Source organism: Celeribacter litoreus, from assembly GCF_020165855.1.
Lineage (GTDB): Bacteria > Pseudomonadota > Alphaproteobacteria > Rhodobacterales > Rhodobacteraceae > Celeribacter > Celeribacter litoreus.
In genome coordinates this window covers 786,703-898,539 of sequence record NZ_JAIUFY010000005.1, presented here as the reverse complement: position 1 = coordinate 898,539, position 111,837 = coordinate 786,703, and the positions used below count along the sequence as shown (strand labels likewise).

At 59.3% G+C, this 111,837-nt stretch carries 109 protein-coding genes and 4 tRNA genes (1 of these 113 only partly in view); 44 read left to right on the top strand and 69 right to left on the bottom strand.

Annotation, left to right across the window (positions count from 1 at the left end):
* Window positions 1-321, top strand: the 3' portion of a protein-coding gene (locus tag LA304_RS06455) for a DUF2244 domain-containing protein (RefSeq protein ID WP_224502288.1). The gene continues 234 nt to the left of window position 1, outside the view; the window shows 321 of its 555 coding nt (coding positions 235-555); its start codon lies off the left edge, out of view; its stop codon occupies window positions 319-321.
* Between the two features lie 46 nt (window positions 322-367).
* On the opposite strand, the gene LA304_RS06450 is transcribed toward LA304_RS06455, so the two are convergent.
* The gene (locus LA304_RS06450) at window positions 368-820 is read right to left on the bottom strand and encodes a GatB/YqeY domain-containing protein (RefSeq protein ID WP_224502287.1); all 453 of its coding nucleotides are present in this window, start codon (window positions 818-820) and stop codon (window positions 368-370) included.
* 216 nt (window positions 821-1,036) lie between these two features.
* On the opposite strand from LA304_RS06450, the gene carA reads away from it, so the two are divergent.
* Window positions 1,037-2,206 (top strand): glutamine-hydrolyzing carbamoyl-phosphate synthase small subunit, encoded by a 1,170-nt coding sequence (carA, locus tag LA304_RS06445; protein ID WP_224502286.1) that lies wholly within the window; start codon window positions 1,037-1,039, stop codon window positions 2,204-2,206.
* A 189-nt stretch (window positions 2,207-2,395) separates the two neighbouring features.
* Window positions 2,396-4,444 carry a glycosyltransferase family 2 protein gene (locus LA304_RS06440; protein WP_224502285.1) on the top strand — a complete coding sequence of 683 codons (2,049 nt, stop codon included), beginning with the start codon at window positions 2,396-2,398 and terminating at the stop codon, window positions 4,442-4,444.
* A gap of 4 nt (window positions 4,445-4,448) precedes the next feature.
* Here LA304_RS06440 and LA304_RS06435 read toward each other — a convergent pair whose 3' ends face one another.
* Window positions 4,449-5,093, bottom strand: coding sequence for a GntR family transcriptional regulator (locus LA304_RS06435; protein WP_224502284.1), 645 nt, complete (start codon window positions 5,091-5,093; stop codon window positions 4,449-4,451).
* Window positions 5,094-5,221: 128 nt separating this feature from the next.
* Here LA304_RS06435 and LA304_RS06430 point away from each other — a divergent pair, with 128 nt between their 5' ends.
* From LA304_RS06430 to LA304_RS06420, 3 genes are all read left to right on the top strand, one after another.
* Window positions 5,222-5,881, top strand: a complete 660-nt coding sequence (locus LA304_RS06430) for a pyrimidine 5'-nucleotidase (RefSeq protein ID WP_224502283.1) — start codon at window positions 5,222-5,224, stop codon at window positions 5,879-5,881.
* 88 nt (window positions 5,882-5,969) lie between these two features.
* Window positions 5,970-6,206, top strand: a complete 237-nt coding sequence (locus tag LA304_RS06425) for a hypothetical protein (protein WP_224502282.1) — start codon at window positions 5,970-5,972, stop codon at window positions 6,204-6,206.
* 95 nt (window positions 6,207-6,301) lie between these two features.
* Window positions 6,302-7,516 (top strand): FAD-dependent monooxygenase, encoded by a 1,215-nt coding sequence (locus tag LA304_RS06420; RefSeq protein ID WP_224502281.1) that lies wholly within the window; start codon window positions 6,302-6,304, stop codon window positions 7,514-7,516.
* Window positions 7,517-7,546: 30 nt separating this feature from the next.
* Here LA304_RS06420 and LA304_RS06415 read toward each other — a convergent pair whose 3' ends face one another.
* Entirely contained in the window at window positions 7,547-8,680 is a 1,134-nt protein-coding gene (locus tag LA304_RS06415; RefSeq protein ID WP_224502280.1) for an aminotransferase class V-fold PLP-dependent enzyme, read from the bottom strand.
* Window positions 8,681-8,942: 262 nt separating this feature from the next.
* Here LA304_RS06415 and LA304_RS06410 point away from each other — a divergent pair, with 262 nt between their 5' ends.
* Entirely contained in the window at window positions 8,943-10,106 is a 1,164-nt protein-coding gene (locus tag LA304_RS06410; protein ID WP_224502279.1) for a Hint domain-containing protein, read from the top strand.
* Here the strand turns inward: LA304_RS06410 and LA304_RS06405 are convergent.
* Window positions 10,090-10,839: a transglycosylase SLT domain-containing protein gene (locus LA304_RS06405; RefSeq protein ID WP_224502278.1), complete on the bottom strand. Its 750-nt coding sequence runs from the start codon at window positions 10,837-10,839 to the stop codon at window positions 10,090-10,092. The genes LA304_RS06410 and LA304_RS06405 overlap by 17 nt on opposite strands.
* 286 nt (window positions 10,840-11,125) lie before the next feature.
* Between LA304_RS06405 and gatB the strand changes: the two genes are divergently transcribed.
* The 3 genes from gatB (at window position 11,126) to LA304_RS06390 (ending at window position 13,648) form a co-directional block, all read left to right on the top strand.
* On the top strand, window positions 11,126-12,643 hold the full coding sequence (gene gatB, locus LA304_RS06400) for an Asp-tRNA(Asn)/Glu-tRNA(Gln) amidotransferase subunit GatB (RefSeq protein ID WP_224502277.1): 1,518 nt from the start codon (window positions 11,126-11,128) through the stop codon (window positions 12,641-12,643).
* A gap of 39 nt (window positions 12,644-12,682) precedes the next feature.
* Window positions 12,683-13,168 (top strand): thioesterase family protein, encoded by a 486-nt coding sequence (locus LA304_RS06395; RefSeq protein ID WP_224502276.1) that lies wholly within the window; start codon window positions 12,683-12,685, stop codon window positions 13,166-13,168.
* 63 nt (window positions 13,169-13,231) lie between these two features.
* Window positions 13,232-13,648 (top strand): DUF4177 domain-containing protein, encoded by a 417-nt coding sequence (locus LA304_RS06390; protein WP_224502275.1) that lies wholly within the window; start codon window positions 13,232-13,234, stop codon window positions 13,646-13,648.
* Here the strand turns inward: LA304_RS06390 and LA304_RS06385 are convergent.
* A complete protein-coding gene (locus LA304_RS06385; RefSeq protein ID WP_224502274.1) occupies window positions 13,645-13,902 on the bottom strand; it encodes a BolA family protein in 258 nt (85 codons plus the stop codon). The genes LA304_RS06390 and LA304_RS06385 overlap by 4 nt on opposite strands.
* A 70-nt stretch (window positions 13,903-13,972) precedes the next feature.
* On the opposite strand from LA304_RS06385, the gene LA304_RS06380 reads away from it, so the two are divergent.
* A complete protein-coding gene (locus tag LA304_RS06380; RefSeq protein ID WP_224502273.1) occupies window positions 13,973-14,608 on the top strand; it encodes a DnaJ domain-containing protein in 636 nt (211 codons plus the stop codon).
* A gap of 73 nt (window positions 14,609-14,681) precedes the next feature.
* Here the strand turns inward: LA304_RS06380 and LA304_RS06375 are convergent, their stop codons facing one another.
* The 3 genes from LA304_RS06375 to LA304_RS06365 all read right to left on the bottom strand — a co-directional run bounded on the left by LA304_RS06375 (window position 14,682) and on the right by LA304_RS06365 (window position 17,508).
* The gene (locus tag LA304_RS06375) at window positions 14,682-15,692 is read right to left on the bottom strand and encodes a hypothetical protein (RefSeq protein WP_224502272.1); all 1,011 of its coding nucleotides are present in this window, start codon (window positions 15,690-15,692) and stop codon (window positions 14,682-14,684) included.
* A gap of 152 nt (window positions 15,693-15,844) precedes the next feature.
* Window positions 15,845-16,813: a DUF808 domain-containing protein gene (locus LA304_RS06370; protein WP_224502271.1), complete on the bottom strand. Its 969-nt coding sequence runs from the start codon at window positions 16,811-16,813 to the stop codon at window positions 15,845-15,847.
* A 137-nt stretch (window positions 16,814-16,950) separates the two neighbouring features.
* Window positions 16,951-17,508 (bottom strand): fasciclin domain-containing protein, encoded by a 558-nt coding sequence (locus LA304_RS06365; protein WP_224502270.1) that lies wholly within the window; start codon window positions 17,506-17,508, stop codon window positions 16,951-16,953.
* Window positions 17,509-17,736: 228 nt separating this feature from the next.
* Between LA304_RS06365 and cobS (LA304_RS06360) the strand changes: the two genes are divergently transcribed.
* Together cobS (LA304_RS06360) and LA304_RS06355 are read left to right on the top strand one after the other, a co-directional pair.
* The gene (gene cobS / locus LA304_RS06360; protein ID WP_224502269.1) at window positions 17,737-18,705 is read left to right on the top strand and encodes a cobaltochelatase subunit CobS; all 969 of its coding nucleotides are present in this window, start codon (window positions 17,737-17,739) and stop codon (window positions 18,703-18,705) included.
* Window positions 18,706-18,891: 186 nt separating this feature from the next.
* Window positions 18,892-19,290, top strand: coding sequence for a hypothetical protein (locus LA304_RS06355; protein WP_224502268.1), 399 nt, complete (start codon window positions 18,892-18,894; stop codon window positions 19,288-19,290).
* A 67-nt stretch (window positions 19,291-19,357) separates the two neighbouring features.
* On the opposite strand, the gene LA304_RS06350 is transcribed toward LA304_RS06355, so the two are convergent.
* Window positions 19,358-19,966, bottom strand: coding sequence for an NADPH-dependent FMN reductase (locus LA304_RS06350; protein WP_224502267.1), 609 nt, complete (start codon window positions 19,964-19,966; stop codon window positions 19,358-19,360).
* Between the two features lie 224 nt (window positions 19,967-20,190).
* On the opposite strand from LA304_RS06350, the gene cobT (LA304_RS06345) reads away from it, so the two are divergent.
* From cobT (LA304_RS06345) to LA304_RS06335, 3 genes are all read left to right on the top strand, one after another.
* On the top strand, window positions 20,191-22,065 hold the full coding sequence (cobT, locus tag LA304_RS06345; protein WP_224502266.1) for a cobaltochelatase subunit CobT: 1,875 nt from the start codon (window positions 20,191-20,193) through the stop codon (window positions 22,063-22,065).
* A gap of 48 nt (window positions 22,066-22,113) precedes the next feature.
* Entirely contained in the window at window positions 22,114-23,895 is a 1,782-nt protein-coding gene (locus LA304_RS06340; RefSeq protein ID WP_224502265.1) for an aminopeptidase P family protein, read from the top strand.
* A gap of 62 nt (window positions 23,896-23,957) precedes the next feature.
* Entirely contained in the window at window positions 23,958-24,299 is a 342-nt protein-coding gene (locus tag LA304_RS06335) for a DUF427 domain-containing protein (RefSeq protein WP_224502264.1), read from the top strand.
* A 75-nt stretch (window positions 24,300-24,374) separates the two neighbouring features.
* On the opposite strand, the gene LA304_RS06330 is transcribed toward LA304_RS06335, so the two are convergent.
* On the bottom strand, window positions 24,375-26,057 hold the full coding sequence (locus tag LA304_RS06330; RefSeq protein ID WP_224502263.1) for a chloride channel protein: 1,683 nt from the start codon (window positions 26,055-26,057) through the stop codon (window positions 24,375-24,377).
* Between the two features lie 99 nt (window positions 26,058-26,156).
* Here LA304_RS06330 and LA304_RS06325 point away from each other — a divergent pair, with 99 nt between their 5' ends.
* Window positions 26,157-27,524, top strand: coding sequence for an FAD-binding oxidoreductase (locus tag LA304_RS06325; RefSeq protein WP_224502262.1), 1,368 nt, complete (start codon window positions 26,157-26,159; stop codon window positions 27,522-27,524).
* Between the two features lie 38 nt (window positions 27,525-27,562).
* Here the strand turns inward: LA304_RS06325 and recN are convergent, their stop codons facing one another.
* The 14 genes from recN to ftsW all read right to left on the bottom strand — a co-directional run bounded on the left by recN (window position 27,563) and on the right by ftsW (window position 43,307).
* Window positions 27,563-29,215, bottom strand: a complete 1,653-nt coding sequence (gene recN / locus LA304_RS06320) for a DNA repair protein RecN (protein ID WP_224502261.1) — start codon at window positions 29,213-29,215, stop codon at window positions 27,563-27,565.
* A 19-nt stretch (window positions 29,216-29,234) separates the two neighbouring features.
* Entirely contained in the window at window positions 29,235-30,071 is an 837-nt protein-coding gene (locus tag LA304_RS06315) for an outer membrane protein assembly factor BamD (RefSeq protein ID WP_224502260.1), read from the bottom strand.
* A 174-nt stretch (window positions 30,072-30,245) separates the two neighbouring features.
* The gene (gene lpxC / locus LA304_RS06310) at window positions 30,246-31,181 is read right to left on the bottom strand and encodes a UDP-3-O-acyl-N-acetylglucosamine deacetylase (protein WP_224502259.1); all 936 of its coding nucleotides are present in this window, start codon (window positions 31,179-31,181) and stop codon (window positions 30,246-30,248) included.
* A gap of 285 nt (window positions 31,182-31,466) precedes the next feature.
* The gene (gene ftsZ / locus LA304_RS06305) at window positions 31,467-33,134 is read right to left on the bottom strand and encodes a cell division protein FtsZ (protein WP_224502258.1); all 1,668 of its coding nucleotides are present in this window, start codon (window positions 33,132-33,134) and stop codon (window positions 31,467-31,469) included.
* Between the two features lie 432 nt (window positions 33,135-33,566).
* Window positions 33,567-34,898 (bottom strand): cell division protein FtsA, encoded by a 1,332-nt coding sequence (gene ftsA, locus LA304_RS06300; RefSeq protein WP_224502257.1) that lies wholly within the window; start codon window positions 34,896-34,898, stop codon window positions 33,567-33,569.
* A complete protein-coding gene (locus LA304_RS06295) occupies window positions 34,895-35,872 on the bottom strand; it encodes a cell division protein FtsQ/DivIB (RefSeq protein WP_224502256.1) in 978 nt (325 codons plus the stop codon). Before LA304_RS06295 ends, ftsA begins: the two co-directional genes overlap by 4 nt.
* Window positions 35,860-36,771, bottom strand: coding sequence for a D-alanine--D-alanine ligase (locus tag LA304_RS06290; RefSeq protein ID WP_224502255.1), 912 nt, complete (start codon window positions 36,769-36,771; stop codon window positions 35,860-35,862). The genes LA304_RS06295 and LA304_RS06290 overlap by 13 nt, the downstream gene beginning before the upstream one ends.
* Window positions 36,772-36,892: 121 nt before the next feature.
* Window positions 36,893-37,858: a UDP-N-acetylmuramate dehydrogenase gene (murB, locus tag LA304_RS06285; protein ID WP_224502254.1), complete on the bottom strand. Its 966-nt coding sequence runs from the start codon at window positions 37,856-37,858 to the stop codon at window positions 36,893-36,895.
* Window positions 37,855-38,115: a DUF2484 family protein gene (locus LA304_RS06280; protein WP_224502253.1), complete on the bottom strand. Its 261-nt coding sequence runs from the start codon at window positions 38,113-38,115 to the stop codon at window positions 37,855-37,857. Before LA304_RS06280 ends, murB begins: the two co-directional genes overlap by 4 nt.
* Entirely contained in the window at window positions 38,112-38,384 is a 273-nt protein-coding gene (locus tag LA304_RS06275; protein ID WP_224502252.1) for a DUF2484 family protein, read from the bottom strand. Before LA304_RS06275 ends, LA304_RS06280 begins: the two co-directional genes overlap by 4 nt.
* Window positions 38,381-39,568, bottom strand: a complete 1,188-nt coding sequence (locus LA304_RS06270) for an APC family permease (protein ID WP_224502251.1) — start codon at window positions 39,566-39,568, stop codon at window positions 38,381-38,383. The genes LA304_RS06275 and LA304_RS06270 overlap by 4 nt, the downstream gene beginning before the upstream one ends.
* A 17-nt stretch (window positions 39,569-39,585) precedes the next feature.
* Window positions 39,586-40,983, bottom strand: coding sequence for a UDP-N-acetylmuramate--L-alanine ligase (gene murC, locus LA304_RS06265; protein ID WP_224502250.1), 1,398 nt, complete (start codon window positions 40,981-40,983; stop codon window positions 39,586-39,588).
* 21 nt (window positions 40,984-41,004) lie between these two features.
* Window positions 41,005-42,117 carry an undecaprenyldiphospho-muramoylpentapeptide beta-N-acetylglucosaminyltransferase gene (gene murG / locus LA304_RS06260; RefSeq protein ID WP_224502249.1) on the bottom strand — a complete coding sequence of 371 codons (1,113 nt, stop codon included), beginning with the start codon at window positions 42,115-42,117 and terminating at the stop codon, window positions 41,005-41,007.
* A gap of 20 nt (window positions 42,118-42,137) precedes the next feature.
* Window positions 42,138-43,307, bottom strand: a complete 1,170-nt coding sequence (gene ftsW / locus LA304_RS06255; RefSeq protein ID WP_224502248.1) for a putative lipid II flippase FtsW — start codon at window positions 43,305-43,307, stop codon at window positions 42,138-42,140.
* Between the two features lie 216 nt (window positions 43,308-43,523).
* Here ftsW and LA304_RS06250 point away from each other — a divergent pair, with 216 nt between their 5' ends.
* Window positions 43,524-44,456, top strand: coding sequence for an L-lactate dehydrogenase (locus LA304_RS06250; RefSeq protein WP_224502247.1), 933 nt, complete (start codon window positions 43,524-43,526; stop codon window positions 44,454-44,456).
* A gap of 6 nt (window positions 44,457-44,462) precedes the next feature.
* Here LA304_RS06250 and LA304_RS06245 read toward each other — a convergent pair whose 3' ends face one another.
* The 10 genes from LA304_RS06245 to LA304_RS06200 form a co-directional block, all read right to left on the bottom strand.
* Window positions 44,463-45,260: a bestrophin-like domain gene (locus LA304_RS06245; RefSeq protein ID WP_224502246.1), complete on the bottom strand. Its 798-nt coding sequence runs from the start codon at window positions 45,258-45,260 to the stop codon at window positions 44,463-44,465.
* 128 nt (window positions 45,261-45,388) lie between these two features.
* Window positions 45,389-46,786 (bottom strand): UDP-N-acetylmuramoyl-L-alanine--D-glutamate ligase, encoded by a 1,398-nt coding sequence (gene murD / locus LA304_RS06240; RefSeq protein WP_224502245.1) that lies wholly within the window; start codon window positions 46,784-46,786, stop codon window positions 45,389-45,391.
* Between the two features lie 61 nt (window positions 46,787-46,847).
* On the bottom strand, window positions 46,848-47,930 hold the full coding sequence (gene mraY, locus LA304_RS06235) for a phospho-N-acetylmuramoyl-pentapeptide-transferase (protein ID WP_224502244.1): 1,083 nt from the start codon (window positions 47,928-47,930) through the stop codon (window positions 46,848-46,850).
* 21 nt (window positions 47,931-47,951) lie between these two features.
* Window positions 47,952-49,346 carry a UDP-N-acetylmuramoyl-tripeptide--D-alanyl-D-alanine ligase gene (locus LA304_RS06230; RefSeq protein ID WP_224502243.1) on the bottom strand — a complete coding sequence of 465 codons (1,395 nt, stop codon included), beginning with the start codon at window positions 49,344-49,346 and terminating at the stop codon, window positions 47,952-47,954.
* Entirely contained in the window at window positions 49,343-50,812 is a 1,470-nt protein-coding gene (locus LA304_RS06225; protein WP_224502242.1) for a UDP-N-acetylmuramoyl-L-alanyl-D-glutamate--2,6-diaminopimelate ligase, read from the bottom strand. The genes LA304_RS06230 and LA304_RS06225 overlap by 4 nt, the downstream gene beginning before the upstream one ends.
* A gap of 21 nt (window positions 50,813-50,833) precedes the next feature.
* Window positions 50,834-52,633 (bottom strand): peptidoglycan D,D-transpeptidase FtsI family protein, encoded by a 1,800-nt coding sequence (locus LA304_RS06220; RefSeq protein WP_224502241.1) that lies wholly within the window; start codon window positions 52,631-52,633, stop codon window positions 50,834-50,836.
* The gene (gene ftsL / locus LA304_RS06215; protein WP_224502240.1) at window positions 52,630-53,001 is read right to left on the bottom strand and encodes a cell division protein FtsL; all 372 of its coding nucleotides are present in this window, start codon (window positions 52,999-53,001) and stop codon (window positions 52,630-52,632) included. The genes LA304_RS06220 and ftsL overlap by 4 nt, the downstream gene beginning before the upstream one ends.
* Before the next feature lie 13 nt (window positions 53,002-53,014).
* Window positions 53,015-54,004, bottom strand: coding sequence for a 16S rRNA (cytosine(1402)-N(4))-methyltransferase RsmH (gene rsmH / locus LA304_RS06210; protein WP_224502239.1), 990 nt, complete (start codon window positions 54,002-54,004; stop codon window positions 53,015-53,017).
* 1 nt (window position 54,005) lies between these two features.
* The gene (gene mraZ, locus LA304_RS06205) at window positions 54,006-54,497 is read right to left on the bottom strand and encodes a division/cell wall cluster transcriptional repressor MraZ (RefSeq protein ID WP_318010679.1); all 492 of its coding nucleotides are present in this window, start codon (window positions 54,495-54,497) and stop codon (window positions 54,006-54,008) included.
* Between the two features lie 694 nt (window positions 54,498-55,191).
* Window positions 55,192-56,280: an Mrp/NBP35 family ATP-binding protein gene (locus LA304_RS06200; RefSeq protein WP_224502237.1), complete on the bottom strand. Its 1,089-nt coding sequence runs from the start codon at window positions 56,278-56,280 to the stop codon at window positions 55,192-55,194.
* Between the two features lie 327 nt (window positions 56,281-56,607).
* On the opposite strand from LA304_RS06200, the gene LA304_RS06195 reads away from it, so the two are divergent.
* Window positions 56,608-56,823: a DUF1127 domain-containing protein gene (locus LA304_RS06195; protein WP_224502236.1), complete on the top strand. Its 216-nt coding sequence runs from the start codon at window positions 56,608-56,610 to the stop codon at window positions 56,821-56,823.
* A gap of 427 nt (window positions 56,824-57,250) precedes the next feature.
* Here LA304_RS06195 and LA304_RS06190 read toward each other — a convergent pair whose 3' ends face one another.
* Together LA304_RS06190 and LA304_RS06185 are read right to left on the bottom strand one after the other, a co-directional pair.
* Window positions 57,251-59,719: an ATP-dependent helicase gene (locus tag LA304_RS06190; protein ID WP_224502235.1), complete on the bottom strand. Its 2,469-nt coding sequence runs from the start codon at window positions 59,717-59,719 to the stop codon at window positions 57,251-57,253.
* A gap of 84 nt (window positions 59,720-59,803) precedes the next feature.
* Entirely contained in the window at window positions 59,804-60,400 is a 597-nt protein-coding gene (locus LA304_RS06185; RefSeq protein ID WP_224502234.1) for a MarR family winged helix-turn-helix transcriptional regulator, read from the bottom strand.
* Between the two features lie 167 nt (window positions 60,401-60,567).
* Here LA304_RS06185 and LA304_RS06180 point away from each other — a divergent pair, with 167 nt between their 5' ends.
* Together LA304_RS06180 and LA304_RS06175 are read left to right on the top strand one after the other, a co-directional pair.
* The gene (locus LA304_RS06180) at window positions 60,568-62,088 is read left to right on the top strand and encodes an MDR family MFS transporter (RefSeq protein ID WP_224502233.1); all 1,521 of its coding nucleotides are present in this window, start codon (window positions 60,568-60,570) and stop codon (window positions 62,086-62,088) included.
* A gap of 257 nt (window positions 62,089-62,345) precedes the next feature.
* Window positions 62,346-65,789: a pyruvate carboxylase gene (locus LA304_RS06175; RefSeq protein ID WP_224502232.1), complete on the top strand. Its 3,444-nt coding sequence runs from the start codon at window positions 62,346-62,348 to the stop codon at window positions 65,787-65,789.
* A 94-nt stretch (window positions 65,790-65,883) separates the two neighbouring features.
* Here the strand turns inward: LA304_RS06175 and LA304_RS06170 are convergent, their stop codons facing one another.
* Complete coding sequence (locus LA304_RS06170; RefSeq protein WP_224502231.1) at window positions 65,884-66,639, bottom strand: SDR family NAD(P)-dependent oxidoreductase; 756 nt, start codon at window positions 66,637-66,639, stop codon at window positions 65,884-65,886.
* A 321-nt stretch (window positions 66,640-66,960) separates the two neighbouring features.
* Here LA304_RS06170 and LA304_RS06165 point away from each other — a divergent pair.
* Both LA304_RS06165 and LA304_RS06160 read left to right on the top strand, forming a co-directional pair.
* Window positions 66,961-67,035: transfer RNA gene (locus tag LA304_RS06165), tRNA-Gly, on the top strand.
* A 48-nt stretch (window positions 67,036-67,083) separates the two neighbouring features.
* Window positions 67,084-67,158: transfer RNA gene (locus tag LA304_RS06160), tRNA-Gly, on the top strand.
* 59 nt (window positions 67,159-67,217) lie between these two features.
* Here LA304_RS06160 and LA304_RS06155 read toward each other — a convergent pair.
* Window positions 67,218-67,721 carry a response regulator gene (locus LA304_RS06155; RefSeq protein WP_224502230.1) on the bottom strand — a complete coding sequence of 168 codons (504 nt, stop codon included), beginning with the start codon at window positions 67,719-67,721 and terminating at the stop codon, window positions 67,218-67,220.
* Between the two features lie 205 nt (window positions 67,722-67,926).
* On the opposite strand from LA304_RS06155, the gene hisB reads away from it, so the two are divergent.
* Complete coding sequence (hisB, locus tag LA304_RS06150) at window positions 67,927-68,514, top strand: imidazoleglycerol-phosphate dehydratase HisB (RefSeq protein ID WP_224502229.1); 588 nt, start codon at window positions 67,927-67,929, stop codon at window positions 68,512-68,514.
* A 32-nt stretch (window positions 68,515-68,546) separates the two neighbouring features.
* Complete coding sequence (gene hisH / locus LA304_RS06145) at window positions 68,547-69,185, top strand: imidazole glycerol phosphate synthase subunit HisH (RefSeq protein ID WP_224502228.1); 639 nt, start codon at window positions 68,547-68,549, stop codon at window positions 69,183-69,185.
* Between the two features lie 64 nt (window positions 69,186-69,249).
* On the opposite strand, the gene LA304_RS06140 is transcribed toward hisH, so the two are convergent.
* Window positions 69,250-69,636, bottom strand: a complete 387-nt coding sequence (locus LA304_RS06140) for a DUF2147 domain-containing protein (protein WP_224502227.1) — start codon at window positions 69,634-69,636, stop codon at window positions 69,250-69,252.
* A 151-nt stretch (window positions 69,637-69,787) separates the two neighbouring features.
* Here LA304_RS06140 and hisA point away from each other — a divergent pair, with 151 nt between their 5' ends.
* Window positions 69,788-70,510, top strand: a complete 723-nt coding sequence (gene hisA / locus LA304_RS06135) for a 1-(5-phosphoribosyl)-5-[(5-phosphoribosylamino)methylideneamino]imidazole-4-carboxamide isomerase (RefSeq protein WP_224502226.1) — start codon at window positions 69,788-69,790, stop codon at window positions 70,508-70,510.
* A gap of 13 nt (window positions 70,511-70,523) precedes the next feature.
* On the opposite strand, the gene LA304_RS06130 is transcribed toward hisA, so the two are convergent.
* Window positions 70,524-70,706, bottom strand: coding sequence for a hypothetical protein (locus LA304_RS06130; RefSeq protein WP_224502225.1), 183 nt, complete (start codon window positions 70,704-70,706; stop codon window positions 70,524-70,526).
* A gap of 232 nt (window positions 70,707-70,938) precedes the next feature.
* Here LA304_RS06130 and hisF point away from each other — a divergent pair, with 232 nt between their 5' ends.
* Window positions 70,939-71,736 (top strand): imidazole glycerol phosphate synthase subunit HisF, encoded by a 798-nt coding sequence (gene hisF / locus LA304_RS06125; protein ID WP_224502224.1) that lies wholly within the window; start codon window positions 70,939-70,941, stop codon window positions 71,734-71,736.
* Between the two features lie 10 nt (window positions 71,737-71,746).
* Window positions 71,747-72,058: a phosphoribosyl-ATP diphosphatase gene (locus LA304_RS06120; RefSeq protein WP_224502223.1), complete on the top strand. Its 312-nt coding sequence runs from the start codon at window positions 71,747-71,749 to the stop codon at window positions 72,056-72,058.
* Between the two features lie 47 nt (window positions 72,059-72,105).
* Here LA304_RS06120 and LA304_RS06115 read toward each other — a convergent pair whose 3' ends face one another.
* Complete coding sequence (locus LA304_RS06115; RefSeq protein ID WP_224502222.1) at window positions 72,106-72,537, bottom strand: CoA-binding protein; 432 nt, start codon at window positions 72,535-72,537, stop codon at window positions 72,106-72,108.
* A 198-nt stretch (window positions 72,538-72,735) separates the two neighbouring features.
* Complete coding sequence (rlmB, locus tag LA304_RS06110) at window positions 72,736-73,533, bottom strand: 23S rRNA (guanosine(2251)-2'-O)-methyltransferase RlmB (protein ID WP_224502221.1); 798 nt, start codon at window positions 73,531-73,533, stop codon at window positions 72,736-72,738.
* Window positions 73,534-73,669: 136 nt separating this feature from the next.
* On the opposite strand from rlmB, the gene LA304_RS06105 reads away from it, so the two are divergent.
* Window positions 73,670-73,753: transfer RNA gene (locus LA304_RS06105), tRNA-Tyr, on the top strand.
* A 130-nt stretch (window positions 73,754-73,883) separates the two neighbouring features.
* Window positions 73,884-74,618 (top strand): dienelactone hydrolase family protein, encoded by a 735-nt coding sequence (locus LA304_RS06100; protein WP_224502220.1) that lies wholly within the window; start codon window positions 73,884-73,886, stop codon window positions 74,616-74,618.
* Window position 74,619: 1 nt separating this feature from the next.
* On the opposite strand, the gene LA304_RS06095 is transcribed toward LA304_RS06100, so the two are convergent.
* Window positions 74,620-75,045, bottom strand: a complete 426-nt coding sequence (locus LA304_RS06095) for a hypothetical protein (RefSeq protein ID WP_224502219.1) — start codon at window positions 75,043-75,045, stop codon at window positions 74,620-74,622.
* Between the two features lie 98 nt (window positions 75,046-75,143).
* Between LA304_RS06095 and LA304_RS06090 the strand changes: the two genes are divergently transcribed.
* From LA304_RS06090 to LA304_RS06080, 3 genes are all read left to right on the top strand, one after another.
* Window positions 75,144-76,148 (top strand): hypothetical protein, encoded by a 1,005-nt coding sequence (locus LA304_RS06090; protein ID WP_224502218.1) that lies wholly within the window; start codon window positions 75,144-75,146, stop codon window positions 76,146-76,148.
* 183 nt (window positions 76,149-76,331) lie between these two features.
* Window positions 76,332-79,097, top strand: a complete 2,766-nt coding sequence (locus LA304_RS06085; RefSeq protein ID WP_224502217.1) for a hypothetical protein — start codon at window positions 76,332-76,334, stop codon at window positions 79,095-79,097.
* 145 nt (window positions 79,098-79,242) lie between these two features.
* A complete protein-coding gene (locus tag LA304_RS06080) occupies window positions 79,243-81,132 on the top strand; it encodes a monovalent cation:proton antiporter-2 (CPA2) family protein (RefSeq protein WP_224502216.1) in 1,890 nt (629 codons plus the stop codon).
* 3 nt (window positions 81,133-81,135) lie between these two features.
* Here the strand turns inward: LA304_RS06080 and cobT (LA304_RS06075) are convergent, their stop codons facing one another.
* Window positions 81,136-82,140 (bottom strand): nicotinate-nucleotide--dimethylbenzimidazole phosphoribosyltransferase, encoded by a 1,005-nt coding sequence (gene cobT / locus LA304_RS06075; RefSeq protein ID WP_224502215.1) that lies wholly within the window; start codon window positions 82,138-82,140, stop codon window positions 81,136-81,138.
* Window positions 82,141-82,233: 93 nt separating this feature from the next.
* On the opposite strand from cobT (LA304_RS06075), the gene cobS (LA304_RS06070) reads away from it, so the two are divergent.
* Window positions 82,234-82,986, top strand: a complete 753-nt coding sequence (gene cobS, locus LA304_RS06070) for an adenosylcobinamide-GDP ribazoletransferase (RefSeq protein WP_224502214.1) — start codon at window positions 82,234-82,236, stop codon at window positions 82,984-82,986.
* Between the two features lie 56 nt (window positions 82,987-83,042).
* On the opposite strand, the gene LA304_RS06065 is transcribed toward cobS (LA304_RS06070), so the two are convergent.
* From LA304_RS06065 to LA304_RS06045, 5 genes are all read right to left on the bottom strand, one after another.
* Window positions 83,043-83,552 (bottom strand): CarD family transcriptional regulator, encoded by a 510-nt coding sequence (locus LA304_RS06065; RefSeq protein WP_224502213.1) that lies wholly within the window; start codon window positions 83,550-83,552, stop codon window positions 83,043-83,045.
* A gap of 462 nt (window positions 83,553-84,014) precedes the next feature.
* A complete protein-coding gene (gene fdxA, locus LA304_RS06060) occupies window positions 84,015-84,353 on the bottom strand; it encodes a ferredoxin FdxA (RefSeq protein WP_224502212.1) in 339 nt (112 codons plus the stop codon).
* Window positions 84,354-84,407: 54 nt separating this feature from the next.
* Window positions 84,408-84,788 (bottom strand): RNA-binding S4 domain-containing protein, encoded by a 381-nt coding sequence (locus LA304_RS06055; protein WP_224502211.1) that lies wholly within the window; start codon window positions 84,786-84,788, stop codon window positions 84,408-84,410.
* 6 nt (window positions 84,789-84,794) lie between these two features.
* Entirely contained in the window at window positions 84,795-87,650 is a 2,856-nt protein-coding gene (locus LA304_RS06050; RefSeq protein ID WP_224502210.1) for a helicase-related protein, read from the bottom strand.
* Between the two features lie 94 nt (window positions 87,651-87,744).
* A complete protein-coding gene (locus tag LA304_RS06045; protein WP_224502209.1) occupies window positions 87,745-88,293 on the bottom strand; it encodes a tetratricopeptide repeat protein in 549 nt (182 codons plus the stop codon).
* A gap of 106 nt (window positions 88,294-88,399) precedes the next feature.
* Between LA304_RS06045 and LA304_RS06040 the strand changes: the two genes are divergently transcribed.
* The 4 genes from LA304_RS06040 to LA304_RS06025 all read left to right on the top strand — a co-directional run bounded on the left by LA304_RS06040 (window position 88,400) and on the right by LA304_RS06025 (window position 91,998).
* The gene (locus LA304_RS06040) at window positions 88,400-88,693 is read left to right on the top strand and encodes an SCP2 sterol-binding domain-containing protein (RefSeq protein WP_224502208.1); all 294 of its coding nucleotides are present in this window, start codon (window positions 88,400-88,402) and stop codon (window positions 88,691-88,693) included.
* A gap of 9 nt (window positions 88,694-88,702) precedes the next feature.
* Complete coding sequence (locus tag LA304_RS06035; protein WP_224502207.1) at window positions 88,703-89,644, top strand: alpha/beta fold hydrolase; 942 nt, start codon at window positions 88,703-88,705, stop codon at window positions 89,642-89,644.
* Window positions 89,645-89,707: 63 nt separating this feature from the next.
* Complete coding sequence (locus LA304_RS06030) at window positions 89,708-91,528, top strand: M3 family oligoendopeptidase (protein WP_224502206.1); 1,821 nt, start codon at window positions 89,708-89,710, stop codon at window positions 91,526-91,528.
* Window positions 91,525-91,998 (top strand): GNAT family N-acetyltransferase, encoded by a 474-nt coding sequence (locus tag LA304_RS06025; RefSeq protein ID WP_224502205.1) that lies wholly within the window; start codon window positions 91,525-91,527, stop codon window positions 91,996-91,998. The genes LA304_RS06030 and LA304_RS06025 overlap by 4 nt, the downstream gene beginning before the upstream one ends.
* Here the strand turns inward: LA304_RS06025 and LA304_RS06020 are convergent.
* The 6 genes from LA304_RS06020 to LA304_RS05995 form a co-directional block, all read right to left on the bottom strand.
* Window positions 91,991-92,260 carry a DksA/TraR family C4-type zinc finger protein gene (locus LA304_RS06020; protein WP_224502204.1) on the bottom strand — a complete coding sequence of 90 codons (270 nt, stop codon included), beginning with the start codon at window positions 92,258-92,260 and terminating at the stop codon, window positions 91,991-91,993. The genes LA304_RS06025 and LA304_RS06020 overlap by 8 nt on opposite strands.
* A 3-nt stretch (window positions 92,261-92,263) precedes the next feature.
* The gene (locus LA304_RS06015; RefSeq protein WP_224502203.1) at window positions 92,264-92,581 is read right to left on the bottom strand and encodes a DUF4389 domain-containing protein; all 318 of its coding nucleotides are present in this window, start codon (window positions 92,579-92,581) and stop codon (window positions 92,264-92,266) included.
* Window positions 92,582-92,683: 102 nt separating this feature from the next.
* On the bottom strand, window positions 92,684-93,019 hold the full coding sequence (locus LA304_RS06010) for a hypothetical protein (protein ID WP_224502202.1): 336 nt from the start codon (window positions 93,017-93,019) through the stop codon (window positions 92,684-92,686).
* A gap of 824 nt (window positions 93,020-93,843) precedes the next feature.
* Complete coding sequence (locus LA304_RS06005; RefSeq protein WP_224502201.1) at window positions 93,844-94,824, bottom strand: Gfo/Idh/MocA family protein; 981 nt, start codon at window positions 94,822-94,824, stop codon at window positions 93,844-93,846.
* Between the two features lie 116 nt (window positions 94,825-94,940).
* Window positions 94,941-95,837, bottom strand: a complete 897-nt coding sequence (rpoH, locus tag LA304_RS06000) for an RNA polymerase sigma factor RpoH (protein WP_224502200.1) — start codon at window positions 95,835-95,837, stop codon at window positions 94,941-94,943.
* A 197-nt stretch (window positions 95,838-96,034) separates the two neighbouring features.
* The gene (locus LA304_RS05995; protein ID WP_224502199.1) at window positions 96,035-96,916 is read right to left on the bottom strand and encodes a LysR family transcriptional regulator; all 882 of its coding nucleotides are present in this window, start codon (window positions 96,914-96,916) and stop codon (window positions 96,035-96,037) included.
* Window positions 96,917-97,010: 94 nt separating this feature from the next.
* On the opposite strand from LA304_RS05995, the gene LA304_RS05990 reads away from it, so the two are divergent.
* Complete coding sequence (locus tag LA304_RS05990) at window positions 97,011-97,652, top strand: DUF4386 domain-containing protein (RefSeq protein ID WP_224502198.1); 642 nt, start codon at window positions 97,011-97,013, stop codon at window positions 97,650-97,652.
* Window positions 97,653-97,656: 4 nt separating this feature from the next.
* On the opposite strand, the gene LA304_RS05985 is transcribed toward LA304_RS05990, so the two are convergent.
* Complete coding sequence (locus LA304_RS05985) at window positions 97,657-98,688, bottom strand: RluA family pseudouridine synthase (RefSeq protein ID WP_224502197.1); 1,032 nt, start codon at window positions 98,686-98,688, stop codon at window positions 97,657-97,659.
* Between LA304_RS05985 and LA304_RS05980 the strand changes: the two genes are divergently transcribed.
* Window positions 98,687-99,007, top strand: coding sequence for a DUF6476 family protein (locus tag LA304_RS05980; protein WP_224502196.1), 321 nt, complete (start codon window positions 98,687-98,689; stop codon window positions 99,005-99,007). The genes LA304_RS05985 and LA304_RS05980 overlap by 2 nt on opposite strands.
* 50 nt (window positions 99,008-99,057) lie before the next feature.
* On the opposite strand, the gene LA304_RS05975 is transcribed toward LA304_RS05980, so the two are convergent.
* Window positions 99,058-99,134: transfer RNA gene (locus tag LA304_RS05975), tRNA-His, on the bottom strand.
* Window positions 99,135-99,285: 151 nt separating this feature from the next.
* Between LA304_RS05975 and LA304_RS05970 the strand changes: the two genes are divergently transcribed.
* Window positions 99,286-99,474: a DUF6324 family protein gene (locus LA304_RS05970; protein WP_224502195.1), complete on the top strand. Its 189-nt coding sequence runs from the start codon at window positions 99,286-99,288 to the stop codon at window positions 99,472-99,474.
* On the opposite strand, the gene LA304_RS05965 is transcribed toward LA304_RS05970, so the two are convergent.
* The 6 genes from LA304_RS05965 to LA304_RS05940 form a co-directional block, all read right to left on the bottom strand.
* Window positions 99,475-99,951 (bottom strand): MmcB family DNA repair protein, encoded by a 477-nt coding sequence (locus tag LA304_RS05965; protein WP_224502194.1) that lies wholly within the window; start codon window positions 99,949-99,951, stop codon window positions 99,475-99,477. It lies immediately after the preceding gene.
* A 353-nt stretch (window positions 99,952-100,304) separates the two neighbouring features.
* Window positions 100,305-100,616: a hypothetical protein gene (locus tag LA304_RS05960; RefSeq protein ID WP_224502193.1), complete on the bottom strand. Its 312-nt coding sequence runs from the start codon at window positions 100,614-100,616 to the stop codon at window positions 100,305-100,307.
* 151 nt (window positions 100,617-100,767) lie between these two features.
* Window positions 100,768-101,253 carry a transcription antitermination factor NusB gene (gene nusB / locus LA304_RS05955; protein WP_224502192.1) on the bottom strand — a complete coding sequence of 162 codons (486 nt, stop codon included), beginning with the start codon at window positions 101,251-101,253 and terminating at the stop codon, window positions 100,768-100,770.
* Window positions 101,250-101,795 carry a 6,7-dimethyl-8-ribityllumazine synthase gene (locus LA304_RS05950; protein WP_224502191.1) on the bottom strand — a complete coding sequence of 182 codons (546 nt, stop codon included), beginning with the start codon at window positions 101,793-101,795 and terminating at the stop codon, window positions 101,250-101,252. The genes nusB and LA304_RS05950 overlap by 4 nt, the downstream gene beginning before the upstream one ends.
* 3 nt (window positions 101,796-101,798) lie before the next feature.
* Window positions 101,799-102,899, bottom strand: coding sequence for a 3,4-dihydroxy-2-butanone-4-phosphate synthase (ribB, locus tag LA304_RS05945; RefSeq protein WP_224502190.1), 1,101 nt, complete (start codon window positions 102,897-102,899; stop codon window positions 101,799-101,801).
* Window positions 102,900-103,163: 264 nt separating this feature from the next.
* Window positions 103,164-103,763, bottom strand: coding sequence for a riboflavin synthase (locus tag LA304_RS05940; RefSeq protein ID WP_224502189.1), 600 nt, complete (start codon window positions 103,761-103,763; stop codon window positions 103,164-103,166).
* Window positions 103,764-103,953: 190 nt separating this feature from the next.
* Here LA304_RS05940 and LA304_RS05935 point away from each other — a divergent pair, with 190 nt between their 5' ends.
* The 3 genes from LA304_RS05935 to LA304_RS05925 all read left to right on the top strand — a co-directional run bounded on the left by LA304_RS05935 (window position 103,954) and on the right by LA304_RS05925 (window position 108,340).
* Complete coding sequence (locus tag LA304_RS05935) at window positions 103,954-105,276, top strand: capsule biosynthesis protein (protein ID WP_396022175.1); 1,323 nt, start codon at window positions 103,954-103,956, stop codon at window positions 105,274-105,276.
* 182 nt (window positions 105,277-105,458) lie between these two features.
* Window positions 105,459-106,577 carry a polysaccharide biosynthesis/export family protein gene (locus LA304_RS05930; RefSeq protein WP_396022174.1) on the top strand — a complete coding sequence of 373 codons (1,119 nt, stop codon included), beginning with the start codon at window positions 105,459-105,461 and terminating at the stop codon, window positions 106,575-106,577.
* Between the two features lie 5 nt (window positions 106,578-106,582).
* Window positions 106,583-108,340 carry a capsular polysaccharide biosynthesis protein gene (locus LA304_RS05925; protein WP_224502187.1) on the top strand — a complete coding sequence of 586 codons (1,758 nt, stop codon included), beginning with the start codon at window positions 106,583-106,585 and terminating at the stop codon, window positions 108,338-108,340.
* Here the strand turns inward: LA304_RS05925 and ribD are convergent.
* The 6 genes from ribD to LA304_RS05895 form a co-directional block, all read right to left on the bottom strand.
* Window positions 108,333-109,415, bottom strand: a complete 1,083-nt coding sequence (ribD, locus tag LA304_RS05920) for a bifunctional diaminohydroxyphosphoribosylaminopyrimidine deaminase/5-amino-6-(5-phosphoribosylamino)uracil reductase RibD (RefSeq protein WP_224502488.1) — start codon at window positions 109,413-109,415, stop codon at window positions 108,333-108,335. The two genes, LA304_RS05925 and ribD, sit on opposite strands and share 8 nt — an antisense overlap.
* A gap of 21 nt (window positions 109,416-109,436) precedes the next feature.
* Entirely contained in the window at window positions 109,437-109,904 is a 468-nt protein-coding gene (gene nrdR, locus LA304_RS05915; RefSeq protein WP_224502186.1) for a transcriptional regulator NrdR, read from the bottom strand.
* A 132-nt stretch (window positions 109,905-110,036) separates the two neighbouring features.
* Complete coding sequence (locus LA304_RS05910; protein WP_224502185.1) at window positions 110,037-110,456, bottom strand: secondary thiamine-phosphate synthase enzyme YjbQ; 420 nt, start codon at window positions 110,454-110,456, stop codon at window positions 110,037-110,039.
* Entirely contained in the window at window positions 110,453-110,941 is a 489-nt protein-coding gene (locus LA304_RS05905; RefSeq protein WP_224502184.1) for a hypothetical protein, read from the bottom strand. The genes LA304_RS05910 and LA304_RS05905 overlap by 4 nt, the downstream gene beginning before the upstream one ends.
* 103 nt (window positions 110,942-111,044) lie before the next feature.
* Window positions 111,045-111,314, bottom strand: a complete 270-nt coding sequence (locus LA304_RS05900; protein WP_224502183.1) for a hypothetical protein — start codon at window positions 111,312-111,314, stop codon at window positions 111,045-111,047.
* An 89-nt stretch (window positions 111,315-111,403) separates the two neighbouring features.
* A complete protein-coding gene (locus LA304_RS05895) occupies window positions 111,404-111,793 on the bottom strand; it encodes a winged helix-turn-helix transcriptional regulator (protein ID WP_224502182.1) in 390 nt (129 codons plus the stop codon).
* Between the last annotated feature and the right edge of the window lie 44 nt (window positions 111,794-111,837).

Here is a 111,837-nt window from a genome sequence, read left to right as displayed (position 1 = left end):
TGGACGGCGCTGCGGAAGTCGGATCGGGACCAGCTACGGGAGGAAATGCTGATCTGGCCGGATCGTGTCGAGTTGTGTCACTGGACCGCCAAAGGCCAGCGCCTGACATGGGACGCCAACCCCTACTGGGTCCGCCTGACGCTTCACCCGAAGAACGGACAGATCGAGAACTACCTCACACTTTCAGGTGCCGGTGCGGAGCAAAACCGCAATGTCGAACTCGGCGCTTTTCTCAGCCCCGATGAGCGCCAACAGCTGCGCGATGATCTCGCATTTGTTCTGGGCGAGATCAAACGCCCTCGCGCGGAAACCTCGACATAAAAAAACAGCCGCCCTTCCGGACGGCTGTTTCTCATCTTAAAAAGAGTCAGGCGAGCTTTTCTTTCACCATCAAACCAACCGATCCGAAGTCGAGTTGGCCGGTGTATTTAGCCTTCAAAGCCCCCATCACCTTGCCCATGTCCCGAATGCTCTCTGCACCGGTGGCATCGATTGCAGAGGCAATCGCGGCTTTGGTTTCCTCTTCCGACAATTGGCGCGGCAGGAACTCTTCGATGACGGAAATCTCGCCACGCTCCTTTTCCGCAAGTTCCAAACGCCCGCCTTCTTCAAAGGCTTTGGCGCTTTCTTGCCTTTGTTTCACCATCTTACCAAGGATCGCGAGAACCTCCGCATCTGTGAGACTGACCTCTTCACCATCAACACGGGAGGCGATTTCCCGATCCTTGATAGCGGCGTTAATCAAACGCAACGTGGCCAGTTTCTCGGTGTCCTTCTCCTTCATCGCCGTTTTCAAAGCGGCGTTGAGTCGGTTTCGCATATCTGTACGGGCCTCATCCCTCATGATGTCGCAAGAGGGAAACATAGCGAAAGAGTGCTCCTTTCTCAACCGCCTATGAGAGCGATAACGGAGGGTTTTCGCTGCGTTGCGGAAAACATGGGCAAACGTAGGGAAATTAGCTATTCTGCTGCCTTGACGCCACGGGAGCCTTTCCTTAGGTTCCGGCCAATTTTGCCCATATAGGAGAGTCGCGCCATGGCATCTGGTCACACGTCCGGAAAACCAACCGCTTGTCTGGCTTTGGCAGACGGGACCATCTTCTACGGGATGGGTTTCGGAGCCACCGGCACCACCACCGCAGAGCTGTGCTTTAACACAGCCATGACCGGTTATCAGGAAATCATGACAGATCCGTCCTACGCAGGTCAGATCGTCACGTTCACCTTCCCGCACATCGGCAACACCGGCGTTAACGCCGAGGATGACGAAACCGCGGATCCGGTTGCAGCGGGTATGGTTGTCAAATGGGATCCGACCCATTCCTCCAACTGGCGCGCTCAGGAAGAGCTCGGCCCGTGGCTTGAAAAGCGCGGTCGCATCGGCATGGGCGGTGTCGACACGCGTCGCCTCACTCGAGCCATTCGTCAGCAAGGCGCACCGCACGTCGCGATTGCACACGATCCGGAAGGTAACTTCGACATCGAAGCACTCGTGAAACAAGCGCGCGGCTTCTCTGGTCTCGTTGGCCTCGATCTCGCCAAAGACGTCACCTGCTCCCAGTCCTACAAATGGGACGAGATGCGTTGGGCATGGCCGGACGGTTTCCCGAAACGTGAGGGCGAAGGCTTCAAAGTCGTCGCTGTCGACTTCGGCGCGAAACGCAACATCCTGCGCTGCCTCGCGTCTGCGGGTTGCGACGTCACGGTTCTCCCTGCGTCTGCCACCGCCGAGGAAGTGCTCGCCCACAATCCGGATGGAGTTTTCCTCTCCAATGGCCCTGGCGATCCGGCTGCGACCGGCGAATATGCCGTTCCGATGATCAAAGGCGTGCTTGAGAAAGACCTGCCGGTCTTCGGTATCTGCCTCGGTCACCAGATGCTCGCCCTCGCCCTCGGTGCGAAGACGATCAAGATGAACCACGGCCACCACGGGGCGAACCACCCAGTGAAAGATCACGACACGGGCAAGGTGGAAATCACCTCCATGAACCACGGCTTCACCGTGGACGCCCAGTCGCTGCCGGAAGGTGTTGTCGAAACCCACGTGTCCCTGTTCGACGGCTCCAACTGTGGCATCAAGGTCGAAGGCAAACCGATTTTCTCCGTCCAGTATCACCCGGAAGCTTCCCCGGGCCCGATGGACAGCTACTACCTCTTTGAACGCTTCGCAGCCGCTATGGCCGAACGCGCCACAGCATCGGCCTGATCCAAGAGATAATCGAATGACGAAAGGCGGGGACTTCCCCGCCTTTTTTCGTTTTTGCATGCAGGCAAGCCCGCTTTTTGGCTTTGGTTAACGAGCCATTCACCAATTTCAGTGCACCCTCCCCCAAACGTTCAACGCGTGTTCTCCACTTGGACGAGCATGTGCGGTTCAGAACAAGAGGGAAATCCGGTGTCCCATCGTGGGGATCAATCTGTAAAAGCGCGTGCGCCTGCCCGACGTCCAATCGGTCAGCTCCTCGTCGATGCCGGCGCTCTCAGTCAAAGCGATCTCTTGCGCGCCGCTGCTATCCGCCAGCGGGAAGATGCCCGGTTCGGCGATATTCTACTGGCGCATGGAATGGTCGATGAAGAGACGCTCTACAAAGCCATCGCCGCACAATTCGATGCAATGGTCGCCGATTTTGTCGCGGAGCCACCTGACGTGCGCCTGATCGACAGGCTCGGGAGCGACCGATGCCTTCGGGATGGACTGCTGCCATGGCGTCAGATCGGGGGCACGGTCGTGATAGCCTCCTGCCGACCGGAAGAATTCCACGCCCAGCGCGAAGCACTCACCACCCTCTTCGGTTCGGTACGTCTTGCTGTTGCGCCAGAAACGGCCATGCACGCGGCCTTACTTCGCACCCGCAGCCGCACCCTCGCCGCGAACGCCGAAACGCGGGTCGCAGAGCCGGAGAGCTGTCGCGAAATGGATTTACGTCTCGCGACGCGCCGCATAACTGGTCTCGCCTTTGTCTGTCTCGCCTTCGCCCTCGCCGCGCCACGGAGTGCTGCGGCTCTGTTCACGGGCTGGGCAATCTTGACATTGGTGCTCGCGTCCGGCCTTCGTTTGGCTGCGGCTGTCGCGCAATTTCGCGGAGCGACGCGACGGCATCAGACCTTTGAGACCGGCCGCAAACAGCGGCGCCTGCCCACCGTCTCGATCATGCTACCGCTGTTCAAAGAGCGCGAGATTGCGAACCGGCTGATCCAGCGCGTCTCCCGCCTCATCTATCCCCGAGAATTGCTCGACATCCTTTTGGTCGTCGAGGAGGACGATCAGGTCACGCGTGACGCCATCGCCGAGACCGAACTACCACGCTGGATACGCGAGATCACGGTGCCAAAGGGCGGCGTCAAAACCAAACCCCGCGCCATGAACTTCGCGCTCGATTTCTGTCGCGGTTCTATCATCGGCATTTACGACGCAGAGGACGCGCCGGATCCCGGCCAAATTCATAAAGTCGCCGCCCATTTCGCGAAAGTCGGGCCTGAAGTCGCTTGCGTCCAAGGCATCCTAGACTTTTACAACGCACGGACAAACTGGCTCTCTCGGTGCTTTACGATTGAGTATGCGAGCTGGTTTCGCGTGATCCTGCCTGGCTACGACCGCCTTGGCCTCACCGTTCCACTGGGAGGCACGACGCTCTTCTTCCGACGTGAGGCGTTGGAGGAACTCGGCGGCTGGGACGCGCATAACGTGACAGAGGACGCGGACCTTGGCATCCGCCTTGCCCGCCATGGCTACCGCACTGACCTGATCCCGACTGTGACCGAAGAGGAGGCCAACTGCCGGTTCTGGCCATGGGTCAAACAGCGGTCCCGCTGGCTCAAGGGCTATGCAATGACCTACGCCGTCCACATGCGAAACCCGCGCGCGCTCTGGCGCGATCTCGGCGCATGGCGGTTTTTCGGCGTTCAGGTGCTCTTTCTCGGCACTCTGTCCCAATTCCTGCTCGCACCACTGCTGTGGTCGTTCTGGAGCTTCCCCCTCGGGTTGCCGCATCCGCTCCGGGGCGTTCTCACAAACGAGGCCCTCACCGCGATTGGTGCCGTCTTTCTCCTGTCAGAGGCGATCACAGTTACAACCGGATTGGTCGCGACCGCGTCGGACAAACACAAATGGCTTTGGCCGTGGGTGCCCACGCTGCATTTCTACTACCCGCTCGCGACACTGGCTGCGATGAAAGGGATGTGGGAGCTCATCTCGAAACCGTTCTATTGGGACAAGACTGCGCACGGGATTCATGATCAAGGTGTCCACTTGCCAAAGACCCTCGAAGAAACGAAGCCCACGACGCTCAAAGGGGCCTACGCGTTCGGGGCCTCAGCGACGCCAAGCGGCCTAGCCGAAGCAGCATCCCCATTCGCGCATGACGTTGTGCAGGCCGCTCTTAATCAGCCACTAAAGCCGCTCAAACGCGGGCTCACATTCGGGCTGAACCTGACGGAGAACTGACCGCTCAGCGTACTTTCTCGGCGTCGATTTTGAGGCGGGTCACAAAGGCAATCGAAATATGTTCGGAGAGCGCCTTGTGCGCCGCATCTCCGTCGCCCGCTTCAATCGCGGACACGATCTGATCGTGCTCACGGATTGCTTCCTCACCGCGTCCTTCTGCGGCGAGCGACGTGGTCGCGAGGAGCGCCATTGATCTGTGAACAAGGTCAAGCTGTTGCACGAGATACTTATTGTGTGACGCGAGGTGGATTTGCTTGTGGAACCGGCGGTTTGCACGGGACATTTCCTCGGGCTTACCAATCAACTCACGGTCCGCCTCGACCATATCCCGCAGCACACGCACCTCTTCGGGGGTGGCATGACGGGCGGCGAGACGAGCGGCCAAACCTTCAAGCTCCGTCCGGACAACATAGAGATCGGCCATCTGGTTATGGTCCAGCGATGCGACAATGAGAGAGCGGCCGTCGCGCGTGAGCATCGACTGTGTTTCCAGACGCTGCAACGCCTCACGGATTGGCGTGCGGGACACCCCGAAGCGGTCCGCCAATTCGCTCTCCACCAGACGATCGCCCGGACGATATACACCCGTGTCGATGGCCTCTAGGATCATCGCATAGGCGTCTTTCTGGCTGGCGCGCGGATCTTTCATATCGCTCTCTTTTCCGTCACTTATCGTTCGAGACTGAACCATAGCCACCCACGCCCCTGAGTATCAAGCGCTAACATGGTCGCAGCGCGCCCTTGCAGTTCAACTATGCGCACCTTAACACGTGAGGCATGACAGCAGACAGTTTCTCTCACGTAAAAACCTGGGTCTTCGACCTCGATAATACTCTCTACCCACCAGAGGCGGCTCTTTTCTCGCAGATCGAAGTCAAAATGACCGACTGGGTATCACGCGAATTGAACGTCACAACGGACGAAGCCAACAAGCTGCGCCGCGACTATTGGGCGGAATACGGCACCACCCTCTCGGGAATGATGGCGCGCCACGGCACCGATCCGTTGCCCTATCTGACATATGTGCACGATATCGATTTCTCGGGCCTTGCCGCAGATGCCGCGCTCAAAGCCGCCATCACGGCCCTGCCGGGGCGGAAGATCGTCTACACGAACGGCTCCAAACCTTATGCGGAGCGGGTGCTTGAGGCGCGTGGCCTCACGGGAATCTTTAACGCGATCTACGGCATCGAGCACGCGGAGTTTCACCCGAAACCCCAGCCGCAGGCCTTCGCGACCGTGTTTGCAGCCGATGGCGTCGCCCCGGAAGAAGCTGCCATGTTCGAAGATGATCCCCGCAATCTCGTGGTCCCCCACGCCCTCGGGATGAAGACGGTCTACGTGGCGCCGAGCCCGCTCGACCCGCCTGCCCCGCACATCCATCATCACACCAATGATCTCGCGCATTTTCTCCGGTCTCTGATCGTCGAGACGTAAGTCGTGCGTCATTCTGCCACCGTGACGGAAAACGCTTCGGTTCTTATCTGTGCCGCAGATAAAAACCATCCGATACCGGAGCACGCACATGACTGACGCGACTTTCGCCGCCAACCTGGCGACCGATTCCCATGACCATTCCCACTCTGAAGAGGGCGTTGCCTCCACCGGCGCCGTCGTCCTGTTTCTGTTGTTCGTAGTCGCCGTCCTCGGCGGCCTCGGCTACGCGGCGTTTGCAATCGGCCCTTGGGTAATCGGTGTCACCGCTGTGGCATTGGTGCCGTTCATCTTCGTCGCCCTCATTCTTCTGACGGTTGGGCGCTAAGCCATTTTCGTCGCCTGTGACGGCCTGTCCCCTTGGACAAGCCGTCCACTTGCGCCTATGTCTTAGCCAAAGACTGTTTCAGGAGTGAGTGAGCCATGACCGCCGCAAAAACCCCCATCCATTCCGTTGATGTCCTCATTTCCGGAGGCGGTATCGCAGGGTTGATCGCAGCAGCGGCCTTTGGCGCGTCGGGGTTCTCGACTTTGATGGTCGACCCGTCGCAGCCCATCATCACAGGCGATGAGGCCGGCTCCGATCTGCGCTCCACCGCGTTCCTCCGCCCCGCGCGGGACCTGTTTGAGAAAATCGGCATTTGGGGCGAACTTGCACCCCATGCGACCCCGCTCGAAGCCTTGCGCATCGTGGACACGGTCGGTCGTCCTTCTGAGATCCGCGCAGAACGTCAGTTCGAAGGCCGCGAGACCGGCGATGAGCCGTTCGGCTGGAACTTCCTGAACTGGGTGATCCGACGCGAACTCGCCCGCGCCGTGCCTAACATCCCGAATGTCGAACTGCGCTACGGTGTCGGGTTCAAAAGTCTCTTCACCCGCATGACCGAGGCCCGCGTTACTCTCACCGATGGAAGTTTGGTGCGCGCGAAACTCGTCGTGGCCGCGGACGGTCGCAACAGCCCGGTGCGTGAGGCCGCAGGGATTGGCGTCAAAACAACGCATTACGGCCAGAAATCTCTGGCCTTCACCGCGACCCACACCCTACCCCATCACAACGTCTCGACTGAGATTTACCGCGAAGGTGGCCCCTTCACCATGGTGCCGCTCCACGACATCGACGGCAAACACGCCTCTGCAATCGTGTGGATGAACAAAGGCCCCTACGCCAAAAAACTCCTGACGATGGAACCGGAGCAGTTCAATGCGGTGATGACGGAACGGTCTGCTGGTCTCTTCGGCGATCTCGAACTCGCCTCCGGCCGCGCGATCTTTCCGATCATCACGCAGGTTGCTGACAGCCTCTCGTCCGAACGCGTCGCGATCATTGCAGAAGCCGCCCACGCGCTCCCCCCGATTGGCGCGCAGGGTCTGAACACGTCGCTCAACGATCTCGCTGAACTCTTGAAGCTATCAGAGGATTTCCGTGGTGACCTTGGCGGGCAGCAGATGCTCGACCTTTACGCAAAAACACGCCATCGCGACATCTCCACGCGCTCAAAGGTCGTGGACCTGTTCAATCGCGTCACCCGGTCCGAGGATGACATCTTGCAACTCGTCCGGCTCTGGGGCCTCAAAGCGGTGCACGATGTCAAACCGGTGCGTATGAAAGTCATGCAGGCGGGCCTCGGTCCGCTTTGAGACGCGCCTGCACGGGGTTCTTAAACGACCTTAAGAAGCCGCCACCGCATCCAGAGCGGCCTCAAGGCGCGCCACAGCCGCATCGACATCATAGAGTTTGTCGAGACCAAAGAGGCCGAGGCGGAAGGTCGAGAACTCTGCGCCCTCATCACACTGGAGCGGCACACCCGCCGCGATCTGCACGCCTTGGGCAGCGAACGCAGAGCCATTTTTGAAGTTCGGGTTGTCCGTGTAGCACACGACCACGCCCGGCGCCTCGACACCTTCAGCTGCAACGGACTTGAAGCCGCGTTCGGCCAGAAGGTGACGCACGCGACGGCCAAGCTCCCACTGCGCCTCGGAGAGTTTGTGGAAGCCGTATTCCTTGGTCTCCATCATGGCATCGCGGAAGGCGCGAAGGGCGTCTGTTGGCATGGTGGCGTGATAAGCATGACCGCCGCCAGTGTAGGCCTCCATGATCGTGAGCCACTTGCCGAGATCAATCGCGAAGGAGCTGGACTGGCGCGACTTCACCACCTCAAGCGCGGCTTTGTTGAGCATCACGAGTCCCGCCGACGGTTGTGCGGACCAACCCTTTTGAGGCGCGGAAATCAGAATATCGACGCCTGTCGCCGCCATATCGACCCACGCACAACCTGACGCGATACAGTCGAGCACCATCAAGCCCCCGACCTCATGCACAGCTTCCGAAATCGCGCGGATATAGGCGTCCGGCAGGATCATGCCGGAGGCGGTTTCGACGTGTGGTGCGAAAACGGCTTTGGGACGCAGTTCGTGGATCTTGCGCACGACCTCTTCGAGCGGCGCCGGAGAGAAGGGCGACTGCGCATCGTTCCCGAGGCGGCGGGCCTTCATGACGGTCTGCGTGGCCGGAATATCCCCCGCCTCGAAAATCTGCGACCAGCGGAACGAGAAAAAGCCGTTCCGGATCACAAGCACATCCTCATCATCCGCAATCTGGCGTGCGACCGCCTCCATCGCGTAGGTCCCACCGCCGGGAACGACGACGGCCGAATCAGCGTTGTAGACCTCGCAAAGCGTGGTGTGGATGTCGTTCATAACGCTTTGAAATGCCTTCGACATGTGGTTGAGAGAGCGGTCCGTAAAGACGACGGAGAACTCCAGAAAGCCATCAGGGTCGATATCGTGGCGCAAAGCAGGCATGATTTTTTCCTTTTCATGGCAGCGCGATGCATTTCAGCCACAGCACTGCAAAAGCGATTTCCAGACCGTCAGAGGGCATGGACAGTGCCATCCGATTTTCGAAAGAACGTCCACGCTTCTTAAACGATTATGCCGTTAAAAAACATCGCGGCCTGAAAAAGACAAGCGGTGCCAAGCCGCACCAGCACTTCAAAACGCACAAGGGGCATGTGCCCTAAAAAGTATAGATAAAATGGTTTACGCGTCACGAGGTTGAGCAGTCATGGCGACTGAAGAGCTGATTTTAATGGGGTCCTCCGTCATCAATGATCCGGAGGGCTATGCAACAGATGCCCAAGGCACAGAGAACGACGGTGCGTATCTCACCGGCGGAGATATGGTGTTCGACAATGACGATATCGTCGTCTTTGTCGCAGAGAATGTGACACCTGCAGGCGCGCTGAGTGATCAGTCGATCATCACAGATATCATCGTATACGACAGCGCCGCGGATTACGTGAACGGCAACGCGCTTTATACCTATTCGCTTTCGACCGGATCGAGTTCCGGCAACGGGCAAGGCGCAGGTCGGAACTGGACAGGCGGACAAACGGGTGACGTCTCGACCACCGTCTACAACATGGGCGACAACTACCTCCACTTCCGCGCCACCCATTTCGAATGTGAAGACCCCAACGCGCCGGCGCTAAATTACATGTTGCTCGCGCCGGGCGTAGACCTGACCTCGGATTTACCCCTGTTCATCCCACACATCGACGACACCGACTACAATGGCAACGGAACGATCGATAACGGAAATGAGAACGGGAACGGGGTTTTCGAAACGAATATCAATATCTTCGCCGAAGAGACGATCGCGAACACGGTGTGTCTCGTGCGGGGGACCCTCATCGATACGCCGAACGGGCCGCGCTATATTGAAACGCTTTCCGAGGGCGATCTCGTTCATACGCTCGACTATGGCCCACAGCCGATCCGCTGGATCGGGTCTCGCCGCGTGCAAGCCGAGGGCCATCTGGCGCCGATCCTGATCAAGCGCGGGGCGCTCGGCAATCTGCGTGATCTAAAGGTCTCTCCCAACCACCGCATGATGATCCGTGGCGCGGAGGCCGAACTCCTCTTTGGGGAACGTGATGTGCTCGTTGCGGCAAAGCATCTGGTGAATGACGACACGATCCGGCGCGCTCCGGGCGGTTTCGTGGATTACTTCCACATGCTCTTTGACGCGCATCAGATCATTTTCGCAGAGGCCTGCCCGACCGAGAGCCTCTTCCCGGGGCAGGAAACGCTCTCTTCTGTGGATGAGGAAGCGAAATCGGAAATCCTCACACTCTTCCCCGAGTTAGAGACCAAAGATAACGTCGTGAGCCTTGCGCGTTATGAACTCCGGTCATGGGAGGCCAAGGCGCTCAAAATGGCGTGTTAGAGGACCGCGCGTCATCAAACGCGATCGCATAGCCGGAACCGGGGCGCAGGAGCGGAACGGGCGAGGATTTGAGAACAGGGCGGCAGAAAGGCTGCGCAGAGAGCCATCTGCGCATGTCCTCGCGCTTCTTCGAGGAATGAAACGGCCCCCAATCGGCGGCGACCCCCTTCATTCCGCGCGAGACAACCTGATCACGCGGCACGGTGACGTTCATGATCCGCACAGCACAGCTCAAGTTCGCCACACCATTCTTTAGCTCCGCCCCCGTCTGCGCACGACATTGACGCCACCGCGCGGTCGAGGGCGCGATCTGGGTCAGTCCGAACCAAGCGCCGCCACCGCCGACCGCGGTCTCGCGCCATGTGCTTTCGTGATAGGACAGCGTGGACAAAAGCCCCGCCCAGAAAGACGCGCGCCCGTGCGCATCCTGAGATTTATACCCCGGACACCAGTTCGAGATATCCTGAGGGACAGTTTTGATCAGTTTCTGACCATGGCTCGAGATGGCATTCATCGAGGCGCGCGTCCAAAGATCGCCTTTCGCGGTGTCCTCCCAGCGCAAATCAGGCATCTGTACCAAGTAAGGGCGAAAGAGAGGCATGGGGCTCTCTGCCAGAGGCGCTTTCTCCGTCGAGATTGGGGGCGTCATAGGTTCTGAAAGCGCAGGCAGCAGCGTCAGCACAGACAGAGCTGCGCCCATCGAGACACGGCGAAGTGCGTGAGTAAAGGCCATTGCGAACGATCCGTCAGAGGCGTAATCGCTCCCGTTCGGGCGCGACCAAGAGAATATGGGGCAAACTATGGTCCTCCCCGCCTGCACGCGCAAGTCACGCGGCGCTGGCAGGGGGCTTCCGGCAAAGTCCCGCCAGAGTGAGCGCAAACACGCGCGCTTCTCCGAAGACACTACACGAAAACCCTCATTTTCCCTCGTTGCCTCACTTGCAAGCCCCTGCCCTCTTGCTCCCCACGCGCCCCTGTCCTAGAAGGCGAAGAAACGCCATCTTGAGGACCGATCTCCGATGCTCGACCATCTCGAATACGCCACCCCGAAGCCCAAAGTCATTCAGGGCGCCAAAGAAGACTGGGAACTCGTGATCGGTATGGAAATCCACGCGCAGGTTTCCTCCGAGGCGAAGCTGTTCTCCGGCGCCTCTACCAAATTCGGCAACGAGCCGAACTCCAACGTGTCCTTCGTGGATGCGGCCATGCCCGGTATGCTGCCCGTCATCAACGAATACTGCGTCGAACAAGCTGTGCGCACGGGCCTTGGCCTCAAAGCAGACATCAACCTGTTCTCCGCGTTCGACCGTAAGAACTATTTCTACCCCGACCTTCCGCAGGGCTACCAGATTTCGCAGCTTTACCACCCGATCGTGGGCGAAGGCGAAGTCATCGTGGACATGGAGCCGGGTGTCGCCCGCAAGGTGCGCATTGAACGCATCCACCTCGAACAGGACGCTGGCAAGTCGATCCACGACATGGACCCGACAATGTCTTTCGTCGACCTGAACCGCACCGGTGTGGCGCTCATGGAAATCGTGTCGCGCCCCGACATCCGCGGACCGGAAGAGGCCGCCGCCTATGTGCTCAAGCTGCGTCAGATCCTGCGCTACCTCGGCACCTGTGATGGCAACATGCAGAACGGCAACCTGCGGGCAGACGTGAACGTTTCGGTCTGCCGTCCAGGTCAGTACGAGAAATATCAGGAAACGCAGGACTTCTCGCATCTCGGCACCCGTTGTGAGATCAAAAACATGAACTCCACGCGCTTCATTCAGGCCGCCATCGACTACGAGGCACGCCGTCAAATCGCGATCCTCGAAGACGGCGGCACCGTCGATCAGGAAACCCGCCTCTATGACGCAGCGAAGAACGAAACCCGTTCCATGCGCTCCAAAGAGGAAGCCCACGATTATCGCTACTTCCCCTGCCCTGACCTTCTCCCGCTGGAGATCGAGCAGGAGTGGGTGGACGATATCGCGAAAACGCTGCCGGAACTGCCGGACGAGAAGAAAGCGCGTTTTGTGAAGAACTTCGGCCTCTCCGAGTATGACGCAGGCGTTCTGACCGCCGAAACTGAAAACGCCGACTTCTTTGAGAAAGTTGTCGCGGTTGGCGAGGATGGAAAGCTGTCCGCAAACTGGGTCATCAACGAACTCTTTGGTCGCCTGAAAAAAGAAGGCCACGAGATCACCGATAGCCCCGTGTCGCCCGAGCAACTCGGCGAGATCGTCAAGCTGATCAAAGCGGACACCATTTCCGGTAAGATCGCGAAAGACCTCTTCGAGATCGTCTACACAGAAGGCGGTGATCCGGCGAAAATCGTCGAAGAACGCGGCATGAAGCAGGTGACCGACACCGGTGCCATCGAGGCCGCCGTGGACGAGATCATCGCAGCCAACCCTGCGCAGGTCGAAAAGGCAAAAGCCAACCCGAAACTCGCCGGTTGGTTCGTCGGTCAGGTCATGAAAGCGACGGGGGGCAAGGCCAACCCGAAAGCGGTTGACGAACTGGTCAAACAGAAGCTCGGCCTCTAAGGATCACAAAGCCGCCTCTCGGGGCGGCTTTTTCATGCCATGACCTTGCCCGTTCCCCATATATCCACGCCCATCGCCGTTCGCCCCGAGTGGGTCGATTACAATGGCCATATCAACATGGCCTATTATGCGGCGATCACAGATGAGGGCGGCGATCAGATGTATGCGCTCATCGGGCTCGGTGAGGCCTATGCGAAGTCCGCGCGCCACACGACCTACACCGCCGAATTCCACATCTGCTACAAGCGTGAACTGAAGCTCGGCGACATCACACGGGTCCGCACGCAGCTCCTCGATTTTGACGCCAAACGCATGATCCTGTTTCACGAAATCTGGCATGAGGACGGCTGGCTGTCCGCGACGGCCGAGGAGCTTTTGCTCCACGTCGATATGTCCGGCCCGCGCGTTGTTCCCTTCCCGCCCGAGGTCGTAGAAAAGCTGACCGCGATGAAAGACGCGCACGCCGCGCTCCCAACACCACCGCAGGCGGGCCGCTCCATATCCCTGTCAAATGGCCCCGCGTGATCGCTGCTATTGACCCTCAGCCTTCCAACGCTAAACCTTGGCTTCGTCATCCAGGAGAGTTCCATGCCCCTCTACGAGTATCTGACCATCCCCGCGCCCCGCAAAGGCGAGAAAGCCAAAGGCGTCAAAAGCGCGGAGGGACGGATTGCACAGGCGATGACGACGCTCCTGAATGAGAAGGCCGCGGACGGCTGGGAATACCTGCGTGCGGACCTCGTCCCGATGGAAGAACGCTCCGGCATTACGTCCAAGACCGTGAACTACCACACGATTCTGGTGTTCCGCCGTGAGGCAGGAATCGCCCCCGCCGTGCCAGAGACGACAGAGGTGGAGGCAGCGCCTAAACCCCTCTCTGCAAGCCGCTCTGTGCCAGAGGCATCAGCCCCCTTCCCGTCCGTCGTCGAAGACGGCGCAGGCGCGAAGGCACGCGCCGTTGCCCCGGACGTCGCGGACGAAATCGCCGAAGACCGCGAGTCCTAAACGTCGAGATCAAGCGCGAGCGCATGGATGCGCGGCACGAGATCGCCCAAGGCTTTGTGCACCATGCGGTGACGCATCACGCGGGATTGCCCCTCAAACGCCGCAGAGCGGATCATGACGTTGAAATGCGTCTCACCCGACAGGCCCTCGACACCTGCGTGGCCCGCGTGGCTTGCGCTGTCGTCCACGATCTCCATCGCAGTGGGCGCAAACGCCTCTGTCAGGCGCTTTTCCATTTCGTCGGCAATTCTCATCTCACCACCCTTTTCCATTTTGTCATTCTCATCTAAAGTCTTGCGTCCGAGTCGAAAAGGTTTGAGGCAGATGGATAAAAAAGACCCCTTCGGTTTTGATATGTCGGTTTCTTCCGCGAAAAAGAACAGACGCGGCGGACGGCGCGGTATGTCTGGCGCGTTCGAGACCTCGAAACGGAAATGCGAGTGGGACGGCTGTGATGAACCCGGCCAATATCGTGCACCCCGCTCCCCTGATCATCTCGATCAGTACAAATGGTTCTGCAAAGAACACGTGCGCGAATATAACCTGCAATGGAACTTCTTCACCAACGCGACAGAAGCAGAGATGGAGCGGGCCTATAAGGATTCCCAAGTCGGCGACCGTCCGACAAAGCCGTTCGGCCGCAAGTCTGTAGAACAGCGCGCGTGGGAACGTTTGGGCATCGACGATGCGCATGAGGTTCTCGGTGAAAACGCGACGCGCAATCCGGGCAAGTCCGATCCCGGTGCCCCGACACGCAAGCTGCCGCCGGTGGAACGTCAGGCCATCGACATTCTTGAGGCCAAAGACCACTGGACCAAGGCCGAGATCAAGAAACAGTACAAGTCCCTGATCAAAATCCTTCACCCCGACGTCAACGGCGGCGACCGCTCTCAGGAAGAGCAGTTGCAACAGGTTGTCTGGGCATGGGACCAACTCAAGGACAGCCGCTGGTTCAAGTGACGAACGGCAGTTGAGAAAAGAAAAAGGGACGGTTCAGGCCGTCCCTTTTTTATTGGAAATGCTGCGTGCGAACCTATCGGTCAGTGACCGTGCTTGGCCCTGTTTGCTCGGATGAGAGGCTTTCCGCACATTTAAATGGTACTCTGGGTATGGGAGTACACATCATTTCGACCCGACGCTTTTCCCAAGCCGCTTCCATTTGCTTATTGTGACTGTCGAGGTCCTTACAATAGACCGTCTGATTGCCATTCCCTAAGCACAGCTTTTCGGCGTTTTGATTGGCCACAGCTATGTGATCGCCGCCGCTCTCACTCATAGTCAGGTGGAATCCGCTCGACGATCCGGAGCCACCGCCCGTCCCATAGACATTCTTGATCGTCTCATAGGTGCCGAGGTTGTAAGAGTAGACTTGGATGGCGTCACGGCCCGCAGCGGTGCTTAGTGAATTGGCAAAGGAGTTCAGGCTGTTCACGTTCCCGGCGCTATACCCCGGCGTGCCGTAGTTGGCGGAAAAGTTTGTGACCGCCGCATTGAATGCATTTGCCCAACTCGCCGCCTCTGCGCGGCGATAGGCCTCAGACCTTTTGATGTTATTTTCTTCCAACGCCAAACCGCTTATGACCTTGGCCTGTGTTTCCTCGAAAGCCTGAATCTCGTCGCCGAGCGTATTGGGCGCACGGAGTTCGAGAGAGTTTTCTACCGCTGCCGTTTCCAAACTGTCGTAAACATTTTGGGCATAACCAAGCTCGTATCCCCGCTCAACCGCCGCCTTATTAACGAGTTTCTGACGACAATCTATGGCCTCCACAAACCAATCGCGTGCGAGCTTGTGAGATTCACGATACTCCCGCGTGGAGTTATACGACGACCGGCCTTTTCTCTCGGTGAGCCAGTCCGTCTTTTCTTGCCGAACACTCTCTTTGTCACCACACTTCTCCGTCGCCTGCGCATCCAAGGTGTTCGCAACGAGCGCATTATTTTGTGCGACCATTTCCGGCAACGTAAGTGTCGGACCTTTCGCGCGGGACGTCTGTGTGTCGGTCGTTCCCGGCTCGACGCAAGCGGTCAGAGTGGTCAGAGCCACGAGGGATGGGAGAAGTATGAAAGAAATTTTCGAAGAGCGCATGACAACCTCGGCACGTAGAATGGAAAACCTTTGGTTCACCGTCCCAATGCGCCGAAGGGCGTCAAGTTTTAAGTAATTAAAATCATAAACTTACGAGACGTAAGGTGCGATCAATGCTGCTTTTTGGGCAGAACACTTTGGATTACGGGATTGATCACTTTGGCCACGATGGGAATGAGGATCAACCCGTAGATCAGGCCGAAAATACCGTCGAAAAAGGCCGTCACGAACCAGTTCACGAAGCCGGCCGCGCTCTCAAAAGCATGTGCAGTCAATTCAGCGATGTGGTGGATGTCTTCATAGGGGTGATGCATCCCGAGTTCATGAAGCCCATGGATCACAATCGACCCGCCGACCCAAATCATGGCTGCCGTGCCGACGATCATGAGCACTTTCATAAGGTAGGGCATGAATTTCACGATCCCGCGCCCGATGGTGCGCGTGACGGACAACCGCCCGACGCGGGCGAGCCAAAGTCCAAAGTCATCCGCTTTCACGATCAGTGCGACACTGCCGTAGACAACGACCGTGATGATAATTCCCGCGAGCGCGAGCGCACCTGCCTGAAACCAGATGGATTGATCTGTGTCGAGCGCCGCGAGGATGATCGTCATAATCTCTGCCGACAGGATAAAGTCGGTCTTCACCGCGCCTGCGACTTTCTGCTCTTCGAGATGGCTTGGGTCTCCCTCTTCTTCCTTGTGCCCGTCCGCATGCGGGGCGTGGGGTTTGAAGAGGTGATAGACCTTTTCCGCGCCTTCAAAACACAGGTAGGACCCGCCGAGCATCAGGAGCGGCGTGATCAGCCACGGTGCGAAACTCGCGAGCAAGAGCGCAGCGGGCAGCAGGATCAGGAGTTTGTTGCGGATGGACCCCAACGCGATCTTGCCCACGATCGGCAATTCGCGGGCGGGGGCGAATCCGGTCAGGTATTTCGGCGTAACTGCCGCATCGTCAATGACCGCGCCAGCCGCCTTGGCAGAGGCTTTTGCTGCCTGAGAGGCGATGTCATCAACATTCGCCGCCGCCACTTTCGCGATCCCCGCGACGTCATCCAATAGTGCCAGCAGGCCGCTCATGTCATTGTCTCCACACGGACTTTCATTTGTCCTTATCTAGGCACACCGTTACGCCGAGGCAAACCCGATCCAAAATAAAAAAGGGCGCCCCGACCGGAGCGCCCTTCCCCACATGGGCCCTGACAAGGCCTCGGAGATTACATAGCGGGAAGCAATACGGTGTCGATCACGTGGATCACGCCATTCGACTGATCGACATCGGCGATCGTCACGGTCGCGGTGTTGCCCTGTTCGTCTTCGATCATCACCATGCCGTCTTTGACCATGGCGTTGAGGGTGCAGCCGCCGACGGTCGGGATTGCGTGAACACCGCCATCATCCTGGATCATGCCGACGAGCGCTTCGGACATCACATCCGCTGCGACCACGTGACAGGTGAGAATTTTGGTGAGCTGGTCTTTGTTCTCTTCCATCAGAAGCGATTCAACAGTGCCTTCAGGCAGAGCGGAGAATGCCGCGTTGACGGGCGCGAAGACGGTGAACGGTCCTTCGCTTGCAAGCGTGTCCACGAGACCGGCGGCCTGAACGGCGGCAACGAGGGTCGTGTGATCGGCCGAGTTCACAGCGTTTTCGACGATGTTTTTGTCAGCGTACATGGCGGCACCGCCGACCATCGGGTTCTTGCCCATCTGCCCATCGGCAAAAGCGGCAGTGGCGACGAGGGCGGCGGCGGCGGTCGTAAGAATGCGTTTCATTTGTGTATCTCCCTTTATGGACCCCAACTTTGCGTCAGAGTTACCGGGACTACGGGGCGAGCTGTGAACTTGGATGAATGTGGTTCATTCACAAACACACACGTATTCGTGAGGCCCGTTCCGAGTTGCAGAGGTCGCCTTGCAGAAATGCCCCCGCTCTCCCCTTGCACCCATGGATCAGACAGGGCAAACAGGTGCGGACGAAATTTAGCCAACACGAGGCCACATATGGACGCCAATCTCAAACCGACCGAAGTCATCTCCGTGCGCGACGTTTTTGGCATCGACACGGACATGACCGTCAAAGGCTTTGCCGAGGCGACCGACCGTGTGCCGGATCTGGACCCGACCTACAAATTCGATCCGGAAACCACCCTCGCAATTCTTGCAGGGTTCTCACACAATCGCCGCGTGATGATTCAGGGCTATCACGGCACGGGTAAATCCACGCACATCGAACAGGTGGCCGCGCGTCTCAACTGGCCGTCGGTGCGTGTGAACCTCGACAGCCACATCTCCCGTATCGACCTCATCGGTAAAGACGCGATCAAACTCGTGGACGGCAAACAGGTCACTGTCTTCCAAGAAGGCATCCTGCCGTGGGCGCTGCGCAACCCCTGCGCCATTGTGTTCGACGAGTACGATGCAGGCCGCGCCGACGTGATGTTCGTGATCCAGCGCGTTCTGGAACATGACGGCAAACTCACGTTGCTCGACCAGAACGAAGTGATCACGCCGAACCCGTATTTCCGCCTCTTCGCGACGGCGAACACCGTCGGCCTCGGCGACACCACCGGCCTCTACCACGGCACTCAGCAGATCAACCAAGCGCAGATGGACCGTTGGTCCCTCGTTGCGACGCTCAACTATCTGAGCCACGATGCAGAGAGCGCCATCGTTCTGTCCAAAGCGCCGCATTACAACAACGAGAAAGGTCGTCAGACGATCTCTCAAATGGTTTCTGTGGCCGACCTGACCCGGACCGCCTTCATGAACGGCGATCTTTCGACCGTGATGAGCCCGCGGACCGTGATCACCTGGGCGCAAAACGCTGAAATCTTCCGAGACGTCGGCTATGCGTTCCGCCTGACCTTCCTCAACAAATGTGATGAGCTGGAGCGCCAGACCGTCGCCGAGTTCTACCAGCGCTGCTTTGACGAGGAACTGCCGGAATCTGCGGCCTCCGTCGCCGGCTAAACTGCGCCACAATCAGATGTTTTAGACGGGCTCTCCTCGGGGGCCCGTTTTCTTTGCGCGCCAGTCGCATCGAGGCGCCGTCCAAAGTGTATATTTCGAGTATATCAGAAGTATATACAAAATTCTTGCCAGACTCCCCCTCACGCCCTAGCGTGAATGTAACGGTTCCATGACAAGGGGGCGCGCATGGGAATAACTCTGGGGAAGATCAAAACACATTCGTGGGGAACGGCGATCGTCGCAAGCCTCTGCTGCATCACTCCGGCCGTCGCGGCCACGAGCACGTCATCCTCCTCTCTCGCACGGCACTTTGCATATTGCGCAGGTCGCCTGTCCGCCGATGCGGCACATTTCGAGGATCACGATTTATATCTGCTCAAAGAGCAAATGCTCGATTTACTTGCTGCAACTATCGATCCGGCGGACGCCGAAACATTTGAGGAACTGCGCATTGCGGGCCATGTCGCACAGTCCGAATTACGTGCGACAACGCGGTTTTCCTTTGATCAGGCAAAGGCAGAGCGGGCCGAAACGATCGCATCCGAGCAACTCACACAGTGTCGAAGCATGCTTCTCGGCGGCTGATCCACAAAAGAGAAGACCCGCTTGGGGGGAAGCGGGCCTTCTACGAGGGACGTCGTTGCGCGTGATCTTAGGCGGCTTCTGCCACTGCCTCGGTTTCACGTGCGGATTTGGTTGCGAACGTCCACCAGGCGAGATCGCCCAGCATCGCTTCAACAGAGGGGAGGATGTTGGCTTCGATGGTGGAGAAGTCTTCGCCTGCACCAAGCGGGGAAACTTTGAAGAAGTCGGAACCGGAGATGTGCACGGAGGCGCGAACCGGAACCATCTGGAGGTTGATGACAGAGCCACGCAGGTGCTCGATTGCGCGGGCTGCACCCACAACACCGTATCCGAGGAATGCGGCCGGCTTGCGGACCCATTCTTTACCGGCTTGGTCGAGTGCGTTCTTCAGGGACGCCGGGATAGAGGAGTTGTATTCTGCGGTCACAAAGATGTAGCCGTCGAATTCAGCCATTTTTTCCTGCCATTTGATGGCGTTCAGGTCTGCAGACGGCATCCAGAGGTTGGACGCCATTTCATTGAACAGCGGCAGATCGAAGTCACGCAGGTCAACGAGTTCGAAATCGAGATCGGTGTTCAGTTCTTTGGCTTTTTCGAGGAGCCAGTTGGCAGGCGTGTCAGCAAAGCGGGCGTCACGGGTGGTGCCGATGACGATAGCGATTTTAGGTGCGCTCATAGTGTAGTCCTTTCATTCTGTGCGCAGCAGTTGGGAGGAGGAGGAGAGGTCTGCGCACCGTCTGCACTCAAATAATGCCGCACACGGAATCGTTTCAATCTTATGTTTTGCGCGAAAATGCGCAGAACCTGTGCGATGTGCAGGCGACTTCCTGTGCAATGACGAATAGGCCGCGCAATGCGCTTTCCCTTGCTCAGCCCCTTTCCGCGTGGTTTAACAATCGCATGAGTAAGCCCATCGAAAACCCAGCCGATCCGTTCAAAAAAGCCCTCGCAGAGGCCACCAAAGTGATGGCCGATGACAGCGAATTGACGGTGACCTATTCGATGGACCCAGCAGGTCTGAGCAACGACACCATGCGTCTTCCGCAGGTGTCGCGGCGGATGAGCAAGGAAGAGGTTCTGATCGCGCGCGGCACCGCCGATGCGTTGGCGCTTCGCCACAGGTTTCACGACAAGGGCCTGTTCAACCGCTATGCCCCGCAGGGCCAGATGGCGTTCGACATTTACGACGCGCTCGAAAGCGCCCGCTGCGAAGCCGCAGGTGCCCGCCACATGCCCGGCACCGCGAGCAATATCGACGCGAAAATCGACAACGATGCCCTGCGCCGCGGGTACGACGGGATCAAGAATCGCGAAGATGCGCCGCTCGCGCAGGCGATGGGATATTACCTCCGCGAAAAGGCAACGGGCCGAACCCTGCCGAAATCAGCAGAGAACGTCCTTGATCTGTGGCGCGACTTCATCGACGGCCAGACCGTCGAAACCTTCGACAATATCGACGACCTGCTCGAAGATCAGAAGGGTTTTGCCCGCCTCGCCCGCCGCATCATCGAAGAGCTCGGCTACGGCGATCAGCTCGGCGAGGACCCCGATCAGCCCGATCCCGAAGAAGACCAGTCCGCCGAAACCGACGAGCAGGAAGAAGAGCCTCAGGATCAAGGCGAAGAGCAGGAGCAGGAAGACGAGAGCGACGCTCAATCCGAGAGCACGCAAGAAGAACAGCAGGACATGCAGGAAGCGACGCTTTCTGACACCGACCTGTCAGATGAGGACATGACCGAAGAGGTCGAGCTTCCGCAGGAAGAGGCAGAGGTCGAACCGCCGCAGCCCGCCCCTGTGTCCGATGCGGACCCGAATTATCTGGTCTTCTCCTCGGAGCATGACGAAGAAATCATGGCCGAAGAGCTCGCGGAACCTGCAGAGCTTGAGCGTCTGCGCGCGTATCTCGACCAACAGCTAGAGCCGCTGAAGGGCGCTGTGTCGCGCCTCGCCAACAAATTGCAGCGTCGCCTTCAGGCGCAACAGAACCGTTCTTGGGAATTCGACCGCGAAGAGGGTATTCTCGACGCTGGCCGCCTCGCCCGTGTGGTCGCCAACCCGACGACGCCGCTGAGTTTCAAAGTCGAGAAAGACACAGAGTTCCGCGACACCGTCGTGACCCTGTTGCTCGATAACTCCGGCTCTATGCGCGGTCGTCCGATTTCGATCGCTGCCATCTGTGCCGACGTGCTCGCCCGCACGCTGGAGCGGTGCAACGTGAAGGTCGAAGTCCTCGGCTTTACCACACGCGCGTGGAAAGGTGGCTTGAGCCGCGAAGAATGGCTGAATTCCGGCCGTCCGCAGCATCCGGGCCGCCTCAATGACCTGCGCCACATCATCTACAAATCCGCCGACGCCCCGATGCGCCGCACCCGCGCGAACCTCGGCCTGATGATGAAAGAAGGCCTTCTGAAGGAAAACATCGACGGTGAGGCGCTCGAATGGGCGCACAAGCGGATGATGAGCCGTCCGGAAGCGCGTAAGATTCTCATGGTGATCTCGGACGGCGCGCCTGTTGACGACAGCACGCTGTCTGTGAACCCCGCGAACTACCTCGAAAAGCACCTGCGCGACGTGATCGGCATGATTGAGAAACGGCGTCAGGTCGAATTGCTCGCAATCGGGATCGGCCACGACGTGACCCGCTATTACGACCGCGCCGTCACGATCACCGACGCCGAGCAACTCGCCGGTGCGATGACAGAACAACTTGCCTCGCTGTTCGATTCCGACCCGCGGGCCCGTGCGCGCGTCATGGGCATGCGCCGCGCCTCCTGAGAGGCATACAATTAGTTCATTGAGAGATGCAGAAAGGACCATTGCAAAATGTTCCAGACCTTTGACGTGACTGCGCGACCGGAACAGGCCGCGCCGCGTGTGACCGCCCTTCGTTCCGCGATGCGGGATGTCGGAGTGGATGCCTTCCTCGTGCCCCGCGCGGACGCCCATCAGGGCGAATACACCGCGCCCTGTGATGAGCGACTGGCGTGGCTCACGGGCTTTACTGGCTCTGCGGGCTTTGCCGTGATCCTCGCGGGTGAAGCCGCGCTTTTCACCGATGGTCGCTATACGGTTCAGGTGCGCGAGCAGTGCGACGGCGAGATCTTTGACTTCATCGATTGGCCCGCGACCGGCCTCGGAGACTATCTCCTGAAAACGGATGCAAAAAAGATCGGGTTCGATCCGTGGCTCCATACAATTGATGAAATTTCGCGCCTGAAATCTTTGCTCAAAGGCACGGACAAGGAATTGATTCCGACCCCCAATCTCGTGAACCGGATTTGGCAGGACCGCCCCGCGCGCCCAGCTAATCCCGTGATCAAGCAGCCCTTTGAGCTTTCAGGAAAGACCTCAGAAGAGAAGTTTGTCGAGATCGGCGACGCCATACGCAAGAGTGGTGCCGAAGCAGTTGTTCTCACCCTGCCCGATAGCATCTGCTGGCTCTTGAACATCCGGGGAACCGATGTCGCGCACAATCCGGTCGTTCAAGCCTTCGCAATCCTGACCACGGACGGCAAGCTGTCGCTATTTGACGCCAGAGAGAAATATGACGCACTCGGCCCCGATCCGCGCATCTCGGTCCACTCCAGAGACGCGTTTTCTGCGGCCCTCTCTGAGCTCACCGGCCCCGTCCTCGTCGACATCAAAACCGCGCCCGAGGCTGTCAAAGCCCTGCTGTCTGAGGCGGAGCTGGTCGCAGGAGATGATCCCTGCATTCTGCCCAAGGCGTGCAAAAACAACGCTGAGCTTGAAGGCGCGCGTGTTGCGCATTTGCGCGACGGGGCGGCGATGGTGGAGTTTCTTTACTGGCTCTCCGAGCAACCGATCGAGGACCTCACGGAAATCGAGGTCGTCAAAAAGCTGGAGGCCTTTCGCGGTGCTACGGGCGCTCTCAAAGAGATTTCATTTGATACGATCTGCGGGACCGGCGCGCACGGCGCCATCGTGCATTACCGCGTCACTGAGGACACCAACAGCGCGCTCCATGAGGGCGAATTGCTTCTGATCGACAGTGGCGGCCAGTATCAGGACGGCACCACAGACATCACGCGGACCGTCGCTCTCGGCGACCCGGGATTTGAGGAACGTGCCGCTTTCACTGCGGTGCTTCAGGGGATGATCGGGATCTCGACCACCCGCTTCCCCAAAGGAGTCGCAGGTGCACACCTCGATGCCCTCGCCCGCGCGCCGCTCTGGCGGCAGGGACGTGACTATGATCACGGAACCGGCCATGGCGTCGGCTCCTACCTGTCCGTCCATGAAGGCCCGCAACGCATCTCGCGCCTCTCCACGCTCCCGCTCCGGCCGGGCATGATTCTGTCCAACGAACCCGGTTACTACCGCGAAGGAAAGTTCGGCATTCGGATTGAAAACCTGATCGTCGTCCAAGAGGCCCCCGCCCTTGATGGCGCAGACGATCGCACCATGTTCGCTTTCGAAACCCTGACCTTTGTCCCCATTGACCGCAACCTCATCCTCGCGGATGAATTGGCGCCATGGGAACGGGACTGGCTCAACAGCTATCATGCGGAAGTTTGGGAAAAAATCGGCCCGCGCGTTTCCGAGGAAGCCCGTGCATGGTTGCGACAAGCGGTTGCACCAGTCTGACATATACCTGACGCACAAACCCTGATAGGGTGCGCGCGACTTAAGAATAGAGGGATGAAAAGATGGGTGATGATATTAAGATCCGTCCGGCTGGCGGAAAGTGGGTTGTGCGAGCAGGTGGTGCGGTATTGGGTGAAACCGACCGTGCATTGGAACTGAGCGAGGGGGAATTTCCTCCTGTCATTTACTTCCCGCGCGAAGATCTCGCGATGGCCTTCCTCGAGGAGACCGACACCGTCTCCAGCAACCCTTTTAAAGGCGAAGCCAAGCACTTTGACATCCACACCAAATCTGTCGTGATCGAAAATGCAGCCTGGTCCTACGAGACGCCGAAAGACGCGACACTCGGCGTCAAAGGTTACGTCGCCTTCTATCCGCAGAAGGCCGCTGTCGAGCAGCTGTAAGCCAGCTTAAATTTATGTGATTGACCAACGCGGCGCTCTAACGAGTGCCGCGTTTCTGGTTCGCAGGAGGCATGATCACGAATGCTCTTCCGCTGCCGTCTCTGCGAGTTTTCGCGAAAACACCCGTAGTGCGTCGACCTGAAACAACGCCCCGTAAAGCTCCGGCCCCGTGTCTTCACGCAAGGTCACGACGGGAATAAAGATCAGGTTGTGCTTCTCGAACATCGGCATCGCCTTTTCGAGCGTCGCGTTGGGCGAGATATAAACACCCTTCGAGATCAGGTCGCGACAGTCCTTCTCGGAGGCCGCCCGTGGCGCGTCGGGCGCGCGGTAGCATTGATGGACGCGCACCGTCGCAAGCAGATAGGCCTGTGGCCCAGCGGCCAGATGCACATCGCGGCGTTCCAGAAGGGTGAGGAAGAACGAGCGATCCACGAGACGTGACGCCAGCGCGGTGGAGAGCGACACAGCCACCATCACGGCCAGACCCGTCTGCCAGTCGCCCGTGAGTTCAAACACAATCAACGTCGTCGAAATCGGCGCGCCTAGGACCGCCGCGGCGACCGCCCCCATACCGGCGAGCGCATAAAGCGTCACCGTGCCTGACACGTTCGGAAAGATGCTGGTGGCGATGAGGCCAAATGCTAATCCGGTCAACGCTCCGACCATGAGCGCAGGAGAGAACACCCCGCCCCCCATGCGGCCCGCCATGGTGATCGACACGGCCACGACTTTGACCACCGCATACATAATGGCCGTCCAGAGCAACAATTCTCCGGTCAGCGCAGAGGAGGTCGTCTCATAGCCGACCCCGATGATATGCGGGAATTTGATCGCGATGAGGCCGAGCAAGAAGCCCGCCACCGCAGGGCGCAGTACAGGGGGCAACTTGGTCTTCTGCTGCACCCATGTCCCGAAATCATCAGCCATAAAGATCGTGCGCATGAGCAGCACTGCCACGACGCCGCAAATCAGACCGAGGATGACAAAGGCGGGAAGCTCGACATAAAAACTCAACGCCCCCTCTTCGGCGAGCACAAACTCCGTCACCCCGCCGAATTCGATCCGGTTGATGACGGTCCCCGCGACCGAGGCAATCGCAATCGGCGCGAACGCATGCACGGCAAAATGGCGAAGCACGACTTCGAGGGCGAAGAGCGCCCCCGCAATCGGCGCATTAAAGGACGCGGACACAGCGGCGGCGACCGCACAGCCGAGCAAATCGCGCCCCGTAATGCCGTTGGCATGGAGGCGGTTTGATACCCAAGTGGAGATGACAGCTGCAAGGTGGACGACAGGCCCCTCACGACCGGATGACCCACCGGTCGACAGAGTGATCAACGACGCGGCAGCGGATGCAAGCCCCGCGCGCTTTTCGACGCGCCCCGCATTGAGTGCCGCGCCTTCAATCACATCTGCGACGGAGCGCACCCGCCCGTCCGGCGTGAACCAGTTCAAGATGATGCCAACGGCCAATCCACCCAAAACAGGAAGGGTCAAAACCCAGAACCAAGGCAGCTCACGCGCGACCGTGTGCAGGTGCCGTAGGTCGGACGTTCCGTAAAGAAAGCTCTGCAAGCGGTCGATGCCGAGACGAAACCCCAGAGCAGCGAACCCGGACGCGATCCCGATCAAGAGCGCAATGAACCAGAACTGGATCTGGCTCGGCCCCTTCGCACGCACGAGATCAAGCGTCTCACGCAGACCTTCGCAGATCTCTTTCCACGCCTTTCGCGGGTATCCCGGTGTTTCGGACATGTTCGTCCAGTATCCCCTCTTGTGCGCCGCTGCCTGCTTTCCCTGACGGGCGCCTTCCCCTATGGTCGCGCAGCCGAAGAAACAGACAATGAGTCCGCAATGATCTCCGATACCGCCTTCGCCGAGCTTTCCTCTGTTCTAGAGACTCGGCTCACCCGTTCCAAGTCTGAACTCGATCAGCATGGTCTCTCCGAAACATGGTTTCCCCTGACACCACCAGAGGCCGTCGCCTATCCGGAAAGCACTGAGGAAGTGTCTCAGATCATGAAGATTTGCCACGCGCACGGCATTCCCGTAACGGCCTTCGGCGCAGGCACATCTCTTGAGGGGCAGACGCTTGCGATTTCCGGCGGGATTGTCGTGGACTTTACCCGCATGAACCGTGTGCTGCGCGTCAATGACGCCGACATGGACGCCATCGTCCAGCCCGGCATCACCCGCGAAGAATTGAACGTCGAGCTGCGCACCACGGGTCTCATGTTCCCCGTTGACCCCGGTGCGAATGCCTCGCTCGGCGGCATGGCCATGACCCGCGCTTCCGGCACCACGGCTGTGAAATACGGAACGATGAAAGAGAACGTCATCGGGCTTGAGGTCGTGCTCGCGGACGGCTCTATCATCCACACCGGCTCCCGCGCCCGCAAATCGGCGGCAGGATATGACCTGACCTCTCTGATGGTCGGCTCCGAGGGCACGCTTGGCCTGATCACAGAGATGACCGTGCGGCTGCATGGTCAGCCGGAGGCCATTTCTGCCGCAGTCTGCTCCTTTGAAGAAATGGGCCCCGCCGTTGAGGCCGTAATCGCCACAATTCAAGTCGGTCTTCCCATGGCACGGATCGAATTTCTCGACGCCGAATCCGTGCGGGCCGTAAACGCGTATTCTGGCGCGGACTTCCCGCTCAAACCGCATCTCTTCGTCGAATTCCACGGCTCCGAGGGCGCGGTCGCCGAGCAGGTCGAGCTTTTCGGTGAGATCATCCACGACTTCGGCGGCTCCGACTTCGAGTGGGCGTCCAAAGCAGAGGATCGCAACGCACTCTGGACCATGCGCCACCACGCCTATTGGGCCTGTCTCGCGCTCCGCAAAGGGGCGAAAGCCGTTGTGACCGACATCTGCGTGCCGATCTCGAAACTCGCCGAAGCGGTCGAGGAAACAGCGCAAGACATCGAAGCCTCCCCGATCCAGGGCCCGATCCTCGGGCACGTCGGAGACGGAAACTTCCACGCCATCCTTCTGGTGGACCCGAACGACACCGAGGAAATCAAACTCGCCAAAGACCTCGCCCACCGCATGGCGGAACGTGCGCTGAAGTTCGGCGGCACGATCACGGGCGAACACGGCATCGGCTTTGGTAAAAAGAGCCTGATGGATGCGGAGCACGGCGCAGCTTGGGCCGTTATGGGTCAGCTCAAAAAGGCGCTCGATCCGACGAACATCCTCAATCCGGGTAAGCTTATCCCCTAAGAAAAAAGGCGCGGGGCCAATCGCCTCGCGCCGTTAATTTAGCCTGCGAGCAATGCGCGGGCCGCCTCTCGGGCCGCGTCGGAAATCGTATCCCCCGACAACATCCGCGCGATCTCATCGACCCGCGCGCCGTCTTCCAGAGGCGTGACCTCCGAGAGGGTCATGCCATCCTCGATGCGTTTCGCCACACGCCAGTGATGCCCACCCAGCGCCGCGACCTGCGGGCTGTGCGTCACGACAAGCACCTGCCCCTCGTCCGACAAAGATTTGAGCCTGCGCCCCACGGCATCCGCCGTGGCACCGCCCACACCGCGGTCGATTTCGTCAAAAATCATCGTCACACCGTTCTGGTCACGGGTCAGGCAAACTTTGAGCGCAAGCAGGAAGCGGGACAATTCACCGCCGGAGGCAATCTTGTTCAGCGGACCCGCCGGTGCGCCAGGGTTGGTCGCAACGGTAAACGACACCGCATCGCGCCCTTCCGGCCCTGCGTCCGTCTCTGCAATCTCCGTGGAGAACACCGCACGCTCCATTTTGAGCGGGGCGAGTTCCTCCGCCATCAGCGCATCAAGCTCCATCGCCGCCGCAATGCGGGCGCCCGTCAGCGCAGTCGCCGCCGCATCGTACAGGGTCTGTGCCGTCGCCAGACGTTTCTCAAGCTTCGCAAGGTCCGCTGCCCCACCATCGAGCGCAGCGAGTTTTTCTCGCAAATCCTCCGCAAACGTCCCGAGATCATCCGCCAGAACGCCATGTTTGCGAGCCAAGCCACGGATCGCGAACAAGCGTTCCTCAACCATCTCCAAATCATGCGGATTGAACTGGAGCGCCTCGATACAGCTTTCCACACCCGCCTGCGCCTCAGCCAATTCATTTAGAGCCCGCCCGAGGGCATCAATCGCCTCGTCGAGTTTGCCCTCGGCCTTGTCAGACGCCCCTTCGAGCCACTTGAGCGCGTCAGAGAGCATTCCCTCCCCACCGTCGTATCCTATGGCCTGATAAGCCTTGGATACGTCCGCTGCGATCTTTTCTGCCGATTGCATCAGACGGCGTTCCGCGTCGAGCTTCGCCTCTTCTCCTTCCTCTGGCCCCAATGCGTCCAGTTCGGACACAGCGTGACGCAGAAACTCTTCTTCGGATTTCAACGCGTCCTGCGTCGCTTCCGCCGCGCGGAGGTCCTTGCGGGCTTGGGAAAGTTCTGACCACGCCGCGCGCGTCTCCTTGAGCGCCGCGTCCAACCCGCCGAATGCATCGAGCAACACACGGTGCCCGCGTGGGTTCAAAAGGCCGCGATCGTCGTGCTGCCCGTGCAACTCGACCAACAGGTCCGAGAGCCGTCGCAGCACATCACCCGACACCCGCCGGTCATTGACCCAGGCCGTCTTACGCCCATCCGCGCTATTTACGCGCCGCAGGATCAGTTCGCCGTCCTCGGTGTCGATCCCCATCTCTTCGAGGAGCGCTTCAGCGTCGTGCCCCTTTGGCAGATCAAAGACAGCGCTCACTTCGCCCTGCTTCGCCCCCGCCCGCACGAGATCGGCGCGCCCTCGCCAGCCAAGCACAAAGCCAAGACTGTCGAGCAGAATGGACTTCCCCGCGCCGGTCTCCCCCGTGAGCACATTGAGACCCGGCTGAAACTCAAGCTCCAGCCGATCAATGATCAACATGTCCCGGATATCGAGACTTCTCAGCATGTAAGTGCGTCCTGCAGACTCAGAGCCATTCGCCGCGGATCATCTGGCGATAGACCGCGCCGAGCCAGTTGTTATCAAACACTTTGACCTCAAGTCCCTGCTGCGTCAGCAGTGCATAACTCGCCTCATACCACTCCGAAGACTGGTAGTTATAGCCGAGGATCGCGCCAGCGGTCTGGGCCTCTTCGATCAAGCCGAGCGACAGATAGCTCTCGACGAGACGGTGAAGCGCCTCTGGCGTGTGCTGAGTGGACTGGAAGCTCTCGACCACAACACGGAACCGGTTCGAGGCGGCGGCGTAATGCTTGCGCTTGAGGTAATACCGCCCGATCTCCATCTCTTTAGCGGCGAGGTGGTCAAAAGCGAGGTCGAATTTCAGAATCGCAGAGCGCGCATATTCGCTGTCGGGATAGCGCTCGATCACCGTGCGCAATTCTTGCAGCGCGAGGAAAGTCAGCCCTTGGTCGCGACCCACATCATCGATCTGGTCGTAATAAGAAAGCGCGAGCAGGTATTGCGCGTAGGCGGCATCTTCGTCTGCGGGATAAAAATCGAGGAAGCGCTGCGCGGAGACACGCGCGTTCTCGTAATCACGATCACGGTGGTAGGAGAACGCCTGCATGATCAAGGCGCGTTTTGCCCAGTCGGAATAGGGATAGAGACGTTCAACTTCACCAAAGAATTCAGCCGCATCCCCGAAATCTTTTTGTGTGATCTCGTATTCGGCACGGGCGTAAATCTCTTCCGCCGGATAGCCCTCTAGGTTCGCTGTGGGCGCGTAATCCCCGCAAGCTGTCAGAAAAACCATGGAGAGGCCAAGAGCCACACCCAATCCGCCTGTTTTACTTGCCGTCATAAAAGGCCCTATCTTCAACGTCTCCCCCCGTCTCTCGCGGGTCGTGGACACACTCCTAGCACAGAAAAATCCGGTGCAAAACGTCTTTGCACAGGATTTTATGTCACGGCTGAGAGAGTGTCTGCCCCAAAACACGCACAGGTCTCTGAGGCAGTCTATTTGGCATGGTGCGCCTTAGGCACAGGCCGCGAGATCAGCGTGGCTCACACCGGCTCCAGGCAGACGCGCTGCAGTCGCCCCGTCCACCGTCACATAGGCCCAGGCACCCGGCGTCGCAAAGAGCGCGCGCAGCAACTGGTTGGTCACGGCGTGGCCGGATTTATCGCCGACATAGCGCCCGAGGATCGGAGCGCCTGCGAGGAACAGATCGCCAAGAGCATCGAGCATTTTGTGGCGCACAGGCTCATCCGCACGGCGCAGACCGCCCGGAGACAGAACCTCCGCGTCATCAACGACAACAGCGTTCTCGAAAGTGCCGCCGAGGGCGAGACCGTTCTCACGCATGTAATCCACGTCGGCCTTGCGGCAGAAGGTGCGGCAGTCGGACAGCTCGCGCACAAACGCGCCATTCGACATCTTCAGGTGCTTATCCTGCACCCCAATGGCTTTGTCGGAAAAGTCGATGTGGAAATCGATCTCCATCGTATCCGCCGGCTCAAGGCGTGCGGTGGCCGTGTCGGTTTTGACTTCCACAGGCTTGAGGATCTTGAGCGCGCGCAGGGCACCGCCCTGTGTTTCGAGGCCAGCGGCCAGAATACCGTCAACAAACGGAGCTGCTGAGCCATCAAGGATCGGAACTTCCGGCCCGCTCACGGACACGATCGCATTAACGACGCCACAGCCAGCAAGGGCCGCCATGATGTGCTCGATAGTCGAAAGCTCGACACCGTCTTCGTTGCGGATCAGCGTGCAGAGCTGCGACGGGACCACAACATCCCAACGGGCCGGGATGACCGCATCGCGTGTATCGGACGCGTCGGCCTCAACGTCGGAACGGATAAAGGTGATGCCGCTATTCACAGGGGCTGGAGAGACGACCATGCGCACAGGCGCGCCGGAGTGGAGACCCACACCGTCGAAGCGGATGTTCTTTGCGACTGTCTTTTGCACGGCTCTGGCCTCACGTTTCTTCTATGTCGGGCGGTCGAATGCCACCCGCGCTTATGATGTAGTCGAAGTATCGCGAGCTTTAACCTTCTCTCAACTCAAAGATTGTAACGAAATGAAACATCCCGCCCCGTGAGAAGGCAGATTCCCGCGCACATCCTCGCGGCAGCGCAGCAAGTAATTGTAAAAAAACGAAAAAGACCGCCCGAAGGCGGCCTTTCCATGCTGTAACACGTCGTGAACGTGAATGTTGTGTGTCACAAAATTAACGGTTTGTGACGGCTATTTTCAGTTCGCCTGACGACGCAGGAACGCAGGAATCTCGATCTTTTCTGCCTCGGGATTCGGGTCCTGATCTTCGTCGTAGGACTGGTGAACCTGCGGACGCGCCTGCGGCTGAGCGCCGAAACGGGCCTGCGGTTGCGGGGCCGGAGCCTGACGCGGTTCTTCGGCGTGGCCGGTCATACGACCGATCAGAGAGTTGATCCCAAAACGACCTGCTTTCGCTGGTTCCGCTTGCGGCTCGGGGCGTGCTTCTGCACGCGGTTCCGGACGGGCCTCTGCACGCGGCTGCTTGGACACAGCGGCCTGAAGACGGGCAAGCGCCTCGGGCGTCGGTGTGCCAGGTGCAGGTGCACGCGGTGCGACAAAGGCTTCGGCTTCCGGTTCCTGCATAGCCTGCGGTTGCGGAGCGGGCTGCGGGCGCGGCTGGTAGGCCGGCGGCGGCAGATCATCTTCGAGCGCGCGGAAAGTCTCGGTCGGCTCATCCTCGACGCGGCGGGTGTTCACCTGCGGGTCAAAAACATCGAGGGACGGCTGCACGGGCTCACGCGGCTGTGCCGGCTCAGGAACTGCTGCTGCCTTCGGCTCGAAAGAGCGAGCCTCGGCTTTCGGTTCCGGTGCGGGGGCCGGAGCAGGCTCTGCAGCTTGCTCGGGGGCCGAAAGCGGCTCGGACAGACGACGGCGCGGCATCGGCACGTCGGCGACAGCAGTGGCGTCGATGCCAGTAGCCACCACGGACACACGCATGGCGCCTTCCATGTTGGTGTCGAGCGTGGAGCCCACGATGATGTTCGCTTCCGGATCGACCTCTTCACGAATGCGGTTTGCCGCTTCGTCGAGTTCGAACAGGGTCAGGTCATGCGAACCGGTGATGTTGATGAGAACACCTTTCGCACCTTTGAGCGAAATCTCGTCGAGCAGCGGGTTTGCGATCGCCTTCTCAGCGGCTTGGATCGCACGATCCTCACCGGTGGCTTCACCGGTGCCCATCATTGCCTTACCCATTTCGTCCATCACGGAACGCACGTCTGCAAAGTCGAGGTTGATCAGACCCGGACGGACCATGAGGTCGGAAATGCCCTTCACGCCCTGATAGAGAACATCGTCGGCCATGGAGAACGCTTCGGTGAAGGTCGTCTTCTCGTTGGCGAGACGGAACAGGTTCTGGTTCGGGATCACGATGAGCGTATCGACCATGCGCTGAAGCGCGTCGACGCCCTCGTCCGCCTGACGCATACGCTTTGCGCCTTCGAACTGGAACGGTTTGGTCACGACGCCAACGGTCAGAACACCAAGCTCACGCGCGGCCTGCGCGATGATCGGGGCTGCGCCGGTGCCGGTGCCGCCGCCCATACCGGCGGTGATAAAGCACATGTGCGCACCCGCGAGCTGGTCGACGATGGCTTCGATGCTCTCTTCCGCAGCGGCTGCGCCAACAGAGGGGCGTGCGCCTGCGCCGAGACCTTCGGTCACTTTCACACCCATCTGGATGCGCGATTGAGCCTTGGCGTGCTGAAGGGCTTGCGCGTCGGTGTTCGCGACAACGAAGTCGACACCCTCCAGCTCCTTCTCGATCATGTTGTTGACAGCGTTTCCGCCTGCGCCGCCCACACCAAACACTGTGATTTTCGGTTTCAACTCGTCCCGCTCGGGCATCGTCAGATTGAGAGCCATGATCGTCCGCCTGTTTTGTTAACACGGGTCCGTCCGGCCTATTCTTCCGGAGACCCGACGTGTCCCTGCCCGCCTGAATCGCGGGCAAATTTTACCTATCCTGGGAGAATCCTACGTGTTTTCGGCCTGTTCGTCACCCCGAAAACACATTCACGCCACAAAATCTGGGGCCAATTCTTCAATTTTCGGCGGGATTATGCGCACTCACCTAGATTTAGCTGATTGAGGCAGTCGCACATCTAGAGAACGGTAAAAACCGCTACAACGACGATAAATCCCGAATGGGATTTCTATGGCATGTCGGAACTCTGCTCGGTGCCTGACATATGGGACGCACGAATGAAATCGCGCCTATTTTGGTCGAGATCCTCATTTCGCGGGATCACTGCCTCTTCACGTATCCTACAGGCAGCCGCGCCGAAGCGCAATTGCTTACCAGTTGTCCTTGAACCACCGCACCGCGCGCTTGAGAGAGCGCGATGGATAGCGTTCTGCCGGAATCTCGAAATCCCACCATTCGTCTTGCGGATGGGCCGCAAACAAGCACAGACCGACAGAGGCGGCAAACGCCGCGCCAGTCGCTGCCTGCGGTAGACCCTGCACACGCAGCGGACGTCCGATGCGGACATTCTGCCCGAGGATCTTCGGCGCAAGCGTCACGAGACCCGGAATTTGCGACGCGCCACCTGTGAGCACGATCTGCTGCGACGGCAAATGCTCAAAGCCCGCTGCATCAAGGCTATCACGGACGCCTTCGAGAATTTCCTCGACCCGCGGACGGATGATGCCAATGAGTTCGGCACGGCTCACAGTACGACGATCTTTGTCCCAATCGCCGCTATCGCCACCGATCTCAATCATCTCGCGGTCATCCATTCCCGTCGCCACAACGCCGCCGTAGAAGGTCTTGATCCGCTCCGCTGTCGCGAGCGGGATCTGGAGCCCCATGGCAATATCAGACGTGACGTGATCACCGCCCATCCGCACGGAATCCGCAAAGATCATGTGCTTCTTCATGAAGATCGACACATCCGTCGCGCCGCCGCCCATATCGACACAGGCCGCACCCAACTCTTGTTCATCTTCCACAAGAGCGGAAATGCCGGACACATAGGCGCCTGAGGCGAGGCCCGCGACTTCGAGATCGCAACGCTTGATCGCGTAGAGAAGGTTCTGGATCGTCGCAGAGTCGACCGTGAGCATGTGCATATCGACCGCAAGGTCCTGCCCGATCTGGCCACGCGGATCTTTGAGGCCGGAGCGGTGATCAAGTGCAAAGTTCACTGGCTGCGCGTGGAGCACATCACGATGCGTGCCGTAATCAGGCACATCCGATGCGGCGAGTACGCGGGCGACGTCCTGTTCGGAGACAACATCCGTTTCGACCTCGACCTGACCGGCCAGACCATAGGACCGTGGCTGACCGCCGGAGAAACACGCGATGACGTGGTCGACGCGCGTCTGCGCCATCTTTTGTGCGGCCTGCACAGCCGTACGGATGGCACGTTCGGTTTCGGCCATGGCTTCAATCTCGCCAAAGCGCACACCGCGCGAGCGCGTCGTCGCGGCACCGATCACGCGGAAAGAGGATTGCCCCGCGAGCGGCCCGACACCGTCCCCACCGGTAAAGCTGTCCCCGTCGAACCGGAGCACAAGGCAGGCGATCTTGGAGGTGCCAACATCGAGAATGGCGATCACACCGCGCTGGAGTGCCGCTTTGCGCATGTTCCGCATGGCCCGCTGGGCGTCATAGAGATCGGTCATCTGAAAGAAACTCCCATTTCTATCGCGCGCAAACGCTCCATCTCGGAGACGGCGGCTTCAGTCAGTCTAAGGGTCGGTCGATCTGGCCGACGCAAATCCACATGAGTTGCATCGCGTTCGAGAAGGTCTTTGGCTTGATCCATCGCGATCACCTGCGCCAAGGCCCCGAGCGGGTTCTTTTCTGGCAGCATGATCACTTGATCACGATCGAGAACGAGATCCCAACGGCGCTCGCCGACGCGCACGAGGCCGCGCAAGCGGTTCTCCAGAGGACGCGCCGCTTTTAGAAGTCTGATCGCCTGCGCCACTTCACGTTCCGCACCCTCCCCTGCGATCAGGGGGAGATCTGGGCGATCAAGGCGGCTCTCAAGCGCAGCAACGCGGTGCCCTTCTGCATCGAGTAGCGTGAGGCCATTGCTCCCGCGCCAGACAACCGCGGGCACGCGTTCTTTGACATCCACCTGCAAAATCCCGCCCGCACGAACGCGCAGCCCCGCGCTCTCGACGGCATCGAGTTCTTCAACGCGGCTGAGTTGTTCCTGTAGATCGAGAGAGAAGGACGAGATCGGAAAATCGATCGAGGTCACTTCGCGAATTTCTTCCGCAAGCCCCTCGGATGCGCCATCGATGGCCATGAGCTTGACCATGAATTCCGGACGGTTCTGAATTTCGAACTTCGCGGCCGCATAGGTATCGGTGAAGGCGCGGCGGTTCTCTTCGGATGCGAACCAAATAGCAGCACAACCCGCGACGGCCAACACGGGCGCAACGCGGCGCAGGAAAAAGCGGACCGACGGCGTGAGCCAGAGACGGTTCATCCGGTAGGCCGTGCGGGACGGTGCCGGATCGCGGGGGCGATGCGCACCGGCATCGCCGCGACGCGCACGCAGCGCCCGCGCGACAGCTTCAGACACCCGCGCAGAGCCGCCCTCGGTCGGGCCTTTCGCAAACTCGGACGGGTCTACCGGTCGCATGACGCGTCCTCCACCATCCATTTACAGAAGGCACCAAAGGTAATGCCGCTTTTCTGCGCCTGCTCCGGCGAGAGCGACGTAGGTGTCATGCCGGGCTGGGTATTGGTCTCCAAGAGGATCAACCCTTCAAGACCCTTCGCTTCATCCCAACGGAAATCTGTCCGCGAAACACCACGGCACCCGAGCGCCTTATGTGCCCGCAGAGCGTAGTCCTGACAGGCCGCCGTGATCTCTTCCGGCAATTCGGCGGGGCACACATGGCGCGACCCACCGGCGGAATACTTCGCCTCATAATCATACCAGCCGTCCGTGAGGATGTCGGTCACACAGAGCGCCTTATCCCCCATGACGGAACAGGTCAGTTCGCGTCCAGGAACGAATTGCTCAACCATCAGAACGGGCGGAAGATCTTTGGAGAGCGCCGGTGTCTCATCACCTTCACGGATGAGATAGACGCCCACAGACGACCCCTCATCATAGGGCTTCACCACGTAGGGCGGCGCCATCACATGGCTGGCTTCGATCTCGCCATGGGTCGCCAGAACAGACTGCGCAATCGGCAGACCTTCGCGGCGGTAAATCTCTTTGGTCTTTTCCTTGTCCATTGCCAGAGCAGAGGCAAGAACACCGGAATGGGTGTAGGGAATGCGCAGCCATTCGAGGAGGCCCTGTACACAGCCATCTTCGCCGTAGCGACCATGAAGGGCGTTAAACACGACATCGGGCGCGACCTCTTGAAGGCGCGCGCAGAGGTCATCCCCTGCATCGATCTCGACCACTTCAAATCCTTCACCCCGAAGAGCTTCGGCGCATTCACGCCCGGAGACCAAGGACACCTCGCGCTCAGCCGAGGGGCCACCCTTGAGAACCGCTACTTTCGGGGACTGCCTGCTCGACATGTCCACTCGCCTCAAATTGTTCGGACCATCTTTTGCGGCCCTTTTTTGGAATTGCCCCGTTTCGGGGTCTTTACCGTCACAGCCTGCTCTGACTGCGCAAACGCCGAAGCGTCTGTTATTTTTATGTATCTTCCGCCTCGGTCAGCCCGTCAAGAACCTCTGGCCCCGCGAACACGCCGACACGTTTGATTTCCCATTGTAACGCGATACCGCTGTTTTGGAATACCTTTTTTCGCACCGTCTCTCCGAGTTCTTCGAGATCGTGTGCGGTCGCTTCACCGGTGTTGATCATAAAGTTCGAGTGCTTCTCGCTCATCTGCGCCCCACCGATGGAAAAGCCGCGCAGACCGGCGTCATCAATGACTTTCCATGCCTTGAGATCATGCACGTCGTCGGCCTTCCCCGTCGACGAAAATCCGGCAGGATTGCGGAAGGTCGAACCCGCCGTGCGGTCTTTCACCGGCTGTGTCGCGTCGCGCTTGGCGAGTTGGTCCGCCATGCGGGTTTCGAGCATCTCGGGATCGCCGTGCTCGGCAGAAAAGGTCGCCTCGACGATGACCCAACCCTCCGGTAGGTCGGTTTGACGATATTGAAAATTCAGGTCGTCCGCTGTCAGCGTGACAATCTCTCCGGCGCGTGTCACAGCGGTCGCGGACACGAAATGATCCGCGACATAGGTACCATAGCAGCCTGCATTCATCCGCACCGCGCCGCCGATGGCCCCCGGAATGGTCCGCAGGAACGTGAGGTCAAGCCCCGCTGCTGCCGCTTTGCGCGCGACATGGGCATCAAGCGCCGCCACGCCCGCTGTCACACGTCCCGCCTCTGCGTCGATCTCGATCCCGTTGAACCCGCGCCCCATGCGGATCACCACGGCTCTGAGCCCGCCGTCCCGCACGATCAGGTTGGAGCCAACGCCCATCGGAAACACCTCGACCGAGGGATCAAGCGCGGAGAGAAAGCTCTGCAAATCCTCAAGATCCGCAGGCTGGAACAGCGCATCTGCAGGCCCGCCCACACGCAACCATGTGAGGTCGGAGAGCACGCGGTTCTCCGTCAATTTTCCACGGACGTCAGGATATGTCATTGTGCGGGACCTTTTGCGAATAGCTTGCGGATCCACCGGCCGAGATAAATCACCGGCCAGCGCAGGATCGACACACCCGCAGCAAAGCAGATGAGCGCGATCCATGGGCCGTTCTCATATGTGACGTAGCCCAGAAGGGGAACCCCCAGCGCGATCAGCACATAGGCCGCAGGCCAGTGGTGGTGGCGCGACGGGAACATGGCGATCACATTGGCCAGAATGGCCCAGATGCAAGCGAGCGCGAGAGATAGGGTCATTTTGTCTTCCCATCCTGTCCTTTGAGACGCCGACCAAGATATCGCCAGAGAGCGATCAAAGGCTTGCGAAACAACGAGGCGGCCGCAGCCAGTCCGATCAGCACCGGCCAGACACCGTATGTCATGCCGGTCCAAATCAACAAAACGGGCAACATGGCGAGCAAGCTCAGGCCCGGAACGATTTGATACTTAATAGGTAACGGTGCAAGCGCCATACACGCAAGCGCCCAGATCGCCATGGCCACAAGAGGGTTCAGCAACTCGTTCATCCGACCGCTCCCATAACAAAAGCAAACAGTGCCAGAAGTGCAAACACCAGCCCCACCACCGGCACCCAGTCCGCAACCCGGAACGGGGCTTTTTGAGACTTGCGTTTGAGGAAAATCAGGCTCCCGTTTACGACAGAAAACACGATGAGCAAAATAGTGGAGGTGACACCAGCAAGGTTCGCAACCGGCATTGTCAGCGCCGCACCGATGACCACCACGCCGATCAGTGACGTCGCGAGAACAGGTGTGCCAAAGCGCGGGTGTGCATGGTGAAAGACCCTAAAGATGCTGCCACGTTTGCCAAGCCCGAACAGCACCCGCGCCGCCATAACGACCTGCGCAAGCACGCCATTGAGCGCCGCTGTCGCCGCAATCGCGGAGAGGAGAACGGCTTGCCCGCCCCCCGCTTCATACACGAGAGCCAGCGGACGCTCCGACTCCGCTAACACTTCGAGCGGCACGGCCCGTACCGCCGCGATGGTCACGCCGGCGTAAAGCAGCGTCGTAATGACCAGCGAGGCAATGATCGCAATCGGTAGCGTCCGCTCCGGTCGCCGCACCTCTTCGGCCATGTTCACAATGTCTTCGAACCCGATGAAGGCGAAGAAGGCGAGCGTCGCCGCCACACCGACACCGGGGAGATAGGGCATCGTCGGCGTTGCAAAATCGGGCGACATCGGCGCGTGCCAACCGGACCAGACGACGAGGCCAAGCCCGATGACCTCAATCACCGTAAACACAGCCGCCATCGCAAGGCTCTCCAGCACGCCGACAATGGCGACGGCCAAGAGCAACAGGCCAAGACCGCCAATAGCCACGGCAAACGGTATATCGACAAACCCGATTAAGTACCCCGCGCCGCCGCGCAAAACGGCGGCTGCGGATATAGTCCCCGCCATGACGATGGCGACACCGACGATCAGCCCCAGCAGACGGGAGCCAAAGCCCGCCTCGACATAGGCCGCTTCACCAGCAGCTTCGGGAATACGGGTCGAGAGTTCAGCATAGGAGAGCGCGGAGGGCGCGGCGATTAGACCTGCGAGTAGAAACGCCAAAGGCGCATACAGCCCCGCCTGCGCCGCGACCGCACCCACGAGCACGTAAATGCCCGCGCCTACCATAACACCGACACCATAGGCCGTCAGAAGACCGGGACCGATCCTCCGTTTCAAAGCCTGTGCCATCGCTGCCTCCGTGAGTGTTAGCCGAGTCTGTTCGGTAGATTATGCGCCCAAGTCGAAATTGTCCCAGCACCCAGACAGACAACGATATCTCCAGGACCAGTCTGCTCGCGCACCAACCGTTCGAGATCGTCCTCGGACGTCACCGCGCGCGCGTGGCGGTGGCCGTGGCGGATCAGACCAGCCACGAGATCATCACGTGACGCGCCTTCGATCGGCTCTTCACCCGCGGCATAGACCTCCGCAATGCCGACCACATCGGCCTCGTTGAAACAGGTGCAGAAATCATCGAAGAGGGTATGGAGACGCGAATATCGGTGCGGCTGGTGCACCGCAATCACGCGCCCCTCGGACGCCTGACGCGCGGCTTTGAGCACGGCGGCGATCTCCACAGGGTGATGGCCGTAGTCATCAATGATCGTCACACCGTTCACTTCACCCACGCGGGTAAAGCGGCGATTCACACCGCCAAAGGCCGCAAGCGCCTCTTTGATCTCTGCGGCTTTCATCCCGAGATGGCGGGACACAGCCACAGCCGCCAGCGCATTGGACACATTGTGATCCCCGGGCATCGGGAGGGTACAGCCCTCAATCACGATGTCGTCGGCAGCGAGCACGATGTCGAAATGCGCGACGCCCTTTTTGTAGGTCAGGTTCACCGCCCGCACATCCGCTTGCGCATTGAACCCATAGGTCACGACACGGCGGTCCGTAATCTTGCCCACGAGAGACTGAACTTCGGGGTGATCCGTGCAGCACACGGCGAGACCATAGAACGGGATGCCCGACACGAAGTCGTAAAAGCCCTGACGCAGGTTTTCGATCGTGCCCCAGTGTTCCATATGTTCGGGATCAATGTTGGTCACGATGGCAATCGTCGCAGGCAGACGGTTGAACGTTCCGTCGCTCTCGTCGGCTTCCACGACCATCCAATCGCCCTGCCCCATCCGTGCGTTGGAGCCATAGGCATGGATGATCCCGCCGTTGATCACCGTCGGATCGATCCCGCCCGCCACAAGCAACTCGGCCACGAGCGTCGTGGTCGTCGTCTTGCCGTGCGTGCCGGCCACCGCGACGTTGGATTTCAGGCGCATGAGTTCTGCGAGCATTTCCGCGCGGCGCACCACCGGCAGACCGGCCAGACGTGCCGCGTCGAGCTCCGGATTGCCCGGTTTGATCGCGCTTGAGATCACCACAACCTCGGCATTCTCGAGATTCTCGGCCCGCTGGCCTTCGTAGATGACCGCGCCCAGCTCCTTGAGACGATCCGTGATCTTGGAGGCTTTCAGGTCAGAGCCCTGCACTTGATAGCCGTGGTTGAGCAGCACTTCGGCAATGCCCGACATGCCGATCCCGCCGATGCCGACAAAGTGGATTGCGCCCATCTCGGTAGGCAGTTTGGTGGCAGATGCGTTCATCTTCTCGGTCTCACTCGTGTCTTAGGCGGCAGGGTAGGTTTCGGGGAAAGCAAGGCTCTCAACGAGCACAGCCAATTCCTCGGCGGCTTCAGGCTTGCCCACGGAGAGCGCGGCCCGCGCCATCATCAGGGCGCCATCGGGTTGGCTCAGAATATTGGTGACCTGTTCGGACAGGCTCTCGGCTGTCAACTGGCTCTCGGGGATCATCACGGCGGCGTTGGCCTCAACAAGACCACGAGCATTTGCAGTCTGGTGATCCCCTGCGGCAGCGGCAAACGGGATGAGGATCGACGGACGGCCAATCACGGAGATATCTGCGACAGTCGAGGCGCCAGAACGCGAAATCACGAGCTGTGCTTCGCTCATCCGTTTCGGGATATCGTCAAAGAAGGTCCGCACATCGGCCTGAATGCCCTGCGCCTCATAAAACTCCGTCACGCGGTCGAGATCTTCGGGCCGCGCCTGTTGGCTCACTCGGAGGTGTGAGAGAAGCGACTGCGGGAGCTGCGCGACAGCGGAGGGCACCACATCCGACAGAATGCGCGCGCCCTGGGAGCCACCGATCACAAGAATTTCCATCGGGTAATCGCCCGGCGCGATGTAAGCAGCCGCGTGTTTTTCGAGAACGGCGCCCCGCACGGGGTTGCCAACGTGCAGACCATGAACTCCTTCGGGAAGCGTCGTCGGCCATGTCCCGCAGGCAACTTGGTTCACGCGTTTGGCGAAGACCTGATTGACCTTGCCGAGAATGCCGTTCTGTTCGTGGATCATGCGCGGCAGCTTCATCAGCGTCGCGGCCGCCACCGCCGGAATAGCCGGATAGCCACCAAAACCCACGACGACGGCGGGCTTGTCGCGCAAAAAGTGGCGGATCGCTTTTGCAACACCGCCAAGGATACGCGGGAACACCATGGCTTTCGCCGCAATTCCGCCCCGCGCAAAGGTCGCGGAAGGCAGCACGTCGATTTCAACGGCTTTCGGGAAAGCCCCCGTGTAACGCGCACCGCGGGCGTCGGTCGACAGTTTCACTCGCCAGCCACGCGCAAGCATCACCTCGGCGAGCGACTGCGCCGGAAACATATGTCCTCCGGTGCCACCGGCTGCGATCACGAGGAGGGGGGCGTCTTGGGTCATAGGTCCACTCATTCCGGTTCTTAACGTCCGCGCCGGATCAGGATGTCCCCGATCTCGCCCTGCGGTCGCGTGCGGGTAAAAGCCAAAAGCGCGCCGAGCGCAATGCCCGACGCAATCACAGACGAGCCACCATAGGAAACGAATGGAAGCGTCATCCCCTTGGCAGGCAACAGGCGAACGGCCACACCCATATTGATAAAGGCCTGAACACCGAACGCACAGGCAAGCCCCGTCCCCGCAAGGCGGATGAACGGATCACGCTCTCGGAGCAGCCGCCACATAGAACGCACAGTGATCGTCGCGTAAAGCGAGATGATGATCAGAACGAGCAACAGCCCATATTCTTCGGCTGCGACGGCAATGATGAAATCGGTATGCGCATCCGGCAGAGACCATTTCACCGTCCCCTCACCCACGCCGACGCCGAAGATACCGCCCTCGCGGATCGCGTTCGTCGCGTAGCCGATCTGGGTCGTCGGATCGATTGTCGGGTTCAGAAAGCCGTCGATGCGGCGGGCGAAGTGCTCGGAATTCTCATAGGCGAAGAAACCGCCCATCACGACAAGCCCCGCAATCCCCGCGAGGAGCATCATCGGCGCCCCCGCAACGAAATACATCACGCCCCAGGAAAACAGGATCAAAGAGGCCTGCCCGAAATCCGGCTGCAGCGCGAGCAGGATTACGATGATCCCCGCGAGCGCAAAGGAATACATCTTGCCCGGAGGTCCACCGATTTCCAAAGAGGCCGCCATGAGCCACGCAGCCGTCACGACAAAGGCAGGCTTCAGAAACTCCGACGGTTGAACAGAGGCGAACCCGAAGGAGAACCACCGCGTCGCCCCCTTCCCGAAATCGGTGCCAAGAAACGGCAGCAGCAGGAGCGCGACAAACGCCGCGCCAAACCCGAGCACCGCCAACCGCCGCACCCGCGCAGGGTCCATCATCGTGATCGCGACCATCACCGTGAGGCCGACAGTGCCAAAAAAGGCCTGCCGCTTCACGTAGTAGAACATGTCTGCAAAGCCGTTCTTCTCGGCCAGAGGCGGCGACGCTGCCAGCCCGAGCAAAAGCCCGATACCGAACAGAATAAACACACAGGACAGGGTCCATTTGTCGATCGTGCGCCACCAACGGGGCAACACCGGCTCGCCCCCTGCTACGGGAGTCGCGCCATACACCATCTCTGTCATTGCTAACCGCCTACTGCCTCGATTACGCCTGAACGCCCGATTTTTCGGGTCTATCCCACAAGAGTAGCCTTTTTTGCCCTCCCGCGCCACAACAGATTGTGCCCGATCCTGCAGCACAGCAGGGTTTCGCCACCCCGATTTTGATCACAGTCATTGAACGGGGCGGGGAATCCCCGCATGGTCGCGCTAACGGGGCGCAACTTTCGGAGAATACCCATGAAAATCGGCATCGTCGGGGCCGGAATGGTCGGCTCTGCAGCAGGCTACGCCATCGCGCTTGCAGGCACCGCGAGCAAGGTCATCTTTGTCGATTACAACCGCGATCTGGCCCGCGCGCAGGCCGAAGACATCGCCCACGCCGTGCCCTTCGCCTCCTCCACCGTTGTGACCGCAGGCGACTATAGCGACCTCACAGGCGCAGGTGTCGTCATCCTCGCCGCCGGTGTCGGACAAAAGCCCGGGGAAAGCCGCCTCGAACTCCTGACCCGAAACGCCGAAGTGTTCCGCCAGATCATCGGAAAGGTCCTCGACGCAGCCCCCGACGCGATCCTTCTCGTGGCCACGAACCCCGTCGACATTATGACCCAGATCGCCACGCGGCTCTCCGGCCTCCCGCCATCGCGCGTCATCGGCTCTGGCACGATCCTCGACACGGCGCGCTTTCGCCACCTGATCGGCGAACACCTCGGCGTCTCGGCCCGCTCCGTTCATGCCTATGTGCTCGGAGAACATGGCGATAGCGAAGTGCTCTGCTGGTCCTCCGCCCGCGCGGGCACCCTGTCGGTTAAAGACTTCGCCGCCCAAATGCGCGTCCCGCTCACCGCGGGCGTCAAAGCGCGGATCGATGATGGCGTTCGCAACGCCGCCTATACAATCATCAACGGCAAAGGCGCGACATGGTATGGCATCGGCGCGGGCCTCGAACGCCTCGTCCGCGCTATCGCCCGCGATGAGCAAACCGTGCTCTCCGTCTCCATCGTCACCCCCAAAGTCGAAGGTGTCCTCGACGTCGCGCTCTCCATCCCCCGCATCGTCGGCGCCCAAGGCGTGGTCTCCGACCTTTTCCCCGAACTCGACGACGCGGAGCATGAGGCCTTGGGAGCCTCGGCTCGCCTCCTAAAAGAAACGCTGGACGCATTGGAGTATTGAGCACACCTAACGCGCCCGTTCGGCCAACTCCCGCACTTCACCCTGATACAAAAGTTCGAAACTCACAGGCGCGGCTTTGCCCGGGGAATGGTAGGGGTTCGCAAAAGCGATAATGAAAAAGATGATCAGCCCTGTATAGGACGAGAAAATCGTGAGGAGCAGAATGTTCAACCGCGTCGGCTCAAACGTAAAATAGGCCGCTGCGGTCAGGACGACCCCAACGATGGCCGCGGTGAGAAACAGCGGATTGACCCCCGCCCGCGCGGCCTCTTCCCGCTCGAGCCGGAGCATCGACACATCCCTGATGCCGCCGAGCATAATCGACCGGAGACTTTCCTGTCGGAGTGTTTCAGGCTCCAGATCGAGAATCGCTTCATAGGCCGACTCCCACTCCGCCCACGCCGGATCGTGCAGCGTGTTCTCATCGGCCAACGCCCCCCACTCTGTCTCCAAAACATGACGCGTGTAGGAGGCGAGGTCCTCTCGGATCGGCAGGGTGCCCTCGGCATCGTACCGTTTCAGGTCATAAAAGACGTCCCCCACCAACGCCGCTTCACGCGACGACACCGTCGTCACATCGCGCAGGTTGACCACCTCTTGCGCGAACACAAGCGCAAGAACGAGACCATGCAAGGCGCTGACGCGAAAGATCACGGATCCAGCAAGCTCACGCCGCTCCGAGTCGGCCCCATGCCCCAAGAGTTTTCGCGTGATGCCATAGGACGAGAGGGACAGGAGAACAATCGACAGGACAATGATACTGGCCGCAAGGAGCGGCGGTAAATTCATGATCTCTTGCAACATTGCCGTTCTCTATCTGGTTTGAGGCACTCGTGTTGTCAGAGATTATATCGCAACTTCAAATGCAAAACACGCATTGGATAGACGTTAGGTGAAAGGCAGCGGGACTGACACAGAAAGCCCCGCCTCACTCACCCGAGCTTTGCCACCTCGTCAGCAAAGGCATCCCCCCGCTTCTCGAAGTTCGGAAACTGGTCAAATGACGCTGCCGCAGGTGCCAAGAGCACCGTCTCATCCGCCTCCGCCTCTGCAGCCGCCTTGGCCACCGCTACCTCCATCGTATCGCAAATCTCGTAGGGCGTATCGCCAATCTGAAGAGCGAAATCCCGCGCGGAAAAACCGATCAGATAGGCTTTCACAACAGACCCGAGGAACGGCTTGAGATCCTCGATCCCGCCATCTTTCCCGAGGCCGCCCGCGATCCAGCGGATTTTTGAAAACGCCTGAAGCGCCTTCGCCGCCGCATCCACATTGGTCGCTTTCGAGTCATTCACATAGCGCACGCCATCCAATTCACGGACGAGCTGCGAGCGATGCGGAAGCCCTTTAAAACTGCGAAGCGCTGCCTCAATCCCGCGCGGCGATAGATTGAGGGCCCGCGCTGCAGCATAGGCTGCACAAGCATTCTGATGGTTATGCGCCCCCGGCAAGCCGTCGATCTCACGCAAATCGATAGACGCCGCCTGTTTGCCTTTGCGGTACTCGGATAGAAACCCCTTCCGCGCGAAGACATTCCACCCCGGCCCGCCGAGCTTCTGACCCGACGACACACGAATGAGACGCATGTCTTCAGGGCTCTCGACGAGCTGGTTGGCGAGATACCGCCCCTCTTTCTCATCGACACCAATCACCGCACGATCCGGACCGCCCTCGGCAAAGAGCCGACGCTTGGCCGCAAAGTATCCGCCCATCCCGCCGTGACGGTCGAGATGATCCGGCGATAGGTTCGTGAACACAGCCACATCCGGCGTCAGCGCCCGCGCGAGATCCGTCTGGTAGGACGACAGCTCGAGCACAATGACCTCGCCATCCTCCGGCGGCTCAATGTCGAGCACCCCACGCCCGATGTTGCCCGCCAATTGACACGGCGTCCCGTTCTCTTCGAAAATGTGGTGAATAAGCGCCGAGGTCGTAGACTTCCCGTTCGATCCCGTCACCGCAATCACACGCGGTGGAGTGGCATAGTCCATCCACTCTCCCAAACCGAGAGAACGGAAAAACAACCCGATGTCGTTGTCGACAGGCACACCCGCGTCCCATGCGCGTGCGATCACCTTGTTTGGCTCCGGATAGAGATGCGGAATGCCCGGTGAGACGACGAGAACGTCAACCCCTTCAAAGCTGTCCGCCTTGTGCAAATCATGGATGACGAACCCTTCCGCCTCCGCCCGCTCACGCGCCTCAACAGAGTCGTCCCAGCACAGCGCCTCCGCTCCGCCGGCCTCCAACGCCCGCGCTGTCGCAAGACCGGAACGCCCGAGGCCCAAAACCGCCACTTTCTTGTCTTCGTATCCGAGCACAGGGATCATCGCGCCCCATCCTTCTTCTTGGGTCAAATACTCAAAAAAGGGGGCCTTGGCCCCCTCTCGTTTAGCGCAGTTTCAGCGTCGCCAGACCGATCAGTGCGAGCACCAGAGAGATGATCCAGAACCGGATCACGATGGTCGGCTCCGACCACCCTTTCTTCTCATAGTGGTGATGGATCGGCGCCATCAGGAACACGCGTTTACCGGTGCGTTTGAAGTAGGCCACCTGAATGATCACAGACAGCGCCTCGACCACAAACAGACCACCCACAATCGCCAAAACGATCTCGTGCTTGGTCGCAACCGCAATCGCACCCAACGCGCCACCGAGCGCCAGAGACCCCGTATCCCCCATAAATACAGCCGCAGGCGGCGCATTGAACCACAGGAACCCGAGACCGCCACCGATCAGCGCGGCGGTAAACACGAGGATTTCCCCCGTGCCCGGCACGTAGTGCAGCCCGAGATACTCGGTAAAGTCGACACGCCCCACGACATAGGCAATCGCGCCCAAAGTCCCCGCTGCGATCATCACAGGCATGATCGCGAGACCATCGAGACCATCCGTGAGGTTCACCGCATTCGCAGCCCCAACGATGACGATCATCGCAAACGGGACAAAGAACCAAGACAGGTTGATCAGCAGGTCTTTGAACACCGGCATGGCGAGTTGGAACGCGAGGTCATCGGGATGGATCATCGCGGACCACACAGCCGCAATTGCCGCGATCAGGAAGCCAAGGCCGAGACGCACACGACCGGGAACGCCCTTCGTGTTCGCCTTGGACACTTTCGCATAGTCATCTGCAAAACCGATCAGACCATAGCCATAAGTCACAAAGAGCACGATCCAGACATAGCCGATATCCAGTCGCGCCCAGAGAAGCGTCGAAATCAGAAGCGCGGTCAGGATCAGCAATCCGCCCATCGTCGGCGTGCCGGCTTTGGCAAAGTGCCCCTCAGGGCCGTCCTCACGGATCGGCTGGCCCTTGCCCTGACGGCGACGAAGAAAGTCGATCAGCGGACGGCCGAAGATCATCGAGAACAGCAGCGCCGTGAAAAAGGCACCGCCAGACCGCATCGTGATGTAGCGAAACAGGTTGAACAGGTCTCCCCCGTCCGACAGGCCAGAAATCCAATACAACATCCGCTTACATCTTCCTTTTGCTTATTTCGGCTGCGCTTGGCCCAATTTGCGCAATTCGTCAACCAGTAGGCTCACTTTCGACCCTTTGGAGCCCTTCAAAAGCACGACATCGCCGGGACCTGTGAGACTCGCAAGCGCAGGCACTGCATCCTGTGCCGTTTCAAACCACTGCCCGCGCCGTCCATCCGGCAGAACGTCAAACAACGCCCGCATCAAAGGCCCAACGCAATGCACGGCATCCAGATTGGCAAACCAAGGCAGTGCGGCGAGGCCCTCATGGATCGCAACTTCCTTTTCGCCGAGCTCTAGCATATCTCCCAAAATCGCGATGCGTCGTCCGGTGTCCGCTGGGGTTGCTTTCGCAAGCACCTCAAGCGCCGCCGACATGGACGTCGGGTTGGCGTTGAACGCGTCGTCGATGAGTTCGAGCGGCTTACCAATCGGGAGTTGCACCGTCTCACGCGCGCCCCGCCCTTCCGGCGGCGCCCAAAGCGACAGATCGGCTGCGGCTTTCACCACGTCAGCGCCGAGCGCATCCACGACGGCCAAGCAGCCGACCGCATTGGTCGCGAAATGGCGCCCTGCGGTGGAAAGCGAAAAATCGACGTGCGTTGTATCCACGACCGCCGAACCTCGCGTCACGCGATCTTCGATCTCCACAGACGTCAGCCGCGCCGCGCAGGTTTCGTCCTCACCAAACCGGATCGACGCGCCGGACCATGCAGCGGCAAGGATATCGGTGACGGGGAGGTCTCCGTTGAACACGGCCACCCCGTCTTCAACCAATCCTTTGAAAATATCGGACTTCTCTCTGGCGATCCCCTCAAGGCTCTCGAACGCGGCCATATGCGCAGGCGCGACGGTGGTGATCATCGCAACGTCCGGCTCGGCCAGTTCGGCCAGTGGCGCAATCTCGCCCGGGTGGTTCATCCCGATCTCGATGACCGCGAAATCCGTGTCCGCCGACATCCGCGCCAAGGTCAGTGGCACGCCCCAATGGTTGTTGTAACTGGCTTCCGCAGCATGTGTTTTACCCTGCGGTCCGAGAATGGCGCGGAGCATTTCCTTGGTCGAGGTCTTCCCGACAGAGCCGGTGACGCCGACGACCTTGCCTGCAACACGGGCACGCGCAGCGGCGCCGAGGCGCTCCAAGGCTGGCAAGACATCGTCTACGACAACCAACGATGCGTTTTTGGCCACACCTTCCGGCCGACGCGACACGAGCGCCGCAGCCGCCCCTTTGTCGAGCGCTTGGGCCACAAAATCATGGCCATCCCGCGCCGCCTGCAGCGCGACGAACAGGTCACCCGGCTGGATAGTCCGCGTGTCGATGGAAATACCGGTGATCTCGGCGTCTTTGGTCGCGGCTCCACCCGTCGCGGCGGCAACCTCAGCCGTCGTCCAGAGCGCGCTCATATCCGCCCCTCCAGAGCCCCGACGGCAAGAGAGGCCTGCTCCACGTCATCAAACGGATAGACGTCATTGCCGATAATCTGGCCGCTCTCGTGACCCTTTCCGCAAATCAGGAGCGCATCACCGGGCTGTAGGGAATCCACCCCGCGCAGGATCGCTTCGGCGCGATCACCGATCTCGATGGCGTCCGGTGCACCGACCAGAACTTCCGCACGGATCGCCGCTGGGTCTTCTGAGCGCGGGTTGTCATCGGTCACAATCACAAGATCGGCATTCTCTGCCGCAGCCTGCCCCATCAGCGGGCGCTTGGTCTTGTCACGATCTCCGCCCGCGCCGATGATGGCAATGACACGTCCCATAACGTGCGGACGCAGTGCCTTGATCGCCGTCGCGACCGCATCCGGCGTATGGGCATAATCGACAAAGACCGTCGCGCCATTCGCCCGCGTCGCGGCGTGTTCCATCCGGCCACGGACCCCCGTGAGTTCCGGCAGACAGGAGAAGACCTCTTCCGGATCAGCACCGCAGGCCATCACAAGGCCCGCCGCCGTCATTACATTCTCGGCCTGAAAACCGCCAATGAGGTCTAAACGAATTTGATAGATATTCCCTACAAAATCGACGCGCAGCTCCTGCCCCGTCGGATCGAACCGCTGAGAAAGCACACGCAGGTCCGCCGCATCAGAACGACCAATGCGCATCACATCGACACCGCGTTCTGCGCACAGGCCCTCGATTTCGACGCCTTTCGGGTCGTCCACATTGACGACGGCAACCCCGTCTTCCGGCAAAACGCGGGTGAAGAGCCCTGCCTTCGCCGCGAAATAAGCCTCAAACGTCGCGTGGTAATCTAGGTGGTCTTGGGTGAAGTTCGTAAAGGCCGCAGCAGTGACGCTTACTCCGTCGAGACGCCGCTGGGCCAAGCCATGCGAAGAGGCTTCCATCGCGCCGTATTCAACCCCGGCATGCGCCGCATCGGCCAACATGCGATGCAGCGTTATCGGCTCAGGTGTGGTGTGAGGACTCGGGGCTTGCCAGTCGCCTTCGACACCGGTCGTGCCGATATTGATCGCTGAGGCCCCGAGCAACTGCCAAATCTGACGTGCAAAGGTGGCGACAGACGTTTTGCCATTGGTGCCCGTCACGGCGACCATCACATCCGGCTGACGACCGAAGAACAATGCAGCCGTGTAGGCGAGCGCCTGACGCGCGTCCTCGACCACAACAAGCGCAGCATCATGCTCTGCAACCGCCTCAGAGGCGATCCGCGCGCCTGCCGGATCGGTCAGAATCGCGCGCGCGCCCATTGAAAGGGCCATCGGAACAAATGTCGCGCCATGGACGCTCGACCCGGGGAGCGCGGCGAAGAGATGCCCCTCTTCTACCTTCCGGCTATCGACCGAGAGACCCGTGATCTGAACATCGCGACCACCTTGCGCGGTCAATCCCAACTCTGTGAGTGATGTCATGCTGCCCGCGCCTTTCGTTGATCACTGCGTTGATGTCAGTGTTATCCCAGCTTGGGCAGGGGATTCAATCTCGGGTCTCAATCCCATGAGCGGAGCTGTGCGCCGGATCACTTCGGCAGCGACCGGCACGGCCGTCCAACCGGCCGTGCGGCGCGGCTTGCTACCAGAGGTCTCAATCGGTTCATCGAGGGAGACGATCAGCACATACTTGGGCTTATCCGTCGGGAAAACCGAAGCAAACGTGGTGATCGTCTTGTCGTCGTAGTAGCCGCCGGTAGGCTTCGGCTTGTCCGCCGTGCCGGTTTTACCGCCAACTTTGTACCCCGTGACTTCGGCGAAACTCGCCGTACCTTCCGGATCGGTCACAACTTCGCGAAGCATCTGACGCGAGGCGGCGGAAACCTCTTCGCTCACAATCCGTTCGCCCTTCGGCGTATAGCCTTCGCGTTTGATCAAGGTCGGCTCCACGAGCGTCCCGCCGTTGAGCAACGAGGCGTAAGCCGTCGCAAGGTGAAGCGGCGAGGCAGACAGGCCGTGCCCGAAACCGATGGTCAGTGTGGAAAGTTCAGACCAATTCGGCGGAAGGAGTGGCTTGCCCGCCGGTGCTTCTGCGAGTTCGACGGGAACAGGCTCGAAGAAGCCGAGCTGTTTCAGGAACGCTTTCTGGCGTTCGACACCGATCTCTTGCGCCACATGCGCGGTCGCGACGTTGGACGACTTGACGATCATGCCCGAGAGCGACAGCGTCGGACCGTAGTTATGGCCCTCAAACTCACCGATTGTGTATTTGCCCCAACGGAACGGCGGCGTTGCGGGAATCTCTGTGTCCGGCCCTGCGAGGCCAAGTTCCATCGCCTGAGCTGCCGCGAAAATTTTAAACGTCGAGCCGAGTTCATAGACACCCTGAACGGTCCGGTTGAACCGCGGGTTGTCCTCTGGATTTTTTGCCGCGAAAGACGGACGGGAGTTCGGATCAAAATCGGGCAGCGAGACGAGGGAAATGATTTCCCCCGTGTGAATGTCCATCAGGACTGCGGCAGCTCCCTTGGCATCAAGCATCCGCATACCGCCATAGAGCACCTCGCGAACGGTCGATTGCACCGTCAGATCAAGGGAAAGCTGAAGCGGTTTGTCTCCATTGGCTGGATTGCTAAGGTAGTCGTCGCGCGCTTTTTCAATGCCGAACTGGCCGACGATCTCGGCGCTCATGACGCCTTCGCGTCCGAACTTCGTTCCGCCAAGCACGTGCGCAGCGAGTTTACCGTTCGGATAGAGACGTTCCTCACGCGGCCCGAAGAGCAACCCCGGCTCACCAATATCGTGGACCGCCTGCTGCTGTTCCGGCGCGATTTTCTTTTTGATCCACAAGAACTTGCGCGACCCGGTGAAATCACGAATCAAGCGCTCTTCTTCAAGATCGGGGAAAATGCGCGCGAGTTCTTTGGCTGCATGCACAGGATCAATCATCTCCTGCGGCTGCGCATAGAGACTGTGGGTCACGCGGTTGGTCGCGAGAATACGACCGTTGCGGTCCACAATGTCCGCGCGTTGCGCAAGGATCGGCGTGCCGGTGGCTGCCGCTTTCGGCTCGGCTGGCACGGTCGCCGCGACCTGCCCCATGCGCACACCGACGAGAAGGAACGCCGACATGAAGCACAGCCCCAGAACGAGCAAACGCCCCTCCGCGCGCAGACGGGATTTGTCACGCATTTCCTCGTGACGAAGGCGCAGGTTCTCGCGCTCGATCACGTCCGGGTTTTCGCCCTTCGCACGGGCCTCAAGAACGCGGGCGAGCGGGCGGAGTGGAGTGCGGATACTCATTGCTGCGCCTCGCCTGTGTCAATCGCGCTCAATTGTCCGACCACATCGACAGCACCGTCGAGTTCAAAGATCAGATCGTCTTCCTCCGGGAAGGACACTTGGTCTACACGACCGAATTGCTCCGGCTGGAACGGCAGGAGGCGCAGGCGGTCAAAGTTGATCGCAGCAAGATCGCGAAGGCGCTGCGGACGGTTGAGGTAAGCCCATTCGGCTTTGAGCACTGCAAGCTCTTCGCGTTGATGACCGATTTCACGCTGGATCTGGCTGACCTCACGAAGGACCTGTTGCGTCGCGTAGTTCTCACGATAGGCCCAAAACGCGAGGCCCATCAGGACCAACGCTGCAAAGATCATATAGAAACCACGCATGTCTGCCTCACACTCACCGCTTTAAAACTGGTTTCGGTAGTCCCATCGCCGCCCGATCAACCGGCACTGCCGGCGCATCGGTCCGACGTCCGACCCTAAGCCGCGCTGAGCGGGCCCGCGGGTTGCCTTCCAACTCTTCTTCATCCGGCGAAATGGCTTTTGACAGCCGCTCAAAACCGGGAATTTTGACATCTTGCTCAGGCGCATAGCGCGATCCGCCGCCGCCCGTCGAGGCGCGTTCCTGAAAGAAGCGTTTGACCACGCGATCTTCGAGCGAGTGGAACGTCACTACGGCGAGTTGCCCACCAGGAGCGAGCGCGCGCTCAGCGGCCTCCAGCCCTTCGATCAACTGGCCGAATTCATCGTTCACAGCGATGCGAATGGCCTGAAACGTGCGTGTTGCCGGATGGCTCGCACCCGGTTTCTTGCGCGGCAGAATACGTTCGATCAGGCCCGCAAGCTGAAGTGTCGTGGTAAACGGCGCCTTTTCCGCACGGTCTTTGACAATCGCACGGGCGATTTTGCGAGACTGTTTTTCTTCACCGTAGTGAAAAAGCACTTCGGCGATCTCCGCCTCATCCGCCGTATTGACGAAATCCGCAGCAGACGGCCCTTCCTGCGACATCCGCATGTCGAGCGGGCCGTCTTTCATAAAGGAGAACCCGCGCTCAGCCATGTCGAGCTGCATTGACGACACCCCGAGATCAAGGACAACGCCATCGAGATCTTGGGCGTATTCATCCATCTGACCGAAAGTGCCGAGAACGAGAGAGATTTTGCCCTCATAAGGCGGCTTGTTGATCCATTTTGCGGCCATCTCATGCGCGAGCGGATCACGATCCACGCCTGTCACATGATCTGCGCCTTCAGCAATCAAACCCTTCGTATACCCGCCAGCCCCAAAGGTACCATCGAGCCAGCGACCGGAAATCGGCGCGCATTCCCGCAACAAGGGGCGAAGGAGGACCGGAACGTGGGGTTTCTTATCTTCGTCGGTGGCCATCTCAGACCTCCAAATCATCCAGCAGGCTCAGAGGATCGAAATCCTCACCCTGCTCTTCAAGCCATTTTTCGGACACGGCGGCCTCAACCTCTTTATGGGTCTCCGGCTTCCAAATCTCGAACGTCTCCCCCATCCCGGCGAAATAGGCGGTGCCGTCGAGCGCAATCTTGTCGCGCAGCGCCTGCGGCAGGACGAGACGACCATCGTTGTCCACCTCGGTCGGCTTGGCACGGTTGAGGATCATGCGCTCCATGATCTTCCGCTTTTCAGACCCGCGCGGCAGACGCGCGATATCGGCCGCCAGCGCGCGGTAGCCGTCATAGGTGTGAACGATGAGTTGCTTTTGTTTGTCATGACCATAGACGATGACCATGCGGGGACGACCGGTTTCGCCAGCGAGAGGATCGCCAAGTTCAAGTTCACGACGAAAATCGGCAGGGATCGACACGCGTCCCTTCCCGTCCACCTTAAAGGTGTGTTCGCCTATAAACATGCCAACCAAGCGTCGGCTCCTCTCACTGTCCCACCCCATGTCCGGGGCCTTAAACCGAAACGGCGGACCGAGCTGCTGCCACTGCTCAATCCGCCGCCCTCATCCCGAAATTTCGGGGCTGTCCGGTCGTCGCGCGCCACCTTGGGGGGATGTCTGCTCGCTCGCGCGCCGGATCTCTTTATTCTGGTGAGGGCGGATGCCTGTATGAACCTGACTTTGTTCTTTATTCGCGGTCTTTGATGTGCCGCTCATTCCCGTCTCACCGGATAAATAGAGATTACACGGGATTTCATGGTAATCAATGGATTTATTACCCACAGGACACAACATCTTGCTCCACAACACCCTCAAAAACAGGATATGGGACAGAATTATGGGCCAAAAAATCTATATTTAGACAAAATAAGAACAAAAAACACCACATACGGACGCACTTCACCTCAGCAGAAAACCGAGATTTTTCCCACGCGACCCGATACCCACACAACCATCCGGTCAAAAATCCACCGAGTTATCCACAGGCAAAGTGATTCGTTTTCAGAAAATGCGACAGAGCGGCCCAGAACTTCCCATACTTTCCCAGAGTTCCCATGACTTCCCATAGCACCCCTACATAGGACGCCTCACACGCAAAAGAGCCACAAAAAAGGGGCCCGAAGGCCCCATTTCACTCCCAATGACGTAAATCGCCCACTTAGGCGACGCCCGTCTCCACCAAACGCTGTGCGAGTTGGGCATAGGGATCTGCGAGCGGACTCTCCGTCGCAGCGACTGGTGTCCCCTCATCCCCCGCGATCCGCGCCTCAAGCGCGAGCGGCAGTTGCGCGAGCAGCGGGACACCCATCTTCTCGGCTTCCTGCGCCACACCGCCATGGCCGAAGATATGCGCCTCATGGCCGCAATTCGGACAGGTGTAGGTCGACATATTTTCAATCAGACCAAGCACCGGCACCTTCAGCTTCTCGAACATCGAAATCCCACGACGCGCATCAATGAGCGCAACATCCTGCGGCGTGGACACCACGAGCGCGCCGGTGAGTTCCGTTTTCTGCCCCAAGGTCAGCTGCACATCACCCGTACCCGGCGGCATATCAATCAGGAGCACATCCAACTCCCCCCATGCGACCTGGCCCAGCATCTGCTGCATGGCACCCATCAACATAGGGCCACGCCACACGACGGCTTCACCATCGGGGATCATGAAGCCAATCGACATTAGCGTCACGCCATGCGCGTGCAGCGGCTCAATCGTTTCACCGTCCGGCGAGGCGGGACGCTTGTTCACACCCATCATTCGCGGCTGCGACGGACCATAGATATCGGCGTCCAGAAGACCCACCTTCCGCCCCTGTCGCGCGAGCGCGACGGCGAGGTTTGCGGAGACTGTCGATTTACCAACGCCGCCCTTGCCCGACGCAATTGCAATCACGCTTTTAACGCCCGCCGGTTTTGTCTTGCCCTGCTGCGGCGTGGGGTGACGCCCCACCTTCAGTGCGGGCGGCTCGCCGCCTGGGGCTTTTGCCGCCGACCCACTCGGCCCATGTGCTGTGGTGACAATGGAAACCTTCTCAACCCCGCCGAGCGCGAGAAGAGCCGTCCGCGCAGCCGCCTCGACAGGCGCAAGTGTCCGAGCTTCATTTGCATCACGCGCCTCAAGCACAAAACTTACAGCGCCATCATTGATCGCGAGCGCCCTCACCAAGTCTGCATCAACGAGCGATTGGCCGCTCGGAACCTTCACGGCATTCAACGCTTCCAGAACTTTGTTGCGATCTACGGACATAGGACCCTCTCTTATCTGCTCTGACGGAAATAGGCCCTTTGCTGACCTAATTCTACCCGACATTTTCACGCACATGCAAAGCAGCCTCCCGCTAGCGGAAACATCCCAGACAAATAGGTCAGTTAGGGTTATGCATTTTCTGCATAGCGGCAATGACCAACCGGTGGATTGTGCATCTGCAGCAAAACACCGATATTCAACTCAACAGAGCGGCCAAGCTTTGCCACACAGTCGAGATGACGACGCCCTACGGAACCAACGCAGTCCGAAGCGGTTAACCAAGTGAGGCAATGACGCGGCCCTAACGCATACTAAGGTTCAAGTCCGATGGCTTACGCAAACGACATCAACAATGCCGCAACGGCCTCTGCCCGTCCTTTCGCAGGACTGTTCCGCACGGTTCAAGAGCGCTTTGCGCGTTACCGCGTGTACCGCGAGACGACGCTTGAGTTGAGCGGCCTGAGCGATCGCGATCTGGCTGACTTGGGCCTGTCCCGCGCAACCATCAAGGCAGTCGCCTACGAAGCCGCCTACGGCGCATAAGAGTTTCTCATCAGGCCCTCTCCTCCTCCCTTGGGCCTTGATACAGCGGTAGCGCCCCTCCTCCTCCCTGGCGCTACCGCATCAAATTCCGGAATTCGAGGCCCCTCCTCCTCCCTTGGGCCTTGGGTACCTGAGCGGTGATGCGTCCTCCTCCCTGCATCACCGCACCTATACGGGGATCAAACCCCGGTTCGGATCGGTCCCTCTCTCCTCCTCCCTAGAGGGCCGTTACTGAAGGCGGCGGTGCCTCTCCTCCTCCCTGGCACCGCCGCGCTTTAGACCCTCCCTGACATTGACAACTGTCTCGCAACTCGCCTCCCGATGGGTGCGAGTGTTTGTGCGTTTGTCTTCCGGATTTTCAAATGAGGATAGTTCGCCCCACGTCACCGCAGGACGCACTCATGCAAGCCGCGCATGTATCGAGAACTTAGAACGGCACGTCTCCGGCCTGATCCGCCGGAAGAACAAAGCTCGCCATGAGTTTCTTTGTTCCGGAGTGATCGAATTCGATTGTGAGCTTATCGCCCTCGATCTCCATGACTTCGCCATAGCCGAACTTTTTATGGAAGACCCGCGTCCCCTCGGTAAAGCTCGCCGCTGCCTTCGCATCAATGGTCGTCATCTTCGGAGACCGCGCACCACGCTGCGCCGTCCGCGCCTGCATCCGCTTCCAGCCGGGGGAGCTGTAAACGTCCGCCTTCGCCGCCTTGCGCGAAAAGCTGCTCTCGATCGGTTCTGGCTCATAGCTCATGCCGGTTGAACCATACCCACCCGCCTGACGCCCGCCGAGACCGGAGGGCGTTTCGACATCGACATGGTCGGCCGGCAATTCATCGATGAACCGCGAGGCTAGTTGCGATTGCCATTGTCCATAGACCCGACGGTTCGCCGCAAAGCTGATCGTGCAGAGCTCTTCGGCCCGCGTGATGCCCACGTAAGCGAGGCGTCGCTCTTCTTCGAGGCCCTTGATTCCGCTCTCGTCCATTGACCGCTGAGACGGGAAAAGCCCCTCTTCCCAACCCGGCAGGAAGACGACAGGGAATTCGAGGCCCTTCGCCCCGTGCAAGGTCATGATCGTGACCTTTTCGCCGTCCTTTTCGCTGTCATTGTCCATGATCAGCGAGACGTGCTCGAGGAATCCCGCGAGGTTCTCGAACTGCTCGAGTGCTTTCACAAGTTCCTTGAGGTTTTCGAGCCGCCCCGGCGCTTCGGGCGTTTTGTCGTTCTGCCACATCGCCGTGTAGCCGGACTCGTCGAGAATCTTCTCTGCGAGTTCGATATGTCCGATCTCGGCGGGCTCATAAGACACGTCCTCAACAAGTGCATCTTCGTCTTCAACACCATAGCGAATCTGCTGAACGTTGAGAGAGGCCCACTGCTCAATCTGTTCTACGAGTTGCGCGACACCGGCCCTGGCCTTGCCCTTTAGCAGACCGTCCTCCACCGCAATCCGCGCGCCCTCAAGGAGTGACACACCATTCGACCGCGCCGCGATCTGGATTTCTTGCAGGGCTTTATCCCCCACGCCACGTTTCGGCGTGTTGATGATCCGTTCAAACGCAAGATCATCCTCGGGCTGCGTCACGATGCGGAAATAGGCCATCGCATCCCGAATCTCCATCCGCTCATAGAACCGCGGGCCGCCGATCACGCGATAGGGCAGACCGATGGAAAGAAAACGGTCCTCAAACGCCCGCATCTGATGTGAAGCCCGCACGAGAATCGCCATGTCGTCGAGGGAATATTTGCGCAGGCGTGAACGTGTCCCGCCGTGCATCGCTTCAATCTCTTCCCCGACCCAGCGCGCCTCTTCCTCGCCATCCCAATGGCCAACGAGGCGGACTTTTTCACCGTCGGTTTCAGCGGTCCAAAGCTCTTTACCAAGGCGGTCGGAGTTGCCCGCAATGACTGAGGACGCCGCCGCGAGGATATGCGGTGTCGAGCGGTAGTTCTGTTCGAGGCGAACCACCTTCGCGCCGGGAAAATCCTTTTCAAACCGCAGGATGTTCCCCACTTCGGCCCCGCGCCAGCCATAGATCGACTGGTCGTCGTCGCCTACGCAGCAGATATTCTTGTGCCCACCCGCGAGGAGGCGAAGCCACAGATACTGCGCAACGTTCGTATCCTGATACTCGTCCACGAGGATGTAGCGGAACCAGCGCTGATATTGCTCCAAAAGATCAGGGTTCTTCTGAAAGATCGTCACCATGTGGAGCAGCAGATCACCGAAATCGACGGCATTCAGTGTCACGAGGCGGTCTTGGTATTGGGTATAGAGTTTTACACCCAACCCGTTGAACTCGCTGCCTTCACCCGAGGACACTTTCTCCGGTGTCAGCGCACGGTTTTTCCAGCTGTCGATCATTCCGGACAATTGCCGCGCGGGCCACCGCTTTTCATCAATACCAGCCGCATTGATCAACTGCTTCAGCAGGCGGATTTGGTCGTCCGTGTCGAGGATGGTGAAGTTCGACTTCAGGCCCACGAGTTCCGCGTGACGGCGCAGGAGTTTGACGCAGACCGAGTGGAACGTGCCGAGCCACGGCATCCCGTCGATCGGCTGGTTCATCAGGGTCGCGACGCGCTCCTTCATCTCGCGCGCGGCCTTGTTTGTGAAGGTCACGGCGAGAATTTCGTTCGGGCGCGCCCGTCCGGTGTTCAGAAGATGCGCAATACGGGCGGTCAGGGCCTTGGTCTTCCCCGTCCCTGCGCCTGCAAGCATGAGAACGGGTCCGTCGAGCGTTTCGACGGCCTCTCTTTGCGCGTGGTTCAGGGTGTCCAGGTAATCTGCCGGTTGACGTGCAGCCATCGCATTCCCCATCGCAAGCTGCGATAGAGAGGGGCCCGGCGGCTGGGCGGCGGCCTCGAAGGCGTCATCTTCATTGAAACTGCTCATGGAGAGCAAACTACATCAGGCCGCGACGGAGGAAAAGCGCGTTCTGCAATTGTTCTCCACTGTTCCCTACATGGCCCAACTACGTCAATCAGACGCCAAGGCCGCACTCAAACCGGAGGCGTATTTGGTAAAGAGACGATTGAACGCAACGACGTCTTCTTCGGACCAGCCGTCGAACACCTGCGTCAGAACACGCCACTTGGACAATGTAAAACCAGCCATGAACTTTCTCGCCATCGGCGTCATGGCGAGGACGGACTTGCGCGCATCTTCTTGGGAGGGCCGACGTTCGAGATACCCCCGAGAGACGAGTTCAGACGTGACACGAGATGCGCGGGACGGATCGACAGCCATCACCTCTGCCACCATGCCGATGGTCGGCAATTCGGCTTTCTCGCGCCCGAGACCTGCAGAGATTTGCGCCACAGAGAACAGACCCTGCAACAACGCAGGTTCAAGCGTTTCAGGCATATCCTTGAGGACCTTACCTTTGAACTCTCCCTTTTCCGCCATCCTGCGCCACTTGAAGAGCGCGATGTCGAGCGCCAAAAGCGCCTCAATGGAGCCTGCACTGAAGCCTTGCGCAGCCAGAAGATCCGGCACGCCCGCGCGGATGCGTGGATCGCCGAGGACGTCCGCCTCGGGTTTCTTGGACACCTCATCGAGCGGAGGGTTTGGCATTATGTCTGCTTTCTCGGTCATACCGTGTGAAGTGGCATCTACCTGTGCGCTTGTCAACTATGTGCTATACACATTTATGTGCTGTTGACACATATTCATCATCATCCTACATCTGACGCAACAGCGCGCCTGAAGACGCGCCCTTTTTCATTTGAACCAGGTGACACATGTCAGACGCACATCTCACTCACGACACCGCCGCACAGGGCGACCGGACATCCGGCCCGACCTCTGCGCGCCTTGTCATCCCTTCTGTCGCCGTGCTGATGCTGCTCGCGGCGCTTGACCAAACAATCGTTTCCACCGCCCTGCCGACCATCGTCGCGGACCTTGGCGGGTTGGAGCATCTCTCGTGGGTCGTTACGGCCTACATCCTCGCCTCAACGGTCGTGGCGCCGCTTTACGGCAAGGTGGGCGACCTTTTCGGCCGCCGGAACGTCGTGATCTTTGCCGTCGTGATCTTCCTGATCGGCTCGGCCCTCTGTGGCGTGGCGACGAACATGCCGTTTCTCATTGGCGCACGTGCGCTTCAGGGTCTCGGCGGCGGCGGTCTATTCGTTCTCGCCCTCTCAATCATCGGCGACGTGATCCCGCCCCGCGAGCGCGGCCGCGTGCAAGGCCTCTTTGCCGGCGTTTTCGGCGTCGCCTCTGTTGCAGGCCCCCTGCTCGGCGGTTGGTTCGTCGATGCCTTCAGCTGGCACTGGATTTTCTACATCAACCTGCCCTTCGGCATTCTGGCACTTCTGGGCTTTACCTTCGGGTTCCACAAACAGACCGAGCGTGTATCGCACAAGATCGACTATGCAGGCGCTGTGGCCCTGACCCTCGCACTGTCCTCTATTGTTATTCTCACCGCGCTCGGCGGCGTTGAATTCGGCTGGACGGATCCGATTGCGCTCGGAATTGTTGCCCTCTTCTTTGCCTCGCTCATCGCATTCGCGCTCATTGAACAGCGCGCACAGGAGCCAATCATTCCCCTGAGCCTGTTCAAAAACAACGTCTTCACGGTCACATCGCTCGTGTCCTTCGTCACCGGCGCCGTGATGTTCGGGTCGCTCACCTTCATTCCAGTCTTCTTGCAACTGGCAAAAGGTCAGAGCGCGACGGTCTCCGGCCTCCAACTCATCCCCATGACCCTCGGGATGCTCATCGCCTCGACTGGGTCAGGCCGCTACATGACCGCGACGGGCCGCTACCGCCGCCTGCCCATTTTCGGATTGGGTTTTGTGAGCGTCGCCGTCCTCACCCTGACGCAACTCACAGCTGACCTGCCGAGTGCGGTTTTGTGGGGAGCCTTGCTCCTGCTCGGCCTCGGGATGGGCTCCACGATCCCGGTCATGACGACCGCCGTGCAGAACGCTGTCAAACGCACTCAAATCGGCACGGCCACCGCGGCAGGCCTGATGTTCCGTCAGGTCGGCGGTTCCATCGCCGTCGCGCTGTTCGGTGCCCTGTTCGCCGCGCGCTTTGCGGCCCTGATGGGAACCAGCGGCATCGAGGTTGGCAATGTGTCAGAGCTCGGGCCAAAAGCGATCAGCGGCTTGTCTGGCGCAGTTCAGAGCGAGATTGCGACCAATGTCGCGGTTGCGCTGCACCCGATTTACGCGATCGCCACAGCACTCGCCGTGACCGGATTTATCATCGCCTGTTTCATGCGTGAAATCCCCCTGCAAACGCGCGAGAGCTAGGAGATTTGCGACACGTTTTCTCCTCCTGTCGCGATTTGCAAAATCATCCTGCAGAAATGATCTGCTTTGCTAGTCACTGATTTTTATCAGCAAATCTTGCAAATTTCCCTGCGATTACAGGCACTGACGGGCGCGCAAGGCTTTGCGCGCCCTTTCTCTGCCAAGATTTGTGAGCGGTCTCAGGGGAATTGGGGATTTACTGCAATGCAGAAATCACTAACGTGACTGTAAAAATAGCAAGGAAGGGGAAACTTGCCATGGCCGAATTCAATAAGGTCCTCATCGCAAACCGCGGTGAGATTGCGATCCGCGTTATGCGTGCCGCGAACGAAATGGGGAAACGCACAGTCGCCGTTTACGCCGAGGAGGACAAACTCTCTCTGCACCGTTTCAAAGCCGACGAAGCCTACAAAATCGGTGAGGGCATGGGCCCCGTCGCGGCGTATCTGTCGATCGAAGAAATCATCCGCGTTGCAAAGCTTGCGGGCGCAGATGCCATCCACCCCGGCTACGGCCTGCTGTCGGAGAACCCTGACTTTGTAGATGCCTGCACCGAGGCCGGCATCACCTTCATCGGCCCCAAAGCCAAAACCATGCGCCAACTCGGCGACAAGGCCAGCGCGCGTAAAGTCGCGATTGAGGCCGGTGTGCCGGTCATTCCGGCGACCGAAGTGCTCGGCGACGATTTCGATGCGATCCGCAAAGAAGCCGCTGAGATCGGTTTCCCGCTGATGCTCAAGGCCTCTTGGGGCGGTGGCGGTCGCGGCATGCGTCCGATCAACAACTCCGACGAACTCGAAGAGAAGGTCAAAGAGGGCCGTCGCGAAGCCGAAGCCGCCTTTGGCAATGGCGAGGGCTATCTCGAAAAGATGATCATCAAGGCGCGTCACGTCGAGGTTCAGATCCTCGGGGACAGCAAAGGTAACATCTATCACCTCTACGAACGCGACTGTTCCGTACAGCGCCGCAACCAAAAGGTTGTCGAACGCGCCCCTGCCCCGTTCCTGTCCTCCGCGCAGCGTGAAGAGCTCTGTAATCTCGGCAAGCGTATCTGTGAACACGTGAACTACGAATGCGCCGGCACCGTCGAATTCCTGATGGATATGGAGACCGGCAAATTCTACTTCATCGAGGTGAACCCACGCGTTCAGGTGGAGCACACCGTCACAGAAGAAGTCACCGGCATCGACATCGTGCGTGCGCAAATCCTGATTGCCGAGGGCAAGTCCCTCGTTGAGGCCACGGGCGTTGCGTCACAATATGATGTGAAACTCGACGGCCATGCGCTTCAGACGCGTGTGACGACCGAAGACCCGACGAACAACTTCATTCCCGACTACGGCCGCATCACCACCTATCGCTCTGCGACAGGTATGGGCATCCGTCTCGACGGTGGTACGGCCTATTCCGGCGCAGTCATCACGCGCTACTATGACTCGCTGCTCACGAAAGTGACGGCATGGGCACGCACGCCCGAGGCCGCGATTGCCCGTATGGACCGCGCCCTACGTGAATTCCGTATCCGCGGCGTGCAGACGAACATCGCCTTCGTCGAAAACCTGCTGAAACACCCTGTGTTCCTGTCGAATGAATACACGACAAAGTTTATCGACACGACGCCGGAACTGTTCGACTTCAAACCGCGCCGTGACCGCGCGACGAAAATCCTGACCTATCTTGCGGACATCACCGTCAACGGTCATCCGGAAACACTCGGCCGCGCGAAACCTGCCGCTGATGCGCGCAAGCCTGTGGCCCCTGCACCGAAATCCGCGACACCGCCTGCGGGCACACGCCAGCTCCTTGAGGACAAAGGCGCGAAAGCCGTCGCGGACTGGATGCTCGAACAGAAGAAACTTCTCCTCACCGACACCACGATGCGTGACGGGCACCAATCCCTTCTGGCGACGCGGATGCGGTCCATCGACATGATCAACGCAGCCCCGTCCTATGCCGCGAACCTTTCCGGCCTCTTCTCGGTCGAATGCTGGGGCGGCGCGACATTCGACGTGGCCTATCGTTTCTTGCAGGAATGCCCGTGGCAGCGCCTGCGCGACATCCGTGAGAAAATGCCGAACATCATGACGCAGATGCTCCTGCGCGCGTCGAACGGTGTGGGCTACACGAACTACCCCGACAACGTGGTCCAGAGCTTTGTGGCGCAAGCCGCAGAGACCGGCGTCGATGTGTTCCGTGTGTTCGACAGCCTCAACTGGGTCGAAAACATGCGCGTCGCGATGGACGCCGTCATCGAGAGCGGCAAGGTCTGTGAAGGCACGATTTGCTATACCGGTGATCTGCTCGACCCGACACGCCCAAAATACGACCTGAAATACTACGTCGGCATGGCAAAAGAGCTTGAGGCCGCTGGTGCCCACGTTCTCGGTCTCAAAGACATGGCAGGCCTGCTGAAGCCTGCACAGGCTCGTATGCTCGTTTCCGCGCTCAAGCAAGAAATCGGCATCCCGATCCATTTCCACACGCATGACACCTCCGGCGCAGCGGCGGCGACGATCCTCGCTGCGGCAGACGCTGGCGTGGACGCGGTGGACGCAGCTATGGACGCCTTCTCCGGCGGCACATCGCAGGCCTGTCTCGGCTCCATTGTCGAAGCCACCCGCTTCACCGGCCGCGACACCGGCCTCGACATCGAAGCCATCCGCGAAATGTCGAACTACTGGGAAGCCGTGCGCGCGCAGTACACCGCCTTTGAGGCCGGTCTTCAGGCCCCTGCCTCCGAGGTCTATCTGCACGAAATGCCGGGCGGCCAGTTCACCAACCTCAAGGCACAGGCCCGCTCTCTCGGTCTCGAAGAGCGCTGGCATGAGGTGGCGCATTGCTACGCCGATGTGAACATGATGTTCGGCGACATTGTCAAAGTGACCCCGTCCTCGAAAGTGGTCGGCGACATGGCCCTCATGATGGTCTCCCAAGGTCTCACCCGCGACGACGTGGAAAACCCGAAAACCGACGTGGCTTTCCCCGACTCTGTGGTCGACATGATGCGCGGCAACCTCGGCCAACCGCCGGGCGGCTTCCCCGAGAAAATCCTCAAAAAGGTCCTCGGCTCCGAGAAGCCGAACACCGAGCGTCCGGGCAAACATCTACCGCCGGTCGATCTCGAAGCCACGCGCAAAGAGCTTTGCGACAAGTTCGACTGCGAGACGATCGATAACGAGGATCTCAACGGCTACCTCATGTATCCGAAAGTCTTCTCCGACTACATGACGCGCCACGAGCAATACGGCCCTGTCCGCACCCTGCCGACGCGGAACTTCTTCTACGGCATGGACACCGGCGAAGAGATCTCTGCCTCCATCGATCCGGGCGTGACGCTCGAAATCCGCTGTCAGGCGGTGTCCGAGCCGAACGAGATGGGCGAAGTGAAGGTCTTCTTCGAACTGAACGGCCAGCCCCGCACCGTGCGCGTCAAAGACCGCTCGGCTGCGTCCTCCGTGATCGCCAACCAGAAGGCCGAAGTCGGCAACGCCAAACACGTTGGCGCACCGATGCCGGGCGTGGTCGCGACCGTTGCCGTCAGTGCGGGTTCTCCGGTGAAGAAGGGCGATGTGCTCCTGACGATTGAGGCGATGAAAATGGAGACCTCCATCACCGCCGACCAAGACGGCATAATCAAAGCCGTCCACGTCACGCCAAGCAGCCAGATCGACGCGAAAGACCTCTTGGTCGAGTTCGAATAAGGCTCACGCAAGACACCAGAAACGAGAGCAGGCGCCGCGAAAACGGCGCCTGTTTCTTTTTCAGACCGCTAGGAGGTCGGACACGCAGTCCGCTTCACTGAGCCGTATAGCCCGAGTCTACGAGATGGTAGGAGCCGGTGATGAAGCTCGCGCGGTCGGACAGCAGGAAGGCGACCAGAGCCGCAACTTCTTCCGGCTTACCAAGACGTTTCATGGCATGCAGGCTCGCGAGTTGGGTGCGCGCTTCCTCATCAAGGTTGCTTTCAACCAAGGGTGTCTGGATATAGCCCGGCCCAACAGAATTGACGCGGATATTGTCGGCAGCCATTTCCAGCGCAGCGGATTTCGTCATACCGACAACGCCATGTTTCGCCGTCACATAGGCCGAGATGTTCGGACCACCGACGGAGCCGAGAATCGACGCGATGTTAACGATTGCGCCGCCGCCGTTTTCCTTCATCGCTTTTGCGCCAAAGTGCATGCCGTAGAACACGCCCATCAGGTTGATATCGATGGTCTGCTTCCATTTCGCGATATCAACGTCGGAAACCGGCTCAAGCGGCCCACCGATGCCTGCGTTGTTCACGATGTAGTCCAGTTTACCCGTTTTCTCGACTGCGAAATCGACGCTGGCTTTGACATCGTCCGGATTAGAGACATCGCCAGCAATCCCGAATGCTTTGCCGCCCGCAGCGACAATCTCTGCTGCGGTCGCGTCGGCAGCATCTTTGTTCAGGTCGGCGACGATGACCGTCGCACCCGATGTCGCAAGTTCTTCAACAATAGCTTTACCAATGCCTGAGGCTCCGCCGGTTACAATTGCGGTTTTTTCGTCAAAGCGAATATCCATTGTCTTTCTCCATTGATTATACGGAAGAAATAGTGTGCCGCCGTATACCTGACATTCTTCGAAACAGCACATCGCTCGACGCAAAAACGCACCAACATCAAAAAAAAGTGTGCGGAATGTTTCTTTTGGAACAAAGAAGATGTGGCTTTTCCGCTCCCTCCATTAGGCCGAAAAGCTTCGTCCGCCCCCCCAGACCTCCGCGCGCAAAATCCGTAGAAATCCCCCGTGAAATTTTCGCCGAGAAACTTTTTCGCCGAAAAGAGCGATTTTCCTCTTGCAGCCCCCGTCGCTATTTCTTAAATCACGCCTCACCCAACGGATGCGGGTGTAGCTCAGGGGTAGAGCGTTACCTTGCCAAGGTAAATGTCGTGAGTTCGAATCTCATCACCCGCTCCAACTTCCCTTCGGGGACATAACCGAGCCGATGTTACAGGCTGGACGCGAGCGGGTGTAGCTCAGGGGTAGAGCGTTACCTTGCCAAGGTAAATGTCGTGAGTTCGAATCTCATCACCCGCTCCAATTCAAAACAGGCCTCCCTTCGGGGAGGCCTTTTTGCATTTCAAGCTGCGAACTAAAGCTCAGGCGATGGAAGACAGGCCAACCACCTGCGCGACGCGCGCGTGGAACACCGGCGTCTTTCCTTCTTTCATACAAGCCCCACGAATCTGGCAGGTCTCACACATCTGCGGAACCGTCTCGGCCAGCGCGCGGCAATCGCTGGGGCTACGTTCAATCAGCGACTCTGCGATCGCGATCAGATCGGACACGGCAGTCGCGGTTCCGAGAATGCATCGCAGTCCGGAGAGACGTTCGAACACATCCTGATGAAATTCCGGCGCGCGGTCCGACATCAGGAGCGAGACAATGTTCGGGTGATGGAATTCGGCCATGAGGGCGACGGCGAGCCCGTTTTCCCCGCCGAACATCAAATCAAAGATCAGGACCTGATACGTGTCCTGACGCAGCAAGTTCAAAGCAGCATCGACGGATCGCGCGCGTCGGACCTCATGTCCGCGCTGTCCAAATCCTGACTGCCATTTCGTAACGCGTTCAATATTATCGTGACAAATGAGGATGCGCATGAATCCCCCCTTAATAAGAATGGCAAAACAGGCCATATCGGGCCAATTTGCGCCACAAACGTTAACAACGTCTTAATCAACTCCAGAAAATCTTCACGATCACCCTCTCGCTTTTTGAACAGCCGTCTGTCGACTGCTACTCGCAACCATTGGCAAGTGCGCACACCACCCCTATAACGGGCGCGACACAGACAGGAGAGCGCCGATGCGCAAGGCCAGCATCACCCGCAAGACGGCGGAAACGGAGATCACGGTCGAGATCAATCTCGACGGGACCGGCAAGTATGACAACCAGACGGGCGTGGGCTTTTTCGACCACATGCTCGACCAGCTGTCGCGCCACTCCCTCATCGACATGACCATCCGCGCGAAGGGTGATTATCACATCGACGACCACCACACTGTCGAAGACACCGGCATTGCAATCGGGCAAGCGCTCGTGCAGGCGGTCGGCGACAAAAAAGGCATCTACCGCTACGGCAACTTTGCGTTGGCAATGGACGACACACAGGTGATGACAGCGCTCGATCTGTCGGCGCGTCCGTTCCTCGTGTGGAATGTCGACTTCCCGACCGCGAAAATCGGCACGTTTGACACCGAACTGGTGCGCGAGTTCTTTCAGGCCCTGTCGACCCACGGCGGCATCACGCTCCACATCGACAAGGTGCACGGGTTCAACTCCCACCACATCGCCGAAGCCGCGTTCAAATCCGTCGCCCGCGCCCTGCGCATGGCGCTTGAGATCGACCCGCGTATGGCGGACAGCCTGCCCTCGACCAAGGGCGCGCTCTGACGCGCGCCCGACACGGCTAGAAAGACCAAGACATGCTCACAGCACTCGTTGATTACGACAGCGGCAACCTACACTCCGCGCATAAAGCGTTCGAGCGGATGGCGCGCGAGCGTGGCGAGGGGACCATCGTCGTCACCTCCGAACCTGATGTCGTTGCCAAGGCTGACCGCATCGTCCTGCCGGGCGACGGCGCATTTCCGGCCTGTAAAAAGCAGCTCTTCGATTACACTGGGCTGTTCGAAGCGATTTCCGAGGCTGTCACCGTTAAGGGCCGCCCCTTCATGGGCATTTGCATCGGGATGCAGATGCTCGCCACCCGCGGCCTCGAATATGAAGAAACGCAGGGCTTTGACTGGATCGGTGGCGAGGTCGTGAAGATCGAACCGTCCGACCCAACGCTCAAAGTGCCGCACATGGGCTGGAACAATCTCCACCTCGAGGGAGCACACCCTGTGCTCGACGGAATTGAAACGGGCGACCACGCCTATTTCGTCCACTCCTACCACTTCAAGGTCGCCAACCCCGCGCATCGTCTCGCCTATGTCGATTACGGCGAAGAAGTCACGGCCATCGTCGCCCGCGACAACATGATCGGCACCCAGTTCCACCCGGAAAAGAGCCAGCGCGCCGGTCTCAAGATCGTGTCGAACTTTCTCGGCTGGAAACCCTGATCAGGGCCAAACCGACCGCAATAAAAAAAGGGCCCCTCCGGGCCCTTTTCGTTTTCAAGAGACTTTACTGAATGCGCACCCAAGTCTGCCCCTTGCAGATCGGCCCGATACATCCCGAGACCTTGAGCGTATCGCCGGTGAGCGTCATCTTGGAGTTGAAGATCTTGCCCGTCGATGGCTGCCAGATTTTGCCCTTTTTATAACTCCCCTCCCCCTGCGGCTGCATATCCCAGACGATGGGCTTGCCGACATTTTCCGACTCAACCGGCCCGTCCAGATCAAAGGCCTTTGAAATCGTGCCGCAGATGCTCTCCCCACACGGTGCAATGGCGATATGGGCGTAATGGCCGTCATCCACCTGCGTCTGCCACAGCCCTTCCACCGGATCGCTCGCAAACGCGGTCCCTACCAGTCCGAGCGCAAGCGCCGCAGCCATCCCCAATGTCTTCATTCATATATCCTCCCTATGAGCCCGCATCCTGTCGCCGGACCTGTATTTGAGGCAAGAGTGACGCGGCGGCACAACTATCCTCACGCGGGTTTTGCAATTCCCGCGCAATCGTGCCAAAGGGAGCGCGACAGTTTCACGACAGGAGCGCACCATGATCCTCTATCCCGCTATCGACCTGAAAGACGGCAACGCCGTGCGCCTCTACAAAGGCGAGATGGAGAAGGCGACGGTCTTCAACGACAACCCTGCCGCGCAGGCGCTCGAATTCGTCGAAGCAGGATGTGAGTGGCTTCACCTTGTCGACCTGAACGGTGCTTTTGCGGGCGAGCCGGTGAACGCCGCCCCCGTCGAAGAAATCCTCAAACAGTGCAAAGTGCCCGCCCAGCTCGGCGGCGGCATCCGCGACATGGCGACCATCGAACGCTGGCTCGACAAAGGCCTTCAGCGCGTGATCCTCGGCACCGTCGCCGTTGAGAACCCCGATCTCGTCCGCGAAGCTGCCAAAGCCTTCCCGGGCCACGTGGCCGTCGGCATCGACGCGCGCAAAGGCATGGTCGCCACCAAAGGCTGGGCCGAAGAAACCAATGTGAATGCCACCGATCTCGCGAAATCCTTCGAGGACGCAGGCGTCGCAGCCATCATCTACACTGACATCAACCGTGACGGCGCAATGCAAGGCCCGAACGTGGAAGAGACTGCCGCCCTTGCGAACGCAGTCTCCATTCCGGTCATCGCGTCCGGCGGCGTGTCTTCGATTGCAGATTTGGAAAACCTGAAAAACTGCGGCGCAGCTCTGAACGGCGCAATTTCAGGTCGCGCGCTCTATGACGGCGCGATTGACCTCACAGAGGCCCTCGCCGTTCTCAAAGGCTAAATCAAGGTTCGGATCAGAAGATCAGGAACCAGAATACGGCCACCCAAAAACAGATGCCGAGGATGACTGCGGGCAAAAGCCACCAACCGGACGGAAGGTTCTCACGATCCTCTGCCTCCAGTTCCTCGGGTGTTTTGAGTTCCTCGAATCGAACAGCCGCCGCAGACGGCACATGATGCATTGCTGTCATTTTCATAATGTCTGAAAGTGGCCGACCCGAAGACCGGCCACTTTCTCTCCCCCCAAAGCTAGACAAAGTCGAGCGTAGCACAGCCGTTACAAATTGAAGCCTGTCTTTACAGATAGGTCAAATTTGCACAGGAAAGGTGTGTTTCAGCAAGAGATGTGCTTCGATTCGAGAGAGCCGAGCGTTGCATAGGGACTGTCACCGCAGTAAGACGAGAGCGATCAAACGCGAAGGTCCGCCCATGCTCAAAACCCGTATCATCCCCTGCCTCGACGTGGCTGATGGCCGTGTGGTCAAAGGTGTCAACTTCGTCGATCTGATCGACGCGGGTGATCCGGTGGAAAGCGCGCGGGCCTATGACGCGGCAGGCGCGGACGAATTGTGCTTCCTCGACATCCACGCCACGCACGAAAACCGCGGCACGATGTATGACCTTGCGACCCGCACCGCAGAACAGTGCTTTATGCCCCTGACGATCGGCGGTGGCGTCCGCACGACCGAAGACGTTCGGAACCTGCTGCTTGCAGGCGCGGACAAGGTGAGCTTCAACTCCGCCGCAGTGGCCGATCCCGACGTGATCGCACGCGCCGCCGACCGCTTCGGCAGCCAATGCATCGTCTGCGCAATCGACGCGAAGACAGTCGAGTGGGACGCCGACGGCAATCCAACCAAATGGGCGATCTTCACGCACGGGGGGCGCAAAGCCGCGCTCGACGCAGACGGTCATCCGATTGATGCCGTAGAGTTCGCGAAACTCATTGAAAGCAAAGGCGCAGGGGAAATACTCCTAACGTCCATGGACCGCGACGGTACCCGCGCAGGCTTCAACCTCGGCATGACGCGCACCATCGCGGATAGCGTCAACATTCCGGTCATCGCCTCAGGCGGCGTCGGCAATCTCGACCACCTCGTCGAAGGCGTCACCGAAGGTCATGCAAGCGCCGTGCTCGCCGCCTCCATTTTCCATTTCGGGGATTACACCATTCAGGAGGCCAAAGAATACATGGCCGCCAAGGGTATTCCCATGCGCCTCAATTAAGGAGCCGCTCATGTCCGTTCTCAACGATCTCGAACAGGTGATCCTCTCGCGCAAAGACGCAGATCCCGAAAGCTCTTGGACCGCGAAGCTCCTGTCCAAAGGACCAGAAAAGTGCGCCGAGAAATTCGGTGAGGAAGCGATTGAGGCCATCATCGCCGCCGCAAAAAACGACCGAGAGAACCTCACCTATGAGGCCGCCGATGTGCTTTACCACATGCTCGTCATGCTCGCCGCCCGCGACATCCCGCTCGACGACGTCCTAAATGAACTGGCCCGCCGTCAGGGACTTTCGGGAATTGCGGAAAAGGCCGCTCGGCCCTAAGAACGTCCCTCACTTCTTCTTGGCATAAATACTCAAAATCCCTGCCCTCACATCCCGAGCCGAGGGATTTCAATTGCAGGGCACCTATCCATGACCACCCCCGCCCCTTGCGCCCGCGCGAGAGCGGCGGCTTTCTCGTTCACGATCTCAAGCTGCATCCAGATGTATTTCAGCCCCAAGAGCGCGTGAAGCGCTTCATCCACGACCGGCTCGACCTCTTCGGTCCGGCGGAAAATGTCCACCATGTCGACGGGCTGACGGATGTCCGACAAAGAGCCGACACATGTCTGACCGAACATTTCGGTGCCAGTCTCTCGCGGGTTCACAGGGATCACCGTGTAGCCACGTGCAGCGAGATAGCGTCCCACCTGATTGGAGGCGCGCTCCGGACGCGGGCTCGCGCCGACCAAAGCAATCACCTTCGTATCTGTGAGAATACGCCGGATGTCGTCATCTGTGAGATTGTCGATATGCGTCATAACTTTGATAATAGGTGCTCTCGGAGAAGAAAAAAGCCCGGGCAACAAGACCCGGGCGAAAGTTTGGAACGAGGGACAGTGAGAGTAACGCGCGTGTTCCAACTTGCGCGTCTCACAGAGTCAGATAGGCATCGCTATCCGGAATGGAAGAGCCTGTAAGAAAAACGTGAACATCACGTGAACCGAGCGGATCTGCCTTTACCGCTTCGACGCAGCGAACAAAGCGACCGCGGCAGCATTCGACACGTTGAGCGACCCGAAATCCCGTGCGAAGGGGATTTTCACGAGTTGGTCAACCGTCTCACGCGTTTTCTGACGCAAGCCCGGCCCTTCTGCGCCCATCACAAGCGCGACAGGACGTTCACCCAGATCGGAGAGAGCTTCGTCGATCGTGACGGTTGCCTCACCATCAAGCCCAAGACAAATAAATCCGAGTCCCTGCAACTGCACGATCGTATCCGACAAATTCCGCACCCGCAGATACGGTTGCCGCTCCAAAGCACCAGACGCCGTTTTCGCCAAGGCCCCTGTCTCGGGCGCAGCATGGCGCGCCGTTGCGATCACCGCCTCGGCCCCGAACACCTCGGCAGAGCGCAGAATCGCACCGACGTTATGCGGATCGGTCACTTGGTCGAGCAAAACAACCGTCGGCTGCCCCTCGCCCGCCGCAAGACAGACCTCTTCGACAGAGCCCCATTTGAGCGGTTTGACCTCAAGCATCGCGCCTTGGTGCACCGACGCCGGATCAATCGGCACTCCGTGATTGCGCGGATCATGGAATTTGCGCGGGTCGATTTCTTCGGGCGTGATTCCGGAGGCGGCGATATCGGCCTCCAATTTCGCCATCGCATTCTTCGTCACCAGTAGGCGCAGTTTTTCGCGCGCTGGATTCGCGAGCGCGTCGCGCACGGCATGAAGCCCGAAAAGCCACACGGTTTCTGCAGCCGCTTTGCGCTTGTGCTGCTCTTTTTCGATGACCCATTTGGGCTTTTTCATAGCGATGACGTTCCTTGCTGTGGGGCTTACCCCTTCCTGCCGCGAGGAATTGCCGAGCACAAGCAATTTTCCTGTTGACGCCCCCAACCCGCAACGGTATCCACCGCCCACACAACGCGAAGATGCTTCGCAAAGTGGGCGACGGGCTGCAAGGTGCGGCAGCGGACTGTAACTCCGCCGAGGAGACTCATGCCTGGTTCGATTCCAGGGTCGCCCACCACTTTTCTCTCAACATGAAAAAGAAAATTGGTGATCACCCACGATGGCGTGAGTGTGTCCACTCAACCGAATTCGGCAGTTGAAACTCCATGCAGATGAGGCATGTTGCTCCTAAGAACAGGAGACCGCCCATGACCATCGAACGCCTTGAAATCACCTACAACGGATCAGACGCGTGTCAGGGCGGGCCATTTGTCGGCGCGCTCTTCTGGGATAGTGCCATCGCAGGCCCCCGCCCCGGCGTTCTCGTCGCCCCCGCCTTCCGCGGGCGTGCAGCCTTTGAGGAAGAGAGCGCCAGAAAAATCGCGGAGATGGGCTACGTCGGCTTCGCGATTGATTATTACGGTCAGGGGTGGACGACGACGGATGCGGATGAGGCGCATGCGGCCAAAGGCAAGCTCGACGCCAATCGCGCCGCTCTCGCAGCCCGTATGGTAGCCGCGCTCGAGACGCTCAAAGCGCAGGACCCCGTCGACCCGGCGCGCACCGCAGCTATCGGATATTGCTTCGGCGGCAAGGCGGTCCTCGATCTAGCCCGTGAAGGTGCTGACATCGGCGGCGTAGCCTCCTTCCATGGCATTCTGGACCGCGCGGAAAGCGCACCGGATGTCGCGATCAAGAGTCAGGTTCTCGTGCTGCACGGATGGGACGATCCGCTCGCCACACCGCAGAGCGTCGTCGAATTCGGACAGGAGATGACGGAGCGCGGCGCAGGCTGGCAACTCCACGCCTATGGCAACACTGGGCACGCCTTCACGAACCCCGCCGTCAAACCGGGCGGACAACCAGGCTTCGGGTATAGTGAAAGTTCCGCCACACGCAGCTGGCGCTCCATGTGCGAGTTCCTGAAAGAGGTGTTCGCCTAACTCACTGGATCTGGATCGCGGCCCGCATGTAATGTGCCTCTTCGACACTTCCGTCATCAAAGGTCACAGTCACGTCCACCGTCTCCACAGTGTCAGGCGGAAAGCTCACCAAAATGGCGTCGAGCGTCTCGGCCTTAAGCGCATTCGGCTGCGCGGTCTCGGTGTAACAGGGCTCCATTTCGAAAATCGCAGGATCAGAACCGTTCACAGAGTAAGAAATTTCCGTCAAACCGCAGCGCCAGCTCAGCAAATTTGTGAAATATAACAGGTCCTTCCCGTCATAGTTGCGCACCGCGGCCCACTGCGGCTTGGTCGCTTGTAGGATCGGCTTCACTTCAGCAGCTGTGGTAAAATTCTCGGCCTGTGCTGCGAGAGGAAGCGCACAAAAAACAGTCAAAAAACTCAATGTGATTTTCTCACGCCGCATCAAAACACTCCTTTTCACACTTCGCGCATTCGCAACTTTTGATAATGCACAAAACCACTTATAACACAGATATAGCTTTTCCGGTTATTGAGTTGAGTATGTCCAGCAATCCAGAAACGCGCCCTGCCTTCAACATCCTCGTGATCGGGCAGGACGGGCGTTTGATGTATGAAGCCCTCCTTTTTGCGGCGAGCCTGCGGGCTATGGACCCCGATTTTGCGGGCCGACTCTTCATCGCCGAGCCACAACCGGGCGCACGCTGGGGAAATGATCCGCGCATGAAGCACCCAGATCTTCTCTCGGCTCTGAAACGGCTGGATGCAGAAATTCTTCCGTTCGAGAGTCGCCACTTCGGACAGGCCTATCCCTACGGGAACAAGATCGAAGCCCTTTCATCCCTCCCCGAGGGAGAGCCCTTTGTGTTCTTTGACAGCGACACATTGATCACGGGCCCACTGAGCACAGTGCCGTTCGATTTTTCCAAACCATGCGCGAGCATGAAGGTCGAAGGCACATGGCCACAAATCGAACTCTACGGGCCCGGATACACCGAAATCTGGTCCTCGCTCTACGAACGCTTCGGCCTCGATTTCGAGAGCTCGCTCGACCGCGACCAGCCGGATGAATACTGGAAGCGCTATCTCTACTTTAACGCCGGCTTCTTCTTCTACGAATGCCCACGCAAGTTCGGCGACCGCTTCCTCGAATACGCGCTCGAAATCCGTGACAACCCGCCGCAAGCGGCCGAACTGCAGTCCTATGACCCGTGGCTCGATCAGGTCGCTTTGCCTTTGGTGATCCATTCCTTCGGGGGCGAGCGATATACGTTGCCGAAGGATACGCTAGACGGCGCTATGTCCTGCCACTACCGCACATTCCCGCTCTTGTTTGCCCGCGAGAGCGACCATGTCATTGAGGTCCTCCGCACCGTGAGCAAACCCAACTGGCTCAAGAAGGTTCTGAAAGAATACGATCCAATCAAACGGCTCGTGTATCAGTCCAAGGGCGACAAAATCCGCGATATGTTCGATCAGGATCACCTGCCTCGACGCGAACAGATGATCCGGAACCAGATCAAGAAGGCTGGTCTCTGGATGCGCTGAGGCGCGCAAAACATCTGAGCGCAAGTTACTTCCGATGCAGGGCAGGCAAGCTTCCGCCACTCCCGAGGCTGCGACATCCCCGCTTTGTGGTTTCGCTTTGATCCCCCCACAAGCTGCGCTAGGGTGCCTCGAAGACGTTAAAGCCCATTGAAATCACGGGCAAGAACAGGCCAGCGCTCAGGAATGAAACCGAATTTCGCCCTCAATCTCAGCCATGACGGGATCGTGCTTTTGCATCGTGCCTCCTCGGGTTGGATGGTCATAGGCGAAGTTGCGCTGACTGCGGCTGACCTTTCCGGTGAGCTCGCTCAGTTGAGAGAGCGGGCGACACATCTCGGCACGTCCGGCCTTTCAACCAAGCTCATCATACCGAACAGCCAGATCCTGTATCGGGAGTTGCCTGATCCTGGCATCTCCGATGCGTCTCGGGATCGCGCCATTCGTGAAGCTCTCAAAGGGGCTACTCCCTATCCAGTCGATGAGCTGGTGTGGGATTGGGGCCTAACCGATGCGGGCCTGCAGGTTGCTGTCATCGCACGCGAGACTTTGCTGGAGGCGGAAACCTTCGCGTCCGAGCATGGGTTCAACCCGGTATCCTTCGCCGCCATGCCAGATCCGGAACGCTACACTGGTGAACCGTTTTTCGGCCGCGCCAAGGGTGCAGATGCCCTGATCGGAGAAGGCACACCTGTCGAGCCGGACACTGGTGTCATGCAAATTATCGCGCAGCGTCAGGTCTCTCTCCCTGACCTTGCGGCTGAGGTTGAGGCTGAGGCTGAGGAAATTCAGGCGACTGTTGAGGTCGAAACAACCGTCGAGCCGGACGCCACTCCAGAACCGACACCAGAAGCAGTTGATGAGGCCGAAACTCAGACCACACCGCCTGAAGTAAATTCGGACGTCAACAGCACCGGCTTTCACACAAGCCGCACCAAAACACCGGACGCCACCCTCCCGGAGGAGGCGGGGCCCGCCGAGGGCGCTGAGGCTCAGAGTCGCCTTTCGGCTCAACCCTCACGTCTTCTCGGTACAGTGAGCAAAGAGCCTGAGCACGCCGCGCCATCCGAATACGCTAAGGCCGAGGCTCCGAACGCCCCGCGCCTGTCTGCTCCGACACCGCCGTTAGTGCCTACAGCGAAACCCCTGATCTCTCCGCATGTTCCGGTGACGTCTGGCGATCTTCCCGAAGAGGAAGAGCCCGAAAGCGCGAAACCGAAGTCGAATCGTGCGAAGATCAGCGCCCCCTTGCCCGAACCGCCCCCAATGCCCGCACCGCCCGTCAGCGCAGAGGCCGCACAAAGCGAGGCAGGGACGCAGGACACGCCCCCCACGCGAGCAAAGGCGGTCTCCGGAGCGGCAGCGGGCACAGCAAAAGGCGCCCTGAAATCGCTCACGGCCCTGTCTCCGAAAACGGCGCTTAAAAAGGCCCCTGTGACAGACACAGAGACCGAGACAGATCCGCTCAAGGCGCAGAAATCAACGACTGCTGATTCCGAGATCGCACCTCTGTCTGATCGCGCAGCAGGCCTCGACACCGTCGAAAATACACTCGACGAGGCAGAGGCCCTGACAATCTTCGGCGCTCGGGGCCGCGCGCGCGCGTCGCGAAACAAGCCGCGCCACCTCGGCCTGATGCTCACGGGTGGGCTGGTTGTCCTGATAATTCTTGTTGCTCTGATCTTCGGTCGCGGTGAGGAAGAAGACGTAGCATTTACGGAAGACACCCCACCACGTGTTGAGGACACAGCACAAAACGAACTCCCTACAGCGGAGACTGCCCCCGTCGAAGCACCCGAACCCGCAGCGTTTGAAGAAACAGCGCCAGACACCGCATTGTCGACCGATGTGACCGCAATTGGCGAGGAAGACGAACTGACGCCAGAGTTGCTTGAGCAGGCAGCGGTTCCCGCACCTCCGGGCGGCAACGAACCCACGGAGATCGACCGTGAAGAGTTGCTCGCGCAATATGCGGCAACAGGTATTTGGCCTTTGCCGCCAGAAAACGGATCGACTGACGTCGGGGAGGACACGCTCGATGACCTCTACTCCGCCTCCATTGATCCGACGATTTCGTCTCAGGACGCTGTGGCACTTCCCGAGGAACAAACGCTTGCCCCAGATCTGCCTCCACGCGCGGCTCTGCCCCCGGCGCCTCTGGGGACACGTTATGATTATGATGACGACGGTTTCATTCGCGCGACACCCGAAGGAACCGTAACACCAGACGGCGTCGTCGTTTACGCCGGACGTCCCGCTGCGGTTCCAGGACCTCGACCGGGAACTGCCGCGCCCCAGACTGACCTCACTGACGCCGCACAGGCCGCAAACCCGCTGTATGAACAGCTCGCGGCATTCCGGCCGACGCTGCGCCCTGATGGGCTTGTTGAGACGACAGAAAAAGCCAAACTCGGCGGCAGAACGCGCGAAGAGCTCGGTCGAATCCAGCCATCCCTGCGTCCTGCTTCGGAGCAGGAGCTGGCCGAAGCCGAAGCACGGTTCGCTGGCGAAAATGCTGACGGGCGAACTGCGCCCGTTATGACGGCGTCGCTGATGCCAAAGCCACGTCCCCAGGACTTTGACAAACTCGCAGCTGCGGCCCGCGCGGCCGAAGAAGCCGCCGCTGCCGCCTCTGACGCGCAGACGACGAGCACCTCGACGGCAACTCAGGTAACAGCCCGCGTTCCCGAGACCAGACTTCCCTCAGCCGCGCCTGCTAGCGTCGCTCAAGCCGCGACGGTGAAAAACGCGATCAACCTTCGCAAGCTCAATCTGATGGGCGTCTACGGGTCGAGCTCGGACAGACGGGCACTCGTCCGGCTGCCGACTGGGCGCTTTGCAATGGTCGAAACGGGAGATCGTCTCGACGGCGGACGCGTGCAATCCATTGGCACCTCGAGCCTGACATATGTGAAGGGCGGTCGGTCAATCACGCTCGAGATAGAGGGCTGAGCGCTCCCTCGCGCCGCGCACACAAAAATTAAAAAAGACCGAGTTCTTTCGTATGAAAACGCGGGGCTTCGCCCTAAGTTAAGGAGACGAACAAGATCTGCGCCGAACAAACGAAGCGCGGCAGTTATGAGAGGACAGCTTCACTATGGAAGGCCTGCTGGCCCAAGCCACCGTCTACCTCCTATCCATCGTCATTGCCGTGCCGCTGGCGCGCCGCCTCGGCCTTGGATCCGTCTTGGGATATCTGATTGCGGGCATGATCATTGGCCCCGTGCTGGGTCTTGTCCACCACAACGAAAGTGAAGACCTCCTACATTTTGCCGAGTTCGGCGTTGTGATGATGCTGTTCATCATCGGCCTCGAACTCGACCCGCGCGGCCTCTGGAATATGCGCCACAAACTGATCGGCATGGGCGGGCTGCAAATTCTGATCACCGGTGGCGTCATCATGGGCGCCACGATCTGGGCCGGACAGACGTGGCAAACCGGTCTCGCGCTCGGGATGATCCTGTCTTTGTCCTCGACGGCTGTCGTGCTCCAAACCCTCTCGGAGAAGAACCTCATCCACACCGGCGGCGGCCGTGCCGCCTTTTCTGTGCTGTTGACGCAGGATATCGCCGTCATCCCGATGCTCGCAGTTATGCCCCTCCTCGCGACAGCGGGACGGCTGACAATCAATCCCGATGGCTCTATCAGCCGCGCATCGGATGCGGCCCACGACACCGCAGCACACGGTGCGTCTCTCGTGGAGGGGCTACCCGGTTGGGGTGTGACACTGGTCACTTTGGGCGCTGTTGGGGCAATCATTTTCGCGGGTATCTTTCTGACCCGCCCGCTGTTCCGCTACATTCACCAGGCAAACCTGCGCGAGATTTACACGGCGGTGGCGCTACTGATGGTGGTTGGCATTGCGCTTCTGATGAATGCTGTCGGCCTCTCCCCTGCGCTCGGAACATTCCTCGCGGGTGTCGTTCTCGCCAACTCCGAATTCCGTCACGAACTCGAGAGCTCCATCGAGCCGTTCAAGGGCCTGTTGCTCGGCCTGTTCTTCATCGCGGTGGGCGCAGGGATCAACTTTGCCGTCCTGTTCCGTGATCCGTTCCTGATCATCGGCCTGACCGTCGCACTCATGGTGACGAAAGGGGCCGTCCTCTACGTCATCGGGCGAATTTTCAAATTGCGTACGCGGGGTCAGTGGCTCTTTACCCTCTCACTGGCACAGGCGGGGGAATTCGGTATGGTGCTGACGACATTCGCGCTTCAGCAGGGGGTACTCTCGACCTACCTCGGGGCGCGCGTCTTGCTCGTGATCGCATTGTCGCTGCTTTTCACCCCGCTGTTCTTTATTCTGCAAGACTATCTGCGGAAAAAGATTTCGGAGCGTCAGGAAGAAACACCGCATGATGATATCGACGATCAGCAGGCGATCATCATCGCGGGCATCGGGCGGTTCGGCCAGATGGTGAACCGCCTCGTGCAGGCCTCTGGCTTTCACACGACGGTTCTCGACCATGATCTGAAAACAATCCAGCTCATGCGGAAATTCGGATTTAAGGGGTTCTTTGGAGACCCCACACGTCCTGAGTTGCTCAAGGCCGCAGGGATCGAGAGTGCGCGCATCCTTGTGGTTGCACTTGATGATCCGGCTGCAGCCACCCGCCTCGTGAAATACGCTCGCAGTCAGCGCCCCGACATCTTTATCATCGCGCGGGCGCGCAACCGCATCCACGTGTATGAGTTGTTTAAGGCTGGCGCAGACAAGATTGTCCGCGAGATGTTCGACAGCTCTTTGCGTGCAGGACGCTATGTCCTCGAAGAGATGGGCTTCTCGGAATACGACGCGGCCATGACGGAACAGGCCTACTATCAACACGACCGCGAGGCGCTTCGCAGCCTCGCAGAACTTTGGGACCCAAAAGTCCCCGTGTCGGAAAACCAAGCCTATGTGGACCGCTCACGCGCCCTCGACAAAGAGTTCGAGGCCGCGCTGATCACCCAGCTCGATCAAGCCCGAGAAAAATCCGGCGCCGCCTGACGATCAGGCGCCGGACACCCCCGCCTCAGCAAAGGTCGCCATGCCGGACAGGCATTCGACGGCCCCTTTAACCAACGGGATCACAAGACCTGCACCAGAGCCTTCGCCGAGGCGCAGGTTCAGCGCGACGAGCGGCTCTTTTCCGAGGGCCGCCAAAAGCTTCTTGTGACCTGGCTCTTCGGACACATGTCCTGCAATGCAGTGATCCAGAGATCCCGGAACGGCCTTTTCGAGACAGGCCAGCGCAGCCGTGCAAATGAACCCGTCCATGATGACCGGAATACGCAGAGCACGGGCACGCGCCACAGCGCCCGCCATCGCGGCCAGTTCACGCCCACCGAGCGCCGCCAAAAGGTCAAGCGGCGCCAAGCCACCATGGAGCGCAACACCGGCGGCAGCCACCTCTTCCTTGATTTTCAGGCCAGCGTCATCCACGCCCGTGCCACGCCCGATCCACTCGGCCGCTGTGCCGCCAAAGAGCGCATGCGCAATCGCAGCCGCAGATGTCGTGTTTCCGATTCCCATTTCGCCAACGACCAAGAGATCAGACTGCGGATCGACGGCGTTCCAGCCGACTTTAAGCGCGTTCACACAGTCCTCTTCGGACATGGCGGTATCTTCGGTGAAATCTGCTGTCGGGCGTTCAAGGTCGATGGGATGCACGGACATACTCGCGCCCGCATTGCGTGAGAGCTGGTTGATCGCCGCTCCGCCATGTTCGAAATTGATCACCATTTGAACGGTGACTTCGGCAGGAAACGCGGAGACGCCTTTGGCCGTCACGCCGTGGTTGCCCGCGAAAATCGCGACTTGAGGTTTCTGAATGCGCGGACGCTCTTCGCCACGCCAAGTCGCATACCAAATACCAACCTCTTCGAGACGTCCGAGAGAGCCCGCTGGCTTGGTCAACTGGGTATTTCGGGCTTCTGCGCCCTGCTGTGCCGCGACATCGGGACCAGGCGCCTGTTTCAAGAGTGCTTCGAACCCTGCCAGATCGGAAAATGCCATGCGTCTGTCTCCCTCATTGTCTTCACGCCTCTGAGCTTCTATCTCGGAGGAGGCCGCAAATACAGAGCAGAATGCCACATGGAGGTGCGCAAGATGACCGCACGTTTCACGCCCAAACTCAGCGACGCCGCAACGGCGCTGGCGCTCATGACCCGTATTCCGGTGCGGGCGACGTTTGAGCGGACCTCCGAGGCGACATGGGCCTTTCCGCTTGCGGGTCTCGCCGTCGGATTGGTCGCGGGGGCGGTTGCGACGATTGCCGGTTGGTTCGGCCTTGGCGCGTCTCTGATTGCGGGCTTTGCGCTCTCGGCGCTGGTGATCACAACGGGTGCGATGCACGAAGACGGCCTTGCGGATTGCGCCGACGGGTTCTGGGGTGGATTCGAAAAACTCCGCCGCCTCGAGATCATGCGCGACAGCCGCATCGGCGCCTATGGTGTGATCGCATTGATCCTCGGACTGCTGATCCGCTTTACCGCGCTGAGCCAACTCGCACATGAGGACCTGATCGTCACCGCCATGATCGCCGCTGCACTGCTTTCACGTGCGCCCCTGCCCGCGCTGATGATGCTCCTTCCTCCCGCGCGTAGTGACGGCCTTTCGGTCAAAACCGGTCGCCCGCCGTGTGAGGCCGCAGCGCTCGCGCTCATCGTGGCGTTCGCCCTCGCATGGATCGTCGTCGGCTTTGTTCCTGCGGTGATTGCGAGCGCGGCCATCGCGGGTACAGCCTTCGCCGCGGCGCGGATTGCGATGACCAAAATCGGCGGCCAGACCGGAGATGTGCTTGGGGCCACGCAGGTCCTTTGCGAAATCGCGGCACTCACCGCCTTTACCGTCCTCGCATAAGAAAACCGCCGGACGTTTCCATCCGGCGGCTCTCATAAGTCTTGAAAAGCGTGCGTTTAAGCAGCGCGGCTCACGAGCACGTCGCTCACTTTTTTCTGCGCATCGGCCTCATCGGAGCCGGACACAGCCGCGACTTCGCGGGTCAGACGGTCCAGAGCAGCTTCGTAAAGCTGGCGCTCGGAATAGGATTGCTCGCGCTGGTCGTCGGTGCGGTGCAGGTCGCGAACCACCTCGGCAATCGCAATCAGGTCGCCAGAGTTGATCTTCTGCTCATATTCCTGAGCACGGCGGGACCACATGGCGCGTTTGACTTTGGCTTTGCCCTTCAGGGTCTTCATGGCGTCCTGGATCAGTTCCGGCGACGACAGGGACCTAAGGCCGCTTTCCACGGCTTTGTTGGTCGGAACGCGCAGGGTCATCTTGTCTTTTTCAAACGCGATAACGAACAGTTCGAGGGACATACCCGCGATTTCTTGTTCTTCGATCGAGATGATCTGACCGACGCCATGGGCCGGGTAAACAACGAAATCGTTCGGGCGGAATTCAGATTTCTTGGTCTTGCTCATTTGCAGGCTTTATCCTCACACGGGTGCAGGCTTTTCCTCATCGGGAAACCATTTTCACCACCACCAGACAGTCTCTTCTCTTTCGCGCGCTCATCCGGACAGGGACACACAAAGCCTGTCCGAACACTCGGTCTCGATACAATTCGCGCACATGCCGGATTTTTTCCGCACGGCTGCAAACCCGCTCGTGACCAGTTTTGGGCGCGAAAAACTCAAGCCCCTAGGTAAGCGTTGCTTAGGGGGTTGAGGTTGATATGCCCTGTGATGGTTCAACCTTTATACCATAAAATTCGCATGAAAAAAAGCGTCGCGGGCTTTTCGAGCGATGAGACCCCGCGGAATTCGCAGGATTTCGCCTCTCATAAACAGGAAAAGCCCCGCGGAATTGCTGCAGGTGCACATGCAGCGCAATTCCAAGCGACGAATCGAATCATGCGTTCAGTCGGGGACGTAGGGTCCTGATCAGGACCCTTCGCCCGGCGCTTCCGAGAAGTATTTGTTGAGCTTATCGCTCTCACCGTCGCGCTCCTCAGAGTCCGGAAGCGGATCTTTCTTCTCGAGGATCACAGGCCAAAGCTCCGCATACTTGCGGTTCAGTTCGACCCATTTCTCCATTTCCGGCTCGGTATCCGGACGGATTGCGTCGGCGGGACATTCCGGTTCACACACACCACAGTCGATGCATTCATCCGGATGGATCACCAGCATATTCTCACCCTCGTAGAAACAGTCCACAGGGCAGACTTCCACACAGTCGGTGTATTTGCAGGCGATGCAGTTATCGATAACGACGTAGGTCATGTCGGCTCATCCAAAATTTCGATCTTTCGGACCTAGCTAAAGCGTTGCCCGCAATCATTCAAGCATGTCCGACCCCTTAAGGAGGCCGGTGCGACGATCTTTCTTCGTGGGACGTCCTTTTCCCTCAAATCTCGGCGCGGGAGGAATGTCGTTCTTTTCAGGCGCGGGCGGGCTCAGATCGTCGTAGAGCCCTTGGGCCTCGGGAGCGGGGCCACGGCGTTGACCGCAGGCCTCGATCCGTACCACGCGGATTCGGTTGGCTTGGGGAAACGTCAGCACATCCCCCTCCCCAACCGAGGTCGCCGCCTTGGAAACCTTCGCTGAATTGACGCGAACGTGGCCACCGGTCACGACCTTTGCAGCAAGGCCGCGGGTTTTGAAAAAGCGGGCATACCAAAGCCACTTGTCGAGACGAATGGTCTCCCGCTTCTCCATAGAATCTTACTTCTTGTCCTTAAGCGCCATGAGAGCCGCGAACGGGTTGTCCGGATCGATCGGCTTCTCTTTCTTCGGCGGACGCGCAGAGAAGGTCTTAGGCTGTTGGTTGCCTTTGCCGCCATCGCGGCGCGGACCACCTTTACCTTTCGGCTTGCCGCCGCCCTTTTTGCCCTGCGGACGATCACCGCCCTGCTGGCGACGCGGACCACGGTTCTGACCACCACGGTTGCCGCCCCAAGTGAAGGTGTAGAACACCTCAGTCTCGGCCTCGGCAACAGACGCATCGGCTGCAACGCCTTCCGGCACTTCGGTCTCTGCAAACTGTGCGGCTTCGTCTTCGGACGGCGCAGGTTCTGCGATCTCTGCAGACGGAGCTTCACCCTCATCCGGAATCTCAGTTGCGATACCAGATAGATCGGCGGCTTCGGTCACTTCAGGTGCAGAAGCCGCAGCATCAGCCACAACCTCATCGACCGGCTTCACCTTCTGGCGCTCGCCTTTCTCGGCCTTGTAGCCCATGCCGCCCATTAGATCGGCAAATTGCTCAAGCGTCATACCCGTGATCGAGAGCATATCCGGCGTTGCCTCAAACCCGCCACGGCTGTCCTGGCTGCGAAGCAGGTCAGCGAGACGTTCGAGCATATCAATCCGGATTGCTCGCGTGCCGGAGAGACGGTAACCGGACATGGCGTAGTAGCCTTCCGGTGCATCCACAACGGCGGGAATGGTCACGAGACCCGGCGGCGGTGCGTCGGGGAATTCGTCGAACTTCGCGTTCAAAGCCCAGAGCAGCAGACGCAGACGCGTCGGCGCCGGTTTGAGCAGGAGCGGCATGAAGATCGTGTATTGACCGAAACGCACACCGTGCTTGCGCAGTGCGCCACGCGCGTCCTGATCGAGCTCTTTGACTTCACCAGCGACAGCGTCACGCGGGATCACGCCGAGGTTTTCAACCAGACGGAAAGCAAACCCGCGCGGAAGTCCGGCGAGGGTTTCGTCGCGCGACATGTTCAGAAGCGGCTCAAAGAGGGTCGCGATCTTGCGGTCGATGAAGTGCTGCAGGCGGCGGGTCACTTTCTCCACCACGTCCTGCGCGACACCATCGTCGACAAACGCAACTGCGCGCGGTTTGAGCGCGTCATCGCCCGGAACCAGTTTGCCCACGGCATGCTCGCCCCACATCAGACCACCCTGATCGGTGAAATCCATTTCCGTGTCGGGAGCATTGTAGAACCGGTCGGCCCGCAGGCTGAACTCCGGTGTCAGTGCCGCCATTGCGGCCTGCGCGAGGGTCTTTGCCTCGTCTGGCGTGGATGCCTTGTCCTGGATAAACCGGAACCCTTCGAGACGGCCGACGAATTCGCCTTCAACCGTCACTTCACCCTTGTCGTTTACGTCGGCCACAAGGCCCTCCTTCTGTTTGAGCCGCCGAAGGAGCACACTCGTCCGCCGGTCCACAAATCTCTGTGTTAATGCGCCATGGAGCGCATCAGACAATCGGTCTTCTACAGCGCGTGTCGTGCCGCGCCAATGGCTTTCGTCATCAACCCAACCGCTGCGCTGCGCAACATAAGTCCAAGTGCGTATGTAGGCGAGTCTTTTAGACAAAGTGTCAATATTGCCGTTCGTATGATCAATGCGCTTGATCTGTGCCGCAAGCCAATCGTCCGGAACGCGCCCGAATTCGTGCAAAAATTCATAAATTCGCTCAAGAAGTGACGTGTGCTCCCCATGACTGATTCCCCGAAAATCGGGAATCCGGCAGACATCCCAGAGCAGTTTGACGTCTTTTCCGCCTCTGAGACGCGGGCGTACGGACTTGAGATCAGAGAGCGTTTTAAGCGCGAGAAGGTCATCTGCCTCGCGTGCGCGCACGAGCGACGGGTCATTCGGAGCCATTTCGAGCGAAGCAATCAACCGATCCACAGACCCGAATTCGAGCCGAGAGTTGCGCCAGTTGAGCTTTTTCTGAGGCGTGAAACGATGCTCTTCGATGGCTTCGATCACCTCTTCATCGAACGGCTCCGCCTCTCCCGTGACGCCAAAGGTGCCATCGGTCTTGTAGCGCCCTGCCCGCCCCGCGATCTGGGCAAGCTCGTTTGGCATGAGATGCCGCATGCGTCGCCCATCGAATTTCACGGTGGAGGAGAACGCGACGTGCGTGACGTCGAGGTTCAGGCCCATCCCGATGGCGTCCGTTGCAACGAGGTAATCCACATCGCCGTTCTGATACATCTCCACCTGTGCATTGCGCGTTCGCGGAGACAGAGCGCCCATCACGACCGCAGCCCCGCCTTTTTGCCGACGCAGAAGCTCTGCAATGGCGTAGACGTCATCCACAGAGAACCCGACGATGGCCGCACGGGACGGCATCCGGCTAATCTTTTTCGATCCCGCATAGGTCAGCTTGGAAAACCGGTCACGATGCATGAACTGTGCTTTGGGCACGAGTTGCGCGATCACCGAACGCATCGAATCCGAGCCCATGAACAGCGTCTCATGCGTGCCGCGTGCATGGAGCAGACGATCTGTGAACACATGCCCGCGCTCTGGATCGGCACACAGTTGAATCTCATCCACGGCGAGGAAATCTGTCCCCATCCCCGTCGGCATCGCTTCGACCGTACAGACCCAGTATTGCGCCCGAGTCGGGACGATCCGCTCTTCGCCTGTGACAAGTGCGACAACAGACGGGCCTCGGATCGCCACGATCCGGTCATAGACCTCCCGCGCCAAAAGACGCAGCGGCAACCCGATCACACCCGTCCGGTAGGCCAGCATGCGTTCGATTGCGTAGTGAGTTTTTCCGGTATTCGTGGGGCCGAGCACCGCAGTGATCCGGCCAGACATGCCCGTCATCTGAGGGCCCTTTTACTGAGAGTCTGTTCTTATGGTTTTCGCGTTCGGAAGAGTTGTAGGTGGCCCCTTCCCCGAGCGCAAGCCAACCCGCCGCCTAAAGCGCCGTCCCTTGGGTCAAGAGTTCGAGATAGGAAATCCGCTCCTGCAAACCAGACATGTTGGGGTGGATGCCTTCAATCACGTAGAGAACGTCGAGGGCGCGTTCGGTTTCGCCGGTCTCTTCAAGGATCAATGCAAGCCCGGAAAGCGCCCCGAAGTGGCGCGGCACACGATTGAGCACTTCGGCAATGTCGTAGATTGCAGGACCATAAAGGCCAGATAGGTAATAGGCTGTCGCTCTGGCATTGTAACCTTCGGCGAAATCTGGCGCGTGATCGACGAGCGCCGTTAGATGCCCGATTGCTCCACTCAGGTCGCCCTGATCAATCGCCGCCCGACCGCGTTCGAGCAGCAAATCCATCGCGTCAGAACCGGACCGCGACATTTCGAGCGCGATCTCCTGTTCGATCATCGTCGCGTTATAGCCCTGCGCCTCGGCGAGTTGATCAAACAACTCATCCAAGTCCGCCGCAGAGACGGACGAACCGGCCAAAATCAGCCAGAACGCAACGGCACATTTGTGAAACTGTCGTATTCCTTTCATAACACTCTAGATTGTAGCTTTCCGGCCCCCATGTTCAAAGTCACAAATAAGTGGCATCCCATCAAACCCACAAAAGTGACCCGTGCCGGACCGAATGGAGGAAAACATGAGCAAGATCATTTCGAAGGCCGTCGAAGCCCTCTCTGAAAAACTGGAAGACGGCTTTGCCGCGGGTGTCGCCAAATTCGTGATCGAAGACGAAGGCGCGATTGTTGTCGATAGTGACGGCGTGCGCGAAGGCGACGACGAAGCCGATGTGACCCTCACAGCGAGCCTCGAGACGTTTCAGGGCATGATGGAAGGCGACATCAACCCGACGTCTGCCTTTATGACGGGTAAACTCTCGATTGACGGCAACATGGGGCTCGCCATGCAGCTTGGCTCCGCGCTCTCTTCCTGAGGCTCACCGATGCCCGAAAGCGCCCCATTCTTTGCTGAGTTGGCCGATGGCCCAGAGGGCGGGCACGCCCACTGGCTCACGGCCTCTGATGGGGTGCGCATTCGCGTGGGCGTTTGGGATATGGACGATGCGAAAGGCAGCGTCTTCATGTTCCCGGGCCGCACGGAATGTATCGAAAAGTATGGCCGCGCCGCCAAACATCTCGCAAAGCGCGGCTATGCCAGCCTCGCCATCGACTGGCGGGGACAGGGGCTCGCAGATCGGCTTTTGGATGATCCGCGCACCGGTCACGTTGCGCAGTTTCCCGACTATCAGAAAGACCTCGACGCGGTGATCGCCTATGCCCACGCCCACAAGTGCCCGAAACCATGGTTTCTCATCGGACATTCCATGGGGGGCGCCATTGGTGTGCGCGCTCTCATCGAAGGCAAACCCTTCAAAGCCGCCGGTTTCTCCGCGCCCATGTGGGGCATCGGCCTGACGCCATGGCAAAAGCTGATGGTGCGGTTCGCCTCACCGCTCGTTCGTGCGCTCGGCCTCGACACCCGCCGCGCGCCGGGCACCAAGGCAGAAACTTACATGATCTGGCACGGGTTTGAGGACAATCTCCTCACCTCAGACAAAGGCATGTTCGACTACATGACCCGTCAGGCTCTCGCAGAACCTCGCCTCGGACTTGGCGGTCCGTCGAGCCATTGGGTCACGGAAGCCCTCGCGGAGAACGATTGGGCACATGCACAGGCCCTTCCGGATATACCGGTTCTCACCTTCATCGGCGGGGACGAAGAAATTGTCTGCAAAAACTCCGTGCGTGCGCTCGCGGAGCGCTGGGCGACCTGTGAGTTGATCGAAATTCCGGGGGCGCGCCACGAAATCCCGATGGAAACTCCCGAGACGCAATCCCTATTCTTCGACCGGCTCGCAGAACATTTCGACGCCGCAAGCCGCTGATCCTTTGCATCCTGCCGCATCTGACCCTATCTGTTGTTCAACGAACAGATAAGGAGCAACGAGATGCGGTTTTTCCAACCTAAAATGGTTTTCGATGCACGCCCGGCAGAGGGCTCGAATGACTTCGGAGACCTTCCTGATTGGGACCTAACCGATCTTTACCCGTCCACAGACGCACCCGAGGTCAAACGCGACCTTGATTGGCTCGAAGACGCCTGTCGCAGCTTTGCCGCCGACTACGAAGGCAAGCTTGCCGATCTCGACGGCGAGGGCATGTATCAGTGCATCCTGCGCGACGAACGGATTTCTCAGGTCGCCGGTCGCCTCGGGTCCTTCGCGGGTCTGCTCTACTACCAGAACACCGTCGACAGCGAGCGCGCGAAGTTCTTTTCCGACATTCAGGACAAGATCACGACCTACACCGCCTCGCTCGTATTCTTCTCCCTCGAAGTAAACCGCATTCCGGACGAGACCCTTGAGGAGATGCTCAAACATGAGGGCCTCTCGCGCTATCGCCCGATTTTTGAGCGGATGCGCAAAATGCGCCCCTATCAGCTCTCCGACGAGCTGGAGCGCTATGAGCACGACATGTCGATTGTTGGCGCGTCTGCGTGGAACAAGCTCTTTGACGAGACCGTTGCAGACCTGACATTCGAAGTGAACGGTGAGAAACTCGGCCTCGAAGCCACAAGCACACTCCTCACTGAACAGGACCGCGCGACCCGTGAGGCCGCCGCCCGTGAAATCGGCAAGGTGCTGAACGATAACATCAAGATTTTTACGCGCGTCCACAACACGCTCGCCAAAATGGGTGAGGTTGAGGACAAATGGCGCGGGATGCCGACGCCGCAGACAGGCCGTCATCTGTCCAACGATGTGGAGCCAGAGGTCGTGCAGGCGCTGCGCGATGCCGTCGTCGCTGCCTACCCGAAACTCTCGCATCGCTACTACGAGCTGAAACGCGGCTGGCTCGGTCTCGACAAGCTTCAAGTCTGGGACCGCAATGCGCCCCTGCCGATGGAAGAAAAGCGCGTCGTCTCTTGGGATGCTGCCGAGAAGATGGTGATGGAGGCCTATGCGGGCTTTGATCCGAAAATGGCGGAGATCGCGAAACCGTTCTTCACCGACGGCTGGATCGACGCGGGCGTGAAACCGGGCAAAGCCCCGGGGGCCTTTGCGCACCCGACCGTGACCGACGCGCACCCCTATGTGATGCTCAACTACCTCGGCAAACAGCGCGATGTGATGACCCTCGCCCACGAACTGGGCCACGGCGTCCATCAGGTCCTCGCCGCAGAACAGGGCGAACTGCTCGCCAACACGCCGCTGACCCTCGCGGAAACCGCGTCCGTGTTTGGTGAGATGCTGACCTTCCAGAAACTTCTGTCCGAGGCAAAAACACCGGCAGAGCGCAAAGTCCTGCTCGCGGGGAAAGTCGAGGACATGATCAACACGGTCGTCCGTCAGATCGCTTTCTATGACTTCGAGTGCAAACTGCACGAAGCCCGTCGCGGTGGAGAACTCACTCCGCAAGACATCAACAAAATCTGGATGTCCGTGCAGGGTGAGAGCCTCGGGCCGGCGTTCGAGTTCATGCCGGAGTACGAGACCTTCTGGGCCTATATCCCGCACTTCGTCCACTCGCCGTTCTACGTCTATGCCTATGCGTTCGGCGATGGCCTCGTGAACGCGCTCTATGCGGCCTACCAAGAAGCGCCGGAAGGGTTCCAGGACAAGTATTTCGACATGCTCAAAGCGGGCGGCTCGAAACACCACCCCGAACTCCTCGCCCCCTTCGGACTCGACGCCTCCGACCCGAAATTCTGGGACAAGGGCCTGTCGATGATCTCCGGATTTATCGACGAGCTGGAAGCAATGGAGTGACGCTCACGCTTACCCCTCTTCCCCGCGATGCGCTGCCTCGTGTCGCGGGGTTTTCTTTGCCGGAGGACCAAGCCGGCTTTGCCGATCTTCCGACGGTGACAATGGCCACTGGCGCGGCGCGCGACGGGCATATGATCCTTTTCGGCCAGACACCCGTCGGTTTTTTCGCCATAGATCGCGACTATGCGCAGACACATGAGTTTGCGCAGGAGGGATCGATTGGCCTGCGGCAGTTTCTCATTGACCACCCACATCAAGGGCGAGGCCACGCAGGAAGCGCCTGTCTCGCGCTTTCCCCCTATCTCCGGCACCATTACCCGCAGGCGATTGACTGTTACCTCACCGTGAATTGCCGCAATCCAAACGCGCGCGCCGCCTACCTCAAAGGCGGGTTTGAGGACACTGGGGCGCTTTATCTCGATGGGGGATTTGGGCCGCAACACATCTTGCAGCTTGATCTGATCACTTGAGCTGGCTGTCTTTCGAGCCGCGCCGGTTGATCCCGCCGCGCGCTTTGTAGGCACCGTCACGTTCGCGCTGACAGTCGATGCAGAGCTTCACACCGGGAATGGCAATTCTACGCGCCTCAGGAATGTCCTCGCCGCATTCGGCGCATTCCGCAAAGCTTTCGCCCACCGGCGCGCGATGCTGTTTCAGCCGCGCCAATTCGTCGTTGATCGAGGCCTCAATCTGTTCGCTCACGGCCCCGTCTTTCGCCCAACCGCCTGCCATGGCTTAGTCCAGCTCCGTCCACGGCCACGGCTTCACTTCGCTGTCTGCGGTGATGTAGCGCGTCGCTTTGGCGAACCAGATGCCGACATCCGTGCCAAACCCTGCCACACGCGGGTTCGGTTTCTTGCCGCTCGTGAGCATGATGATCGCCTGCAGGATCGCAAGCACCCCGATGATCGTGGACGCAAAGCTCATCATCACCCAGATGATGATCGAAAAGAGAATACGGGCACCAAAGTTTTCCTGAACCTCTTTGGGTTCGTTCGGCTTGGACCCACCGAGATCGGGCATCACGTGGTCGAATTCGTTCGGATCGGCCATGGAAGGTCTCCCTCTCTTTCCTGATTGATTCCTTTTCCGCGTCGGCACGACCTTAGCGCGAACAGCGTGAAACCAAAATCTCTTGCGGCGCCAAGCAACTCACTATCGCAGGCCAAGTTCCAAAAGGCGCTGAAGTGCATCCGTCACGCCCACATTCGGCTCGAACGCTCCGGTCTCGAGGAAGGACAAGGTCTGCACAATCACGCGCGGGTTCTGCATCATGAACGTGTGCGTCACCGGCAGCGTCAGGTGCGCGGACATGCCTTCGACCTTTGTGCTTTCGATCGAGACCTTGCCGTCGTCCTGCCCCTCTACGATCCCTGACAGGATCGGATTGAGAGACTGGCTCCCCGCGATGATGCCGGTCTCAAACGGCAGCGGCGGGAGGGTCGTGGGCAGTCCATCGGTTCCGAGTTGGAGCCCCGCAGGTCCGTTCATCACCGCAAATGCTTCTTAGCTCCCGAAGGTATCTATGATTTCAGACCCGTGGTTCGGCGGGCCTAGCATGACCACCCTCCCCCATTCTAAATCGGGGTGATCCGCCGCAAAACTCCGCAACAAGATTGCACCCATAGAGTGGGTCACAACGTTGGGGGCGGTGTCTTGAGCGGCGGCCTCACAGGCAGAACGCGCGTCTCGCAGAACGGTATCAGCCAATATTGCGACAGGGGCATCTCGCGAAGGGTAACTCCTGTTAACTGTGTCATACCCCGAGGCACGAAGGGCCTGCTCCATGACCAACATGGACGCATCGGTGCGGGCGAGGCCATGGAGAAGGATGACGCAAGACGCATCGCCTGCGGTCGCTGGCGCAGCGAGAACCGCGCCCGAAAGGCTCCATATAATAAATAAAAATCGCTTCATCCCAACGATATGGAGATGCGACGCCGGTCCGACAACATGCGCTTCAAAAAACAAGGGCGCCCAATCGGGCGCCCGTTCCGCGTTTTCCTCCCTTGGAGATATAGACCCCCGCCAGATCCGCCGCGGGTGTTGGCCCTTTGAGCGAGGGGGCACATGCTCCTCCGTCTCGCTTCATCCGGGGCCTCATGAGTCTCAATCGACAGCACCCACTCGGCGGATCGTTCACCGGAACCTCACTCGGCCGTGTCCCCGAATTCCCTCCACGGATTCGGAAGACCTGAGCCGGAGGCACCAGCTATTGCGGCGGTTCCTCCGCGTTGTCTGGGCCAGAACCTCGGAACATCATCATGTTTCCTCCTCTCTTTGCCTTTCCAACATCTACAGGCTACGGCGAGTCGCTATTTCCAACCTTGATCCGCATCAAAGACGGCATCAATCATTGCCTGCGTCCCGCGCGCATTTTCAAGCGTCCAAGGGTATTCCGCGCCCTCCGTCAGGGTCCGCACAAAGTTCTCGACCTGTAGCTTGTATTGCCGCGCCGGATGGAAAGTCTCCACGCGATAGCTCCCGCTCCCATCAGATATCTCGATTTCCGGAGCACCCGCCGGTGTGCTGGCGTTAAAGGGTGTCCTCAGGGTGATGACGCCTTCGCGACCGTGAAACCGCACTGTTTGACAGCGGGCCAATTGCATTGACACGTATCCATGGAAATCGAAGGACGGGAAGCGAGCGGACACCTCCGCAGTCACATCCACCCCATTCTCATACTCGATCTTTGCGTAAGTGATTTTTTCCGGTTCCTCGCCCGTCACCAATCGTGCGCAGCCCAAAGCATAAACTCCGATATCGCCGAGCGCCCCGCCTCCCGTTTCCGGTCTCAGACGAATGTTCTCCGCATCGGAGAGATTGAAACTGAAAGCCGTTTCAACGCGCTTCAACTCGCCGATTTCGCCTGTGGCAATCAACTCTCGCACACGATGCCACTGTGGGTGATGCGCAATCATGTAGGCCTCTACGCACATCAGGCCCGTTTCATCCCGCTTCGCAATCAGTTGGTCGATTTCCTCCGCCTTCATCGCAATCGGCTTTTCGCAGAGCACATGTTTGCCCGCGTCCATCGCCTTGAGGCACCATTCTACATGCAGACTATTGGGCAGCGGGACGTAAACGGCATCAATGTCGTCGCTCTTCAGGAGTGCATCGTAGTCATCAAAGACCTTAAGGTCCGGCTGAAACGCCTGAAACGGCGCTGCCTTCTCCGCGCTTGAGGTCGCGAGAGCGGCAAACACAGCCCCGCTCGCTTCATGGATCGCTGGCGCCATGAACTCACGCGCGAACTTCGCGGCACCGAGAACACCAAATCTGATCGGTCGGGTCATCAGGAACTCCTTTGTCTGTTGAGGAACCCTAACCGCAGGAGCCCCCGAAACAAAAACAGAAAACCCGCCGCCACGACAGGCAACGGGTTTCCTTCATTTCAAAATAACGAGCGATATCAGGCCTGTTCGAGCATTCCTTGCTCTTTCGCAAGCTCCTGCATCCGCGCCTGCAGTTTCTCGAACGCGCGGACCTCGATCTGGCGAATCCGCTCGCGCGACACCTCGTATTTCACCGAAAGGTCTTCGAGCGTAACAGGCTGATCCTTGAGGCGACGTTCCATCAGGATGTCTTTCTCACGATCATTGAGCGCTTCCATCGCCCGCACGAGAAGTTCGCGGCGGCTGTCCATTTCATCGCGGGCTTCATAGTCAGCCGCGGTGTTCGCGGATTCGTCTTCGAGCCAATCCTGCCATTGCGCAGATCCGTCTTCATCGCTGCCGACGGTGGCATTTAGGGACGCATCCCCGCCCGACATACGACGGTTCATGGAGATCACTTCTTCCTCGGTCACACCGAGATCGTTCGCAATCCGCTGGACGTTTTCCGGGCGCAGATCGCCCTCTTCAAACGCACCGATCCGCGCCTTCGCCTTGCGCAGGTTAAAGAACAGTTTCTTCTGTGCGGACGTGGTGCCGAGTTTCACGAGCGACCAGGAGCGGAGGATGTATTCCTGAATGCTCGCACGGATCCACCACATCGCGTAGGTCGCGAGGCGGAAACCCTTTTCGGGATCGAAGCGTTTCACCGCCTGCATGAGACCGACGTTGGCCTCGGAGATCACTTCTGCCTGCGGCAGTCCGTAGCCGCGATAGCCCATAGCGATTTTAGCCGCCAAGCGCAGGTGGGATGTGACAAGTTTGTGGGCAGCAGGTGCATCCTCATGATCCACCCACCGTTTGGCCAGCATGTATTCTTCCTCAGGCTCCAGCATGGGGAATTTGCGGATTTCCTGAAGATAGCGGTTCAGACCCTGTTCCGGGCTGGGGGCTGGCAAATTGGCGTAGTTACTCATGTCTCACATTTCTCCCGCATCGAACGCCTATGTAACAAGGCTTAACATCCATCTGGGGACGTCGACTTTGCCTTTCAAGTGCGTGTTGCGTTTTTCTTAAACTCAACTGTTATACGTAAAATGAGCGCGTTTCCGTCTTTGTTCCACGGCATTTCATCGTTTTCACAGCAATGTGCCCTCTGTTACAGGGCTGTTGCCTACCTTATATTTTGCACCAAAGCATCAAACAACACCCTGATACGTGCAGATGTGCGCAACTCTCTATGCGCAACCGCCCACATTTCGTGGGAAAGCGCCGGATAGGAACCGACCCGCACGAGCGACGGGTCCCGCGCCGCCACCCGATCTGGGACAATCCCGACCCCGAGACCTGCGCGGATCATGTCCATGACAACGAGGTGGGAATTCGACACCGCGAGAAAGCGCTCTGCCGCGACGTCAAGGCCGATGCTTGAAAGTGCCTGCCGGAGACGCGGCCCGGTGTCATAGCCGATGAAATCCGCCTGCGTGATGTCGTCAGGTAGCTTTGCGGCGTAGCTTTTGGCCGCATAGAGATGCACGCTTTCGTCACCGATCTTCCGCGTGATCAAATCCGGCTCTTTCGGGCAGAATGACCGGATCGCCACATCCGCCTCCCTCCTCCGCAAATCAGAGGGATCATTCGTGACGACCAGCTCCACCTGCAAATTCGGCGCGCGCTGCCGCAGCGCCTTGAGCACGGGCGGCATGTAATAGGCCGCGACGATTTCCGACACAGAGATCGCAACCGTCCCATCGAGCGCCTCAGCCTCGCCCGACGCAATCAAACGAACCTCCATCGCCGCCTCGGCCATCGCGCGCATATGCGGTAAGAGAGCGAGACCCGTCGGTGTCAGCGCAAGGCCACGCGGAACGCGGTCAAACAAGGTGACACCCAATTCCTCCTCAAGTGCCGCCACCTGTCGGCCCAAGGTCGGCTGGCTCATCCTTAGGGCGCGCGCCGCCGCAGACAAAGACCCCTCCTCCGCCGTGACGAGGAATGCGCGGGCGCGGGTCCAATCAAAATTGATGGCTGACCAGTTTCGGTTCGGCTTATCCATGCATTTTTGCATATCATAGAGACGCTATTGGGCAATATATTATTCAATATCACATACACATAATAGGGGCGTCCCTGTTTCGAAAGGTATCCCCATGCCCCATACGCTCACAATTACCACCCGCCACAACCTGATGATCGCAGCTGGTGTCGCCTATCTCGTCATCATCTTTTTCGGCATTTCAGCCGATATGGTCCTGCGCCCTATGGCGCTTGCTACCGCCGACCTGACTGAGCGCGTCGGCTATCTCCGCCTCGGTCTCGTCTTCGATGCATTGATGGTCGCGGCAGATGCGGCGCTCGCTATCCTGCTCTTTCTCGCCTTCCGCCACGTCTCCCCGAACGAAGCCCTTGCCGCGATGATCTTTCGTCTCATTCAGGGCGGGATCATTGGTGCCTCCCTGATGGCGCAAATTGCGGCCATTCATTTGCCGGAACAGGCCCCCGTTCTGATGGCCATAGGCGCGGACGGCTATGACCTCGGCCTGCTGTTCTTTGCTGTGAATACAGTCCTGATGGCACGCATCCTCTGCCATTCGGGGCTTACCCCGAAGTGGCTACCCCCTGCCCTCTTCGGAGCGGCAGTGGTCTACGCCGTCGGAAGCCTCTCCGCTCTGCTCGCGCCAGCCGTCGCGGACCTGATCGAACCGGCTTACGTTCTTCCGCTCATTGCGGAAACGGGTTTCTGCCTCTGGCTCTTGTTCGGGCACCGCAACATGCGAGGCGCAGTAGCCTAAACGCTTACAACGTGTCGATGAGGTGCTGCATGTCTTCGGGCAGCGGCGCCTCAAAGCGCATGTCCTCGCCCGTCACAGGATGCACGAATCCAAGGACGGCAGCGTGCAGCGCCTGACGAGGAAACTCTGCAACGGCAACGCGCGCGGCGTCGGACAGAGCTTTGTGATTGAGCTTGCGACGCCCGCCATAGGTTTGATCCCCGACGAGACCGTGACCCGCATGAGACATATGCACGCGAATCTGGTGTGTCCGACCGGTTTCCAGCCAGCATTCCATGAGGGCAAGCTGTGGAGGCGTGCCAAAGTATTCGAGCACACGCGCACGCGTGATCGCGTGGCGGCCCTCATCGAAGGACACGGCCTGCCGCTGACGATCCGTTTTGTGTCGACCGAGATAGGACGTGATCCGCATCACTGACGAGCCCTCAAATCCAACACCCTTCACACCACGCAGACGCGGGTCCATGACATCCGGCGCGCCGTAGACGAGCGCGAGGTATTTGCGTTCGACCGTGTGCTTCTCGAACTGCTTGGCGAGGCCCTGATGCGCCTTGTCGGACTTCGCGGCCACCAAAAGTCCGGAGGTGTCCTTGTCGATCCTGTGCACGATGCCTGGACGCTTTTCACCGCCAACGCCGGACAGGCTATCGCCGCAATGATACATCAGCGCGTTGACGAGTGTGCCTGAGGGAGACCCAGGCGCAGGATGGACGACCATGCCGACAGGCTTGTTCACCACGATCAGGTCATCGTCCTCATAGATCACGTCGAGCGGGATATCCTCCGCCACAACATCCACATCGGACGAAATCTCGACAGTGATCTCAACCACGTCCCCCTCAGAGACCTTGCCCTTTTGGTCCGTCACCACCTGTCCGTTCACCTTGATCGCCCCATCGGCGAGCAATTTGACCAAACGGGAGCGCGACAGAGTGGCTTCTTCTGGCACATCGCGGGCAATCGCCTTATCAAGGCGCTTGGGCGGGGCTTCCCCGATCACGAATTCGACTTTGGCGACAGGATTGGACGCTGACATGAGTGACCCGATTGAAATTGATCCGAAGGAAGCCAGGAAGCTGACGCTGTTGCGGCGGCTGGTGACGACACTTCTCGTTGTGATGATTGGCGGGTTTCTAGTGCTGATTGGCCTGCTTGTCACGCGCTTCCCGTCGATGGAGGGGAATGAGGCACCACAGGTGTCCTTTGATCTGCCCGATCATCTCGATCTGCCGGAAGGAATTATGCCCGAGGCCTTTACGCGCGGCGGGGATTGGGTCGCCATCGTGTCCGACAACGATATTCTGATTTTCGACGCCGAAACCGGTGCACTACGCAAGACCGTGACAACAGACTGAACCCGACACACTCATAGAGCCGGGCGAACATTCCAATAATGAAGTGAGGGTGGTACCACCTCCCCGGCTCGAACGGGGGACCTCCTGATCCACAATCAGGCGCTCTAACCAACTGAGCTAAGGCGGCACTGAGGGAGCATTTACTGGTCTCATTTCGGGATTGCAAGAGGCGATCTGCCGAAAAATGCGACGAAGTCGACAACGCCTGATGTCCGCCCCTCTTGCACCAACGCCCCCGAGCGCGTATTCCATGACGCCGAAACACAGGAGCCACCGCCATGGGCATCAATTCTGAACGCGACATCGAAGCCAACCTTCAAATCGGTCCGACCACAGAGGGAATGGTGCGTTTGTTTGTCGAGGGCGGCGGCGTGGAAATCCCGATGGATTTCGAGCCGGAAGAAGCCGAAGAGATCGCGGAAGAGCTCATGGCGGCCGCGGCTCAGGCGCGCAAGCTTTCCAAATAACTAGGTTTCGCCACCGAACATGGCAGGCACACCCGGGTCCCGATAGCTCTGGAGCCTGAGCGCTGCGTGGCGGGCAAACTTCATGTGAAGCACCTTGCGGCGCGCGGCGGCGAGTTTGTCTTCGTCGGGCATTCGGATGATCTCTGCGTGATAGGCGTCGGCGATGATCAGCCCTGCGTCATCCGGCAAAATTTCGGTCGGAAAGTCCTGATCGACCGCGAAGAAATAGCGGTCACACCAGTCTAGGTAGTTCTGCCATTTGGAATCAGATGTGAAATCCGTGCGGGAGGATTTGCACTCGACCACCCAAACCTCACCTTTCGGCCCCAGAGCCATCACATCAACCCGCAGACCACGTGTCGGGACGAGCTCTTCAACCGTCACAAAGTCATAGCTGCGCAGATGGCGGCACACACCACGCGCAAGGAGTTGGCCCGGCTGGGCGTTCGAGATGAATGGATCGATGTCAGCGGTCATGCCTCTAATCTAAGGGCTTTCATCATCCCGTCCACCCGAATGACCTAAGCTGTATCACGCGCATGTCATAACTCTTTGTGCATTCCCCCTTGCAGGCTCTGTCACAGAGACCTAAGTGGTGCGCTGGCGGGATCTGCTCTTCACGTACACATGGGCGCAAGACTCCGGTGGCCTTACGCAACCGAATGGGAGCTGGCTCTGTTCAGACCCTGGTTTGATTACCCGGCGCCCACCTGATTTTTCAGGCTTCGGGAGCAACGCGCTGCTACGGATGCTGTGGTCCCCCGCCACCTACAAAAAACGCGCCCTCCTCACCGGGGGCGCGTTTTTTGTGTGGAAATTCCGAAACCGGATCAGGTCTTTTTGCGAACCTCAACCGTCACGGGGATCGGTTCGAGCGAGACAGGCAGATCATCGCGCTTGCCTCCGGTGTCACCGCCCTCTTTTTCCGCCATCCCCATGATACGAATAGCGAACTGGACACCGGAAAAAACGATGCCGTTTGCAAACCAGAGAATAACAACCGCCAGATTGCCCGCATCGTTGTGTGTCACGAGATGCCAGAGGTTCGCCACGTTGAAATACAGAAGCGCACCGACAAATGCGGCGGCAATCGCGTAACCGATGAGAACCTGAGTGATGTAGAGTTTTACAAGCTTGGGCATGGCAGTGCTCCGTGCGTCAGAACATATTCAAGAATGATAGCACAACGGCCAAATCTTTCCAGAACCATTCCGTCGCAGCCCCAAACGCAAAACGCCCCGCACGGAGCGGAGCGTTTTGAAATCAGTCGCGACCGAGATTCGTATCTCCGGCTTAAAACGCCTCCGGACGTGCCTCACGTGCCATGTGGTCGAGCACAGCATTCACGAACTTCGGCTCGCGTCCTTCAGGGAAGAACGCCTTTGCGACGTCCACGTATTCCACGATCACAACCTTCGGCGGCGTGCGTTCGGACAGGAGCTCGGCTCCTGCCGCACGAAACAGCGCACGAAGCGTCGAGTCGATACGCGCGATCGGCCATTTGGCGACGAGCGCACGGTCAGTCATCTGGTCAATTTTCGCCTGATCGTTCACGGCAATCTCGGTGACTTCGTGGAACAGGTCGCTATCACCGTCGATGAACTCGCCCTCTTCCTCGGTCACGAGACCGAAGAAGTGGTCGTAGAACTGACGCCGCACCTTGTCGACGGTCATGTCGGAGGCTTCCATCTGAAACAGCGCCTGCACTGCATAGAGGCGCGCCGCGGATTTCATCTCGCGTTTGGAAGGCGGTTTCAGGTGGTCGTTCTCGTCGGTCATACTGTATCAGATCCCTTGGCTTCACCGGCAAGACGGATCGCGTCGGAATGGAATCCCACGCCCTTGCTCGGATTTGCCCATTTGCGCGAAAGCGCGATGAGATGCAAGGCCGCAGCAGCCGCGCCGCCACCTTTATTCTGACCTTTCGATTCTGCGCGCACGACGGCCTGCTCGCGGTTTTCCACGGTCAGGATGCCGTTGCCGATGCAAACGCCCTGCAGCCCCATCAACTGAATCGCACGGGAACTGTCATTACAAACGGTCTCATAATGCGTGGTCTCGCCGCGGATGACGCAACCGAGCGCGACATAACCGTCGAAGTTCGACAGCTTGTCGGCGATGGAGATCGCGGTCGGCACTTCGAGCGCGCCAGGGACTTCCACGAGTTCCCAAGTGCCGCCAACCTCTTCGACCGTGGCTTTCGCGCCAGCAACGAGTTCGTCCGCGATGTCCTTGTAGTATGGGGCAACAACGATCAGGATTTTGACCGGAGCCTCAAACGTCGGCAGATCGAGAATGTGGTGTTGTTCTGCAGCGGCCATGGCTCAAGCTCCTTCGGAAATTTTACGCGTGCCGGTCAGTTCGAGACCGTAAGCGTCCAGACCAACGACCTTCGGCATCGGGCTGTTGGAGGCCAGTTCGATCTTGGACAGACCGAGCGCCGCGAGGATTTGCGCGCCGAGGCCATACTGACGCAGCGTCTGCGGGGAGGCATGCCCTTCCGTAACCATCTTCATTGTTGTGTCACGCAGCAGGACGACAACACCGCGACCTTCGCTCGCGATGAGGTTCATCGCACCTTCGATCTCGCTGCCACCTTCGCCGATGCCCAGAACGTCATGGAGCGGGTTCAGGTTGTGCACACGCACGAGAACGGGCTCTGGCCCGCTCAAATCCCCCTTCGTGAGCACGATGTGCTCTGCGCCGTGCAGACGGTCGGTAAAGATTTCCATGCCCCATTCACCGCCGAACTCGGAGGTGACGGTGCGTTTGCCCGTGCACTCCACAAGGTTGTCGTGGCGGCGGCGATACGCGATCAGATCGGAGATCGTGCCGATTTTGAGGTTATGCTTTTGCGCGAAGCTCACGAGATCGGGCAGACGCGACATGGTGCCGTCCTCGTTCATGATCTCGCAGATCACGGAGCTCGGCAGAAGACCCGCAAGACGCGCCACATCGACACCGGCCTCTGTGTGACCCGCACGCACAAGCACACCACCTTCACGCGCCCGCAGCGGGAAGATGTGCCCCGGCGTCGCGATGTCAGCGGCCGTTTTGGAAGGGTCGATTGCGACAGCAACCGTGCGCGCACGGTCATGTGCGGAGATACCGGTCGAAACGCCTTCGCGGGCTTCGATGGACACGGTGAACGCGGTTTCGTGACGCGAAGAGTTGTTGGATGCCATCATCGGCAGGCCCAGCGCATCGATCCGCTCGCCGGTGAGCGTCACGCAGATCAGACCACGACCATAGGTCGCCATGAAGTTGATGGCTTCGGGAGTCGCCATCTGGGACGGGATCACCAGATCGCCTTCGTTTTCGCGATCCTCGTGGTCAACGAGAATGAACATCCGACCGTTACGGGCGTCTTCGATAATCTCCTCAATGGGAGAGATGGCATCATGGTAGCTGTCAGGTTGAGTCATGGGTGTCGCGGGCCTTAAAATCAGTCTTTGCATCCCGATACAGCTTTGCGAGAGCAAAGGCGAGTCTCACGCGATGCACAATTGCGACGCTTTTTTGCGAAACCGCAGGAAATTTGCGTTCAGGAGCCGAAAAACAGGCAGATATCGATCTGACTAACGAGTTTGCGAGACTGAACCCGCTCTGCCTCTCATCGCGCCTCGGCACTCCGAACGACGCCATTTCTTGGCAATCTCAGGTCAATTGGTTCCCGTGGTGCGCGCCGCTCAGGCCTGCCACTCTTGCAGTCGGGCGACGTACCGCGCGAGGGTGTCAATCTCGAGATTGATCTTATCCCCGACAGATGCCCGGCCCCATGTCGTCACCTCTTGGGTGTGCGGGATGACGTTGATTCCGAAGGTCGCACCGTCGACCTCATTCACGGTCAACGAGGTGCCATTCAGGGCAACCGACCCTTTCGGCGCAATGAATTTTGCGAGTTCATCCGGAGCTTTGAACGTGATCCGCGTGCTGTCGCCTTCATCGGTCAGCCCAATGATTTCAGCGACGCCATCCACGTGACCCGAGACGATATGACCGCCCAGTTCGTCACCCAGTTTCAGCGCCCGCTCCAGATTGAGCGCGGTGCCTTCGACCCAATCGCCAATGTTGGTCTTCGACACACTTTCGGCAGAGATTTCGACATCGAACCAGTTTTGCGGCTCAGAGCCGAGGGCGATCACCGTCAGGCACACACCGTTACAGGCGATAGAGGCGCCGATCTCGATGCCGGCGATATCGTAGGCACATCCGATGCGCGCCCGCAAATCCCCGCGTTTCTCGAGTTCAAGAACCTTGCCGATGTCGGTGATAATGCCGGTGAACATGCCGTCTCCTTGAGGTGTTTTGACAAAGTCCTAGCCATCGCGACGCCGCTCTGCAAGCGGCAGGATCTCACAATGCGATTTCCGATCCTGCATCGATCAAGAGGACGGCAAAAAATCCTGCGGCCCTCGCGCCACAAATCAGCCCGATTTTTCCCGGACAGTCAGGTTTTTAACAGACATTTATCGAAGAATGGCGCAAAAGGTCTGCATGCCAGTGTTATCGAGTGACCCATCTGATACGAACCGTGTCTTTCTCCTTCTCCAAGGACCTCACGGGCCTTTTTTCTGGTCGCTCGGGAAAATGCTCAAATCCGCAGGCGCAGACGTCTGGCGCGTGGGCTTTAATGCCGGCGATCGGGCGTTCTGGTTTTCGAAGTCATCTTTCATCCCCTATACCGACTCTCCCGACGCATGGCCCGAGCGCCTTGAAGAAATCATCTCCGAAAAAGGTGTAACTGACCTCGTGCTCTACGGAGACACGCGGCCAGTCCATGCGCTCGCGATTGAGCGGGCAAAGGCGCGGGGCCTGACGGTCCACGTGTTTGAAGAGGGGTATATTCGTCCATACTGGGTCACTTACGAGCGGGACGGATCGAACGGGCATTCCGTTCTGATGGACCTCACCGTGGATGAGATGTCAGACGCGCTCAACGAGATCGAGCATGACCCGATCGAGACCCCCGCACTCTGGGGGGATATGAAGGAACACATCTTCTACGGCGCTCTCTACCACTGGTTCGTGATCTTCAGGAATTCGTCGTTCAAGAATTACCGCGGCCACAGGGAACTCCCTGTTCATCGAGAGTTCCTGTTGTATTTCAAACGCCTCATGATGATGCCTACTCATTGGATCTCCCGCGCACTTCGGACACGCGCGATTCTCGGAGCAGGGCATCCGTTCCACATTGCGCTTCTCCAGATCGAGCATGACACGAGCTTTCTGTTTCATAGCCCCTACGCCACGATGACGGAGTTCATGGCCGACGTGATCGATGGCTTTGCGAAAGGTGCACCGAAACACCATCATCTCGTGTTCAAAGCCCACCCGCTAGAAAACGACCGCCGCAACCTCAAGCACGAGATCAAACGCCTTGCTGGCGAACACGGCTTGCAAGACCGCGTTCACTTTGTGCGCGGCGGCAAACTGCAGAAACTTCTGAGCAACGCCAGATCCGCCGTGACGGTCAATTCGACCGCAGGACAGCAGGCGCTTTGGCTTGGCCTCCCGATCCGGACACTCGGCAGCGCCGTATACAACAAACCGGAATTCGTCTCGACCCAGCCTCTCGAAGAGTTCTTCCGCGCGCCGACGCGCCCCAATGCACAAGCCTACAGCACCTACCGTCACTTCCTTCTTGAAACATCGCAGGTCGCCGGTGGATTCTACTCCCATCGGGGACGAAAGCGGCTCCTGCGTCTGGTTGTGGATTTGATGCTCGCAAAGGAAAGCCCTGACACGGCACTTCTCTCTGGCACAGCTTCTCCTCGCCCTCCGTTACGTCTTGTAAAGTAAACATAATGTGGCCGGAGACCACTCAATCCCGCTTGTCTCCGCTGCAGGTCCGCAACACATTCAAGCACGCCCATTGCTGCACCCGCGTCCATGTGGATTTTTGACTCGCCATCGAATAGCGTTCCCACTAAACCCATGGGAAACATTGGCCAAAGCCGGTTTGCAGGCAGAGGAGATCGAGAGTGACATTTCTGACGTCGCGTAAAACCCGCGCTATGGCGCTTGTCTTCCTGATGACGAGCCTTTCCGCCTGTGGGCTTCCACGTTCCGGCCCCTACAAGAGCGAACTTCTGTCTGGCGCCTCTTCGACTGAAAACGGATCGTTCATTGTTCCCATTGACGACCAGGTCAACGAAATCACTGCGTTCAAAGAAGTCCTCGCCTTTCCACCTTCGTTCATCAACGCGGGCCTCATCGGGTCGGACACAATCGCCCCAGGCGACACGCTTTCGCTGACGATCTGGGAAAACGTTGATGACGGCCTGCTCTCAGGCGCAGGCGGCAGCGCCACGAGCCTCTCAAACGTTCAGGTGGATGGAACCGGCTTTATCTTTGTGCCCTACGCCGGACGGATCAAGGCGGCTGGCAATAGCCCCGAAGCGATCCGCCGGATCATCACCGAAAAACTCGCGACGCAAACGCCTGACCCGCAGGTCATGCTGACGCGCTCTGCGGGAGACGGAGCCACGGTGACGATTGCAGGCAATGGGGTGGTGCAGATCGAGCGTCCGACACGCCGCCTTACAGCAATGCTTGCAAGCGCCGGCGGTGTTGCGGTCGACCCGGGTGTCGCTCAGGTAAAAGTCACCCGTGGCGGGCTCACCGGAAGAGTGTGGTTTGAAGACCTTTACGAAAAACCTGAATTCGACATCGCGCTTCGTGACGGCGACCGAATTATCATCGAGGCTGATCCTAGATCCTACATCGCCATGGGCGCCACGGGTGGCCAAAGCGTCATTTCCTTCGAGACCCGCGATCTCTCCGCTCTCGAAGCAATCGCGCAAGTCGGCGGCCTGAGAACGGGCACAGCCGATCCAAAAGGCGTTTTCGTCCTCCGCAAAGAGCCCGAGACCATTGCCCGTCAGGTCACCAATAGGACCGACCTCGTCGGCGATCAGCGCGTCGTTTATGTGCTCGACCTGACAGAACCGAACGGATTGTTCCTCGCTCAGGACTTCCTGATCCGCGACGGCGACACCGTCTACGTGACAGAGGCGCCATTCGTCCAATGGCAGAAAACCATCAGCGCGATCACCGGCGCGGCCACTTCTGCGGACTCCCTAGCCCAGATCGGCCAGTAAGTTTCATGGTCGCCCCCAAGCGCGACATCGCAAAAAAAGCCGCCCCATCCCATCTGGAGGGGCGGCTTTCTTATGAGCGTCCGCTGCTGATTGATCGCGTGTTTCAAGAGCACGCTTACGGTGTCGAAACACGTTTTGAGATCACAAACGTGATCGCGCAAGACCCACTGGACCACACCGCCGACCTCACACGCGCCAGAAACACGGCGGAATGGCTCAGAACTCTCAAACTCTCGAGGTCGCCCGAAAGCGATGATCCGGCCCATCTGCCGGACATGCCCTTTGTGCTCGTCCTCGATCAACCCAGCGATGCCCCGAACGCGCCGTCGATCTTCGATATGCAGGAAATGCTCGTCTTCGCGCAGACAGAGCTTCTCAACGCGAATGTCGCCATCCTAACCTGTCCCGGCGGCTACTTCGAGGACATCGACGATCCCCGTCTCACCCTCCTGCCGCCCGAGACCAATCTCTATAACGTGCTCGAGCACGCGACATCGGTCTACACACACAGCAGCGGCGATGGCGCAGACGCGATCTTTTCCGGTCATCGCCCGCGGGTCTTCGGCGCCCCTTGGTATTCGAACCTCGACCTGACCGACGATGAGCACCCGAACCCCTACAGCACGCGCAAACTGACGCGCGCCCAGCTCTTCTATGCCGCATTTATGCAGGCAACCTCTTGGACTGAGGGCAGCGCCCTCCTCGAAGTCGAGAAACTCCTCGCTCGTCTTGAGGCACGCGATCGCGCGAACCGAGAGGACGCTGGGGGGTATGTCGCGTCCAATATCCTCCCGTGGAAGCGCCCGTTCCTGCGCGCCTATTTCGGCAATGCTGCGCTTGAGATAACAAACCGCGAAGACAGAATTGATGCCGCCCAATCCAAAGGTATGAAACACATCGTCTGGGGGCCATCTGAAAGAGCCGATCTAAGACTTGAGGACGGTTTCCTGCGCTCACGCGGGCTAGGCGCGGCGCTCGTCCGCCCGACCTCTCTCACGCTCGATGACCTCGGCATCTATTTCGATCCGAGCCGCCCGTCGCGCCTCGAGACCCTCATCGCGGAAAGTGTCGACCTCACCGGCGCGCAGCGGCAGCGGACGGAACACTTCCTCGCGCGGCTGGCCGAACTGAACCTGAGCAAATACAACGTCGGCTCCGGCACACCCGCCCTGCCCGACGGCCATCGGGTCCTCGTCGTAGGTCAGGTGGAAGACGATGCCTCAATCACATACGGGACGACTGATACCCGCACCAATGCGGCGTTGCTCAAGGCCGCACGCGACGCGCATCCCGATGCTGTTTTGGTCTATAAACCGCATCCCGATGTTGAGGCCGGACTACGGCGCGGGCGGGTGAGGGATGCTGACACCCTCGCCGATGTCATCGCGAAGGACGCCGATCCCCTCGCGCTCATTGATGCCTGTGACGAGGTTTGGACAATGACGTCGCTTATGGGGTTCGAGGCCATGCTCCGCGGCAAACCAGTGACCTGCCTCGGTGCACCGTTTTATGCGGGATGGGGACTGACGACCGATCTCGGAGACGTACCCGCACGCCGCACAGTGCGTCCGACCCTACTCGGCCTCGCACACGCCACGCTAATCGCTTTCCCGCGCTATTTCGATCCTGCGACGGGGGATGCCATCTCTCCAGAAGAAGCGCTCGAACAATTAGCACACGCACCGGCGGGGCGGTCCCCCCTCGCGCAGAGCGTCCTCGTCGCGCTCCGGAAACTCCGCGCGCGTCTTTTAGGGATTAAATGAGCGTAGTCTTTCTAACCCAGTGGCTCAACACATCCGGACCAACTTGGTCCAACCTTTCCAATCGATAACGCGGCGCAGCGCCAAGGCGGTCCAGCCCCATAGCCCCTAGCCCAGGCAGGCCCTCAGCCCCAATCCCGAGACCTGCAGTAAAGACATTCACATGATCCACAAGGTCCGCGCCGAGGAGCGAAGCCGCAAGCGCCCCGCCGCCCTCACAAAAGACCCGCGTGAGGCCGCGTTCACCCAAAGCCGCAAGACTTGCTTCGGGATCGAGATGCCCCGCAGTGACAGGCACTTCCATCAGCATAGCGCCCAGCCCCTCCCATGCCGAGCGGAGTTCCTCTGAGGCATCAGGTCCGTGAATGATCCAGACCGGAATCTCACCCGCTGTCCGCGCGAGTTGCCCTGTGAGCGGCAAATCGAGACGGCGCGACATGACCACGCGTACGGGCTGTTTCGTGACGCCAAGTCCGCGCACTGTGAGGCTCGGGTCATCGGCGCGCGCCGTGCCGCCACCTACCAAAACCGCATCATGGTTTGCTCGCATGGCATGGACACGTCGGCGCGCCTGCGGGCCTGTGATCCACTGGCTTTCGCCGGACGCGGTTGCGATGCGCCCATCCCACGACATCGCAAGCTTGAGCGTGACCATCGGGCGGCCAAGAACGACATTTGAGAGAAACCCGATCTGGAGCGCGCGGGCTTCGGCCTCACACACGCCTGTCACGACTTCGATGCCAGCAGCGCGCAACATCTCAAAGCCGCGACCATTCACACGGGGATCGGGATCACCCAAGGCACAGACGACGCGTGACACGCCCGCCGCGATCAGCCCCTCGGAGCATGGCGGCGTCTTTCCATGATGTGAACAGGGTTCCAGCGTGACATAGGCCGTCGCTCCGCGTGCGCGGTCTCCCGCCTGTGCGAGCGCCACTGTTTCGGCGTGGGGCCGGCCACCTGGCTGCGTCCATCCGCGCCCGACAACGGTGCCGCCGCGCACGATCACGCAGCCCACAGCGGGGTTCGGCCACGTGTTGCCGAGCCCACGTGCCGCGAGCCCGAGCGCATGGCGCATCACGCCAACATCATCCAAGGATCATTCCTCCGGCTTCGCGTCCGGTCGCAACTCGCTTACGAACTTGTCGAAGTCGTCAGCGGCTTGGAAATTCTTATACACAGAGGCAAAGCGGACGTAGGCCACGGTATCAATCCGCGCGAGGCTTTCCATCACGATCTCGCCGATCGTTTTCGACGGGATGTCCGTCTCGCCCATGCTTTCGAGGCGGCGCACGATACCGGAAATCATCTGATCAAGGCGTTCCGGCTCAATCGGGCGTTTCTGTACCGCGATCCGGATAGAGCGTTCGAGCTTATCCCGATCAAAGTCCTCACGGCGCCCGTTGGTTTTCACCACCACCAGATCCCGCAATTGCACGCGTTCATAGGTGGTAAAACGCCCGCCACAGGCCGAACAGAACCTGCGCCGACGAATGGCCACATGGTCTTCGGCGGGACGGCTGTCCTTCACCTGCGTATCAAGATTTCCGCAAAATGGACAACGCATGGCGCGCCTCCCTATCCTTCACTACCTCGGTCCCCTAGGGTCTCTGCCCTACTTATCCACAGGCACTATAGGCCGCCGCCTAGAATTTGGGTAGCTTAAAAATTCGCGTCAATATGTAGGAATTACGCATTTCTATCGCAAAAGCGCGACAACACGACGTGCATGGGGCCGTGTCCGATGTTCGAAAAGGTAAATTCCCTGCCATGTTCCGAGCGCCATGCGCCCACTGATGACAGGTATTGTGATACTCGTAGGCAAAAGCGCAGACTTGATATGAGCGGGCATATCGTCCGGTCCTTCGTAGGTATGGGTCAGGTAGGACATGGAGGGATCGGTGGTCGGCGGCACGAGCCTGTGGAAAAATTCCGTCAAATCAGTGCGCACCTCGGGATCGGCGTTCTCCTGAATGACGAGCGATGCGGAGGTATGCTGCACCATCAGCGTGAGCACGGCTTCCGCCGGACGCTCAGCCGCCACCCAACGCGACACGTCCGATGTGAATTCGTAAAGACCCGGCCCGCGGGTAGAAATTTCGAAAGTGGTGTGGCTCATTCGCAAGCCTCCTGCCAACGCTCCGTTTCAAAGCTCCAACAGTATCCGGCCTCCTCATAGACATCGGAAAACGAAAAAGGCGCATAGATCACACCGCTCGGCGCACAGTCCAACCGCGCAAGTTCTTCGCCGCCCCGTTCAACCACGATCCCGCCGGAGACCTCATGCGCCTCGGTCATCCGGTCGAACGACCCCCAAACCGCATAGGTCACATCACCGTTCGGGATACGTATTTCTTCCCAGATCGAACGGCCGACACCGTTCCAGGGGAGCACGCCGACATCCGCGTACGGACGCTCGAGTTGAAGTTCCGGCGCAGCATGTGGTGGGCCAAACGCGTAGCTCACACCCTCGGCCTGCACATTAATGGTGACCTCTTTCCCGTTCGGGAAATGACAGTGGAACAAAGGATCAGATTGAGCCATAGCACTGACTGGCGCGCCAAGAAAAGCGCCCAAGGCGCAGATGACAAAACGATGAGACATGTCCGCACCTTACGGCGGCGGGGTCATGTTTGAAACGGGGAAAAGCGGCAATACTCGGTCATGTCATGTGCGGACCTTTGAACAAATTTCCGACGGCGTGCGCTCACTCCACCACACAAGTGACCTCTGGCCCGCGCTCGGCAGGATCGAGCGACACGGATTGCACTGTCGCATCCGTTACAGGCCCGAAAAACACCTGCTCCAATGTGGCGATACAGCGCGCGAGGTCTTCTGCGGGCACCTCGATGACAATTGGCTCGGGATTCAGGTGTTCGTCCGTCAGCGGCACGTAGGGAGACGCGATCGCCGCGCCAATTCCGACTGTTGCCCCGGCACATGCGAGTTGGGCAAAGCGAAGTACAGAAGCAGTCATATGTCTCGTCTCCTTTGGCGTGTTCACAGAGAGAACGCCGCAAAGGTGAAGAGAGTTTCAATGCGCGTGGAGATTTCTCTCTTTTGCTCTTATGCGTCTGCGAAATTGCCCCTCGCCGCCTCAATTTCGGGCATTTTGTCAGATGCCCAGTCGATCATGGCATGCAAAGGCCCGAGGAACGAGCACCCCAGATCAGTGAGACTATAGGAAACGGATGGTGGTTTCGTCGCGAAAACCTCGCGTGCGACAAGGCCGTCACGCTCCAGATCGCGCAGGGATTGCGTGAGCATTCGTTTCGAAATATCCGGCAGAGAACGTCCGAGCGCGTTGAACCGCTTCGGGCCTGTCTCCAACTCCAACAGGATCAGAGACGTCCACTTTGCCGCCACATGGTCCAGGACCTGACGCACGGGGCAATTGTGCGGATTGAACCCTTCCGCTTTCCATTGTTCCAAACGGCTCATCGCAATGTCACGCATCGCAACCCTTTCCGAGGGGGTGGTTCCCTCTATGTTACCTTTGC

What these genes read in the sequence shown, in the direction of transcription:
- LA304_RS06450 (WP_224502287.1), bottom strand. Translation starts at nt 820, where the DNA reads ATGCGAAACCGACTCAACGCCGCTTTGAAAACGGCGATGAAGGAGAAG.
- carA (WP_224502286.1), top strand. Translation starts at nt 1,037, where the DNA reads ATGGCATCTGGTCACACGTCCGGAAAACCAACCGCTTGTCTGGCTTTG.
- LA304_RS06435 (WP_224502284.1), bottom strand. Translation starts at nt 5,093, where the DNA reads ATGAAAGATCCGCGCGCCAGCCAGAAAGACGCCTATGCGATGATCCTA.
- LA304_RS06430 (WP_224502283.1), top strand. Translation starts at nt 5,222, where the DNA reads ATGACAGCAGACAGTTTCTCTCACGTAAAAACCTGGGTCTTCGACCTC.
- LA304_RS06425 (WP_224502282.1), top strand. Translation starts at nt 5,970, where the DNA reads ATGACTGACGCGACTTTCGCCGCCAACCTGGCGACCGATTCCCATGAC.
- LA304_RS06420 (WP_224502281.1), top strand. Translation starts at nt 6,302, where the DNA reads ATGACCGCCGCAAAAACCCCCATCCATTCCGTTGATGTCCTCATTTCC.
- LA304_RS06415 (WP_224502280.1), bottom strand. Translation starts at nt 8,680, where the DNA reads ATGCCTGCTTTGCGCCACGATATCGACCCTGATGGCTTTCTGGAGTTC.
- LA304_RS06410 (WP_224502279.1), top strand. Translation starts at nt 8,943, where the DNA reads ATGGCGACTGAAGAGCTGATTTTAATGGGGTCCTCCGTCATCAATGAT.
- LA304_RS06405 (WP_224502278.1), bottom strand. Translation starts at nt 10,839, where the DNA reads ATGGCCTTTACTCACGCACTTCGCCGTGTCTCGATGGGCGCAGCTCTG.
- gatB (WP_224502277.1), top strand. Translation starts at nt 11,126, where the DNA reads ATGCTCGACCATCTCGAATACGCCACCCCGAAGCCCAAAGTCATTCAG.
- LA304_RS06395 (WP_224502276.1), top strand. Translation starts at nt 12,683, where the DNA reads ATGACCTTGCCCGTTCCCCATATATCCACGCCCATCGCCGTTCGCCCC.
- LA304_RS06390 (WP_224502275.1), top strand. Translation starts at nt 13,232, where the DNA reads ATGCCCCTCTACGAGTATCTGACCATCCCCGCGCCCCGCAAAGGCGAG.
- LA304_RS06385 (WP_224502274.1), bottom strand. Translation starts at nt 13,902, where the DNA reads ATGAGAATTGCCGACGAAATGGAAAAGCGCCTGACAGAGGCGTTTGCG.
- LA304_RS06380 (WP_224502273.1), top strand. Translation starts at nt 13,973, where the DNA reads ATGGATAAAAAAGACCCCTTCGGTTTTGATATGTCGGTTTCTTCCGCG.
- LA304_RS06370 (WP_224502271.1), bottom strand. Translation starts at nt 16,813, where the DNA reads ATGAGCGGCCTGCTGGCACTATTGGATGACGTCGCGGGGATCGCGAAA.
- LA304_RS06365 (WP_224502270.1), bottom strand. Translation starts at nt 17,508, where the DNA reads ATGAAACGCATTCTTACGACCGCCGCCGCCGCCCTCGTCGCCACTGCC.
- cobS (WP_224502269.1), top strand. Translation starts at nt 17,737, where the DNA reads ATGGACGCCAATCTCAAACCGACCGAAGTCATCTCCGTGCGCGACGTT.
- LA304_RS06355 (WP_224502268.1), top strand. Translation starts at nt 18,892, where the DNA reads ATGGGAATAACTCTGGGGAAGATCAAAACACATTCGTGGGGAACGGCG.
- LA304_RS06350 (WP_224502267.1), bottom strand. Translation starts at nt 19,966, where the DNA reads ATGAGCGCACCTAAAATCGCTATCGTCATCGGCACCACCCGTGACGCC.
- cobT (WP_224502266.1), top strand. Translation starts at nt 20,191, where the DNA reads ATGAGTAAGCCCATCGAAAACCCAGCCGATCCGTTCAAAAAAGCCCTC.
- LA304_RS06340 (WP_224502265.1), top strand. Translation starts at nt 22,114, where the DNA reads ATGTTCCAGACCTTTGACGTGACTGCGCGACCGGAACAGGCCGCGCCG.
- LA304_RS06335 (WP_224502264.1), top strand. Translation starts at nt 23,958, where the DNA reads ATGGGTGATGATATTAAGATCCGTCCGGCTGGCGGAAAGTGGGTTGTG.
- LA304_RS06330 (WP_224502263.1), bottom strand. Translation starts at nt 26,057, where the DNA reads ATGTCCGAAACACCGGGATACCCGCGAAAGGCGTGGAAAGAGATCTGC.
- LA304_RS06325 (WP_224502262.1), top strand. Translation starts at nt 26,157, where the DNA reads ATGATCTCCGATACCGCCTTCGCCGAGCTTTCCTCTGTTCTAGAGACT.
- recN (WP_224502261.1), bottom strand. Translation starts at nt 29,215, where the DNA reads ATGCTGAGAAGTCTCGATATCCGGGACATGTTGATCATTGATCGGCTG.
- LA304_RS06315 (WP_224502260.1), bottom strand. Translation starts at nt 30,071, where the DNA reads ATGACGGCAAGTAAAACAGGCGGATTGGGTGTGGCTCTTGGCCTCTCC.
- ftsZ (WP_224502258.1), bottom strand. Translation starts at nt 33,134, where the DNA reads ATGGCTCTCAATCTGACGATGCCCGAGCGGGACGAGTTGAAACCGAAA.
- ftsA (WP_224502257.1), bottom strand. Translation starts at nt 34,898, where the DNA reads ATGACCGATCTCTATGACGCCCAGCGGGCCATGCGGAACATGCGCAAA.
- LA304_RS06295 (WP_224502256.1), bottom strand. Translation starts at nt 35,872, where the DNA reads ATGCGACCGGTAGACCCGTCCGAGTTTGCGAAAGGCCCGACCGAGGGC.
- LA304_RS06290 (WP_224502255.1), bottom strand. Translation starts at nt 36,771, where the DNA reads ATGTCGAGCAGGCAGTCCCCGAAAGTAGCGGTTCTCAAGGGTGGCCCC.
- murB (WP_224502254.1), bottom strand. Translation starts at nt 37,858, where the DNA reads ATGACATATCCTGACGTCCGTGGAAAATTGACGGAGAACCGCGTGCTC.
- LA304_RS06280 (WP_224502253.1), bottom strand. Translation starts at nt 38,115, where the DNA reads ATGACCCTATCTCTCGCGCTCGCTTGCATCTGGGCCATTCTGGCCAAT.
- LA304_RS06275 (WP_224502252.1), bottom strand. Translation starts at nt 38,384, where the DNA reads ATGAACGAGTTGCTGAACCCTCTTGTGGCCATGGCGATCTGGGCGCTT.
- LA304_RS06270 (WP_224502251.1), bottom strand. Translation starts at nt 39,568, where the DNA reads ATGGCACAGGCTTTGAAACGGAGGATCGGTCCCGGTCTTCTGACGGCC.
- murC (WP_224502250.1), bottom strand. Translation starts at nt 40,983, where the DNA reads ATGAACGCATCTGCCACCAAACTGCCTACCGAGATGGGCGCAATCCAC.
- murG (WP_224502249.1), bottom strand. Translation starts at nt 42,117, where the DNA reads ATGACCCAAGACGCCCCCCTCCTCGTGATCGCAGCCGGTGGCACCGGA.
- ftsW (WP_224502248.1), bottom strand. Translation starts at nt 43,307, where the DNA reads ATGACAGAGATGGTGTATGGCGCGACTCCCGTAGCAGGGGGCGAGCCG.
- LA304_RS06250 (WP_224502247.1), top strand. Translation starts at nt 43,524, where the DNA reads ATGAAAATCGGCATCGTCGGGGCCGGAATGGTCGGCTCTGCAGCAGGC.
- LA304_RS06245 (WP_224502246.1), bottom strand. Translation starts at nt 45,260, where the DNA reads ATGTTGCAAGAGATCATGAATTTACCGCCGCTCCTTGCGGCCAGTATC.
- murD (WP_224502245.1), bottom strand. Translation starts at nt 46,786, where the DNA reads ATGATCCCTGTGCTCGGATACGAAGACAAGAAAGTGGCGGTTTTGGGC.
- mraY (WP_224502244.1), bottom strand. Translation starts at nt 47,930, where the DNA reads ATGTTGTATTGGATTTCTGGCCTGTCGGACGGGGGAGACCTGTTCAAC.
- LA304_RS06230 (WP_224502243.1), bottom strand. Translation starts at nt 49,346, where the DNA reads ATGAGCGCGCTCTGGACGACGGCTGAGGTTGCCGCCGCGACGGGTGGA.
- LA304_RS06225 (WP_224502242.1), bottom strand. Translation starts at nt 50,812, where the DNA reads ATGACATCACTCACAGAGTTGGGATTGACCGCGCAAGGTGGTCGCGAT.
- LA304_RS06220 (WP_224502241.1), bottom strand. Translation starts at nt 52,633, where the DNA reads ATGAGTATCCGCACTCCACTCCGCCCGCTCGCCCGCGTTCTTGAGGCC.
- ftsL (WP_224502240.1), bottom strand. Translation starts at nt 53,001, where the DNA reads ATGCGTGGTTTCTATATGATCTTTGCAGCGTTGGTCCTGATGGGCCTC.
- rsmH (WP_224502239.1), bottom strand. Translation starts at nt 54,004, where the DNA reads ATGGCCACCGACGAAGATAAGAAACCCCACGTTCCGGTCCTCCTTCGC.
- mraZ (WP_318010679.1), bottom strand. Translation starts at nt 54,497, where the DNA reads ATGTTTATAGGCGAACACACCTTTAAGGTGGACGGGAAGGGACGCGTG.
- LA304_RS06200 (WP_224502237.1), bottom strand. Translation starts at nt 56,280, where the DNA reads ATGTCCGTAGATCGCAACAAAGTTCTGGAAGCGTTGAATGCCGTGAAG.
- LA304_RS06195 (WP_224502236.1), top strand. Translation starts at nt 56,608, where the DNA reads ATGGCTTACGCAAACGACATCAACAATGCCGCAACGGCCTCTGCCCGT.
- LA304_RS06190 (WP_224502235.1), bottom strand. Translation starts at nt 59,719, where the DNA reads ATGAGCAGTTTCAATGAAGATGACGCCTTCGAGGCCGCCGCCCAGCCG.
- LA304_RS06185 (WP_224502234.1), bottom strand. Translation starts at nt 60,400, where the DNA reads ATGCCAAACCCTCCGCTCGATGAGGTGTCCAAGAAACCCGAGGCGGAC.
- LA304_RS06180 (WP_224502233.1), top strand. Translation starts at nt 60,568, where the DNA reads ATGTCAGACGCACATCTCACTCACGACACCGCCGCACAGGGCGACCGG.
- LA304_RS06175 (WP_224502232.1), top strand. Translation starts at nt 62,346, where the DNA reads ATGGCCGAATTCAATAAGGTCCTCATCGCAAACCGCGGTGAGATTGCG.
- LA304_RS06170 (WP_224502231.1), bottom strand. Translation starts at nt 66,639, where the DNA reads ATGGATATTCGCTTTGACGAAAAAACCGCAATTGTAACCGGCGGAGCC.
- LA304_RS06155 (WP_224502230.1), bottom strand. Translation starts at nt 67,721, where the DNA reads ATGCGCATCCTCATTTGTCACGATAATATTGAACGCGTTACGAAATGG.
- hisB (WP_224502229.1), top strand. Translation starts at nt 67,927, where the DNA reads ATGCGCAAGGCCAGCATCACCCGCAAGACGGCGGAAACGGAGATCACG.
- hisH (WP_224502228.1), top strand. Translation starts at nt 68,547, where the DNA reads ATGCTCACAGCACTCGTTGATTACGACAGCGGCAACCTACACTCCGCG.
- LA304_RS06140 (WP_224502227.1), bottom strand. Translation starts at nt 69,636, where the DNA reads ATGAAGACATTGGGGATGGCTGCGGCGCTTGCGCTCGGACTGGTAGGG.
- hisA (WP_224502226.1), top strand. Translation starts at nt 69,788, where the DNA reads ATGATCCTCTATCCCGCTATCGACCTGAAAGACGGCAACGCCGTGCGC.
- LA304_RS06130 (WP_224502225.1), bottom strand. Translation starts at nt 70,706, where the DNA reads ATGAAAATGACAGCAATGCATCATGTGCCGTCTGCGGCGGCTGTTCGA.
- hisF (WP_224502224.1), top strand. Translation starts at nt 70,939, where the DNA reads ATGCTCAAAACCCGTATCATCCCCTGCCTCGACGTGGCTGATGGCCGT.
- LA304_RS06120 (WP_224502223.1), top strand. Translation starts at nt 71,747, where the DNA reads ATGTCCGTTCTCAACGATCTCGAACAGGTGATCCTCTCGCGCAAAGAC.
- LA304_RS06115 (WP_224502222.1), bottom strand. Translation starts at nt 72,537, where the DNA reads ATGACGCATATCGACAATCTCACAGATGACGACATCCGGCGTATTCTC.
- rlmB (WP_224502221.1), bottom strand. Translation starts at nt 73,533, where the DNA reads ATGAAAAAGCCCAAATGGGTCATCGAAAAAGAGCAGCACAAGCGCAAA.
- LA304_RS06100 (WP_224502220.1), top strand. Translation starts at nt 73,884, where the DNA reads ATGACCATCGAACGCCTTGAAATCACCTACAACGGATCAGACGCGTGT.
- LA304_RS06095 (WP_224502219.1), bottom strand. Translation starts at nt 75,045, where the DNA reads ATGCGGCGTGAGAAAATCACATTGAGTTTTTTGACTGTTTTTTGTGCG.
- LA304_RS06090 (WP_224502218.1), top strand. Translation starts at nt 75,144, where the DNA reads ATGTCCAGCAATCCAGAAACGCGCCCTGCCTTCAACATCCTCGTGATC.
- LA304_RS06085 (WP_224502217.1), top strand. Translation starts at nt 76,332, where the DNA reads ATGAAACCGAATTTCGCCCTCAATCTCAGCCATGACGGGATCGTGCTT.
- LA304_RS06080 (WP_224502216.1), top strand. Translation starts at nt 79,243, where the DNA reads ATGGAAGGCCTGCTGGCCCAAGCCACCGTCTACCTCCTATCCATCGTC.
- cobT (WP_224502215.1), bottom strand. Translation starts at nt 82,140, where the DNA reads ATGGCATTTTCCGATCTGGCAGGGTTCGAAGCACTCTTGAAACAGGCG.
- cobS (WP_224502214.1), top strand. Translation starts at nt 82,234, where the DNA reads ATGACCGCACGTTTCACGCCCAAACTCAGCGACGCCGCAACGGCGCTG.
- LA304_RS06065 (WP_224502213.1), bottom strand. Translation starts at nt 83,552, where the DNA reads ATGAGCAAGACCAAGAAATCTGAATTCCGCCCGAACGATTTCGTTGTT.
- fdxA (WP_224502212.1), bottom strand. Translation starts at nt 84,353, where the DNA reads ATGACCTACGTCGTTATCGATAACTGCATCGCCTGCAAATACACCGAC.
- LA304_RS06055 (WP_224502211.1), bottom strand. Translation starts at nt 84,788, where the DNA reads ATGGAGAAGCGGGAGACCATTCGTCTCGACAAGTGGCTTTGGTATGCC.
- LA304_RS06050 (WP_224502210.1), bottom strand. Translation starts at nt 87,650, where the DNA reads ATGACGGGCATGTCTGGCCGGATCACTGCGGTGCTCGGCCCCACGAAT.
- LA304_RS06045 (WP_224502209.1), bottom strand. Translation starts at nt 88,293, where the DNA reads ATGAAAGGAATACGACAGTTTCACAAATGTGCCGTTGCGTTCTGGCTG.
- LA304_RS06040 (WP_224502208.1), top strand. Translation starts at nt 88,400, where the DNA reads ATGAGCAAGATCATTTCGAAGGCCGTCGAAGCCCTCTCTGAAAAACTG.
- LA304_RS06035 (WP_224502207.1), top strand. Translation starts at nt 88,703, where the DNA reads ATGCCCGAAAGCGCCCCATTCTTTGCTGAGTTGGCCGATGGCCCAGAG.
- LA304_RS06030 (WP_224502206.1), top strand. Translation starts at nt 89,708, where the DNA reads ATGCGGTTTTTCCAACCTAAAATGGTTTTCGATGCACGCCCGGCAGAG.
- LA304_RS06020 (WP_224502204.1), bottom strand. Translation starts at nt 92,260, where the DNA reads ATGGCAGGCGGTTGGGCGAAAGACGGGGCCGTGAGCGAACAGATTGAG.
- LA304_RS06015 (WP_224502203.1), bottom strand. Translation starts at nt 92,581, where the DNA reads ATGGCCGATCCGAACGAATTCGACCACGTGATGCCCGATCTCGGTGGG.
- LA304_RS06010 (WP_224502202.1), bottom strand. Translation starts at nt 93,019, where the DNA reads ATGAACGGACCTGCGGGGCTCCAACTCGGAACCGATGGACTGCCCACG.
- LA304_RS06005 (WP_224502201.1), bottom strand. Translation starts at nt 94,824, where the DNA reads ATGACCCGACCGATCAGATTTGGTGTTCTCGGTGCCGCGAAGTTCGCG.
- rpoH (WP_224502200.1), bottom strand. Translation starts at nt 95,837, where the DNA reads ATGAGTAACTACGCCAATTTGCCAGCCCCCAGCCCGGAACAGGGTCTG.
- LA304_RS05995 (WP_224502199.1), bottom strand. Translation starts at nt 96,916, where the DNA reads ATGGATAAGCCGAACCGAAACTGGTCAGCCATCAATTTTGATTGGACC.
- LA304_RS05990 (WP_224502198.1), top strand. Translation starts at nt 97,011, where the DNA reads ATGCCCCATACGCTCACAATTACCACCCGCCACAACCTGATGATCGCA.
- LA304_RS05980 (WP_224502196.1), top strand. Translation starts at nt 98,687, where the DNA reads ATGAGTGACCCGATTGAAATTGATCCGAAGGAAGCCAGGAAGCTGACG.
- LA304_RS05985 (WP_224502197.1), bottom strand. Translation starts at nt 98,688, where the DNA reads ATGTCAGCGTCCAATCCTGTCGCCAAAGTCGAATTCGTGATCGGGGAA.
- LA304_RS05970 (WP_224502195.1), top strand. Translation starts at nt 99,286, where the DNA reads ATGGGCATCAATTCTGAACGCGACATCGAAGCCAACCTTCAAATCGGT.
- LA304_RS05965 (WP_224502194.1), bottom strand. Translation starts at nt 99,951, where the DNA reads ATGACCGCTGACATCGATCCATTCATCTCGAACGCCCAGCCGGGCCAA.
- LA304_RS05960 (WP_224502193.1), bottom strand. Translation starts at nt 100,616, where the DNA reads ATGCCCAAGCTTGTAAAACTCTACATCACTCAGGTTCTCATCGGTTAC.
- nusB (WP_224502192.1), bottom strand. Translation starts at nt 101,253, where the DNA reads ATGACCGACGAGAACGACCACCTGAAACCGCCTTCCAAACGCGAGATG.
- LA304_RS05950 (WP_224502191.1), bottom strand. Translation starts at nt 101,795, where the DNA reads ATGGCCGCTGCAGAACAACACCACATTCTCGATCTGCCGACGTTTGAG.
- ribB (WP_224502190.1), bottom strand. Translation starts at nt 102,899, where the DNA reads ATGACTCAACCTGACAGCTACCATGATGCCATCTCTCCCATTGAGGAG.
- LA304_RS05940 (WP_224502189.1), bottom strand. Translation starts at nt 103,763, where the DNA reads ATGTTCACCGGCATTATCACCGACATCGGCAAGGTTCTTGAACTCGAG.
- LA304_RS05935 (WP_396022175.1), top strand. Translation starts at nt 103,954, where the DNA reads ATGGCGCAAAAGGTCTGCATGCCAGTGTTATCGAGTGACCCATCTGAT.
- LA304_RS05925 (WP_224502187.1), top strand. Translation starts at nt 106,583, where the DNA reads ATGGTCGCCCCCAAGCGCGACATCGCAAAAAAAGCCGCCCCATCCCAT.
- ribD (WP_224502488.1), bottom strand. Translation starts at nt 109,415, where the DNA reads ATGCGCCATGCGCTCGGGCTCGCGGCACGTGGGCTCGGCAACACGTGG.
- nrdR (WP_224502186.1), bottom strand. Translation starts at nt 109,904, where the DNA reads ATGCGTTGTCCATTTTGCGGAAATCTTGATACGCAGGTGAAGGACAGC.
- LA304_RS05910 (WP_224502185.1), bottom strand. Translation starts at nt 110,456, where the DNA reads ATGAGCCACACCACTTTCGAAATTTCTACCCGCGGGCCGGGTCTTTAC.
- LA304_RS05905 (WP_224502184.1), bottom strand. Translation starts at nt 110,941, where the DNA reads ATGTCTCATCGTTTTGTCATCTGCGCCTTGGGCGCTTTTCTTGGCGCG.
- LA304_RS05900 (WP_224502183.1), bottom strand. Translation starts at nt 111,314, where the DNA reads ATGACTGCTTCTGTACTTCGCTTTGCCCAACTCGCATGTGCCGGGGCA.
- LA304_RS05895 (WP_224502182.1), bottom strand. Translation starts at nt 111,793, where the DNA reads ATGCGTGACATTGCGATGAGCCGTTTGGAACAATGGAAAGCGGAAGGG.